Here is a 115,343-nt window from a genome sequence, read left to right as displayed (position 1 = left end):
TGTCTCGAACGGTGTAAGTTCATGGCGAATTGTCTATCATAGTGGACAAATAATCTCTGGCGTCACGGAAAGATCTAATGACAAAAACGACTATCTTACTTTTGTGTGGCGGCGGCTCTTCTGAACATGAAGTGTCGCTGGTTTCTGCTAACTATTTGCAGCAGCAATTATCACAAACTCCTGAATTTGATGTGATCAGGGTTGAAATGAAAAAAGAGGGATGGTTCTCGGATTGCGGTGAGATAGTTTATCTGGATACAAACTCAGCCACATTGAATGGCGAAGGTTTATCAATCAAGATCGATTTTGTTGTTCCGTGTATCCATGGCTACCCGGGTGAAACGGGCGACATTCAGTCCATGTTTGAACTTGCTGGTATTCCTTACTTAGGCTGTGGCCCAGAAGCCAGTTCAAATAGCTTTAACAAAATTACATCCAAACTATGGTACGACGCGTTAGGTATTCCAAACACACCTTATCTGTTCTTGTCAGAAAACAATGCGGATGCACTAAAGTCGAGTCAAGAAGCATTTGCTAAGTGGGGCAGTCTCTTTATCAAAGCTGCACGTCAAGGGTCTTCTGTTGGCTGTTACAAGGTCACAAAAGAGGACCAAATTGCTCCCGCTATTGATGCCGCATTTAGTTATTCAGAGCAAGTACTGGTTGAGAAGGCCGTTAAACCCCGTGAACTGGAAGTCGCTGCCTATGAAATGGGTGGTGAGGTTTTTATCACCAAACCTGGTGAAATTATTGCTCCTGAAGATGCGTTTTACAGTTACGAGGAAAAGTACAGTACCGACAGCCACTCGCGCACTGAAGTGGAAGCGGGTAATTTGACTGACGACCAACAAACTTTGATTCACAGTGTTGCTGAGAAAGTTTTCACCCACATGAAACTGCGTCATTTGTCGCGTATTGATTTCTTCTTAACACCAGAAGGTCAGGTTTATCTCAACGAGGTAAACACTTTCCCAGGCATGACGCCGATTTCAATGTTCCCTAAAATGCTTGAACATAACGGCCATAAGTTTGCCGATTTCCTGGCAGATTGTGTTCGCACCTCACTTACTCCCAAGGCTTAAATTTCACAAATTTTAGCTTCTCTCGCTCTGCGGTATTTTTATCACCAATGTATTGATAAGGCATCGCAGGGCTGAGCCAACGCCCGAATTCTTGAATCTCTCTCGCTTTATATCCTTGTTTCGCCAGTTCTTTCGCCGCTCCTATGCGCGTTGATTGTCCGGAGAAACGCAATTGTTCATCGCCCAAATATCTTCCTGCGTTTCGTAGGATCCGAAATATTGATGAATCATCAAGTGGAGATGTAGAAACGTTACCATGTCGATCGATAGCTCGGAAAAGTACGCCACTTGTATCTTCGATACAGGTGAGCCATTTCGACAGACATTGACTCGCTTGTTCAGAAAGCGAATAAGTGTAGCCTGACATTTGCAAACTCAAATTAGGTTGTTCGTTATTAAGCCTAACTAACTGAGATGCATCGAGAGATTTAAGCTCTGAGCGCTTTAACGCACACTCAAACATAACGTGGTAAATCGCAAGATCTCGGATCGTTTTTATTGCCTGACGATCTTTAAGCTTTCCAAATAGCTGACTCAGATGGTCTTGATTAAAACTTTGAGCTTGTGTGGCATCGCCATGTTTATCTAACCGTAGTCGCTGTAACGATGTGCGCACCTGACTATTCGTTGTCGGGTCTCGTTGGCCGAGTAGGGTGTGAACTAAACTTATGGTGACCGTGTAACGTTTAAGAGTGCTAAATTTTCTGGCACGAGCCTCAAATTCAATGAACTGACGCACTGCGGTGATTGATGCAGGAATTGCGTTAACTGATCGCAATTGACAGAATTCCAGAAATAGATTCCAGTCTTTAGTGAACGCAAGTAATGAATTGCGACTGTACTGATGTTGGGTGAGTTGATTGAACTGTTCGAGAGTGACTAGACGACCAAAATCGATAAGCATCTGTTTTAAAATGCTTTGATCTGTGACGACGGTAAGGTTTTTTTTCATACTAGCGCACTATAACTTAATGTTTTGATAATAAATATACTTGCTAACCCGAGATATACAATTATTATTTAGGTAACTGCAACTAAAAGAACCAGATGCGTATGGCTATAGCTACTTATAGAGGGTTTACCCTCAAATCTGCACCAAATTCAACTGAAGTATGGCAAGTTCAGATAAAAAACCATGTTTTGACCGGCAACCTTGCGGCAGTGAAGAAGAGTATCGATTGGTGGTGTGATACTGCATCAATTATCGATCCTCGCGAATTTGAATCGGTCGGCCGTAAACGAGAAGTTGCTGCAGGAACGCAAGAGAACTTCAACGGGTTCAGCCTCAAAAACGATACTGGTGAAGCAAATGGATGGTACTGCTTTTTTAATGGCCGCTTAATCAAAGGTTCTAAAGTTGCTATTCAAAAACACATCGAAGCTTTTTTGCTTGCTAAACAGCGAGCAGAAACACAACACAAGAAGTAGTAAAGATCATGACACTCGTATATTCGACAGACGTCGGCCGAATTAAGCAGGAACCAGAGCAAGCAGAACGTCCTAAAGGTGATGGTATTGTTCGTATTCACAAAGAAACGAAAGGACGTAAAGGTAAAGGTGTCTGCATCATCAAAGGACTAGACCTGGATGACGCGCCGCTTAAGCTGCTTGCCGCCGAACTCAAGAAAGTCTGCGGTTGTGGTGGTTCGGTTAAAGATGGTGAAATCGAAATCCAAGGCGACATGCGAGACAAAATTAAAGCGATGCTTGAGAAGAAAGGCTTTAAAGTCAAGCTAGCCGGCGGCTAATAACCAGGTTGATATCGTTAGATAGCAAAGTAGTTATTAGCTATTTTATGGTAAATCCAGTTATGTTGAATAGCTTCGCTAGATAACCAAGCAAATACAGCACAACAGAGAAGAGCACCCAAAAACGTGCTCTTCTTATTAGCAAATACAATTTAACATAACGTACATAATACGCACCAAGGTAGGCAAAAAAGAAAGGTATCTTTGTCTGTACAATCAATCAGATACCTTTACTTTTCACCCACATAAATTATGCGATCTTTTGATTCTCTTCTAGGCGTCTTAAAGCATCAGAGAACAAGTTGCGCTGCTTCGAGTTTGAATTCCGCACTGAAAGTGCGTCTGGTACGCTTGGTCATAGTTTCACCTGTCATGCTATGAGGTGTATCTTAACACCTCTAATAAGGTGGCCAAATTCACTATGCCACTACAAGTTGTTGTCTTATACACACTAGCGAGACTAGAGCTTACCTTTTAAATGGGACGTTAATAGCTCTTCAAATGAGTGTTCTGACCCAACTGATTTCTTTGCTTGATTGATAACGCTTGTCTTATGCACCTTTGTTTCTATTGATTGTGACAGCACGTCTGCTAACTGGCTATATGACGATAAAGCCTTTGTATTAATATTCCACTCAAGGCAGAATTTATCACTTAACTGGTCAATCATTTCTTTTGCATTAGGGGCTGGTGGTGCTTTTATGATTCCGTTCATGTATGGCTCCACATCTAGTTGGTACTCTTTGTGTGCCCCAACCACTTCACTCTTAGATTCAGAGTAATACCCTAATCTACTCAACCTGCTTTCAACACTATCTTTACCATTACCGAAATTGAATTTCTCTCTTATCTCATCAGAAGTTAAAAACTCATTCCCACACTTAAACTTTGTTGTATCATCTCGCTTCTTGCGACCATCTACCCCGTCCACGGCATTTTGAATAGCCAATGAAAAGGCCTTGTCCGAGTCAACCCCCCTACTCATATGTTTGAGTCTATGTGCTGTAACCCTATGGTCGAACTTCTCACACTTTATACCAAGAAGACGCTTTTCAAATCTTATAGCATCGGTGATACCCATTTTCACACCGTTTGAAGCAACAACAAAAGTGCTAGGCTGCGAGCCTGATTTTGAGTTGCCAGTTGGGTGAGCATTTAAACACTTATCACCCCAGTATTGCTTAATATACTGAGTCTCAACATCGCATAAGTCTGTATGTGCTACTTCTTCAGCTAATACCTCCACTTGATAAGCGTCATTCTCATCGCATCTCATTTTTACAGCTGACTGTATTGCTAGATACATTTTTCTGGAGGATTCTGAATTTTCCTGCTTGAGAGCGTCCTTTATATGCTTGGAAACACGGAAGCTTAGGTAAGTTTGTGTTTGTCCAATGTAAACGTGACCAGCGTAATCTCCCACCAATATCGTAATTTTGTAGATTAGCCCCGGTAAAATCGAACAATACTTACTAACAAGATCTTCTGCATTTTTACGTGTTATAGCGAACGGCATGGAAAAGTCCGGAGTAACTTCAGCGCGCTCTAAAAATTGGAGCAACCTCCTACAGAAAGCCCCATAGCTGACCTGCTTTTGTTCGGAGTATTTAATAAGCGCATATAGGGCTTTTGTTGTGTAAACAACTCCATCAACTAGCCATTTTTTAGATTGACGCCAATAAGTTGGACGCCCTGCCATAACTCCATTCCGATTGAATTCGAGCAGGTTAGATTTAAGTGTTAATTTATCGCTTAGCGACATGGTTCGAAAATCTTTCTTCTCCACACCGGAATAAACACCTGAGTAGTTAGTTATATGGCCTTTCAGCGTAGCCTCTTTTACATGTGTTCCTTCTTTTGCTAGTTCCGCAATAATTTCTTGAAGCATTTCATTCTGAGAATAATCACGAGATTGACACGTCACAGATAAATAATGAAATACCGCCTCCAACTCTTTTTCCTTCTGATGCACAGTTAAATCACGCCAATTTTTACTAATATTCGGCTTTACTTGTTTATTGTAACAATTCAGAGCGGACTCTAAGCTCACTTCAACTTTGTATTCAGGGTTGCCATTCACTTGCTCGACCAAATCACCAAGCATAACTGTCAACTGACCTTCAGAACGTTCATATGCCAAGATTGCATCATAGACAAAGTCCTTAGCCTCGACCTTCTTTTCAAAGCTCAATGACTCCCATCGCGGTAAGTCCGGTAACTGCCTATGTAACCAATTTTTTATTGCTTCGTGATCTTTAATAACACCCAGCTCAGTTTTCAGACGCATAGCTATATCGTTAAACATTAGCTCTTGCGTAAAGCTATTCGACTTAAGCTTGTCAAAACATTTAGTCACCAATTCTTGACGCTGACTTACACTTTTATCACTCCATCGAAGTTCAGCGTGATCACAAACCTTATTAAATTTTTTGAAGGCACAATTAAAGGAGTTAGTAAAAACGTTAATACCTTCCTGAGCAAGGAGGCGTCTTACTTGCTCAGCCGCATGCATCTTCGTTTTACTGACATCGATAACTAACTCACTCATGAACTCTCCCAATATACGCAGCCAACTTAACTTAATTCAAAGTTCGAAAGCTTAGCAAATATTTATACAAATCAGCAACTTGAATTTAAAAAACCAAGTAAAAAGTGAGTGAGATTAAATAATATTTATTGACAAGTATCGTCAATGTGGATGGGGGGAGACACGAAATGTTAATAGACTTAGCACTAAAGCCAAATGGTTCATAAGCTCGATAGAGTCACGCCTGATCTGTATGATCTCTACGTTCCATAGTTGGCGGCTTTATCACAAGATTATTTGCATAAATTGAGGGGAACACAGCCCGATAGGTACACCATAGGGTACATCAAGAAAAATCAAACCAGAGAAAATCCTTAATAAACAACAACCTTAATAGTAAGTCCAACTTCCACCAGCCCACCAAACGTTTGGAAAGGGCCAACTCGAAAGAGTTGGCCCTTTTTGTATTTACATCTTTCTGATCCAAGTACAATTTGAACTTGAGTACGACAAACCTCGTATTGCATCTGAACATTGAGCCGATCGGGTCCAAACACTCTCAGCAATCACAGGTATACCGGCACTTCGGAAAGGCTGTGCAGCCGTAAAACGATTGCTCTGTATTCTGGCCTTTTTTCGCGATACGCACGACCAGTTCAAAGTGACAATTAGGACATAAGTTAGGGGAAAGTTGGGGGTGAGCTTCAATCACCGGCTTTTGCATCAAGCTACGCCCTTCTTCAATCATGTGAACCAATTCGCCCCCGTTGACCAGCCACAACCGTTTACCTTGAGCAAGCGTGAGCGCTTCGGCTGTAACATCACTAGAGGTCACGATGATCATTTTACTGGCTTGATGTTCAATCATCACGCCATACATTTCTCGCAACGCTTGAACCCGAACCTCACACGCTTTCCAATCCTTACACTAAACAAGGCGTAGTTAGCCGTCTTTGGTGAGCCAAGTATCGACGCACCGTCTATCCTTCCCGCCATCATTCCACCTCAGTTGCCCCGGCAATCTGCGCTTTCAGCCAATCGCGAAAGATGCGGGTGGTGTCGTTGGCGGTGTGGGTGATGAGAAAATAACCGGCGTTGGCCGCGATGGGGGTAAATGGCGTAACCAGTTTACCACTGTCGAGTTCATTGGTGATGAGCGCCATACGCGCCATGGCAATACCCACGCCCGCTTCGGCGGCAGACATCGCCATGTCGGTTCGGTTGAAAAAATGGCCGCGCTGGGTCGCGAGTTCCAATCCCATTTCGGATGCCCAGTACAACCATTCAAAATCGCGTGGCGCTTTGGCCCACGGCATCGCATCGTGCAACAACACCACATCCTGCCAACCGGCGGCATGACTTAACTGTGGATGCGCCGCCAGATAAGCCGGGCTCATCACCGGCAGCAACGATTCTTCCATCAACATTTCTGCATTTTGTTTGGGGTATGGCAGCGGGCCGTAGTCGATCGCAAGATCGAAATCTCGGCGGTCACTGTCCACCAGCGCGCCTTCGGCAAACATCTGAATCTGAATATCCGGGTTGTGACGATAAAAGTCATCCAGGCGCGGTACTAACCATTTAAAGGCCAGCGACGGCGTCAGTTTGAGGCGAATCTCTTTGCGGTTGTCACGTTGGCTAAGGCTTTGTATTGCAGAATCAATTTCCTGAAAGCTGCGCTGCAACACCGTGAGCAGCGTCTGCCCCGCTTCGGTTAAACGCACGCCTCGTGAATGTCGTTCAAACAGGCTAAAACCTAGCTGCCCTTCCAATTGCAACAATTGCTGGCTGATCGCCCCCGTGGTGAGGTGCAGCGCTTTCGCTGCACTGCTGAAACTCGGGTGCTGTGCGACCAGCATAAAGGTATGTAACGCGGAGACATTGTGGCTTTTTAACATGACTTGCTTAATATCGCTTGCTTTTAGAAAAACTAAACACTGGTGATAAATATTATCGATTGTTAAGAAAAGGTAAAGCAAAGAAACTAGCCACCAACAAACAGAGGTCGCCGTTTTGATGTCGCGACTTCATAAAACAGTCAGTCGCTCTAAGCAATCAACAGCCTTTGTAATAGGAAGTCGTTATGGAAGTTATCGTATTAGGTAGTGGTGTGGTCGGCCTCACTTCAGCATGGTACTTGTCTCAGGCAGGACACAGCGTCACGGTCGTCGACAGGCAGCCGCGCAGCGCTGAAGAAACCAGTTTCGCCAACGCCGGACAGATCTCTTACGGCTACTCTTCTCCATGGGCGGCGCCAGGCATTCCGCAAAAAGCGGTTAAATGGCTGTTTGAAAAACACGCGCCCCTGAAAATTAAACCGTCACTGGATCCAAAACTGCTGGGTTGGATGACGCAAATGCTGGCGAACTGCCAACTGTCGCGCTACCAAGTCAACAAGGCGCGCATGCTGGCGATTGCCAACCACAGCCGCGCGTGTCTGACCCAACTGAACAAAGAGCACAATGTGCAATATCAGGGTCGTCAGCAAGGGACGCTGCAAGTGTTCCGTGATGAAAAACAGTTGGTGTCGATTGAAAAAGACATGCGTTTGCTGGAAGAGAGCGGCGTGCGTTTTGAACTGATGAATGTCGACTCGTGTATCGCGCAAGAGCCGGGCCTGGCCCCAGTGAAAGACAAACTGGTGGGCGGCCTGTACCTGCCGGATGATGAAACGGGCGACTGCTACCTGTTCTGTCAGCAAATGACGGAACTGGCAAAAGCTCACGGTGTGCGTTTTGAGTTCGATACCCAAATCAAATCGCTGGCGACGGAAGGCAAAAAGATCGTCGGTGTCCAAACCGATAAAGGTCTGCTGAAAGCGGATGCGTACGTGGTTGCGTTAGGCAGCTTCTCAACCGCGATGCTGAAACCGCTGGGCATTGATATTCCGGTTTACCCGGTGAAAGGTTATTCACTGACCGTGCCTATCGTGAATCCAGAACTGTCGCCACAATCAACCGTCATGGATGAAACGTACAAAGTGGCGCTGACCCGTTTTGATGACCGTATTCGTGTGGCGGGCACCGCAGAACTGGCGGGCTTTGACCCATCGATTCCGACCGCACGTAAAGAGACGATTGAAATGGTGGTGCGCGATCTGTTCCCGCAAGGTGGCGATTTCGACCAAGCGCAATTCTGGACCGGCTTCCGCCCAATGACGCCAGATGGCACGCCAATCATCGGTGCGACGCAGTTCGATAACCTGTTCACCAACACCGGTCACGGTACACTGGGTTGGACCATGGCTTGTGGTTCTGCGCATCTGCTGGCGGATATCATGACCCGCGGCAAAGCCGAGATCGACACTCGTGGCCTGAACGTGTTCCGCTACCAAAACGCGTCTTAAATCCCCTCATATCTCCGTCATCCGGTGCTTAATCATGCGCCGGATGACGGCTATTTTTTAGCCAGAACAATCATCTACTCTTTTCCTGCCTTTCAGCACAGCACTTTATAACGAATAGTTATTCATCCCCAGACGTATTGTTTCCGTACGATCACATGTAAAAAACAAACCGCTCACTAATTAACCAAATGCTAATGAAGTCGCCATTTTTTAACATTCATTCAGGATTTTGTGTTCCATATCACGCTCCTTAGCATTAGCAGATAAATCAATTAACATTTGAGTTACAAAAAGATTAATATGTTGAACGCAAAACAAACACAACCATCTTTAAACAGGGAAAATACTCATGCAGTCATTTGTTGATTTTCTGAATGGAATTATCTGGAGCCCGGTGCTGATTTATCTTTGCCTTGGCGCTGGTTTGTTTTATTCCATTCTGACCCGTTTCGTTCAGGTCCGTCATTTCTTTGAAATGTGGCGTTTGCTGCTGTCTGGCAAAAGCTCATCGAAAGGCATTTCATCGTTCCAAGCGCTGGCAGTATCACTGTCTGGCCGTGTTGGTACAGGTAACATCGCTGGCGTAGCAGCAGCGATCGGTTTTGGTGGTCCTGGTGCTATCTTCTGGATGTGGGTTGTTGCCTTCTTCGGCGCAGCAACAGCATACGCAGAATCAACTTTGGCTCAGATCTACAAAGAAGAAGACGAAGGCGAATTCCGCGGCGGTCCGGCTTACTACATCGAAAAAGCGATGGGTCAGAAATGGTACGCATGGATCTTTGCTATCGCGACCATCTTCGCGTGTGGCGTGCTGCTGCCTGGCGTTCAGTCAAACAGCATCGGTAACGCGGTAGAATCTGCATTCGGCTCAGGCCCAATGATTGAAACGGCTATCGGTACTTACAGTTTCGCAAAAATCTTTACTGGTACGGTTGTTTCTATCCTACTGGGTTTCATCATCTTCGGTGGTGTAAAACGTATCGCTAACTTCACGCAAATCGTTGTGCCATTCATGGCGCTGGCTTACGTGATCACTGCATTCGTTATCATTCTGCTGAACATCGGCGAAGTGCCACGCATCTTCGGCATGATCCTGGGTGACGCATTCACGCCTATGGCGGGTCTTGGCGCAGCCATCGGCTGGGGTGTAAAACGTGGTGTTTACTCCAACGAAGCGGGTCAAGGTACTGGTCCTCACGCAGCGGCAGCAGCCAGCGTAGAGCACCCAGCACAGCAAGGTCTGGTTCAGTCTTTCTCTATCTACATCGATACTCTGCTGGTGTGTTCAGCAACAGCGTTCATGATTCTGATCACTGGTGCGTACAACGTACACGGTGGCGCAGAAGGTGCCTTCCTGGTACAAAACCTGGCGGCGGACATCAGCGCGAATGGCCCGGTATTTACTCAGGTTGCGATTGAAAGCGCGCTACCAGGTGTGGGTAAACCATTCGTCGCATTCGCGCTGTTCTTCTTCGCGTTTACCACGATTCTGGCTTACTACTACATTGCAGAAACTAACATCGCCTACATTCGTCGTACCTTCAAAATCGACGGTCTGGTGTTCATCCTGAAACTGGCCATCATGGCAGCGGTATTCTACGGTACCGTAAAAACAGCGAACCTTGCCTGGGCAATGGGTGACGTGGGTGTTGGTCTGATGGCATGGCTGAACATCGTCGGCATTCTGATCATCTTCTTTATGGCAAAACCAACCATGGCAGCGCTGAAAGATTATGAAGATCAGCAAAAGCAAGGTGTTGAAGAGTACGTATTCAACCCAGTGAAGTTGGGCATCAAGAATGCCACTTACTGGGAAGAGAAATACAAGCGCAAAACGGGCAAAGCACCGAGCGCTGAAGTTGAAGACACGCAAGCCGTTGAGCAACCTTCAACCTAATTAATAATAAAAAAGCAGTGGATTACACAAAGCAAAAGGGCCGGCATAAGCTGGCCCTTTTTTTATTTCGCATGGCCTTGCCACCCGACCGTCGCTATTGAAACTCGGGATAGATATCGCGCATGTCCTGCAGTATTCGCTCAAACAGCTCCATCGCGCTTTGTGTCATGATATCGCGCTTAGGCCGTACAACAGAGATCACGCTGTCGGGAATGTTGTCCAGAAGCGGGACGACCGCAAATTCGTTCTTAATGTAATCCAGTTCCAGCGACTCCGTCGAAAACAGCGCCGCCAAATCCGCCGTCTGAATCAGCGAGCGGGCCAATGTCATCGACGTGCATTCACGGATCCGCGACGGAATCGGTAAACCGTTCACCGCAAACAACTGATAGTGGTATGTGTTAGGGTCATCCGGCGCATCCAGCGTCACCCACTCACTTTGATGCAGCGCACGCAGCGAACGCGTATTGCACAGCGGATGCGACTTGCGCGTCACGACAACATTCGGAATGCGGCAGATAGCCTGCCAGTCAAGCGCACTGTCAATCACCGGGATCTGCGACGTAATGGCGAAATCGACCCCACCCTGACGAATCTGTTCCAGCAGCGGGGCTGGTCTTAATTCGACAATTCTTAGGGTCACTTCCGGATGACGCCGCATGAACTCGTTGAGGCTGGTCGTCAGCGATTTGATCAACGAGGCAATCGGCGTTACGCCCACCGTAACCAGACAACTGGAAATACCACGCATGGTATCGATGTCCTGTTTGGCACGCCGCGCGGTTTCATTCATCATTCGCGCGTAACCCAATAATCGTTCACCGTACGGCGTGAGGGTTAAACCGCTGGCACTGCGTTCAAACAGCGCAACACCGTACTGCTGTTCCAGTTCTTTGATGGCTTTGCTGAGAGCAGGCTGAGTCAGATGCAACTGCTCGGCTGCCGTTTTCAGGCTTCCTGCCTGACTGACGGCCAAAAAGGCTTTGATTTGATGTAGTTTCATGTCGCTATATATACCTTTTCGCGTGCCGCTCGCAAAGCCACAGTGCACTAATTTTAGCTTTTAGCTAAGTAATTGCTCACTAACTGAACCCAACATGCCGCGCCAATCGTCACTAAGCGATCATTGAAGTCGTATCCCGGGTTATGCACCGAGCAGCCGTGCCATTCGCCCAAGCCGTTCGCCAATGTGAAATAACACCCTGGTCGCTGTTGGAGCATCCAGGCAAAATCTTCACTGCCGGTGATCGGCTGAGTATCTTCCCCTGCCACATTATCTTCCCCCAGCACAGCTTGTACGGCCTTGCGCGCCCAGCGCGTCTCTGCCGCAGCGTTGAAAATCGACGGAACCTGACGCAGATATTCGACCTCGCCCTGAATGCCAAATGCGCGGCACTGCCCCGCGACGATGTCGCGAATTCGCCGCTCGATCAGATCCTGATTCTGCTGACTAAAGTTGCGCACCGATAAGGTCATCATCGCATCATTGGGAATCACATTCGGTGTGGTTCCGGCCTGGATCTGGCCAATGCTGACAATGCTCTGATCGCTCGGAGAGATGTTGCGCGACACAATGCTCTGTAAACCGAGAATGATATGACCAATGGCGATCGTCACATCGGCAGAGAGATGCGGCAGAGCCGCATGCCCGCCTTTGCCCGTCAGGCGAATGATGACTTTGTCCGACGAAGCGCTGAAAATTCCGCTGCGTACGTCGGCCTGCCCCACTTCTTTGCCCGGCATATTGTGCAGCGCAAAAATCGCATCGCACGGGAAACGCTCAAACAGACCATCATCAATCATGGCCTGAGCGCCGGAAAGGCCTTCTTCATCAGGCTGAAAGATAAGATTCACGGTGCCATCAAACGGTTTATGCTGCGCCAGATAGTGCGCCGCAGCAAGCAAAATAGCCGTGTGACCATCGTGCCCGCAGGCATGCATGCGCCCATCAATAGTACTGGCATAAGGTAAACCGGTATTTTCCTGAATTGGCAGCGCATCCATATCCGCACGAATACCGATGGAACCCTCCGCACTGCCATGCTTAAGTACGCCAACCACGCCGTGTCCGCCGACCTGAGTATGTGTTTCATATCCCCATTCTTGCAGTAAACTGGCGACGAGTTGCGCGGTATTCGGGACTTCAGAACCCAGCTCCGGATGGGCATGAATGGAATGGCGCGTCTGAATAAACTGCTCACAACTTTGGACAAAGTCAGCGTTATTAAGCAGTGAAGAAGCAGGTGTTGTCATCATTAATTCCTTATCAAGCGATCAGTGTTGTTGCGGTGCGCGGGTTGGAAAACGCCAGATGGCTAGGGAGCTGACGGCGACGGCTACCATCAGATAGAATGCCGGCGCCATTTTGTTGCCGCTCCATTCAATCAGGCTGGTCACCAGCAGCGGCGTGAAACCGCCAAACACCGTCACTCCAAATCCGTAAATCATCGAAATGCCGCTGGCACGATATTGCTGAGCAAAAGCTTCCATGATCAGCACCAGTAGCGAGGCATTGGAGAGCGCAAACAAGGCAATCAGAGCACCGATAATGAAGAGCGCTTTGACAAGCGATGCTTCGCCGCCAAGCAGAGTGAATGCAGGATAGATACAGACGAATGCGCTCAGCATACCAATCAGCGGCAGCACTTTGCGGCTTCCGAGCCCATCCGCCCATTTCCCCATAATCGGCATTAACACCATCAGCATAAAACCCGCCAGCACCGCGACAGCAAAAGCCGTCGTGGGGGCATATCCCAACTCTTTAATCAGGTAAGTAGGCATGTAAAATACTTCGATATACATCGATGCGGTTGCGCCCCAGATCATCAGCATGCCGATCAGTACGGTGCGCCCTTGTTTCGACAGCACGGTTTTAAACGGCGTCTCTTCGACAGCGGTCTGTGCTTGGTGCGGTTCATCCAGATGGCGGCGGATATACCAGCCAACGGGGCCAATTAACAAACCAAGTACGAACGGAATACGCCACCCCCAGCTATGCACTTGATCCTGAGTGAGTAAGCCATTGATCGCAAAACCGATCATTGCGCCCACCAGCGCCGCGGCGCCTTGGCTCGCCAGTTGCCAGCTCACCATATAGCAGCGACGCTTATAGTTATCCGATTCCATCAGAGCAGCCGATGCCGCGCCGATTTCGCCACCAGCTGAGAGCCCCTGCAACAAACGGCCAACCACCAGCATCACCGTGGCGGCAATACCGATGCTTTCGTAAGTCGGCGTTAACGCGATCATGCCTGTACCAATGGTCATCAGCGCGATGGTCAGTGTCAGCGCCGCCTTGCGGCCATGTTTATCGGCATAGTTACCAATCAATACCGCGCCAAGCGGACGCATGACAAAACCGACACCGAATGTTGCCAACGACAGCAACAATCCGGCAGCCGAACCTCCGACATTGAAAAACAGTTCGCCGATAATGACGGCAAAAAAACTATAGACCGTGAAATCGTACATCTCGAGCCCATTGCCCAGTGAAATGGCGACAATCGCTTTGCGTGAACTCAGCGGCTTCACAGGAGCGGTGGAGACGGACGTCAGGTCTTGGCTCACTGAGCCAGAAAGTGTGCTGCTCATGGTTTCCCTTCCTTATAATGATCGCGATTCATTCGCTATCGACTGATTAGATAATAGCCATTGCCATTCAATCACTAAGAAACCAAAAGTAATCCACAAAACTTTAGGTTAAGTTTCCAACTCGACGATTTGCCCAAGCATTCAGCAACGTGCGCCGTTTATGTGCAGCTAGCTAGAAAGTAAGCTCAAAAGAGAAGAGCATAGAGGAAAGCAATAGTGCAGGAGCCTAGAAACCCCCGATGTCGTGAGCCCTTGGGAATGATTCGAATCGGCAAACTAAAAGTTATAGGCTTAAAAAAAGAGAAACAAAAAAGGAGACATACGTCTCCTTTTACATGGCTCGCCAAAGTTGGACCGGGTTATTGAGTGACTTCAGCCTTGATGGCAGCCCCACCTTTTAACGGACGCTTCGCCCAGTAGCCTGCTAACAGAGAGCCGGACAAGTTATGCCAGATGGAGAAAATCGTCCCGGCAACGGCCGAAGCCGGAGTGAAAAACTTCATCGCCAACGCGGTCGCTAAGCCTGAGTTTTGCAAACCCACTTCAAAGGCCACCGTACGACAAATGCTTTCGTTAAAGCCCAGTGCACGACAGATCCAGTAACCGGAAGCAAGACCAATACTGTTATGCAGAATGACCGCCAGCGCTACGATAGGCCCAATCGTCGCCAGTTGGCTCGCATTAAGTGCTACTACAATCGCAATGATCATGACAATCGCAACCATAGAGACCAGCGGCAAAACAGGCTCCAGCTTCTCAGTCACCGAATGCAACAACACATTACACAGCAAGCCAATACTCACAGGCACAAGCACGATCTTAACCAAACTCATCAACATGCTCATCGCTGGCACATCGACACTTTGTCCAGCGAGCAACTTCACCAACAGAGGCGTCAGTACCACACCCAATAATGTTGAAATGGATGTCATGGTGATCGACAGTGCAACGTCCCCTTTCGCGAGATAGCACATTACGTTAGAAGAGGTGCCGCCCGCGACACTGCCCACCAGCACCATGCCGATCGTCAACATTGGATCGAAGCCGAGTAATAAACTCACCAAAAGCGCAGCCAGCGGCATCACGGAAAACTGCAGAATCAGGCCGATACCAATCGCTTTTTTATTGGTAACGACATTGAGAAAATCTTTGGGTTTGAGCGTCAGCCCCATCGCCAACATGATAATGGTCAGCAGCGGTACGATCTGACTTTTCAAATCGACAAAAACGGAAGGGAAAAAGTAAGCGCAGAGTGAAAACAGCACTGCCCAGAGAGGAAAGAGTTGAGTGATTGTCCTTAACATGGTTATACATTCCTGTTGTGTGTTGCTTTGTTATAGTGTTTTAAATATCACCAACTAAGCTAACTCAGCTCTTCACATCGAAACAACCAGATTTTTATTAAGGGCTTAATTTCAGACAATAAAAAAGGCCGGCACATGGCCAGCCTTCTTTGCGATGCGTTAAATTACGCAGCGATTTCCTGTGCAGCAGGAACGGCTTTTTTCTTCTCGCCGATTGGCAGAATAACGCGACCGTATTCGTTGTTCAGAACTTGAGCCATTGCGAAGTACACTGCGCTCGCGCCACAGAAGATACCTTCGAAACCAGCAATCATGCCAATGAACTCGCTGCCAGTGAAGTCACGGATAGCCAGCAGAGCGAACAGGATAGTCAGAGAACCGAATACCACCTGTTTTGCTACTGGGTAGCACAGCGAACCGATGAACATGAAGCCTGTGAAGATGCCCCACAACGCAAGGTACCAACCCATGAATGGAGCCGGGCTAGCAGGCAGACCCATTTTTGGCATCACGATCAGACCAACCAGAGTCAGCCAAAACAGACCGTAAGAAGTGAACGCTGTCGTACCGAAAGTATCACCACGTTTAAAGCACATGATGCCTACAATCACTTGGCTCAGACCACCGTAGAAAATACCCATAGCAAGAATCATCGAATCAAGCGGGAAGAAACCTGCGTTGTGGATATTCAGCAGAATTGTCGTCATACCGAAACCCATTAGACCGAGTGGTGCTGGGTTGGCTAATTTAGTAGACATTCAAGTTACCTTAAAATTAAAAAATGTTGATAAAAAATACGCGCGGATTTTAATAACCCCTATACAAAAAGATAGAACTCAAAAATGAAAACTTAGTTCTCACAAATAATACAAAAACAATTACTCATGATAGATAACGCCAATCAACTGATAAATAATAACTTTTAAAAAAACAAAAAAGCCTTTCGTTGCAGAAAGGCCATTGAAGAAAGAAAAATATTTTTTACTGGCAGGAAATTTCGTCCCAGAACCAGTTGGATTGCACTGGCGTTTCCCACACTCCCGGGCCGTTTTTCGCAATGAAGCAGCGCCCGTTGTAAGTCACTTTATCGCCGTTAGCGACCTGAGAGACTCCCGGTTGCCACTCGATAAAACTGCCTGTATCAGGTACAGGATCCGGAGTGGGTTGTGGCTCGGGAGTTGGCCCAGGTTCCGGCGTTGGTTCTGGTGTCGGTTGTGTTCCACTGACTAATAACCAAGGCCCTCCATTGGCGGGATCGTCTCCTTGAGTCCACCATTTTGCTTCATAAGTTGCCCCATTCCACACCACTTGATCACCAGCGTTATAAACCGCATTTTTATCCCACACATTGCTGCCCGGATCGGTTCCCGGGTCAGAAGGTTCAAGTTTCTCAACCACACGCACCTGAGGCCAGTTGGCGTGTGAACCATAGAAGTTAGTAACACATTTTTCGTAATCGCCTTCAACCAACGCGGAATAAGCGGTCTGAAAGCCCACCAGTTCACACTCAAACGAATAACCGCCAGGGCGATCCGGATAGTACTTCCAGTTGCCATCCCAGTTGGTATACAGCACGTCAGTCGCGCCGTTAAGGTTGAGGCTGCCATACGGCGTTTGTTGCCAGCAGGTGTTTTTCTCATCAGGTTGCTGTGGAATTTGATAGTGTTCGGCGAGCCCTTCCCAGTAGCGAATACGATTGACGGGCTGGCCTTTGTCTTTATTCTGCTCACCACATTCAATCCCCCCATTGATCACATTGATTGTGGTGCCGAAACCGTAGCCGATACCCGCATCAATTTCTCGTTGCGATGGCACCCAGGTACGATCAATCACGTGCAACATCGCAGGTTTGGGGGCCTGAGGCGTGAGGAAAAACCAGATAGCCGACGCCAGGTTCAGCCACGAATCAGCCACCAGCCCCGGGTTATTCAACAGAACCGTCGCATCGCCATCAAACATGGCTTCGGAAAAAGCACCATAGTTGAAGTGATAAGAGAGCTGCTTCGCGCCACGGCCAAAATAGCCCTGTCCGGCGGCACATGGCCAACGGGCATTTTGCCAGTCGTTCTGTCCGCATCCGGTGGTATAGCCCTCCTGCCCCTCTGACCAGCCCATTTCACGCACATGCACCAACGCCTGCTGCCACTCTTCCAGTGCCAGCGGGTTATCCGATACATTATCTTTGGCGATATGGCCTCCGGTTTCTTGAGAGAAATGGGCGAACGCCGTCACAATCGACTTCTTACAGATGGCGTCAGCATCACGTCCATCTGTGTAGTCTCCACAAAAGGCAGGAAACTTACCAATCGCGCGCAGAAAACGTGTGTAGGTATATTCCGGTGCCGCCATATGTGTCAGATAATCCCATTCACTTTGCGGAAACACGCGCTCAACCCGTTGTACGTTACCCGGGTTGCTCGCCAAACCGGGTTCAATGGCTTCAACGACGCTATTGGGCTGAGTCTGTAAAGCTTTGGCCCAGATGGCGTACATCGGGTTTGCCGTTTTAGCCTGCTCTGCGGCGTTCAACTCTACCCGCGACACTAAGTAGCCATTGGGGTTATTGGGATCGGGTTCTATCGTCATCGACGCCTGACCACAGGCTGTAAAAAGACACCCTGCGATCAGGGTCAGTTTGCTTGGCGTTAACATGTTACGCTTCCTTCCAGATTGCACATCACAGGCAAGAGCGTAAGTATCCGCAGTGGGATTGAATAGCAGAAGTCGGTCAGAAAATATGGTTTTGCGAGTCACTTCGTCAACCAAACGATGCGTTACTGATGCTTGGCAAATTAACTGCTAACTGCGCTAAAAAGTTCGGCTTTAGATAGACATAAAAAAGCCCCGCAATACATCCGGGGCTTTTTATTAAGTTGGCTTGCTATCGCACAGGGATTATTCCCACTCGATAGTTGCTGGCGGCTTACCAGAAATATCGTAAACCACGCGAGAAATGCCGTTCACTTCGTTGATGATGCGGTTAGACACTTTACCCAAGAAATCGTAAGGCAGGTGTGCCCAATGCGCGGTCATGAAGTCGATGGTTTCTACTGCACGCAGAGAAACAACCCAATCGTACTTACGGCCATCGCCCATTACGCCCACAGAGCGTACTGGCAGGAATACAGTGAATGCTTGAGACACTTTGTCGTACAGGTCGGCAGCGTGAAGCTCTTCAATGAAGATAGCGTCTGCGCGACGTAGCAGGTCACAGTATTCTTTCTTGATTTCACCAAGAACACGAACGCCCAGACCAGGACCCGGGAATGGGTGACGGTAAAGCATGTTGTACGGCAGACCGAGCTCTAGGCCAATCTTACGGACTTCGTCTTTAAACAGCTCGCGCAGTGGCTCCACCAGACCCATTTCCATGTCTTCTGGCAGACCGCCCACGTTGTGATGCGATTTAATCACGTGCGCTTTACCGGTTTTCGATGCTGCAGACTCAATAACGTCTGGGTAAATCGTACCCTGAGCCAGCCATTTCGCGTTTTTCAACTTCTTCGATTCTTCATCGAATACATCAACGAAGACGTGACCGATAGTTTTACGTTTATCTTCTGGATCAGACTTGCCTTTCAGCGCATCAAGGAAGCGATCTTCTGCGTCAACTTTGATGATGTTCAGACCGAATTTATCGCCGAACATGTCCATCACTTGCTGACCTTCATTTAGGCGCAGCAGACCGTTGTCAACGAACACACAAGTCAGCTTGTCACCGATTGCACGGTGAACCAGCATAGCTACAACTGAAGAGTCCACACCGCCAGATAGGCCAAGGATCACTTCATCGTCGCCTACTTGCTCTTTAATACGAGCGACTGCATCTTCGATGATCGATTCCGACGTCCACAGACGCTCACAACCACAAACGCCAAGAACGAAGTTCTCCAGCATCTCTTTACCGTGTTTGGTGTGAGTAACTTCTGGGTGGAACTGTACGCCGAAGTATTTCTTCTCTTCGTTCGCCATCGCAGCATAAGGACAAGTGTCCGTCTCACCGACTTTCACGAAGTCTGCTGGGATCTCAACCACTTTGTCACCGTGGCTCATCCAAACGTCTTGCAGTGCATCTAGATCTTTGAACAGAGATGATTCACCAGAAACTTTAACCTGCGCATAACCGAATTCGCGCTCGTCTGAACCCGCAACTTTACCGCCCAGTTGTTCCGCCATGGTTTGCATGCCGTAACATACGCCCAGTACTGGTACGCCAGAGTCAAAAACGTATTGTGGTGCACGAGGTGAGTTCAGTTCAGTAACGCTTTCAGGGCCACCAGACAAGATGATGCCATCTGGATTGAATTCACGAATATCCGCTTCTTCGACATCCCAGCTCCACAGTTCACAGTAAACACCGATTTCACGTACACGGCGTGCTACCAGCTGAGTGTACTGAGAACCGAAGTCCAGGATCAGAATACGTTGGTCATGAATGTTTTTAGTCATTTTGAGCAGTCTTATAAGCTAGGTTATTAAAACGGAGGCGAGTGTACTCGCCTCTTATTAATGCTTCAAGGAAAAAGCAAACGTTTACGTTGTTTTCTCGTCAGAGAAAAATCGACGCTACGTTGATTAACCCAAACGATAGTTTGGTGCTTCTTTCGTGATTTGAACGTCGTGTACGTGAGACTCTGCCATACCAGCGCCAGAGATACGTACAAATTCTGCTTTAGTACGCATATCTTCAATCGTCGCTGAACCGGTCAGACCCATGCTTGAACGTAAACCACCCATCTGTTGATGAACGATCTCTTTCAGACGACCTTTATATGCGATACGGCCTTCGATACCTTCAGGAACCAACTTGTCCGCTGCGTTATCAGATTGGAAGTAGCGATCAGAAGAACCTTGAGACATCGCGCCCAGAGAACCCATACCACGGTATGCTTTGTACGAACGACCGTTGTACAGAATCACTTCGCCAGGTGCTTCTTCAGTACCCGCAAACATTGAGCCAACCATCACGCAAGATGCACCTGCGGCAATCGCTTTACAAATATCGCCAGAGAAACGGATACCGCCGTCAGCAATCACTGGAATACCGTATTGATTCGCTACTTCAGCAGCATCAGAAATCGCGGTAATTTGCGGTACACCAACACCAGTCACGATGCGAGTCGTACAGATAGAGCCAGGGCCGATACCCACTTTAACAGCACTGACACCCGCTTCGATCAGTGCTTTAGCACCTGCGCCAGTTGCGACGTTGCCGCCGATGATATCGAGATCTGGGTACGCTGCGCGTGTTTCGCGAATACGGTTTAGTACACCTTCAGAGTGACCGTGTGAAGAGTCAATAAGTAGAACGTCAACGCCAGCTTCAACCAGAGCAGCAACACGCGCTTCGTTACCTGCGCCAGCACCAACCGCAGCACCTACACGTAGGCGGCCACGCGCATCTTTACATGCATTTGGTTTACGTTCAGCTTTGTGGAAGTCTTTCGCAGTGATCATACCGGTCAGTTGGAACTCATCATTCACAACCAGTACTTTCTCAACACGCGCTTCGTGCATTTTTTCTTGAACTTCAGCGCGAGTTGCGCCTTCTTTTACCTCAGCCAGACGCTCTTTCGGAGTCATCACTGCTGAAACTTTCTTAGATAGGTCTGTTACAAAACGAACATCACGACCAGTGATGATACCCACCAGTTCGTTGCTTTCCGTTACCACTGGGAAGCCAGCAAAGCCATGCTTTTCAGTCAGGGCAATCACATCAGCAATGGTTGCATCCGGGCTAACAGTGACAGGGTCGGTAACTACGCCAGCTTCGAATTTCTTCACCTGACGAACTTCGGCAGCTTGCTGCTCGATAGACATGTTCTTGTGGATAAAGCCAATGCCACCTTCCTGAGCCAGAGCGATAGCCAGACGGGCTTCCGTCACGGTATCCATCGACGCAGAGATCATTGGGATGTTCAGTTGGATGTTTTTCGTCAGCTGAGTGCGAAGATCAGCGGTATTTGGGAGAACGGTGGAGTGTGCTGGCACCAGTAGGACGTCATCGAATGTCAGCGCTTCTTTGGCAATTCTTAGCATTTGCAATATCTCACAATATAAGGAGTAAAAAGAACAATCCAAGCCTCATCGTTTCGCATAATGAGTGCAGGCGTGCTGCATTTGGATTAGATATTGCGGACGGATTATACGCCCAGAGCAATCGCTTGACCACTCATTTTTTTATTTTTTATTTGCAATTACCCCCTTGATATGTATTATATTGCCGCTAATTTCCATACTCACGTCTGAGCAAATTAGCGAGCCTTCTTTGACCAATCCAAACATCTATACCGTTTCCCGTCTCAATGCTGAAGTCCGGTTATTACTGGAAAATGAAATGGGCATTGTGTGGCTGCTTGGTGAGATCTCAAACTTCTCCGCTCCTGTCTCTGGTCACTGGTACTTGACCCTCAAAGATTCCCGCGCACAAGTTAAATGTGCGATGTTCAAAGGCAGTAACCGTTTGGTTCGCTTTAAGCCGCAAAATGGTCAGCAAGTGTTGGTTAAAGCGCGCTTATCGCTGTATGAGCCGCGTGGTGATTACCAAATCATCATTGACAGCATGCAGCCAGAGGGAGATGGTCGCCTGCAGCAGGAATTTGATCAACTGAAGATGCAACTGGCCGCAGAAGGTCTGTTTGCCCAGACGTTGAAAAAGCCGCTACCAGAGCATCCACGCTGCGTCGGTATTATTACCTCTAAAACCGGCGCTGCCCTGCACGATATTCTGCAGGTACTCAAACGCCGCGATCCCAGCTTGCCAATCATCATTTATCCAACTCTGGTTCAGGGTGAAGACGCCGCGATTCAGATCGCTCAAGCGATTGGACGCGCCAACGCACGTGAAGAGTGTGATGTGTTGATCGTCGGCCGCGGCGGAGGTTCTTTAGAAGATCTGTGGTGCTTTAACCATGAGATTGTCGCGCGCACTATTGCAGCCAGTCAGATCCCGATCATCAGTGCCGTCGGGCACGAAATCGATGTTACAATTGCCGACTTTGTGGCTGATGTACGCGCACCGACGCCTTCAGCGGCGGCTGAACTCGTCAGCCGTGACAACAGTCATAAAAAGCAGGCGTTTAAGGGCTATGAGCACAAGCTTGCCAGTGCGATACGCCACTATTTCGCCGAGCAAAAAGTCAGCCTCAAGCAACTGCAATACCGTTTAGATAAACAGCACCCCATGTATCGCCTGCAGCGCCAGCAGCAGCAACTTGATGAGCTGAGTATGCGTCTGGAGCGCGCGGTACAGAAACAGCTCAATGGCACTCGCCAGCATCTGGCTAAGCAGCAACATCGCCTGCAACTGCTGTCTCCAGAGAAGACGTTGCGTGAACAACGATATACATTAGCTCTGCGCGAGCGCAATCTGATTGACGCGATGCAGCGTCAGTTGGTGATGTCCCGACATCGTTTTACCCGCCTTATCGACAAACTCGATACGGTAAGTCCGCTGGCCACCCTTTCTCGGGGTTATTCGATCACTCAAACCGCACAAGGTAAGATTGTTCGACAAGCGACGGATGTGAAAACGGGCGATCAACTGATCACCCGTTTAGCAGATGGCGACGTTCACTCGACCGTAAATTGATTACTGCTTTTCAAATTCAAAGCGCACACGCGATTTGGATTTCAGTTCATTGCAACTGTTACAAAAATAATTAGCCGCGCCGCATGCCTGCAGCTTTTCCAACTCTGCACCACAATCCGGACAATAACCGATTTTCTTGTAGTGATCTTCGCAATGGGTACAGTGATACTGGCCATCCCATTCCAGCTCTTGTTGACAGGCCGGACATAGATTACTCATAACGTCTCTCCCTTGATGCGCTCAGTTCATGGTCTGTGATCTGCCCATCTCTTGCTTTGATCTTTATCACAGCGCGTTCATTCCAGTCTGCTTTATGGTTTCGGTGCTGCTATCATTTTCCTAGAATGATCAAGACCGGATCATCTGCTTTATACATCCTGTTCAGCGATCTACCCTCAAAAGAACATTTATATAACCACACACCGAAAGCATAAGTTACATATCCTGTTTTTGGATTTTAAACAGATTTAAAATCCAAATTAACATTAAAAAACCCAAACGCAAAGAGTTTAATAAAAGGATCATTCTTCCGATAACGGGGTTACTTGAGTGTGCATTTCAATGTGTTGCTCATCGACCACTTTGAGCATGACTGTGATGCTTTGGTAATCAGCTAAACTCGTTGCATGCGTTCCGCCACAAGGGATACGCGCGACCGCTCCCTCCTGTAAATCACACTCCCAGTAACGGGAATCCGTCAAAGCGTCAGCCTCTCTGGAGAGGGTAATGTCTGCTCTTAATTGAAGCCAATGCCTTAACTGAAGGTTCACCTGCTCTTCAATCTTCGACAGGTCTTTCAGCATATCCTCACTGTTTAAACCCCTTTTACGGAGTGTTTTACCAAGTCGGTAGGTATCAACACAGCGATCTTCTGCCACGAAGCTGGTGACCTGAGCATAACTATTAAAATCACAGTGGCCGTGCGGGTCTTTACGATCCGCATCCTTGCGCCAATATCCGCCTGCCAAGACTTTATTCAAGGCCAGATACGCCAAATGCCCCGCACTGTGACCACGGCTGAGACTTTGTTGGTAAGTCTGATTCACCGCCAGCGTTACCGTTTCGCCAGGTAGCACAGCGGTCGAATCAGCCTCGATAACATGAACCACCACAAAGACCCATCCAGGCGCATCACGTTTAACAGGGATCTGCTGCCCAACCTCTAGGCGGCCGGTTTCCAGCTCAATAGCACCAACCTGGCAATCTAACACATCAAATTCCCCCTTGGAGGAGGTCAACGTCCCTTTATCCGCCGGATGATCGGGCCAAATATGACTGACCGGATGAAATGGCGTGCTGTGTGTGACCACACACAATGTATTGTTTAGCGGCTGAACCCGCTGTACCTGACTGGAGAGCGTCCATACGGACTGAGTGAAAGTGACGATCGTTGGCGTGTAACACATAAACAATTCTCAAATAGAGTGAATTTCGTGGGCACAGAATAGCAAAAAGCCCGGGCTAAACCCGGGCTTTGTTGTTATTTTCTGCGATCTTTTACCATGCTCATCAGGCGTTTACGCTTACGTTCCTGAGACAGTGTCATCTTATTGGTTTTACCCTCAAATGGGTTTTCACTGTTCTGGAACTGAATACGAATCGGCGTACCCATGATGTCTAATGACTTACGGTAGTAGTTCATCAGATAACGTTTGTAAGAATCCGGCAGTTCATTCACCTGGTTACCGTGAATCACGATAATTGGCGGGTTGTAACCACCAGCGTGCGCGTATTTCAGCTTCACGCGGCGACCACGTACCAATGGTGGCTGGTGATCGTCCGTCGCCATTTTCATGATACGAGTCAGTACCGAGGTGCCCACACGTGTTGTTGCAGAGCGGTAAGCTTCCTGAACCGATTCGAACAAGTGACCAACCCCCGTACCGTGCAATGCTGAGATAAAGTGAATACGGGCGAAGTCGACAAAGCCCAAACGACGATCCAGCTCTTTCTTCACACGCTCTTTGACGTCTGTATCCAGACCATCCCACTTGTTCACCGCTATCACGATTGAACGGCCCGCATTCAGAGCAAAGCCCAGCAGGCTCAGATCCTGATCGGAGATGTTTTCACGCGCATCGACAACGAGCAGCACCACGTTCGCATCTTCAACGGCTTTCAGGGTTTTAACCACTGAGAACTTTTCAACGGTTTCGTTGATACGCTTACGACGACGAACACCTGCCGTGTCAATCAGCACGTATTCACGCTCATCACGCTTCATCGGAATGTAGATGGAGTCACGCGTGGTTCCCGGCATATCGTAAACCACCACACGCTCTTCACCCAGAATACGGTTCGTCAGCGTCGATTTACCTACGTTCGGGCGACCGATAATCGCCAGCTTGATCGGTTGATCCTGCAGACGCTTGTACGCTTCTTCCGCTTCTTCTTCGGTGTAATCGAGCTTCTCTTCTTCTTCAGAATCGATGAAGTCGGTCAGATCTTCCAGTGCCGCTTCTTCCTGCTGCATTTGTTCTGCAAGCGGATTCAGAGCGCGGTCAATCAGAGCACCGACACCACGGCCATGAGCAGCGGCGATCTGGAACATTTGATCAACGCCGAGCTGCCAGAATTCTGCACTTGCCGCTTCAGCGTCGATACCATCGACTTTATTCACGACCAGAATGGCATTCTTCTCGATACGGCGTAGGTGGTGAGCGATCGCTTCATCCGCAACCGTCAGGCCAGCGCGGCCATCCACCATAAACAGCACCACATCTGCTTCATCAATCGCCGCCAGCGATTGTGCAGCCATTTTGGTTTCCACACCTTCTTCACTGCCATCAATACCGCCGGTATCAATAACGATAAACTGATGTTCGCCAAGTTTTGCTTGGCCATATTTGCGGTCGCGGGTCAAACCAGGGAAGTCCGCTACCAGTGCATCTCGTGTGCGGGTGAGTCGGTTAAATAGCGTCGATTTACCTACGTTAGGACGCCCAACAAGAGCAACTACAGGTATCATAACAACCTCTACAATGATTCTTTTCTTATGTAGTTATAGGTAAACACTCTTTCACAAGCGCTAAATTTTTACCTATAACCACAAAGGTTCTCTAAAATAATTTCGCAGTTTGGCGGGCGATCCTGCCACTTCCAAGTACGAAAAGTATAAAACGGCTCCTAACCGTTACCAGCTAGGAGCCGTTTGTGAATTGTATCACGAAATATTACTTGATCGTCAGTTTCTTTATATCGCCATCACGGCTGATAACCAGGTAACCATTGTCCAGCACGAGTGGGCTTACCGCGAAACCGCTGTCGTTCACCATTTGTTGCGCAACGAATTCGCCTGTACTACGGTCAATCCAGTGCAGGTAACCTTCGCTGTCACCCACAACAACAAAACCATTGATCAATACCGGAGCCGTAAGCAGACGGTGTTGCAGCTGATCATTGCTCCACAGTTCAGTACCACTGCGCGCATCCACCGCAACAACGTGATCTTTATCGGTCACGACGAACAGTCGGCCGCCATCGCTGGCCAGATCCGTTGATGATGAATAGTTACGTTTCCACATCGGGTTCCCGGAACGCAGGTCAATCGCAATCAGCTGACCATTAAAGCCCACGGTGTACAGCGTAGAACCGATAATCAATGGAGAGGAATCCACATCCACCAGACGATCAATCTCTGTCGCGCCTTTTGGCTGACCAACAGGTTGTTGCCAGATTAGCTGACCACGTTCAGAAATGGCAGCCGCTAAGCGCCCGGCTGACGTACCCCAGAAAACACCACCCGATGTTGCAACAGGGCGGCTGTCGCCACGCAACGTCAGATTCGGTACTTCAGTACTGATAGTCCATTTCTGCTCACCCGTTTGCTCATCGAGCGCCACCAGCGCACCGCGACTGGTGTTCACGATAATCTGGTTTTGATCCGCGGTCGGCGCGGCCAAGACTTCACCTTCAACGTTAACACGCCAAGTTTCTTCACCAGTTTCTGCGTTCAGTGCGATGACTTCACCATTTTCGCTGCCGATGTAGATTTGACCGTAAGCTGAAGCAATACCGCCAGACAAACGCGCAGGTGTATCTTTTTCCAGATTCGTTTTCCAGATGACTTTGCCGTTCGCCGGATCGAGTGCTTTGACTTCGCCATCTCGACTGGCGACAAAGATTTTGTCGTAAGCGTATTCCGGAGACAGCTTCGAGAAGTAGTGCCCCACGCCGTCACCGACAGAAGCACTCCACTCTGAACTAGGGGTAAATTCACTTTTCACCACAGGCACTGGTGCCATGATGACATTTTCTTCTTCACCCGCACAGCCAGCCAGTAATCCCAGAACTGCGGCAGACAGGAGCACTTTGTTGAACATCTTTTTCATCAAGGTGTGCCCTTATTTGGCCAGATCATCCAGTTTCATCTGTAGCGTCTGACTTGCATCTTCCGCCTGCTGCGCTTCGGTGTAAGCAGCATAAGCCGCCGCTTTATCACCTTTACGCAGAGAAATATCACCACGCAGTTCCGCAACACGTCCAGTCCAGCTTTGCTCTTTAATGTTCGCCAACTCACTCAGCGCAGCATCAAAGTTGCCTTGTTCTGCTTGCAGACGCGCAACACGGTAGGTAATCACAGGTTTCAGCGCTGCATCACCCGTGGCGTTTTTCGCCCACTCTAACTGAGCCAGAGCTTCATCGAGATTACCCGCTTGAACTTGCGCTTTGGCCAGTTGCATAGCCGCCAGTACGGCGTACTCAGATTTATTATTGCTGTCGATAAAGCTTTGTACGTCCGCTTCTCCGTCAACGCCTTTGGTTGCCAGAGTTTGAATCGCTTTGGTGTAACTTGCAGAAGCGGCTTCTTGCGCTGACGTCACAGAATCTTGATAAAAACGCCAGCCAAACAAACCACCCAAGCCGATCACTGCGCCAAAGATTACGGCTTTGCCGTTCTCTTTCCACCAATCTTTGATCGCTTCAACTTGTTGTTCTTCAGTATCGTAGAGTTCCACTTCCTGTCCTCTTAGTATGAAATCTCAAAAATTAGCGTTTAGACGAGATGAGCCAGTTTGCCCGCAATCTCGGTTTGAGAAATCGTTTCTTGTTCACCGCCAGCCAGGTCTTTCAGAACTACAGTCTTCTCTGCTACTTCGTTTTCACCCAGTACCAGAGCCACTGCCGCGCCGACTTTGTCTGCACGTTTAAATTGTTTCTTAAAGTTGCCGCCGCCAAAATGCGTCATCACGCGCAGTCCAGGAACTTGTTCGCGTAGCTCTTCAACCAGTTTCATTCCAGCCGTCAGCGTACCTTCACCGGCAGTCACCATGTACACATCAACGTTACGACGCACGTCTGTGTTACCCAAGGTTTCCATCATCAGTACCAGACGCTCAAGGCCCATCGCAAAGCCAACCGCTGGGGTTGCTTTTCCGCCCAGTTGTTCAACCAGACCATCATAGCGGCCGCCGCCACACACGGTCCCTTGTGAACCCAGGCTTTCAGTCATCCACTCAAATACCGTACGGTTGTAGTAGTCAAGACCACGTACCAAACGCTCATTTACCGTGTATTCGATACCTGCAGCGTCTAAAAGTTCACATAGACCTGCGAAGTGTGCTTTAGATTCTTCACCTAAGTACTCAGAAAGACGCGGTGCATCACCTAAAATAGCCTGAATGTCAGGGTTCTTCGTATCCAGAACACGCAGTGGGTTAGTGTGCATGCGGCGCTTACAATCTTCGTCCAGCACATCGATATGTTGCTCAAGGAAGGCAACCAGTGCTGTGCGGTAGTCTGCACGATCTTCTTGAGAACCGATTGAGTTCAGCTCAAGACGAACGTGCTTGTCGATGCCTAATTCACGCCACAGACGTGCAGTCATCATGATAAGCTCGGCGTCAACGTCTGGGCCATTTAGACCAAACACTTCGACACCACATTGGTGGAATTGACGGTAACGACCTTTCTGCGGACGCTCATGGCGGAACATAGGCCCCATATACCATAGACGCTGTTCATCACGGTTGATCAGGCTGTTTTGAATACATGAACGGACACAACCCGCAGTACCTTCAGGGCGAAGTGTCAGGCTGTCTCCGTTACGATCTTCAAAGGTGTACATTTCTTTTGAAACGACGTCTGTCTCTTCACCAACAGCGCGGCTGAATAGGTTTGTTTCTTCAACGATTGGCATGCGCACTTCGTTATAACCGTATGCGCTGATTACGTTTTTCACGATGCCTTCCACTTTTTGCCAAAGCGGAGACTGAGTTGGGAGGCAGTCGTTCATGCCTCGAATTGCTTGAATAGTCTTTGCCACAGTACTTACCGTAATATCGTTGAGATTAATCTTGTTGCTTGATGTCGATGCGATTTTTCACATCCAACTGAGCGGCTTTAGCGCGAATTTTTGCTTCCAGCTGATCGACGAGGTCATCGTTGTCAAAACGCTCTTTCTGGCGCACACCATCTTCGTAGAATGCGCTCTTCTTGTTACTGCCAGCCAGGCCAAGATGCGACACTTCCGCTTCACCTGGCCCGTTCACCACACAACCGATGATGGAGACGTCCATCGGCGTCAACACGTCTTCTAGACGCTGTTCAAGCGCGTTAACAGTACCAATCACATCAAACTCCTGACGTGAGCAGCTTGGGCAGGCGATAAAGTTGATACCGCGCGAACGAATGCGTAGCGACTTCAGAATGTCAAAACCGACTTTGATCTCTTCAACCGGGTTGGCCGCCAGAGAAATTCGCAGCGTGTCACCAATCCCTTCCGCCAACAACATGCCGAGACCGACCGCAGACTTGACAGAACCAGCGCGAGCTCCGCCCGCTTCAGTAATCCCGAGATGCAAAGGCTGATCAATCTGTTTCGCCAGCAAACGGTATGAATCCACCGCGAGGAACACATCGGAGGCTTTAACACTGACTTTAAACTGATCGAAATTGAGTCGATCCAGAATATCGACATGGCGCATTGCCGATTCCACCAGTGCAGCCGGGGTCGGTTCGCCATATTTCATCTGAATGTCTTTTTCCAGCGAGCCTCCGTTTACGCCAATGCGAATCGGAATGCCTTTGTCGCGTGCGCAATCGACCACGGAGCGAATTCGGCTTTCATTACCGATGTTGCCCGGGTTAATCCGCAGACAGTCAACGCCATATTCCGCCACTTTCAGCGCAATACGGTAGTCAAAATGAATATCCGCGACCAGAGGAACAGACACCTGCTGTTTGATCAGCTTAAACGCTTCTGCGGCATCCATCGTCGGAACCGAGACACGTACAATGTCGGCACCCACATTTTCCAACGCTTTGATTTGCGCCACAGTTGCTTCCACATCCGTAGTGCGAGTATTGGTCATGGATTGAACGGCGATGGGCGCACCATCGCCAATTGGCACGTCACCCACATAAATACGTGTCGATGGGCGACGTTTGATAGGAGACTCGTGTTGCATAGTATTGTCTAAGGTAAGGTGAATCTTGCTACTTTGCCGGAAGTATACCCAGAAAGGTCGACAGGTTCACTCGCAAATGTGACTGAAACGCCTTCCGGAGCCCCAAGAATCACTTGCAGAGGCTTCTGACCGCGTAAATTAAGTGTCTCACCCGCTTTTTTGATGCCGGTAGACAGAGTTTTGCCAGTGGCGTCTTTCACCTGAACCCAACAGTCTGAACTGAAGTTCATGGTCAGCAGGTCACCAGAGGTTGCTTCAGCAGTTGACGCTGCTGGAGTGGTTTGTGGTTCAACAACCGCTTCTTCTTGAGCTGGCATTGGATCTTCCATCGCCATTTCGTCGCCCGTTGGCTCCTCACTAGGCTGTGCGTCTGATTCCGCTTCTGCCTGTGTAGGCTCAATGGTATTGAACTCAGGTTGCACTTCTTCTGTCGCGGGCGCAGCAGCTTGATCTGCGACCGCAGATACCGCTTCAGTACCTTGGTCCGGCTTAAGCGTATCTTGTTCGTTGTTCTGCCACCACCACAGTGATGACATTCCAATGATGACCAGCAGAATGATCCAGGTTATGGTCATGATGCGGCTGTCATGCTTCTCACGCTTGGTTTTCTTAGAAAAACTCTGCATGGTCTGCTCTTGAGGTTCAGGCGTCACACTCTCTTCAAATGCATCCAACACCAGATGTTCCGCAAGGCCCACCGCTTTTGCGTACGAACGCAAATAACCACGGGTAAAGGTGGCGACTAAATCGGAGTCGAAATTATTTTCTTCGATATTCTGAATGATGGTAACGCGCAGTCTCAGGCGATCAGCCACTTGCTTCTGCGTTAACCCTAACGCTTCGCGTTTTTCTTTAAGAAGGGTACCTGGTTGTACTTTTGGAGTGCTTTCTGTGATGTTGTCTTGTTCTGTATTCATCCGCGATATCAATCTCGTGTTTTTGTGTCCAAGTCTGTTTCCACTCGCTTTTATTTTTGATTGTTAGTAGCGAATTCGTTACCGACTTAAACATAAGGAATGTGGTAGCGTCAATTTTATCAGCAAATCAAATCGACTTTGATAACAGAGAATCATTCTAATAGATATTAGGCAGTAAACAACATGGATTTGGGAAAGAAATTACAGACACGTCAAGGTTTTTCGTTAAATTGACATTGAAAATGGCCCGAAACCTTAAAAAAACCGCCAAATGAATAAAGCCAGAGTCAACTCTGGCTTTATGAAAAATATTTTAATTACAGTGTCTTAATAGGAATCGCATTCTCAGCAACTTGTTTCATTTTAGTCCGTTTGGTACGGTCGATAACATCGCCGACCAACTGACCACACGCCGCATCGATATCGTCGCCACGTGTCTTACGAATAGTCACGGTGTGATCATATTGCATCAGCGTTTTCTGGAAACGGTCGATACGTGAGTTACTTGGCTTCTTATATGGCGAACCTGGGTACGGGTTGAACGGAATCAGGTTGATCTTACACGGCGTGTCTTTCATCAACTGAGCCAGTTCGTGAGCGTGTTCTGTACCATCGTTAACGTGGTCCAGCAGAACATATTCCACAGTTACTTTGCCACGGTTGGCATTCGATGAAGCAATGTAACGACGCACAGATGCCAGGAAGTCCTGGATATCCCAACGGTCGTTGATTGGCATGATTTCACTGCGCAGTTTGTCGTTTGGCGCATGCAGAGAAATCGCCAGCGCAACGTCGATCTGACCCGTCATCTGATCCAGACCAGATACCACCCCTGAAGTCGACACCGTTACACGACGTTTAGACAGGCCAAAACCAAGATCATCCAGCATAATTTCCAGCGCCGGGATCAGGTTTTTCATATTCAGCAAAGGCTCGCCCATGCCCATCATCACCACGTTGGTGATTGGACGACGTCCGGTCTCTTTTTCCAGACCAATTTCGCGAGCAGCACGCCACACCTGACCAATGATTTCGGATACGCGCAGGTTGCGGTTAAAGCCTTGCTGAGCGGTTGAGCAGAATTTACATTCCAGCGCACAACCGACCTGAGAAGACACACACAAAGTAGCACGGTCATCTTCAGGAATGTAGACGGTTTCTACGTCCTGATCACCCACACGCATCGCCCACTTGATGGTACCGTCAGTAGAATGCTGCGCTTCAGAAACGTATGGTGCGCGAATTTCACAGCGTTCTTTCAGCTGTTCACGCAGTTTCTTGTTGATGTTGGTCATCTTGTCGAAATCATCACAACCAAAGTGATAGATCCACTTCATGATTTGATCCGCGCGGAACGCTTTCTCACCCAGTTCTTCAGCGAAAAATGCGCGCAAGCCTTTGCGATCAAAATCGAGCAGATTGACTTTTTCTGTGGTCATGTGGCCTCTCAGAGATGGAACAAGAATTAAGGGCGCGAATTGTACAGCCTTTACGCAATGACAACAAGAGCCGCAAACCCATGAGTTTACTAAGGCATTAATATCTTTGCGGTTAAAAATCAGCCAAGGTTTCCGTGAACACCATCACGCTTTATCAGACACAAAAAAGCCCTCGATATGAGGGCTTATTGGCATCAAAATCTGGCTTATTTGCTACGAGGGCAAAGTTCAGATTCAGGGAAGAAAAATTCAATTTCGCGGGCGGCTGATGCCGGGCTGTCGCTGCCGTGCACTGAGTTCAAACGCATGCTGATCGCGTAGTCAGCACGCAGTGTGCCACATGCCGCTTCTTCCGGGTTGGTTTTACCCATCAACTCACGGTAACGGGCAATCGCATTTTCCCCTTCCAACACCTGAACCATAATCGGGCCAGACGTCATGAATTCTTTCAATGCCGGGAAAAACTCTTTACCTTCATGCTCGGCATAAAAGCCACTCGCCTGCTCTTCTGTCAGATGCAGCATTTTGGCAGCAATAATACGCAGGCCTGCTTTTTCGATGCGATGGTAAATTTCACCAATCAAGTTACGTTCAACTGCATCGGGCTTAATAATCGAAAACGTTCTTTCAAGAGCCATAAGATGTCCTTTTTACTTCTATTGTAGTTATAAAGGGCAGCACAACATGCTGCCCGCGATTTTTCGCTATTATTTTGCTTGATCCATCAGGATACGAGCGACAGTTTTCACACCCATACCGGTTGCGCCTGCGGCCCATTTGTCACTTGGAGACTTGCGGTAAGTGCCTGCGCAGTCAAAGTGCAGCCAGCCTTTCTTGTAGTTATTGACAAAGTAAGACAGGAACGCCGCAGCAGTGCTCGCGCCTGGAGAATAATCACCTGAACTGATGTTCGACAGGTCTGCAAAGCTCGATGGCAGCATTTCACGGTGGAAGTCCACCAGTGGCAGAGGCCACAGGCCTTCATGCTCTTCCTTCGCCGCAGTCATCGCATCATGAGACAACGCGTCATCAAAGCTCAGCAATGCGTGGAAATCATTGCCCAGCGCGTTTTTCGCCGCACCAGTCAGGGTGGCACAATCGATGATCAGCTCAGGATTTTGTTCTGAAGCGTAAATCAAACCATCCGCCAGAACCAGACGACCTTCAGCGTCAGTGTTCATGATTTCAACGGTTTTACCGTTTTTGTAGGTAATCACATCACCCAGTTTCAGCGCACGACCAGAAACCATGTTTTCTGCACAGCACAGGATCAGTTTGACGCGTTTTCTCAGACCACGCATGATCGCCAGCCCCAGTGCACCAGTAATCATACCTGAACCACCCATGTCTGCTTTCATCGCAGCCATGAAGTTCGATGGCTTCAGGCTGTAACCGCCTGAGTCAAACGTAATGCCTTTACCCACCAGACAAGCGTACACCGGTGCATTTTCGTCACCAGTTGGGTTGTAATCAAGTTGCAGCATCGCAGAAGTGCGCTCAGAGCCACGACCTACCGCAAAGATACCTTCCCAGCCTTCGGTCAGCAGATCTTTGTCTTTCACGATACGGTAAGACACATGCTCCGGAGCCAGCGATTTGATGAACTCCGCAGCCATCGTGGCCAGTTGACGAGGGGCGACTTCTTCTGCGCTTTTGTTGATGATATCGCGCGTCCAGTCAGTCGCTTTAATGCGTGCTTCCAGCTCGTCCTGCTGTGCCTGATCCAACGCCTTCCACTCCAGCGTGTTCAGTTTCTTCGGATCGCGGTAGCCCTGATAGAACGCCCAGATCGCTTCCAGCGTCCAGCCTTCGCCATCCAACAACAGTGAACGTAAGCCCTGGTTGTCCAGTTTACGCGCCGCACGCTGAATTGCGCCTAAATCATGCGATTGCTCAAGGTGAATCATTGCACCTTGTTCAGAAAACGAAATTAGCGCTTTTTCTCCCCACTGAGGCTGAGCAGAATCTTGGCTAATGAATACAGACATCTGTGTAGACATGGTTTCTCCTTGTCCTTATCGTGGCTTCACCTCAGCCACGTCGAATAATTAACGTTCGGATGTTAGCATTTTGTCAGGTAAAAATGTCAACTTGATAAAAAAACGGACCATCAGGCCCGCTTTTTTTAGTAAAAACTGTTAACTTGGCTCCGTTTTAGAGCAGCGCGTCCAGCTGACTAGTCGCGTTCGTCCATCCAGCACAGGATCACGGCTTCCAGAATCTTCTCATTTGAGCGGTTCGGCTCATCATCAAAGTCTTCTAAGTCAAGGATCCATTGGTGCAGATCGGTAAACCTTACGGTTTGCGGATCGACATCCGGGTACTGTTCACAGAGCTCAATCGCGATGTCGCGCGAATCTGTCCATTTCATGTCAACATTCCTAGTGCTATGCGGCCCCGGCTATAGAATAGACGAGGCTCACGGATTAATGGTCTTCTGATGCGTGGTTCAGCGTGTATTTCGGAATCTCTACCACCAGGTCTTCATCCGCCACTCGTGCCTGACAGCTGAGACGAGATTCTGGCTCCAGACCCCAAGCTTTATCCAGCATATCGTCTTCCAGTTCATCACTCTCTTCCAGTGAATCAAAACCTTCACGAACGATACAGTGGCAAGTGGTGCACGCGCACGATTTCTCACACGCATGTTCAATGGCGATACCGTTTTTTAATGCCACATCAAGAATCGTTTCCCCTGCTTGCGCTTCTAATACTGCGCCTTCAGGGCAAAGGGTTTCATGAGGCAAAACAATAATCTTAGGCATGTTGGTAGTCTCTTCAAATCTCGTCAACAGAATGACCGGCCAGCGCAGCACGGATGGATTTATCCATACGACGTGATGCAAAGTCCTGACTGGCTTTGTCGGTATCTTTAATGCCCTGTTCAATGGCATCAGCATTGTCGCCATTGCGCAGTTCAATCAGTTTTTCAATAGCTTGCAGTAGTGTCTGACGCTCTTCTTCGGTCAGCAAATCGTCACCGTCTGCCTGCATGGCGGAAATCAGACCTTCAATCACGCGGTCGGCTTCCACACGCTGTTCAACCAGTGCACGCGCCTGCATGTCATCTTTGGCGTGCGCCATCGAATCTTTCAGCATGTTGGCTACTTCGTCGTCACTCAGACCGTAAGACGGTTTGACCTGAATTTCTGACTGCACACCAGTGCTCTTTTCCATTGCAGTTACGGACAACAGTCCATCAGCATCGACCTGATACGTCACGCGAATGTGCGCCGCACCCGCTGCCATTGGCGGAATGCCTTTGAGCGAGAAACGCGCCAGCGAGCGGCAATCATCCACCAGTTCACGCTCGCCCTGCACCACGTGCACGCTCATCGCCGTTTGACCATCTTTAAAAGTGGTAAACTCTTGCGCGCGAGCAACAGGAATGGTGGTGTTGCGTGGAATGATTTTTTCCACCAGACCGCCCATGGTTTCGATGCCCAGCGACAGTGGAATCACGTCCAGTAGCAACATTTCTGAATCCGGCTTGTTACCCGCCAGAATGTCCGCCTGAATCGCGGCACCAATCGCCACAACTTCATCCGGGTTGATGCTGGTCAGTGGTGTACGGCCAAAGAACTCGCCAACCATAGCTCGTACGAATGGCGTTCGAGTGGAACCGCCCACCATCACAACTTCTAACACTTCGTCTGCGGCTACATCAGCATCTTTCAGTGCACGGCGGCACGCCATCAGCGTCTTTTTCACCAGCGGCTGAATCAGTTCATTCAGTGTTTCTCGACTAAGTGAACCGGACCATCCCAGCACATCAACCGGCGCTTCTTCGGCGTCAGTCAGGGCAATTTTTGCTTGTGTCGCCGCATTGATCAACGCGCGGTATTTATCAGCACTCAACTTTCCTTCCAAGCCCATTTGAGCTTGCAGGTGATCAGCAATCAAGTGGTCAAAATCATCACCGCCCAGCGCCGAATCGCCGCCTGTTGCCAACACCTCGAACACACCTTTAGAAAGGCGCAGAATCGAAATATCGAATGTACCACCACCTAGGTCATACACGGCGATCACGCCTTCCTGACCGGAGTCCAGGCCATAAGCAATCGCTGCTGCTGTTGGTTCGTTCAGCAGACGTAATACATGCAATCCGGCCAGATTCGCCGCATCTTTAGTGCCCGCACGCTGAGCGTCATCAAAGTAAGCCGGCACAGTGATCACCACACCAGCCAGTTCACCGCCTAGAGTACTTTCAGCACGTTTTGCCAGTGATTTAAGAATGTCCGCAGAAACCTGAATCGGGTTCTTGTCACCCTGTTCGGTTTGCAGAATCGGCAGGCCGTTGTCACTCGCTTTAAAACGGTATGGCAGGTTGGTATAGCGAGTTTCAATATCTTGCAGTGAACGACCAATCAGGCGTTTCACCGAAATGATGGTGTTTTCAGGATCAGCCTGAGCTTTATCTCGTGCTTCGTAGCCAACCAAGCTTTCTTCGCCTGAGTAGTTCACGACGGAAGGCAGAATGCTTCTTCCTTGCTCATCAAGCAACGTGGTTGCGCTGCCGCTGCGCACGGATGCAACCAGTGAGTTGGTGGTTCCCAGGTCAATACCCGCGGCCAGTTTATGCTGGTGCGGCGCCGAACTTTGACCAGGTTCTGCAATCTGAAGTAATGCCATGGATGGGTCCTTTTATTTGAATTAGCCGAGCAGCTTGTCTTCGACTCGTTCTATTTCAGTTTTTAATTTGGCAATAAATTTAAGTTTACGTACGGTATCTGCGGCAGTTTCCCATTGCGCCTCGTTCAGCTCTTTTTCGACCTGAACCAGATGCTGCTTGTACATCTTGCTGACTTTGCCATCAAAATCAAACAAGGCACTTTCCGGATCTGCACGACTTTCGACCGCTTCAAGTTCTTCACGCAGTTCCATCTGTTCCATCAGGAACATCGGATCCTGAAGCGTTTGTTGCTCACCACGAAGCTCAACGCCATTTAAAGACAGCAGGTATTCTGCGCGATTGATTGGGCTTTTCAAAATTTGGTGGGCGTCATTAATCTGCGCCGCTTTCTGGACCGCCAACAGGCGATCCCGCTCAGACGCGGTGGCAAAATTATCCGGATGGAAACGCTTTTGCAACTCACGGAACTGAGAAGAAAGAAGGCTACCATCCAGATCAAACTGAGTTGGTAGCCCAAATAATTCAAAGTAATTCATGTAAAACCGGTCCTTAATATTCGGAGACAGGCAGCCAGTGGCTACCTGCAACACCGAGATTCAACCGTTAAACGTTGAAGCTTTCACCACAACCACATTCACTTTTCGCATTTGGGTTGTTGAACTCAAAACCTTCGTTTAACCCTTCTTTCTTATAATCGAGCTGAGTGCCGTCGAGATAAACCAGGCTCTTGCTGTCGATGATCACTTTCACACCATGATCTTCAAACACCTGATCTTCTTCGTTGAGTTCATCAACGAATTCCAACACGTAAGCCATACCAGAGCAGCCTGTGGTTTTTACACCCAGACGTAAACCGACACCTTTACCCCGGTTATCCAGGTAAGATTTCACTCGGCTTGCTGCGGTTTCGGTTAGGGTAATGGCCATACTACAACCTTTGATTCTCAATTAATTAAAGGGGGGAGCAGCCAGTGCTCCCTAATGAATTACAGTTCGTGTTTTTTCTTGTAATCAGCAACAGCCGCTTTGATTGCATCTTCTGCCAGAATTGAACAGTGAACTTTCACTGGTGGCAACTCAAGCTCTTCTGCAATTTCAGAGTTTTTGATTGCTGCTGCTTCATCGATAGATTTGCCTTTCACCCACTCAGTAACCAGTGAGCTTGACGCGATTGCGCTACCGCAGCCGTAAGTTTTGAACTTCGCATCTTCAATAATGCCTTCTGGAGACACTTTGATTTGCAGGCGCATTACGTCACCACAAGCCGGAGCGCCAACCATGCCGCTACCTACTGATGGGTCTTCTTTATCGAAAGAACCAACGTTACGTGGGTTCTCGTAGTGATCAATTACTTTTTCGCTGTATGCCATGATAGTTACCTCAAATCCTCTATATCCCTGGAACGATTAGTGGTGAGCCCATTCTACGGTACTCAGATCCACACCCTCTTTATACATATCCCATAGAGGAGACATGTCGCGTAGTTTGCTTACCGCTACACGAATCAGTTCGATTGCGTAGTCAACTTCTTCTTCAGTCGTGAAACGACCAAACGAGAAGCGAATTGAGCTGTGAGCCAGTTCATCATTCAGACCCAGAGCACGCAGTACGTACGATGGTTCCAGGCTTGCTGATGTACATGCACTGCCTGAAGACACTGCGATGTCTTTCAGAGACATCAAAAGTGACTCACCTTCAACAAACGCGAAGCTGATGTTGAGGTTGTTTGGCAGACGCTGTTCCAGATCACCGTTAATGGTAACGGCTTCCATATCTTTAATGCCGCTTAGCATGCGATCGCGCAGCGCAACTGCGTGGTCGTAATCTTTCTGCATCTCTTCTTTTGCGATACGGAACGCTTCGCCCATGCCCACAATTTGGTGGGTCGCCAGTGTACCAGAGCGGAAACCACGCTCATGACCACCGCCGTGCATTTGCGCTTCCAGGCGAATACGTGGCTTACGACGTACGTACAGTGCGCCGATACCTTTTGGACCGTAGATTTTGTGTGCAGACAGAGAGATCAGGTCAACTTTCGTTTCCTGAACATCAATCGGCAGTTTACCCGCTGATTGTGCTGCATCGACGTGGAATACGATTTTACGCGCGCGGCACAACTCGCCAATCGCCGTAATGTCCTGAATCACGCCAATTTCGTTGTTCACGTGCATGATTGAAACCAGAATCGTGTCGTCACGCATTGCTGCTTCCAACTTGTTCAGGTCAATCAGGCCATTGGTTTCAGGCTCAAGATAAGTTACTTCAAATCCTTCACGCTCTAGCTGACGCGTAGTGTCCAGCACGGCTTTGTGTTCGGTTTTGCAAGTGATGATGTGTTTACCTTGCTTTTGATAAAAGTGCGCAACACCTTTAATCGCCAGGTTGTCAGATTCTGTTGCACCCGAAGTGAAGACAATTTCACGTGGGTCTGCGTTGAGAAGATCCGCAATTTGCTCACGCGCGGTGTCTACCGCTTCTTCTGCCTGCCAGCCATAACGATGAGAACGCGATGCCGGGTTACCGAAGTTTCCGTCCATCGTCATGCACTGAACCATCTTTTCAGCAACACGCGGATCGACTGGGCAAGTTGCTGAATAGTCTAAATAAATAGGCAGTTTCATTTTTTACTCCAATGTAAACATTGCCGCTATGAGCGAACGTTAATACCAACGGGTGCCGCACCAATGGTGACTGTGTTCGAATTTTTGTGTGCAAGCCCTTGGCTAACCGCGAGATCAATATCTTGGCGGTCTGAAATTTCTAAGACTTCGTTATCAATCATAAGCTCACCGAGCGTAATGTTGTTCAGGAAGTCGCTGATGCGTGAGCTGAGGTCACGCCACAGAGTGTGCGTTAAACAACGCGTGCCACCCTGGCAATCGCCCTTGCCATTGCATTTCGTCGCGTCGACAGACTCGTCAACAGCGGCAATGACCGTACCGATTGAAATCGTTGTCGCGTCAGAACCCAGACGGTAGCCACCACCTGGTCCGCGAACACTCGCCACTAGGCCGGCTTTACGCAGCTTAGAAAAAAGCTGCTCTAAGTATGAAAGCGAAATACCCTGACGTTCTGAAATGTCCGCCAATGGTACTGGGTTTTGCTGCGAATGCAGAGCCACATCTAACATGGCCGTTACTGCATATCTTCCTTTAGATGTAAGTCTCATATCACACCGTATCCACATTGTTTCTGTGGATAGAAGTTTTTCATACCTGACAAAATTGGTCAAGTATTTATTTGACTAAATTACTCGGGTATTTAACCCTAGGGTAACTGCGGTCAATCTTTATGCAGCGCTTTCTTTTCTATCGCGGTCAGAACACCACGCAGAATATTCAGTTCCTGTTCTTCCGGGCGCGCGCGGCTGAACAGACGACGTAATTTGTTCATCACCTGACCTGGCTTCTCTTCAGAGATAAACTGGGTCTGTACCAACACCTTTTCAAGGTGGGAGTAGAACATTTCCAGCTCATTGTGACGGGGGTAATCCACTGGTTGTGAAGGCGGAAATTGCGCCTCTAGCTGGTTCAGATGCGCGACACGAATTTCGTAGCACAATGTCTGAACCGCCATGGCCAGGTTCAGGGAGCTGTATTCCGGATTGGCCGGAATAGCGACGTGATAATGACATTTTTGCAACTCATCATTGGTCAGGCCTGTGCGTTCACGGCCAAACACAATGGCGACTTTGCGCTGCAGGCCTTCCTGAGCGAATTTTTCACCGCATTCGCGAGGGTCAAGCATCGGCCATTCAAGTGTGCGGGAACGCGCGCTGGTTCCGACCACTAAGGCACAATCTGCAACAGCATCATCCAATGTTTCAACAATCTGAGCATTGAGCGCAATTTCGCTCGCCCCGGCAGCCAGTGCAATCGCCTGAGCGTCCACTTCACACTGCGGATCGACCAATACCATCTGTTTGAGCCCCATGACTTTCATCGCACGGGCCGCAGAGCCGATATTTCCCGAATGTGAGGTTCCGACTAAAACGACTTTAACATTGTCTAACATTGCGTTATTACACCACTCAATTTACAGCCGCAGAATCTTAACATAAACCTGAGTGAAATGGTCAGACCCTTTGCGGACATCGCCATCAAACGCGCAAAAAATAACCACTTCCCTTTTGCGAAAGTTTTGATATACTGCCGCCCGCTTTTTCGTTCTTTAACATCCTTTGGGAAATTCGTATGCATCCAATGCTAAACATTGCTATTCGCGCGGCGCGAAAAGCAGGCAACCATATTGCCAAATCTCTAGAAAACGCTGAGAAAATTGAATCAACTCAGAAAGGCACGAACGACTTTGTTACTAACGTAGACAAAGAAGCAGAAGCTATCATCATTTCAACTATCAAGAGCTCATACCCAGAGCACTGTATCGTTGCCGAAGAAGGCGGTCTTATCGAAGGTAAAGATAAGGACGTACAATGGATCATCGACCCACTGGATGGCACCACTAACTTTGTTAAAGGTCTTCCTCACTTCGCGGTTTCTATCGCGGTTCGCTTCAAAGGCAAAACTGAAGTCGCCTGTGTTTACGATCCAATGCTGAATGAACTGTTTACTGCTCAACGTGGTTCTGGCGCACAGCTGAACAACGCGCGTATCCGTGTTCAACCACTGAAAGATCTGCAAGGTGCCGTTCTGGCAACAGGTTTCCCATTCAAACAGAAACAGCATTCTGAGTCTTTCATGAAGATCATCTCTGCTCTGTTCATTGAATGTGCGGACTTCCGTCGTACTGGTTCTGCGGCTCTGGATCTGTGTTACCTGGCCTCTAACCGTGTTGATGGTTACTTTGAGCTGGGTCTGAAACCTTGGGATATGGCAGCGGGTGAACTGATTGCTCGTGAAGCAGGCGCAATCCTGACTGACTTTGCTGGCGGCACTGATTACATGAAATCAGGCAACATCGTAGGTTCAAGCCCACGCGGTGTGAAAGCAATTCTTAAGCACATCCGTGAAAACGGCAACAGCGCAATTCTGAAATAAGAACGCCCTGAGAATTCCAGCTCCGTCACAGCTGATAAAAAGCCCCGCAATCGCGGGGCTTTTTTTATACCTATTGGGCACTGATTACAACAGAGCCAAGACATCCTGAGTGGTGCCTGTTTCGGCCAGACGTGGAAAAATCGCGTTAATCGCGTGCTGGTGATTATCGAGATTCAAATCCGTCATCGCATCGGTACACAACGTCACATGATAGCCGAGTTCAAACGCCTGACGGGCCGTTGATTCCACACCAATACTGGTTGCGATACCAACGATCACCACTTGCGTCACTCCCAACGCTTGCAACTGCTGATGCAAATCGGTGTGCATGAATGCCCCCCAAGTGCGTTTGGTGATCAGAATGTCATCGTCCTGACGGTGAAGTTCATCCACTAAAGTCGCCCAATTGTCCGGTACCGAATGCGAACCGAGCTTCTGGTCCGTACGTCCCGGCGCACCGCCTGCCACATTGACTAATACCACAGGTCGCTGTTGCTGATGAAACACATCAATCAGTCGGTTTGCCTGTTCAATCACACCCGGCACCGTATGCTGGGGAGGCAGAGCCACAATACCGCACTGCAAATCAATCACGATCAGTGCGGTTGTTTTATCCAATTGAGTAATCGCCATGCGCGCTCCTTTTCGTTAATGACAATAGAATGTTAAAAGTAACCATAAGAAAAAAGCCACTGAATCGTCAGTGGCTTTGAGGAGATTATGGCAGCTCGTCGAGATCTGCACCTTCTTTTTCCACTTGTGGTGGAAGCAGGTGCTCACGGGTAATCCCCAGTCTCAGAGCCAGAGCCGATGCGACGTAGATTGATGAGTAAGTACCGACGGTAATACCCAACAATAGTGCGGTAGCAAAACCATGAATGTTCGCGCCGCCCTGTACAAACAGAGCAATCACCACAAACAACGTGGTTCCCGAAGTGATCAGCGTACGGCTCAGCGTTTGTGTGATCGAGATGTTCATGATCTCAGCCGGTTCGCCCTTACGCAATTTGCGGAAGTTTTCACGAATCCGGTCAAAGACCACGATAGTATCGTTGAGCGAGTAACCGACCACCGTCAGCAGTGCCGCGACAATCGTCAAGTCCACTTCGATTTGCAACAGTGAGAACACGCCAAGCGTAATGATGACATCGTGCGCCAGTGACAACACAGCACCGGCCGCCAGACGCCATTCAAAGCGCATTGAGACGTAAATCAGGATACAGATCAGTGATACGATGATCGCCAGACCACCCGCCTCTGTCAGTTCGTCACCCACGTTAGGACCGACGAACTCGATACGGCGCATTTCCACCGCTTTACCGGTACCTTCTTTGATAGCATCCAGAATCTGGTTACCCAGTGTCTGGCCTGCCATATCATCACGTGGACGCAGACGTACCATGACTTCACGAGCAGAGCCAAAGTTCTGCACCGTTGCATCACCAAAACCTTTCACTTCCAATGACGTACGAATCTCTTCAAGGTTCGCAGGCTGCTCAAAACCGACTTCAATCAGCGTACCGCCGGTGAAGTCCAGGCCCCAGTTCAGCCATTTGGTCGACAGCGTGAAGATCGAAGCTCCGATCATCAGCAGCGACAGCATGAAAGTGACCTTCGACCAACGCATAAAGTCGATCGTTTTCTCTGCTTTCAGAATTTGAAACATAATAATTCCTGGCCTTAGATCGACAATTTGTTGATGCGTTTACCGCCGTACAGCAGGTTGACGATGCAACGTGTACCGATGATAGCGGTAAACATGGAGGTCAAAATACCGATAGACAGCGTGACCGCGAAGCCTTTAATCGCACCTGTACCTACGGCAAAAAGAATGATTGCCGTGATCAGCGTGGTGATGTTGGCATCAGCAATGGTACTGAACGCGTTAGCATAACCCTGGTGAATCGCTTGCTGAGGATTGCGTCCATCACGCAGCTCTTCACGAATACGCTCGAAGATCAAGACGTTGGCGTCGACCGCCATACCGACTGTCAGAACGATACCCGCAATGCCCGGCAGCGTCATGGTGGCACCTGGAATCATCGACATCACACCGATGATCAGCACCAAGTTTGCCGCAAGCGCAACGTTGGCGATCAGACCAAACTTACGGTAGTACAGCGCGGTGAAGATCATCACCGCCAGCAGACCCCAGATACATGCCTGAATACCCATATCGATGTTTTGCTGACCCATTGATGGACCAATGGTGCGCTCTTCAACGATAGAGATAGGTGCGATCAGTGCGCCTGCACGCAGCAGCAGCGCCAGGTTGTGCGCTTCGGCAACAGAGTTAATCCCGGTGATGCGGAAGTTACGGCCCAGAGCTGACTGAATGGTCGCCTGGTTGATCACTTCTTCATGCTTGGTCAGAATCACTTTGCCTTCAGCGGTTTTCTCGCCACTGTCCTTGTATTCAGCAAACACGGTCGCCATCAACTTGCCGATGTTCTTTTTCGAGAACGCCGCCATTTTGCTGCCGCCTTCGCTGTCGAGCGAAATGTTTACCTGTGGACGGCCGTATTCATCGGTGCTTGAACTTGCATCCGTGATGCTTGAACCGCCCAGAATCACACGTTTTTTCAGCACAACCGGACGGCCTGAACGATCCAGTTTGATTTCACTGCCCGCAGGTACACGACCTGAAGCCGCGGCCGCTAGATCAGCTTTATCATCCACTTCGCGGAATTCAAGCGTGGCCGTTGCGCCTAAGATTTCTTTGGCACGCGCTGTATCCTGAACCCCTGGCAGTTCAACCACGATACGAGTAGCACCCTGACGCTGAACCAGTGGCTCAGCCACACCCAGTTCGTTTACACGGTTACGCAGAATGGTGATGTTCTGTTCAACAGCGTAGTTACGGATTTCCTGCAGACGTGCCTCAGTAAAGGTGGCAGTCAGAATGAAACGACCTTCGGTGTCTGAAGGAACAAACGTCATATCACGGTGCTTGGATTCCAGTGCTTTACGCGCCTGATCGACCTGTTCGGCATCACGCAGCGTAATTTCCACTGAATTCGCCAGAGGACGAATCGCACGGTAACGGATTTTTTCTTCACGCAGTTCGCTGCGGAAAGCTTCTTCCTGCTGACCGATCAATTTCTCCATTGCCGCGTCCATGTCGACTTCCATCAGGAAGTGCACGCCGCCGCGCAGATCGAGACCGAGTTTCATTGGCGCAGCGCCAATCGATTCCAACCAATCCGGAGTTGAAGCAGCCAGGTTTAACGCCACAATCTTGTCACTGCCTAACGCTTCGCTGATCACGTCGCGGGCACTGATTTGAGTATCGGTGTCGTTAAATCGAACAAGAATGGATCCATTTTCGAGAGCAATGGATTTATGAGAAAGGTGCGCCGTATCGAGCGCTTTGGTGACAGCATCCAGCGTTGACATATCTACAGAGGCGCCACGCGCCCCTGTAACTTGAATAGCCGGATCTTCACCGTAGATATTTGGAAGTGCATACAAGGCAGAGATGGCAATGGCGAACACCACCATCAGGTACTTCCATAATGGATAACGGTTTAACACAGCGAGGATCCTCTAGCTGTTTTATAGAGATTTCAGTGTACCTTTTGGCAGCACTGCAGTGACGAAGTCTTTTTTGATCACAACTTCATTGTTTGTGTTCAGTTCGATTGAGATGTAGTCGTTGTCTTCTGCAATCTTCGTGATTTTGCCAACCAGACCACCGCTTGTCAGAACTTCATCACCTTTGCCCATGGAGGACATCAGGTTTTTATGCTCTTTCACACGCTTTGATTGTGGGCGGTAGATCATGAAGTAGAAGATCACCGCGAACATGCCCAGCATGATCAGCATTTCAAAACCACCACCTTGTGGGGCACCTTCACCTGCTGCATGTGCTACAGAAATTAGACTCATTGAGAAACGTCCTCTAAGTTATTGTTGTGTAATTTTCGATTCTATTGGGCTACGCCAGGTTAAATTCAAGCAGCTCAGTGCACAAATCCAACCTGGCGCACGAAATCACGCCTTTTCTTTTTGCAGCGGCGGCACTTCGCGGTCACGACGTGCGTAGAACTCCGTTACAAATTGATCAAAGCGGTCTTCATCAATCGCGCGACGAATGCTCTCCATCAGGCGCTGGTAGTAGCGCAGGTTATGGATCGTATTCAAACGTGCACCCAGGATTTCGTTACAGCGATCCAAGTGGTGCAGATACGATTTAGAATAATTTTTGCAAGTGTAACAGTCACAATGCGGATCCAGAGGTGATGTATCCGTTTTATGTGTTGCATTACGGATCTTGATCACACCGCCAGTCACAAACAGGTGGCCGTTACGTGCGTTACGCGTTGGCATCACGCAGTCAAACATGTCGATACCGCGGCGAACACCTTCCACCAAGTCTTCCGGTTTGCCCACGCCCATCAGGTAACGCGGTTTATCTTCCGGCAGTTGTGGACAGGTATGTTCCAGAACGCGGTGCATATCTTCTTTCGGCTCACCCACCGCCAAACCACCGACTGCGTAACCGTCAAAACCGATTTCAGTCAGGCCTTTGACCGACACGTCACGCAAGTCTTCATACACGCCGCCCTGAACGATACCAAACAGGTTGTTCGGGTTTTCCAGCTTGTCGAAGTGGTCGCGTGAACGACGTGCCCAGCGCAGCGACATTTCCATCGATTTCTTCGCTTCATCGTGCGTCGCCGGGTAAGGCGTACACTCGTCGAAGATCATGACGATGTCAGAGCCGAGGTCTTTCTGGATTTCCATCGACTTTTCCGCGTCCATGAAAATTTTGTCGCCGTTCACCGGGTTGCGGAAATGCACCCCTTCTTCGGTGATTTTACGAATATCACCCAGGCTGAACACCTGGAAACCGCCTGAGTCGGTCAGGATCGGACCTTGCCAGTTCATAAAATCATGCAGGTCACCGTGCATTTTCATCACTTCCTGACCCGGGCGAAGCCACAGGTGGAAAGTGTTACCCAGCAGGATTTGCGCGCCCGTCGCTGCCACTTCTTCCGGCGTCATGCCTTTAACCGTACCGTAAGTGCCCACTGGCATAAATGCCGGCGTTTGTACTGTGCCACGCTCAAAGGTCAGTTGACCACGACGAGCGGTGCCGTCTTTCTTTTTCAGTTCGAACTTAAGTTTCACTAAAGCCTCCAAATGTCAGAGAAACAGTCTGACGGATTATGTATCTGTGCCGCGTCAGGCAGGCATCGATACCACATCGCCCGGATAAGTGTCCTGACGATTCATAATAGATTGTGTTTATGACGTCACGCCTGCCGAATTAAGCTTCGACGGTTCGTTTACGGATAAACATCGCATCACCATAGCTAAAGAAGCGATACTGCTGCGTTACCGCATGATCGTATGCAGCCATGGTGTGCTCATAGCCAGCAAAGGCGCTCACCAACATGATGAGTGTCGATTCCGGCAAATGGAAGTTGGTGATCAAGCAATCCACCAACTGGTATTCATAACCAGGGAAGATGAAGATCTCGGTGTCACCAAAAAACGGAACCAGCTCAGTGCCCTTTTTCAGCGCATCTTGCGCTGCGCTTTCCAGCGAACGGACCGACGTGGTTCCTACCGCAATAATGCGGCCGCCACGGGCTTTGGTCGCGGCAATCGCGTCCACCACCTCTTGCGGCACTTCAACGTATTCCGCATGCATGTGGTGATCGTTGATATTGTCCACACGCACCGGCTGGAATGTGCCCGCACCCACATGAAGAGTCACGTAAGCAAATTCGACACCTTTCGCCTTGATTTGCTCAAGCAGCGCTTGGTCAAAGTGAAGGCCGGCTGTCGGCGCAGCCACTGCGCCCGGCTTCTGGTTGTAGACGGTCTGATAACGCTCTTTATCCGCATCGTCGTCAGGACGAGCGATGTACGGCGGCAGCGGCATGTGACCAATCTGGTTCAGAATGTCCAGCACCACAGTTTCAGCGGTAAAACGAATCTCAAACAGCGCATCGTGACGCGCTTCCATGATGGCATGGAATTCATCGTTTTCGCCCAGAAACAGTTCGGTGCCTGGCTTGGGCGGCTTAGAGCAGCGCACGTGAGCCAGAATCGAATGTTCATCCAGCATACGCTCCACCAGCACTTCCAGCTTACCGCCAGAGGCTTTACGGCCGAACATACGTGCCGGAATGACTCGAGTATTGTTAAACACCAGTAAATCACCCGGCTCAACACAGTTCAGGACATCCTTAAAGGTGCCATCAACCAGCTCACCGGTGTTGCCGTCTAGCTGCAGCAGACGGCTGGCGGTTCGTTCCGCCATCGGATAGCGAGCAATCAGCTCGTCCGGGAGTTCAAAATGAAAATCTGAAACTTGCATGACTCTTTCTTGATTCTCTTGGCTTTCGCCTTTCTCGGGATAGGTGCGACGGTTTATTTCGCGGCGCGGTAGTATATACCCAAGTCATCTCAAGATACAGGATTGTGCACAAGTCAGGCGGGCCTTGAAAAGCAAAGGATTGTAATCAAAAGTGACATGCCAATCGCTCCGCTCAGCCAGTGAGGCCATAAAAACCGACTTAACTCTCAGATATTTATCCACAAAAAAACTATAGTTATAAGCAAAGAAGCCGCCGTCATCGCCGAACCCAGAGGCTCAGCCTAAAGAGGGGTATGACTTGCGGTCAGATGGGTATTTTACAGTCTCAGAAGAAACAGGAGTTGGTTATGATCAAGGTCGAAGACATGATGACTCGCAACCCTCACACCTTGTTGCGTTCCCATACTTTAGCCGATGCCCGTCATATGATGGAGGCACTGGATATTCGCCATATTCCGGTGGTCGATGCCAACCGTAAACTGCTTGGTATCGTCACTCAGCGCGACATTCTCGCGGCGCAGGAATCCAGCCTGCAAAGATTACCAGCCGAACAATCTTACACCGCCGATACCCCACTCTACGAAATGATGCACACGGAAGTGATGACGGTCGCGCCGCAGGCCGGATTAAAAGAGAGTGCCCTTTATATGCAAAAACATAAAGTGGGCTGTTTGCCGGTGGTGGCAAAAGGTGAGCTGGTTGGCATCATTACCGACAGCGATTTCGTCTCCATTGCCATCAACTTGCTTGAATTGGCCGAAGAAAGTGAACCGGATGAAATTGAGCAAGACAGTGATTTGGACACCACTGAGTTGTGATGAAAAACCAAAAAAAAGAGCGACCGAAGCCGCTCAAAGAGTGTTGCACAGATTATCGTTTTTAACTCACTGAGGTAAGTGAACTCAGTTAAAACTGGTCTTCTTCTGTAGAACCAGTCAGGGCAGTGACCGATGACTGACCACCTTGGATGGTGTTGGTCATCTTATCAAAGTAGCCGGTGCCCACTTCTTGTTGGTGGGCCACGAAGGTGTAGCCTTTTTCTGCTGCCTGGAATTCACGACGCTGAACCATTTCCACGTAGTGACGCATGCCTTCACCCTGTGCGTAAGCGTGCGCCAGTTCGAACATGTTGAACCACATGTTGTGAATACCGGCCAGAGTAATGAACTGGTATTTGTAGCCCATGTCCGCCAGTTCCTGCTGGAACTTGGCAATGGTTTCCGCATCCAGGTTTTTCTCCCAGTTGAACGATGGCGAACAGTTGTAAGCCAGCAGTTGATCCGGATACTGAGCGTGAATCGCTTCCGCGAACTTACGCGCCTCTTCCAGATCCGGTTTAGCCGTTTCACACCACACCAAATCAGCGTATGGCGAGTAAGCCAGACCACGGGCAATCGCCTGATCAATCCCGGCACGCACGCGATAGAAACCTTCTGCGGTGCGCTCACCAACGATGAAATCGGCATCGTATGGATCGCAATCTGAAGTCAGCAGGTCAGCCGCGTTGGCATCGGTACGCGCAATCACCAGAGTGGTGGTACCCGCCACGTCAGCCGCCAGTCGCGCCGCAACCAGTTTTTGCACCGCTTCTTGAGTTGGAACCAATACTTTACCGCCCATGTGACCACATTTTTTGACTGACGCCAGTTGGTCTTCGAAGTGCACGCCCGCAGCGCCCGCTTCAATCATCGACTTCATCAGCTCGTAAGCATTCAGAACGCCACCAAAGCCCGCTTCCGCATCCGCCACGATAGGCAGGTAGTAATCAATACCGCCCTCATCTTCTGGTGATTTACCGCCAGACCACTGAATCTGGTCGGCACGGCGGAACGCATTGTTGATACGCTTCACCACGCTCGGTACAGAGTCAACCGGGTAAAGCGATTGGTCCGGGTACATAGTGCCCGCGGTGTTGTTGTCCGCCGCCACCTGCCAGCCCGACAGATAAATCGCTTCGATACCGGCTTTCGCCTGCTGCACCGCCTGACCACCCGTCAGTGCGCCCAGACAGTTCACATAGCCTTTCTTGGCATTACCATTGACCAGTGACCACAGTTTGTCAGCACCACGCTGGGCGATTGTATTGGCTGGTGTGACTGAACCTCGCAGGTTCACCACTTCTTCGGCGGTATAGGTACGTTTTACGTTTTTCCAGCGTGGGTTAGTTGCCCAATCTTTTTCCAGAGCTTCAATTTGTTGGCGGCGAGTCAGTGTCATAATCTATCCCTTCTTGTAATACGCAGCGCTCGGCATGCGCATGGTCGTCCTTTTCGCTATCAGTACAACAGGCTCTGATATTGAATCGTTAGTTTCACGTTACTGTTGTTATAAGTGGTATTACGCTAAGTAGTCGTAACCCGGTATGGTTAAGAAATTGGTCAGTTCATCACTGGTGGTCAGTGTTTCCATCAGTTGCGCGGCTTCTTCAAAGCGGCCTGCATTGAAACGTGGCTCACCGATTTCCGCTTTTACCACCTCGATTTCCTCCGCCAGATAATCGCGGAACAACTGTTTGGTCACCTGTTGGCCGTTATCGAGCGATTTACCGTGCTGAATCCATTGCCAGATAGAGGCGCGGGAAATTTCAGCCGTCGCAGCATCTTCCATCAGCCCGTAAATCGGCACACAACCATTGCCAGAGATCCAAGCCTCAATGTATTGCAGCGCAACGCGAATGTTGTGGCGCATACCCGCTTCGGTGCGCGGACCGTCACACGGTTCCAGCAATTCCTCAGCGTGAATCGGTGCATCCGACATGCGGCTGACATCTAACTGATTGCTGCGCTCACCCAGTACTTGGTTGAACACTTCCATTGCGGTATTTGCCAAGCCCGGGTGTGCAACCCAAGTGCCATCGTGGCCGTTGGTCGCTTCCAGCATTTTGTCGGTGCGAATCTTCTCCAGCACCTTGGCATTTTCTGCCGGATCTTTCACCGGAATGAAGGCCGCCATACCGCCCATCGCAAACGCGCCGCGTTTATGGCAGGTGTAAATCAGCAAACGTGAGTAGGCGTTGAGGAACGGTTTGTCCATCGTCACCACCTGGCGATCCGGCAGCACACGGTCGCTGTGTTTTTTCAACGTTTTGATGTAGCTAAAGATGTAGTCCCAGCGGCCGCAGTTCAGCCCCACGATATGCTCTTTGAGTGAAAACAAAATTTCATCCATCTGGAACACCGCAGGCAGAGTTTCAATCAGCACCGTGGCTTTAATGGTGCCCGTTTCCAGTCCAAAGTAATCTTCGGTGAAGTGGAACACTTCACTCCACCATTTCGCTTCCTGATACGCCTGAAGTTTTGGCAGATAAAAGTACGGACCACTGCCTTTTTTCAGCAACGCTTTGTAGTTGTTGAAGAAATAGAGCGCGAAGTCGAACAGAGCACCGGGAATTATCTGGCCGCCAAAAGTGACGTGTTTTTCTTTGAGGTGCAGGCCACGCACGCGGCAGATCAGCACCGCAGGGTCGTCCGTCAGTTCGTAACGCTTACCGTTGTCCGGGTTGGTGTAACTGATGGTGCCGTTAACCGCATCACGCAGGTTGATTTGGCCATCCAGTACTTTGTCCCACGCTGGCGCCATTGAGTCTTCAAAATCAGCCATGAACACTTTTACGTTCGCATTCAGCGCGTTAATCACCATTTTGCGATCCGTTGGACCAGTGATTTCTACGCGGCGATCCTGCAAATCTTGCGGAATCCCCAGGATTTTCCAGCTTCCTTCGCGAATATCTTGTGTCTCTTTGAGGAAATCTGGCAGTTGGCCTTGGTCGATCTGACTTTGTTTTTGTTCTCGCGCTGCAAGCAGCGTGTCGACACGTGAGGCAAACTGAGCACACAACTCAGATAAAAAGGTTTGGGCTTCCACAGGGAAAATCGCCTGATGTGCCGAAGACAGAGTTCCGGTCACCTCAAGCATGCCTTCGCTAGTAGTGGATTGGCGGTGTGCTAAATCTTTGTCTGGCGTTTGAGCAAGCATAACGTCCTTCCTTAGAATCGTTCTCAAGACCTCATTTGTAATTTTCAGACTACAAATTTCATCTTGCGTTTATTGGGCTAATTTGTTCCCCCGGTGTCTATACACTCCCTCAGAACCGGGTCATTTTCAAGACTTCCTAACCTAGACATAAGTCTTACAAAACTTAATTAAACCTTACCCGATAAGGCGTTAAGCGAAAAGACCAAAAGTTAATCAAAGGTGAAATTTGAAGTTTTATTCCGTTTCAAACTCATGCTTGAAATGCTAGGTAAAAATGTAATTTATTACGTAATAAAATTACATTAATTCTAAAGTGCAAAATCGATTTAAAACAGCACGGCATCGCATCACGACGTGGATCAAAGGTTGGGTTTTAAAGGCGGGAAGTGAAATCGCAGCGGATTTTTGAAACAACATCCGGTGTGAAATCTGTAAAATTTACTTTGTGAATTTTTACGATTTTATGAAAGGTTCAAAAATAAGTTTCTGTAAAATTTTACAATTAAAAAGTAACCAACAGAGGAATAAACCAGAAAACACGCCAGACTCAGCGTGTTTTCACTAGGATTTTTTTATCTTGCTGGTACGACTATTCGCTATAGCAGTTCAGAAACTACATCTGCCAAGCGTTCAAAAGTGTGACTGCGCGACGAACTCGGTCGCCATACCAAGCCAATTTCACGATACGCCTGTTGTCCTGGTGGGTCGATCACCACCAAATTCTGGTTGTCCAACAAACCATGTTCAATCGCCATCTGCGGAATAAACGTTGTGCCGAGGCCATTGGCCACCATCTGTACCAGCGTATGTAAACTGGTGGCGGTAAAAGGGTTAATCTTCTCTTTGTCGGTCAGTTTACATGCCGAGACCGCATGCTCTGTCAGGCAATGTTCGTTTTCCAACAGGAACACCGACTCGTCCGGCAAGTCATCGTATTTGATGGGTACGCGAATACCATCCGCCTGATGACGACTGATCACCATGCGAAACGGATCCTGGCCAACCACACGGCTTTCCATATTGCCAATCTCCATCGGCAACGCGAGGATCAGCACATCCAGTTCACCATTACGCAACGCCGTCAGCAGATTAGCCGTGGTGTCTTCACGTAACAGAAGATGTAGGTTGGGATAGCGTACATTCACTTCCTGAACCAGATCGCACAGCAGAAATGGCGCGATGGTCGGAATACAGCCCAATTTCAGCTGCCCTTCCATCTCTCCGCCCTGACACTGTTTCCCCAGTTCAATCAGATCCTGACCACGCGCCAACAACTCGCGGCTGCGTTTTACAACCTGTTCGCCCGCATGAGTGAACACCAGCGGACTTTTCTTATCTTTCTTTTCAAATAGCGGGCAACCAATCAGCGCTTCAAGGTTCTGAATGCCTTTACTCAAAGTCGACTGGCTGACAAAACACCGCTCCGCCGCATCACTGAAATGACGAGTCTCATGCAGTGTCACCAGGTAATGCAGTTGCTTCAAACTAGGCCATTTAATCATCGTGTTTTAGTCTTTGTTCTGTATCCATTTTTTTCATCGAGCAAAAGATAAGCTCATCGCTTTTTTCGATTAACTCAATCTATTTAATTCGCTTTTTTCTATACTACATTCTGTACTATAGTTTGTCTCGTACATACACGGACTGGGTCCGCTATTGTCTGCGGTTCCGGAACTAACCATTAATCTTAGGAGCAAAAAAATGGTACTAGTAGGTCGTCAAGCCCCTGATTTTACTGCTGCAGCAGTGCTAGGTAACGGTGAAATCGTTGATAACTTCAACTTCGCTGAATTCACTAAAGGTAAGAAAGCGGTTGTTTTCTTCTACCCACTAGACTTCACTTTCGTTTGCCCATCTGAACTGATCGCATTCGACAAACGTTTCGAAGACTTCAAAGCGAAAGGCGTAGAAGTAATCGGCGTATCTATCGACTCTCAGTTCTCTCACAACGCATGGCGTAACACTGCGATTGAAAACGGCGGTATCGGTGAAGTTCAATACCCACTGGTTGCTGACGTTAAACACGAAATCTGTAAAGCATACGACGTAGAGCACCCAGAAGCGGGCGTTGCTTTCCGTGGTTCTTTCCTGATCGACGAAGACGGCATGGTACGTCACCAAGTAGTTAACGACCTGCCACTAGGCCGTAACATCGACGAAATGCTGCGCATGGTTGACGCTCTGAACTTCCACCAAACTCACGGTGAAGTATGTCCTGCACAGTGGGAAGAAGGTAAAGCTGGTATGAAAGATTCTCCAGCGGGCGTAGCTGCTTACCTGTCTGAGCACACTGCTGACCTAGGCAAAAAATAATTGAAACACTTAAACACCCGCGCTCAACTCGGGTTTGTGGTTGGAATCTTATAAGCGAATAACGCAACGCCAATCAGTTTAAGTAAAGTCATTTCAAGCCCCGGACATTGTCCGGGGCTTTTTTACATCCTTTACCCTGCAATATAGGGAAACATGCACCCACAAAGTTTACCCCTATTTCTCCCCCCCGGCAGACAGACGAGACAACTCAGGCTTGCTACACTTCGTCCACTGTTTCTCATGAGTAATCTGACAATGTCTTATCAACTTGAAGTGTGTATCGACAATATTGAATCTCTGCACAATGCGATGGCAGGCGGCGCGACGCGTATTGAACTGTGCTCCTCATTGGCCTTGGGTGGCTTAACTCCCAGCTATGGTTTTATGCAGCAGGCGGCGAAGGTCGCGAACATTCCGGTGTATGCCATGATTCGGCCACGTCAGGGCGATTTCTTCTACAGCGATGAAGACATCACCATCATGGTTCTGGATATTCACGCCGCACACCAGGCCGGGCTGCAAGGCGTGGTGCTGGGGTTACTCAATCAAGATGGAAGCATTGATGCCGAGCGCAGCCAAGACTTGGTCTCACTGGCACAGTCGCTGGGCTTGGGCGTCACTTTTCACCGCGCGTTCGATCAGTGCAACGATGCGTTTTCCGCACTGGAAACGGTCATTTCGCTGGGTTGCGAACGCATCTTGACCTCAGGACTGGCGCGCACAGCCCCGCAAGGCGCGAACATGCTGACAGAACTGGTTCAACGCAGCGCCGGGCGCATCGCGATCATGGCGGGTGCTGGCGTCAATGCCGACAACGTCGGCCAATTAGCGCAGACTACCGGAGTCACTGAATTGCACTTGTCTGGCAAAACCACACGTGCCAGCCACATGGCTTTTGTTGCTCCAGAGAGCAAAATGGGCGCCAGCGATCAAGACGATTTCATCGTGCCGATCACCGATACCGATGCGATTCGCCGCACGGCATCCGTTCTGAAATCAATCAGCTAGCTCTGTTTATCCCCTCCGTCGGTGCTATGATTTTGTTATCAACGGAGGGAACTATGACCAAACTAAAAAGAAAATTTTATGAGCAGGAGCTGGAGCGTCTGCAAGTTGAGCTGGTGAAACTGCAAGAGTGGGTCAAACACGAAAAACTCAAAGTCGTGGTGATTTTTGAAGGGCGTGATGCTGCGGGCAAAGGCGGCGTCATCAAACGCATTACCGAAAAACTAAACCCGCGGGTGTGCCGCGTGGCCGCGTTGCCGGCTCCCACCGAAAAAGAGAAAACCCAGTGGTACTTTCAGCGTTACGTGACGCATTTACCTGCTGGCGGTGAAATCGTACTGTTTGACCGCAGCTGGTATAACCGCGCCGGAGTCGAGAAAGTGATGGGCTTCTGCACGGGCGAAGAGTACGAAGAGTTTCTGCGATCCTGCCCGGAGTTTGAACGCATGCTGCAACGTTCCGGCATCATTCTGCTCAAGTACTGGTTTTCTGTGTCCGATGAAGAGCAGGAAAAGCGCTTTCTGGAACGGATCAAAACCCCAATCAAACGCTGGAAATTCAGCCCGATGGATCTCGAATCCCGCCACCGCTGGGCCGATTACTCCAAAGCCAAAGACAAGATGTTCGCCTACACCGACACCAAACATTGTCCGTGGTGGGTGGTACCGTCAGACGACAAACGTCGCGCGCGCCTCAACTGCATCAGCCACCTGCTGAGCCAAATTGAGTACCGCAACGTTGAGTATCCGCCAGTCACTCTGCCTGAGTTAAATAAAGAAGGTTACGTCCGCTCACCAGTAGATGAACAGACGTTTGTACCGCTGAAATATTGATGGGTGAGTGGTTAGCGCAGGGCGTCGTTGATGCCCTGATCGCCTAAATGACGCACGTCTTTGCCTTTGACGAAGTAGATGATGTATTCGCAGATGTTCTGACAGCGATCCCCCACCCGTTCAATCGAGCGCGCCGACCACATGACTTGCAGAATGTGCGGAATATTTTTCGGGTCTTCCATCATGTAGGTCATCAACTGACGGATCACCGCTTCGTACTCTTTATCCAGCTTATCATCGAGCTTGTACACTTCGGCGGCCGATTCCACATCCATGCGCGCAAACGCATCCAGCACCTGATGCAGCATCGCAATCGCCTGACGGCACAACGGCTCCAAAGACACCTGAAATTTACTCTCTTTGGTCGACGGACTTTCAATCGCCACATACGCCATTTTGGTTGCCACATCGCCGATGCGTTCCAGATCAGTGATGGTTTTAATGATCGCCATAATCAGGCGCAGATCTTTGGCCGTAGGCTGACGTTTGGCAATAATGCGCGTGCAGGCTTCGTCGATCGACACTTCCATCGCGTTGACTTTGTGATCATCGCGCACCACTTTACGCGCCAGCTCAATGTCATCTTTATTGAGCGCCTGCATAGCAAACGACAACTGCTGCTCCACCAATCCACCCATGGTTAATACATGAGTTCGAATAGACTCCAGCTCAACGTTAAACTGCCCTGAGATATGTCGTCCTAATTGCATGATGAATCCTTCGCTTGTTGCCGGTTAGCCGTATCGGCCAGTAATGTAGTCTTCGGTCTGTTTTTTCAATGGTGACGTGAAAATAGAATCGGTATCTGAGTACTCGATCAATTTTCCCATATGGATAAAGGCAGTGTGGTCGCTGACCCTTGCTGCCTGTTGCATATTGTGGGTGACAATCACCACGGTGTATTTGGTTTTCAGATCGTGGATCAGCTCTTCAATCGTGAGCGTCGAAATCGGGTCCAGCGCCGAGGTGGGCTCATCGAGCAGCAACACTTCGGGCTCAATCGCAATCGCACGTGCGATCACCAGACGCTGCTGCTGACCGCCAGACAGACCAAACGCGTTTTCATGCAGGCGGTTTTTCACTTCATCCCACAGGGCGGCCGCGCGCAATGAACGCTCCACCGCATCGTCCAGCGTACGGCTGTTTTTAATCCCCTGAAGGCGCAGTCCGTAGACAACGTTCTCGTAAATGGACTTTGGAAACGGGTTCGGGCGCTGAAACACCATCCCCACCCGGCGGCGCAGAGTCGGCACGTCCACTTCTGGCAGATAGACATTCTTACCGTGCAGTTTGACTTCGCCCTCAACCCGGCAACCTTCCACCAGATCGTTCATGCGGTTAATGCAGCGCAGCAGGGTCGATTTGCCACAGCCCGACGGGCCGATGAACGCCGTGACCTGACCTTTCGGAATCCGCATCGAAATATCGCTCAGCGCACGGGTCTGGTTGTAAAACAGATTTAACCCTTCGATCGCGATCGCGGTCTGTTTGTCGGTTAAGTTGTTGACATCCAGAGGTGGTTGGTACCCCAGTGTTTGGTTGACGGAAAACATGTTTAATCTTGTCCTAAGGTTCGATATTTCTCACGTAAATTATTACGAATGCTGATGGCCGTGAGGTTCAGCGCCACAATGACCGTCACCAGTAAAAATGAAGTGGCGTACACCAGTGGCCGCGCAGCCTCAATATTGGTGGTCTGAAAACCGACATCATAGATGTGAAAACCAAGGTGCATGAATTTGCGCTCCAGATGCACAAACGGGAACTCGCCATCCACCGGCAGACTGGACGCCAGTTTGACCGCCCCCACCAGCATCAGTGGTGCTACTTCGCCTGCCGCACGGGCAATCGCCAGAATCAGTCCTGTAATCATAGCAGGGCTCGCCATCGGCAGAACAATGCGCCAGATGGTTTCAAACTGCGTCGCACCCAGTGCCAGTGAGCCATGACGTACAGAGATCGGAATGCGCGTCAGGCCCTCTTCGGTCGCCACAATCACGACCGGCAGTGTCAGGACCGCCAGCGTTAGAGCCGACCATAAAAGCCCCGGCGTACCAAATGTCGGAGCCGGCAAACGCTCGGCATAAAACAGGCTATCGATAGAGGCACCGATGGTATAAACGAAAAAGCCGAGACCAAACACGCCGTATACGATCGATGGTACACCTGCGAGGTTAATTACCGCCACGCGAATGATGCGGGTGAACGCATTATCTTTGGCGTATTCGTGCAGATACACTGCCGCGACCACGCCGAGTGGCATGACGATAATCGACATGATCAGCACCAGAAAGACCGTACCGAAAATCGCCGGGAAAACGCCGCCTTCCGAGTTGGACTCGCGCGGATTGTCCGACAGAAAGACCCATACCTGCTTGCCCCATTGAACGATTTTCTGCGTCAGGTTCATGTCGTTCGGGAACCAGTAATCAAGGATCTGACTCAGTGGAATACGCACGGTATCGCCTTTCATATCCTGAGCAATCAACACCTGGCGCTCCATCTGAGCACGCAGCGAGTCCAGGTGCTCTTCAGCTTTGGCCAGTTGCTGATCCAACTGCGCTTTGCGCTGCTGGTACTGGGTCAGATACGCCTCGTCCAGCTTGCCATTCAATTCGCGGCGCCGCTTTTCCAGTCGCAGCTTTTCAATGCTGCTGCCAATGACACGAATCTGTTCATTGACCACCTGATCGATCTGCTTACGCAGCACATCCGCTTGCTCCAGACCTTGCTCAAGCAGCGTATCAATATGTTCGCTGACATTGCCATTGACCTGTTCATATCCGACAGGCTTACCGTAAAACTGACCGTCACGGGCACGTTCTATCACAATCCAGCCATGCGGCTTGGTCGGCTCAGACAACTTCATGCTCAGCATCGAAACAAAATCAGCGCCGTACAATTCGCGGTTGGCCACTTTAATACTTAAGCGGGTCGCGGTGCCCGTCTCTTTAACCGCAGCAGGCAAGTCAATCCCCATCTCGCTCAGATGGCTCACGGGCACCGATTCGGTGGCATACAACTGCCCCACTAACGTTTGGCCGTTGGCGTCTTGCCATTGATATAAAGGCGCCGGCCAGAAATAGGTTAAACCTTTCCAGCCAATCAACAACAACAAGCCAAGAACGGAAATCAGACTGATACTGACCGCGCCACCCGTTAACCATATCCAAGGGGCGCCGGAGCGAACCCAATTTATCGTTTTCATCGCTTCCCCCACTACAGCGCACGGTACTTGGCACGCAGTCGCTGGCGTACCCATTCAGCCAGGGAGTTGACTGCAAACGTGAAGATAAACAGCAGTAGGGCTGCCAGAAAAAGAATACGGAAATGCGAACTGCCCACTTCAGACTCCGGCAATTCCACCGCAATCGTCGCCGATAAAGTGCGCATCCCTTCCAGAATGTTCCAGTCAAGGATCGGCGTATTGCCCGTCGCCATCAGCACGATCATGGTTTCACCGACCGCGCGGCCAAGGCCCATCATCACCGCGGAGAAAATACCCGGACTGGCGGTGAGCAGCACCACATGTGTCAGAGTCTGCCAGGGCGTAGCCCCCAAGGCCAGAGAACCATCGGACAGATGCTTCGGCACAGAGAAAATCGCATCTTCGGCGATGGTGAAAATGGTTGGGATCACTGCAAAGCCCATCACAAACCCGACCACCAACGCATTGCGCTGGTCAAAATCGATACCGTGCTGCGCGAGATAGACGCGCACGTCGCCGCTAAACAGCCACAGCTCGATTTCACTGCTGTAGGAGAGAATCGTTGTCGCCACGGCCAACAGAACAGGGATCAGGATCAGCGCGTGCCAGCCGCCCGCCATTTTACGCAGCACAGTCTTTGGCAGTTGTGACCACAACAATCCGATGATAACGGTCGACAGCGGCAAAAACAGGAACAGGGCCACGATGGACGTCAGGTGGCTTTCCACCAGCGGCGCAAACCACAACCCGGCCAGAAAACCGATAATCACCGTCGGCAGCGCTTCCATTAACTCGATAGTGGGTTTCACCACACGGCGCATTTTCGGCGCCATAAAGTACGCGGTATAAATTGCGCCAAATACCGCCACCGGTACGGCAAAGAGCATCGCATACAGCGCCGCCTTCAGCGTACCAAACGCAATCGGCACCAAACTGAATTTGGCCTCAAATTCATCGCTGGCCGATGTGGACTGCCACACATACTGGGGCTCTGGGTAGCTTTCGTACCACACTTTCTGCCACAGCGAAGAGAATGACACTTCCGGATAACCGTTATCAATTTTGGCGACGCTGATTCTGCCGCTGTCGTACGTGGCGAGATAACGTTCGTTGCTCGACATCGCCGCCAGCGCCGGAGCCTGTTGATAGGCGCGCTCGAAAATCACCAATTTTTCACTGGTGGTGTAGTGGCTCTGCACCGTACCGTTGCGATAAAAACTGTAGAAGCCTTTGCGATAGGTATCCGGCAGCAGAAACGTCACTTCGGAAGCCAGTTTGAAATCGCGGATCAACGTCAGATGACGCTCGCCCTGTTTGAGCACATCAAACCACTGCGTCACCAAACCATCGCGATGCGTCACCAGCAGTGAATATGCACCGGACAACAGATTGATAGTCTGCACCGCATGTTTCTGCTGCCCCTGACTGAGATCCACGATGTCGCACACCCGATATTGATCGTGTGTCAGCTCGGCAATCACTAACTCAGATCCGCTGCGCAGATACAAGGTTTTGCCATCCGGCGTCAGCAGCATCTGATCCAACTGCTCAAACGGCGAAGAAAAAGTAAATTGCTGCGGCACTTGCGGCGCGTCCAGACTTACCCAATGCACCGACACCTGTTGGTTCGACTGATAAACGGCAAAAAATGCCTGACTGTCGGTTACCGCGGCACTGAGCTGGGTTATAGACAGCGAACGGGGAATGAGCGACCAGTTTGCCGGCAGCGACAGCGCTTCAAGCTCGGGAGTGAATACACGGCCATTTTTAGTGACCGAATACGTAAATTGAGGACGCGCGACATAAACATGATTGTCAGCATCCGTGGCCGCAAACCAGCCGCTGTCAGGTGTCGTGGTGGTGAACTTCACAGGCTCGAACGGCAAGCTCTCGCTCCAACGCGGTAAACTGCGTTCATGATTGAGCGACCAAAACTCGGCTTTACCGTGATCGCCAACGACAAAGGCATTCTCGCCATACTCGTCAATCGCCAGCATTTTAGGCGCGACCGTGGTGATGGGCTGACTGGCAAAACCGGTCTCTAGCTCAGCATCGGAAAATAGCGGAAAAACCACCATCGCCAGATAGACGAAAATGAGGATCAAGGCGCCGAGAACACTCACGCCACCACCGGTCACTGCAAGACGAACAAGGCGATCTTTAATAAGTCGCTTTCGATCTCGTTCTTTCAATGAAAACTCGGCCTGTGCCATGAATAACTCTACCTTTTTAGTCCAAATAACATAATATTTCGATTAGGTGACAATTATATTACAAGTCACATTAAACAACTGAAAATAAAACAACTCTGCATACTAATCTGTTTTGCAATAAAAGTGTCACATTAAAACCCTAGTTTGCAGTGGTTAATAATTAAAACGTCACTAACAGTCAGAAGGTATCTCATGAGCGCGGAAAAGTTGTATATCGATAAGGAATTGAGCTGGCTATCGTTCAATGAACGAGTCCTTCAGGAAGCCGCCGATAAAACCGTGCCGCTGGTCGAGCGCATCCGCTTTTTGGGGATTTTCTCCAACAACCTGGATGAGTTTTACAAAGTCCGCTTTTCGGATGTGAAACGTCGTATTCTTATCAACCGTGAACGTGGAGGAAACGACAGCTCCAAGCATTTGTTGACCCGCATGCAGAGCAAAGCGCTGAAGCTGAATCAGGACTTCGATAACCTGTACAGCGAAATCATCATGGAGATGGCGCGCCGCCGCATTTTTCTGGTCAACGAAACCCAATTAGATGAAGCGCAGCAGCGCTGGATCACCAAATATTTTCATAAAGAAGTGCTGCCGCATATTACGCCACTGTTAATGAAAGATGACATTGACGTCCTGCAATTCCTCAAAGACGAATACGCATACATCGCCGTCGATTTAAAGAAAGGCGACGAATCGCACTACGCGCTGATCGAGATCCCGACCGATCACCTGCCCCGCTTTGTCATGGTACCGGAGCAAAAAGGCAAACGACGTAAAACCATCATTCTGCTCGACAACATCATTCGCCACTGTCTGGATGACATTTTCCGCGGCTTTTTTGACTACGACACGCTGACTGGCTATGCGATGAAGATGACCCGTGACGCGGAATACGACCTCAGCCATGAAGTCGAATACAGCCTGTTGGAACAGATGTCAGAAGGTTTGAGTCAGCGCCTGACCGCGATGCCGGTTCGCTTTGTGTACGAGCGCGAAATGCCGCAAGAGATGCTGCTATTTCTGTGTGAGAAGCTCAAAATCTCCCACTACGACAGTCTGTTACCGGGAGGTCGTTACCACAACTTTAAAGACTTCATCGGTTTTCCGAACGTCGGCCGTGAGTACTTAGAAAACCGTCCGCTGCCTCCGATGAAGTGTGCCGATTTTGAAGGCTTCCCGAATGCCTTTGACGCGATTCGCGCTCAGGACATTCTGCTGCACTACCCATACCACAGCTTCGAACACATTACAGAACTGGTGCGTCAGGCATCGTTCGACCCGAAAGTGATCAGCATTAAGATCAACATCTACCGTGTGGCGAAAGATTCGCGTTTGATGAACTCGCTGGTCGATGCAGTGCACAACGGCAAGCGTGTGGTGGTGGTGGTGGAACTGCAGGCGCGTTTCGATGAAGAGGCCAACATCGAATGGTCACGTATTCTGACCGAAGCGGGCGTGCAAGTGGTGTTTGGTACGCCGGGCATGAAAATTCACGCCAAGCTGCTGCTGATTACCCGCCGTGAAGAGGGCGAATTTGTGCGTTACGCTCACATCGGTACCGGAAACTTCCACGAAAAAACTGCGCGCATTTATACCGACTTCTCGCTACTGACCGCCGACCGCGAAATCACTAACGAAGTGCGTAACGTATTTGGCTATATTGAAAACCCGTTCCGCCCGGTGAAATTCAATCATCTCATCGTGTCGCCACGTAACTCGCGCACGCAGCTATACCGTTTGATCGACACCGAGATCGCCAATGTCAAAGCGGGTAAAAAAGGCGCGATCACCCTCAAAGTGAACAATCTGGTCGACCGCGGCCTGGTCAACAAGCTCTATGGTGCCAGCACCGCCGGAGTGCAAATCAAGATGATCATTCGTGGTATGTGTTCGCTGGTACCGGGCATTGAGGGATTGAGCGACAACATTCGTATCATCAGTATTGTCGACCGCTTCCTGGAGCACCCGCGCGTGCTGATCACGCACAACGACGGCAACCCGCAAGTGTATATCTCTTCGGCCGACTGGATGACGCGTAACATTGATTACCGGATTGAAGTGATGGCGCCAATACGTGACGAACGCCTTAAACAGCGTATGATAGACATCATCAATCTGCAGTTTACCGATACGGTGAAAGCGCGTGTGATCGACAAAGAGATGAGTAACCGCTACATCAAGCGCGGGAACCGTAAGAAAGTCCGTTCGCAGCTCGCGATTTACGACTATCTTAAAAACGTAGAAAAACAAACGCGTAAGAATAAGGGGCAAACAGACACCCATGAACCAACCCAGCACAACTCGTGACACTATTACTCGTGAAATTGCCGCAATCGATTTAGGTTCTAACAGTTTTCACATGGTGGTCGCCAAGGTGGTGGATCAGGATTTACAACTGATCAGCCGCCATAAACAGCGCGTGCGCCTGGCATCCGGACTGGATGCACAAAAGAACTTAGACAATGCTGCCATCGAACGAGGCCTGGAGTGTCTGGCGATGTTTGCTGAACGTCTGCAAGGCTTTGACGCCGATAATGTACGTATTGCCGCCACGCATACCCTGCGTCAGGCCAACAATGCACACATTTTTTTGCAGCGCGCGCGCGAAGTGATGCCGTTTCCTATCGAGATCATTCCCGGTACTGAAGAAGCACGTCTGATTTACCTTGGCGTGGCCCACACCCAACCACAAACTGAATCCATGTTGGTGGTTGATATCGGCGGCGGCAGCACCGAAATGATCATCGGTAAAGGCTTTGAAGCCGAACTGGTCAACAGCAAACAGATGGGGTGCGTGAGCTACACCGATCGCTACTTCTCCAACGGCAAACTGTCGAAAAAGAATTTCGCTCAGGCAATCCTCGCCGCCGAACAAAAGCTGGAATCCATCGCCAGCAAATACTGCAAGCTTGGCTGGCAAACCGCATTTGGCTCATCCGGCACTATTAAAGCCATTTATGAAGTACTGATTGGCCTTGGCCATGATGATGGCATCATTACCGCTGAGCGGCTGAACAAGCTCATCGACAAACTGTGCGAATGGGACTCGATTGACGACATTCAGCTCTCCGGCCTCACCGACGATCGCAAACCCGTGTTTGCTGCTGGCGTCGCGATCTTGGCCGCGATTTTTAAAGATCTGAAAATCAAAGAGATGTTCTTCTCTGACGGCGCCCTACGTGAAGGTCTGCTGTATGAGATGGAAGACCGATTTAAGTATTCCGACATTCGCCTGCGCACCACCGAAAACCTGGCCAGCAAACATCTGGTGGATTTGGAACATGCCGCCAAAGTGAAAGGTCACGCGCGCGAGTTTCTCGATCAGGTCGCCGATGAACTCGGTTTGAAAAAGAACAGTGAACTGTTTGATCTGCTGGAATGGGGGGCGCTGTTGCACGAAGTGGGGCTGAGCATCAGCCTGCAGGCATTTCATCGTCACTCCGCGTATATTCTGCGTCACACCAACATGGCGGGTTTTAACAACGAGCAGCAGTTGGTGCTGTCGACGCTGGCGCGCTTTCAGCGCAAGTCGCTCAAGCTCAATGAAATGGAAGACTTTTCGCTGTTTAAGAAAAAGCACATTGTCGGTCTGATTCGTGTATTGCGTCTGGCGATTCTGGTAAACGGGCAACGCAATGACGATCCACTGCCGGAGCTGACGCTGTCCGCTCACGATGACGAATGGAAGCTTGAATGTGCCGACAAAGAGTGGCTGGAAAACAACAAACTGCTGCACGCGGATCTGCTCAGCGAGCAGGAGTATTGGCACAGCGTCGGCTGGCAACTTGAGTTTTAAGCCGATGAAACATTCAAAAAGCCAGCATGACGCTGGCTTTTTTACTGCTCTTCAATACCGACTTTCACCAGCTCTTCATGAGCAAACTGCGGTGAAATGGGCAAATAGCCATCTTTTTCCACCAGCGCCTGGCCCTGCTTGGAGAAGATAAAACGAATAAACTCACGTTCAATCGGCGTCAGAGGACGTGTCGGATGCTTGTTGACGTAGACGTACAAATAGCGCGACAGCGGATACTTGCCGGAAAGGATGTTGGCATGAGTCGGCTCAACATAGTCGGTGCCTTCACGCGCAATAGGGATCAGTTTCACTCCGGACACCCGGTATCCGACACCCGAATATCCCAAAGTATTGATCGACGATGCCACCGACTGCACTACTGAAGCCGAACCAGGCTGCTCGTTCACGTTGCGTTTGAAATCGCCGCCACACAGCGCATTTTGTTTGAAGTAACCATAAGTTCCCGATACCGAATTGCGCCCGAAAAGTTGAATACCGCGCTTAGCCCATTCATACGGCAGACCAAGTTCAGACCAGGTATTGATTGAGTGGTTGGCACCACAACGCAGTGTCGAGGAAAAAATGCTGTCGAGCTGGGTGAAGTTCAGCCCCTCAATCGGGTTGTCGCGATGGACGAAAATGCCGATCGCATCAATTGCGACCCGCAGCGCCGTCGGTTTATAGCCATGCGTGCGTTCAAACGCTTCAATTTCACGCGTGCGCATCGGGCGACTCATCGGTCCGAATTGCGCAGTGCCTTCCGTCAATGCCGGAGGAGCCGTCGCCGAGCCAGAAGCCTGAACTTGGCCATTCACGTTGGGATAGATGGATTTGAACTCTTCCACCCACAACGTCGTCATGCCCGCCAGCGTGTCAGAACCGACCGACAGCAAGCTGCCAGCCACACCCGTGGTTTTGTGGTAATCCTGCAGCTCATCATGCGCCTGAACATGCCATGCGATGCCCGACAGAGCGTACAGCGCCAGTTTCACATGCAGTTTCATTTCACAACCAGACGCTTAGGTAGCACAAACGAAAAGCGGCTGCCGACACCGACAGTACTCTTAATATCGAGATGCGAATCATGATGAGACAAGGCGTGTTTAACGATCGCGAGCCCCAGACCACTGCCGCCAGTATCACGCGAACGTGCCTTATCAACGCGGTAAAAACGCTCGGTAAGACGATGCAGGTGCTGCGGCTCAATACCGTCGCCCTTATCTTCCACTTCCAGACAGGCGCCCTGCGGAGTCTGGAACCAGCGCACGTTGATTTCTGCGCCCGGCGGCGTGTATTTCACTGCGTTGTACACCAGGTTGGAAATGGCACTGCGCAGTTGATCTTCATCCGCCAGTACACGCAGCTGTTTATCAATATCAAACTTGAGCTGATGCTTATCGTCACCGCTGAGGCTGATGGCTTCTTTTTCCAACACTTCGAGCATGGCCGGCACATCGACCACATCTTCCAGCTCGTGCATCGGCGAAGCTTCAATCTTCGACAAAGTCAGCAACTGATTGACCAGACTGTTCATGCGATTGAGCTGCTCGGTCATCACGCCGTGCGCTTTGCCCCACATCGGCCCCACCAGCATGTCCGGATCTTCGGTCATTTCCAGATAGCCTTGCAGCACCGTCATCGGTGTACGCAGCTCGTGCGACACGTTAGCAAAGAAGTTGCGGCGCATGCCTTCCAGCTGTTTCAGTTGGGTCACATCACGCACCACCATCAGGTGTTCGCCTTCGGTGTACGGCACAATACGCAGTTCGAGTGAGCGCTCCACATTGAGCGGAGAACGCATCTCCAACGGCTCAGTGAAGTCATCTTTTTGCAGATATTTGATGAAATCCGGCGTGCGGATCAGGTTGGAAATCGGCTGCCCGGCGTCGTCCGGCCAACGAAAACCCAGCAGATGCTGCGCCAGACGGTTGCACCAGACAATGTTGCCTTCGCTGCGAAATACCACCACCGCATCGGGCAGCGATTCCGCCCCGTTGCGAAAACGGCGAATCAGGTTAGTTAACTCTTTACGCTTCTTGCGCTGACGCTGCTGCAAACGATAAATACCATTAAACAGGTATTCCCAGTTGCCCGAACCCGACGGCGGTGTCAGTCGCTTTTCATCCCACAACCACGCCGAGAGGCGCATTTGGTTGTGCAGATGCCACACAAGCTGCAAAGCCGTGGCGGCCAACAGCAACCACGGCATGTATCCAAATATCCACCCGACCACAATCCATGGCAGGTAAAAAAAAGCCAGCTCCCAGGCCAGCTTTTTCCAAGTTAACCGTTCAACCATAATACTTCGCAGTTGATCCTCTTACGCTTTGGTTGAGAAACGATAGCCCGCGCCGCGCACGGTCTGAATCAGCTTATCGTGACCCGCTTCTTCCAGGGCTTTACGCAGGCGACGAATGTGAACGTCAACCGTACGATCTTCCACATACACGTTGGTGCCCCACACGTTGTTCAGCAGCTGCTCGCGGCTGTATACACGCTCTTGGTGGGTCATAAAGAAGTGCAGCATTTTGAATTCGGTTGGGCCCATATCGAGTGGTGCATCGTTGGCCGTGACGCGGTGCGAAACAGGATCCAGCTTCAGACCCTGCACATCAATCACATCTTCGAGTGCCGTTGGTGTCACGCGGCGAATCACCGCTTTGAGGCGAGCAACCAGCTCTTTAGGCGAGAAAGGTTTAGTAATGTAGTCGTCTGCACCCACTTCAAGGCCGCGGACTTTATCTTCTTCTTCACCACGCGCCGTGAGCATCACCACCGGAATGTTGCGTGTCAGCTCTTCGCGTTTCATGTGTTTGATGAAGTTGATGCCGCTACCACCAGGTAACATCCAATCTAACAAAACGAGATCAGGGAAGGGTTCAGCCAGTTTGGTGACTGCAGTGTCGTAATCCTCTGCTTCAACGGCCTGGTAACCTTTTTGCTCAAGCACGAAACACAGCATTTCACGAATCGGCGCTTCGTCTTCAACAACCAGAATCCTTCTAGACATAATTGAATAACCTTTATTTTTAATCAACGCCATGCATTATGAGAAATGATTATGACACTTTTGTGACCATTGAAAACAATTTTTAATATAACTTTCTTATCAAATTCATCGTTCTATCTCAGTTGTAACAATCGCGGAATTTTGAATTTGAGGTAAGACTTTAGCGCTGAAATCCCCTATGATGTGGGGCTTTCGAACAAGGAAAAGAAATAGATATGTGGTTTAAAAACTGTATGGTTTATCGCGTGAACCGCGAGATTGACTTCAATGCCGATCAGCTGGAAAAACAACTGGCTGAGTTCCGTTTCACGCCATGTGGCAGCCAGGATAAACAGAAGTTTGGCTGGGTTCATGCGATGGGCAGACATGGCGACATGATGACTCACGTCAGCGAAGACCGCATTCTCATCTGTGCCAAGAAAGAAGAAAAAATGTTGCCGGCGTCCGTGATCAAAGATTCGCTGAACGCCAAAGTGGAAGCGATGGAAGCCGAAGAAGGCCGCCCGCTGAAGAAGAAAGAAAAAGACAACATTAAAGAAGACATCATTGTCGATCTGCTGCCACGTGCGTTTAGCCGCAGCCACCTGACGCCAGTACTGATTATGCCAAAACAGGGCCTGATTCTGGTCGACGCCAGCAGCTACAAAAAAGCCGAAGACGTCCTGGCGCTGCTGCGTAAAACCATGGGTAGCCTGCCCGTCGTCCCTGCGATTCCAGAAGTCGCAGTTGAAACCACACTGACCGAATGGGTCAAAGAAGGCAATCTGCCACAAGGCTTTAACTTGCTGGACGAAGCGGAACTGAAATCGATTCTGGATGATGGCGCAACCGTACGTTGTAAGAAGCAAGAGCTGTCGAGCGATGAGATTCTGAGCCACATTGCAGCCAATAAGGTCGTAACCAAGCTGTCCATCAACTGGCAAGAGCGTATCAGCTTTATTCTGGCGGAAGATTGCAGCCTGAAACGTCTGGCATTCAGCGATGAGCTTAAAGATCAGAACGAAGATATTCCTCGTGAAGATCAAGCTGCGCGTTTCGATGCCGATTTCTCACTGATGTGTGGTGAATTTGCGGTATTCCTGCCGGATCTGTTCAACGCTCTTGGCGGCCTGCCACACGCTGACGCGTAACCCCTTCCCTCGTCAGGCATGCGTCTCTCGACCAAGCCTGACGTTTGCTTCAATCTCAACTGGTCATGAGTCACATTTTGGCGTAAAATTTGCGCCCCTTCCAATACCATCAGGTGGTATTGGCCTGACTTGAGATCAGATTGAGAATAGAAGCAATGTCTACTGAAAAAACTTTCGTCCCTGAACTGCTGTCACCGGCAGGCAGCCTGAAGAACATGCGCTACGCGTTCGCGTACGGTGCCGATGCCGTTTACGCTGGCCAGCCTCGTTACAGCCTTCGTGTACGTAACAACGAATTCAACCACGAAAACCTGCAAATCGGTATTAACGAAGCGCATGCCCTGGGTAAAAAGTTTTACGTGGTGTGCAACATTCAACCGCACAACTCAAAACTGAAAACCTTCATTCGCGATCTGAAACCTGTTGTCGACATGGGCCCGGATGCACTGATCATGTCTGATCCTGGCCTGATCATGATGGTGCGCGAAGCGTTCCCGGATATGGCGATTCACCTGTCAGTACAGGCGAACGCGGTAAACTGGGCAACCGTAAAATTCTGGTCGGCGAACGGCGTAGAGCGTGTGATCGTTTCTCGCGAACTGTCACTGGAAGAGATCGAAGAGATCCGCGAACACTGCCCGGAAACTGAACTGGAAGTGTTCGTGCACGGTGCACTGTGCATGGCGTACTCAGGTCGTTGCCTGCTGTCTGGCTACATCAACAAACGTGACCCGAACCAGGGCACTTGTACCAACGCTTGCCGTTGGGAATACAAAGTTGAGAAAGGCAAAGAAGACGACGCAGGTCAGATCGTGGAAGAGTTCGATCCAAATGCGCCACAAGCGATTGAAGTGCAGGAAGAACGTCCTGAAACCACCATCGGTCGTGGTAAGCCAATCGACGACGTGGTTCTGCTGTCTGAAAGCCATCGCCCTGAAGAAAAAATGGCCGCATTTGAAGATGAGCACGGCACTTACATCATGAACTCGAAAGACCTGCGCGCGGTTCAGCACGTTGAGCGTCTGACTAAAATGGGTGTGCACTCACTGAAAATCGAAGGTCGTACCAAATCGTTCTATTACTGTGCACGTACCGCGCAGGTTTACCGTAAAGCCATTGATGACGCCGTCGCTGGCAAACCATTTGATGAAACGCTGATGGGTACACTGGAGAGCCTGGCGCACCGCGGCTACACCGAAGGTTTCTTACGTCGCCACACGCACGATGCTTACCAGAACTACGACTACGGCTACTCAGTCTCTGACGCGCAGCAGTTTGTGGGTGAATTCACTGGCAAACGCCGTGGTGACATGGTCGAAGTAGAAGTGAAGAACAAGTTCATCATTGGTGACAGCCTGGAGCTGATGACACCAAAAGGTAACGTGGTTTTCACGCTAGAAGCGATGGAAAACCGTAAAGGCGAAGCAGTTGATGATGCAAAAGGCAACGGTCACTTCGTTTACATTCCGGTTCCTCAGGATATGGATCTGGAATACGGCCTGCTGATGCGCAACCTTAATGCTGGTCAGGATACCCGTAACCCGACAGGCAAATAATTATGGCACTGCTAATCACAGGTAAATGCACTAACTGTGACATGTGCGAGCCGGAATGTCCGAACGGCGCGATCTCGATGGGTGACAGCATCTACGAGATCAATCCGGATTTGTGTACCGAGTGTAAAGGTCACTATGACAAGCCAACGTGCGAGTCGGTGTGCCCGATCACCAACTGCATCATTACCGATCCGGCACACATTGAAACGGACGAGCAGCTGTTAGAAAAGTTCGTCATTATTCAGGGACTCGCCTGATACAAAAAAACGGCCTCTACGGGCCGTTTTTTTATGTCTGCCATACCGCATCTTTAACTGTAATCGTCGAGTTGAATCATCGGTGCGCGCAGCGCATTGAGCAGGCACAAGAATGCCAGTGACGCCGCGAGCAGATACCCCGCCTGAAACGCATCAATGATCACCTCACGCGGAGTCTCCAATAAAGCCGTCAGCGAACTTTCCGCGCTGAATCCCGGAATTTGCGAGTAAATCAGCGTACCAAACACCGCAGTCCCCACTGACGCACCCAACGAGCGCGATAAGCCCGCCATCGAGGTAATCCGCCCCAGATTCGCTTTGCCCGCAATGGTCTGAATGGTAATTTGGGTCGACGGCATAATCGTGCCCAGCCCCAGACAACAGAAAAATCCGATAGCGCTGACGGTGTACGGGCTTAGATCCAGCATCGCCAAGCTGAAAAATGCCACCGAACTGACGGACATACCACACACTGGCACCCACTTCGGCACACCGGTACGGGAAATCACTTTACCCGTGATAAAGGATCCACAAATCACGCCTGCCGAAAGCGGAATCATCAACATCCCCGATTGCGCCACGCTGACGCCGAGGCCAACCTGCAAGAAAATCGGTAGGAAAAACACCAGTGCAAACAAACAGGAAGCAAACAAAAACGTCGAGATGAGCGGAATGTGAATTTCCCGTTTTGCCAGCAGCGTCAACGGCAGAAAGGACTGTTTCACCCGTTGCTGCTGCGTGACAAACAGCGCCACCAGCAGCGCAAATAACCCAAGCAGGATAAAGCTCATACTCGAATTCCAGGCAAAGTAATGACCACCGGCGGAGAGCCAATAAATAATGACGGTCATCAGGCTGGGAAACAGAATCAACCCAAACACATCTATGCGGGCTTTGCTGGCTTTTTCCTGAGTCGATTTGAGCTTAGACAAACGATAGAGCGCAAAACCGACCAGCGGCAGGTTAATCCAGAACAGCCAGTGCCAGGTCAGATAGGTCACAATCACCCCGCCGAGCACCGGACCACCGATACTGGCGAGCGCAAACAACGAAGCGAAATAGCCCTGAAAACGCGCCCGTTGACGCGGCGGCACCAACTCACCAATCAGGGCCTGCGACAAGCTCATCAAGCCACCGCTGCCCAGCCCCTGAACGATTCGTCCGGCGACCAATAGCGGCATATTCACCGCCAAAGCGCACACGATAGAGCCGAGCGCAAAAATGCTCAGCGCGATCGCCAACATTTTCTTACGCCCGTATTGATCCCCCAGCCAGCCGTACACAGGCACCGAAGCCGCCCCGGCCAGCATGTAACCGACGGCGATCCAGGAAGAGAGCTGCATGTCGCCAAGATCGCGCACCATGGCGGGGGTTGCGGTGGCGAGCAGTGTCTGGTCCACCGCAGCAAGAAACATCGGCAAAAAGACGGTGGTAAAAATAGTGAGAAAGGTTTTTTTATCAACGGGCTGAGACATAACGCATTCTATGTGGTGAAAACGTCACCATCATACACTGAACGAGAGTAACAAATGCCAGAGAAATGTAGTCCGGCAAAAAAAAGGCCACGCAACGTGGCCAAAATCAAGAAGGAGCTTAGGACTATAATATTTGCCTAGGGGTAAAGACCTTTTCCGAACAGGTTAAAGATGCGCGCCACCCCCTGAGTAAACACCATCGGCTGCGTCAGCACCGTCAGGCATAAACAATCCTGCTGATGCGCGGTTTGCGGTGAATGACGGATTGAGGCGTCACGCTGCAGGAAGTCTCCCGCATCATAATGACCATCTTCATCACTGAACGCGCCATGCAGCACCAGAGTCGATTCCATACCACGGTGAGTGTGCTGGGGAATACTGACGCCAGCGCTGATGTACATCAGATTCATATGCACGTCATCATCATTATGCAGTGGCAGGCTATACACTTTTCCACCATAACTGCGCCATTTGGCATTGGGCGAAATCAGTCGCTTGAGCGCGCGCGGCACAGGAATCTGTTTGCCGTTAACCGTCACCAGCACAGGTTTGTTGCTCAGCGGTTTAGGCACAGGTTTCACCTCATGCGCGGTGATCTGGTTCAACATTTGCTGCCAATTGTGCTCGCTGTCACCAGCCTGCATATTGAGCAGTTCCGCGCCTTGTTGCTCTTCGAGCTGCCTGGCCTTATGGCGGCAGCGAGGGCACATTTCCAAGTGAGTAGCCACAGCGAGGCCGTGGGTTGCGTCTATTGAGCCTTCGGCATAGGCTTCGATTAATTGAAGGTCAGGATGGTAGCTCATAACCGCTCCGCATCGATTGAAGTTCTAAGTTTTTCTACCGCTAAACGCAGGCGAGATTTCACCGTACCCAGAGGAATGTTGAACATTTCCGCTACCTGCTGATGAGGCAGCTCCTCCAAATACACCGCCCGCACCACTTTTTGCTGCGCTTCCGGTAGCGTATCCAAAAATTTCAGCACCTGTTCTTTGAGCATTTCATGCTCCGGTGCGTAGTGTTCCACCATGTCAGGCGGACAAAAATCACTGGGCCAAATGTCATCGGCCAGCACGTGAGGTTCTTTGCCTTTCTGCTTGCGCAGCAGGTCAAAGCACAGATTACGTGCAATCGTGTATATCCAGGTCGATAACGAACTTTTGTCACCATCGAACAGGTGCGACTTTTGCCAAACCGTGGCCATCGTCTCTTGCACCAGCTCCAAAGCGACCTGCTCGTTGCCCAGATGCTTAAAAACAAACTGTTTCAAACGCGGCGAGAAATAGTGAAACACGACCGCAAACGCGTCTTTGTCATGCTGCTTCACTTTTTCCATACACACTGTCCAGTCCTGCCGGCTGAAAATTTGTGGATTTACACTCGTCATAGGATGTCCTGTCCTTCGCAGCCCGAATTTCGGGCCCTCTGTCACCTAACGTCAACTTCTACGTCAGTACAGCAGATTCGATCACTCTTATCAGTATAGTGGTCTTGTTGCGACGGACTTAATCGTTGTAGGTCTCAATCGTCTGCGTCAGAAATGCCAACGCACGGTGACAATCCTCATGTTGCGACAGAGCATCAAACTGCTGATTCGACAGCGGCAGCAATTCCAGCCAGCGCTGCGCCACCCAACTGGCATCGTCGAAAAAACGATGCGGGTAGAGCTCGCCAATCTGAGGAAATTCTTTATACAGATTCTGCAGATGATGACTGAGAAACATTTGTGCGTCACCGATGGATTCTGTCGGCCAACTGGGTTGCCATTCCACTTTCGCACGGCGCAAGCCATCGTACTCCACCCGCACTTTGTGAATGGCGAAACGTTTGATGCCGACCACAGTGATGCCGAGCAATCCGTCACTTAGTGATTCAAAATCAACAATTTTTACCCATGTACCAAATTCAGAAAGTGGATTTGCATTTGGTTTGATTTTGCTATCAAACAAACACATTCCAAAACCGCTGTTCGCCTTGCTGCATTCTGCCACCATACGTTTGTATCTTGGTTCAAAAATGCGCAATTTCATCTTCCCTTCCGGCAAAACAATTGAGCTCAGCGGGAATAACATGATCTCTTCCATGCCAAATTCCTGTTTCCGAGTGTTTTTTGTGTCTACGAGATTGGCAAATTCTCCGATCACTTACTAAATATGTTGGTTAATCGATGTGCTTAAAACTTCGGTTTACCACCTACGCAAACGATCAAGATCACAATAAAAATGCAATAAAATGAAATATAAAAAAGTTCCCTAACTTTTATCAATACATGTGATCAACATCACTAAGAGTGATTATTTTTGCATCCTTTATCACTTTTAATTGAGAATTTTGTCGCTATTATTCCCGTCAATTGGAAGAGCCGAGGAATAATTGCTCTTCTGAATTAATACAAACATAGAGAGTCCCCTAATGCGTAAATCACTTTTAGCTCTTAGCCTTCTTGCGGCTACTTCAGCGCCAGTTCTGGCGGCTGACTATTCAGATGGCGATATCCACAAAAACGATTACAAGTGGATGCAATTCAACCTGATGGGTGCGTTTGACGAACTGCCAGGCGAGTCTAGCCACGACTACATGGAGATGGAGTTTGGTGGTCGCTCGGGAATTTTCGACCTGTACGGTTACGTTGACGTATTCAACCTAGCAAGCAAATCAAGCAGCGACAAAGCGACTGCAGGCAGCAAAATCTTCATGAAATTTGCTCCACGTATGTCTCTGGACGCACTGACTGGTAAAGATCTGTCTTTCGGTCCAGTACAAGAGCTGTACATTGCATCTCTGATCGAGTGGGACGGCGCAACTAACTACTCTGATTCATACGCAGTAAACAACCAAAAAATCGGTCTGGGTTCAGACGTCATGGTTCCTTGGTTGGGCAAAATTGGCGTAAACCTATACGCAACTTGGGATGGCGACGGTAAAGAGTGGAACGGTTACCACTTTGCTACTAACTGGTTCAAACCTTTCTACTTCTTTGAAAACGGTTCATTCATCTCTTACCAAGGTTACATCGATTACCAATTCGGTATGAAAGATGAGTTCGCATCTTCAAGTACTGGCGGCGCGATGTTCAACGGTATCTACTGGCACTCAGACCGCTTCGCAGTGGGTTACGGCCTGAAAGGCTACAAAGACGTTTACGGTATCAAAGACTCTGACTCTCTGAAATCAACTGGCTTTGGTCACTACGTATCTGTAACTTACAAGTTCTAATTCTGACTTGCAGTTACGCAGAAAAGGCGCCGATGGGCGCCTTTTTTATTGCTTTCAGCAAGCTGAGCATTATCCTTAGCGCAAACCCTTAACCAAAGCATGTTCAATGAATATAGTGGTCGTTGGCCCGGGCGCGGTCGGCAGTTTGTGGGCCTACTCTCTGCAACAGGCCGGACATCGCGTGTCACTGTGGGGCACTCAGGATACGTCTCACTGGGCACTTCAGCTCGATGAATCGCCCAGCATCGATTTTGCCTACAATCAACCAGACACCTTACGTCATGCCGATCTGTTGCTGGTAACGGTCAAGGCCTGGCAAGTCGAATCCGCCCTACAGCCGCTGCTGCCGCTCATCGAACAAGAGACCATTTTACTGTTTATGCATAATGGGATGGGCGCACTGGATAATCTTGCTGACCGATTGCGCACGTTCCCGGCACTGCTTGCGACAACGACCCATGGTGCGCTGAAGACCTCCGCTCACACGGTGAAACACACCGGTCTTGGACATACTCAGCTAGGCGCGTTTAATCCGCTCGGCGCCCAGTGCGAATTTATCGCCGAGGTGCTCAATCACGCTCTGCCTTCTGTGGCGTGGAACATGCACATCGAACAGGCGTTGTGGCAAAAATTGGCGGTGAACTGCGCCATCAACCCGCTGACTGCGATTCATCACATTACCAATGGTGAACTGGCGCAGCCGCAGTACCGCCAGACATTGGATAGTATCGTGACAGAAGTCGTCAGCGTCATGCAGGCTGAACGCATGCCGGTCGATCTTGCGGCTCTCCGAGCGACGGTCGACAACGTGATACACGCGACCGCCGCCAATCGTTCTTCGATGCATCAGGATATTTTTCATCGTCGGCGAACCGAGATAGACTTTATTACGGGCTATGTGGTGCGCAAAGCGCAGCAACACGGATTGGCCGTACCTGCCAATCTGGCTCTTTATCAACACATTCAATCAATCGAACAAAGTTGGACACAATCATGACAAAACGAATTCTGGTACCGATCGCTCCGGGCACCGAAGAGATGGAAGCCGTCACCATTATCGACATTCTGGTACGTGCAGGCTATCAGGTGGTTGTCGCCAGCGCTGATTTCGACGGTAAACTGACCATGACCGCCTCGCGCGGCGTGACGCTGACAGCGGAATGCAAGTTGGTCGACGTCGCCGACGACGAATTTGATGCGGTAGTGCTGGCTGGTGGTGTCGGCGGTGCGGAAAACTTTCGTGACAGCACACTGCTGGTCGAAATCATCAAACAGCAAAAATACGATGGCCGTTTGGTGGCCGCGATCTGCGCATCTCCGGCCGTCGTACTGCAACACCACGATCTGTTTCCGGGTGCACTGATGACCTGTCATCCGAATTTTCAGGATCGCATTCCGCAGGACTTATGGCGCAACCGCCGCGTGACGTTTGACGTCAACAACAACCTGCTCACCAGTCAAGGGCCAGGTACAGCGCTGGAATTTGCCGTGGAGATCATTGTGCAGTTGTCGGGCAAAGAACTGGCCCGCGAAGTGGCGCTGCCATTGGTTGCTCTGCCACAACTGAACTACGAAAAGCTGGGTGAAGAGTAACATGTTAGACATCGCCGCCATTCGCGCGCAATTTCCCGCCCTCAACCAGACGGTAAATGAGCAGCCGCTGATCTATCTCGACAGCGCCGCGACGACGCAGAAACCTCAGGTCGTGATTGACGCGATTACCCGTTACTACAGCGCGCAAAACGCCAACGTGCACCGCGGCAGCCACAGCCTGACAGCACACGCCACCAGCCAGTTTGAAGCTGCGCGTGAGTGTGTAGCGCAGTTTATCGGCGCACCAAGTACTAAGAGCATCATCTGGACTCGCGGGGCAACCGAAGCACTCAACCTCATCGCACAAACCTACGCACGTAATACACTTAAAGCTGGTGATGAAATTCTGATCAGCGAAACCGAGCACCACGCCAATATTGTGCCGTGGCAGATTGTCGCCGAACAGACGGGGGCCAAAGTAGTCAAGGTGCCGATGACCCGCGACGGTGAATTTGGTCTCGAAGCGTTCCATGAACTGTTGTCGGAGCGCTGCAAAATCGTTGCGATGGCCCACATTACCAATGTCACGGGCGCGCGCCAGCCGATTGAAGCAGTGATCGCAGCCGCGCATCAAGTGGGTGCCATTGTCGTGGTCGATGGCGCTCAGGGCATCGTGCACGAAACCGTCGATGTTGCAGCTCTGGATGCCGACTTTTATGTCTTCTCCGGCCATAAGCTGTATGCGCCTGCCGGGATCGGCGTGTTGTACGGTAAGCAGGCATTACTGGAAGCGATGCCACCGTGGCATGGTGGCGGCAAGATGGTCGAGAAAGTCTCGTTCGGCGGTACCACTTACTCCGGGCTACCGGGCAAGTTTGAAGCTGGCACGCCGAACGTGGCAGGCGCGATTGCGCTCAAAGCCGCCATCGACTGGTACAGCCAGCTTGACCGCGGTGAGGTGGAAGCGCATCTGCATCATCTGCAAACCCTGACCTATCAAGCACTGAGCAAAATGGAAGATATTCGAGTGCTGGGCTATCAGCCTGATGCCAGCATTCTGAGCGTGGTGATGGAGGGTGTACACCATCAGGATCTCGCCACCTTACTCGATCAACAAGGCATTGCCGTGCGCGCAGGTCATCACTGTGCTCATCCGTTAATGGAAGCGTTTGGCGTCAAAGGCACCGTGCGGATTTCGTTTGGCATTTACAACTCTGAGCAGGAAGTCGCGCAGCTGATCAAAGCGATCGAAAAAGCGGTCGACATTCTCTAGAAAAATAGTCGCTACGTGCTGAGACCAATAAGCCGGGCTTAGAGTGAAAAGAAGAGAACTGTCTCAACAGAATTGATTGCTAGACTAACTGATGTATCGCCTCAAAAGGAACGAGCCAGAGATGAGCAAAAAAGTGGGATTGTGGCTATTCATCATGCTCTTTGCCCTGTTTTACTGGGTAGTTCAAGCTCAGCAACAGATATGGTGGGGAGAGAACCTCGCCGCCTATCCGCCGCTTTTTATTCTGCCGTTCGTTATTTTACTGCTGGTCGGCTTGTACCAAAAAGCTTGGCTCGCCGTGTTAGCCTGCATTTTCTTCATTGCCTATCTGGTTCTTGCCGCACCACACGATTCCGCGGTCGTGAATCGCGAGTGCCACCGTCCGGTGCGCATCTTTCAATACAACATGTTGTTTTCCAATCAACATGTGGATCAACTGATTGCGTATCTATCCAAAGAGCAACCGGATCTGGTGGTATTGCAAGAGGTGACGGTTAACCATTTCGAACAATTGCAGTCGCTCGATGAGCGCTATCCCTATCGCTTTGGTGGGCAACCTAAAGTCGGTTTACCCTCCCATCAATTGATTTTTTCCCAGCAACATCTGTATGGGATACACGCCTATTATTACGAGGGTTACCACAATTTCATTCGAGGCATTTGGCAACTGGATGAGAACCATCCAGTGTCGCTGCTGATTGCTCATCCCCCCTCGCCTCGCAACAATGAGCTATGGCAAAGAAGAAATGCGCTCATACAGGCTTTGGAGTATCAAACGACACAAAGCCCAACCGAAGATATTCTTGTCATTGGAGATATGAACTTGTCAGGACAAAGCGCACGCTTTCATACGCTTTTTCGGCAGATGCAGACCGTTCCGATTGCAAGTTGGCCGAATCACCCAAAATTTGCACTGCCTGCGTGGCTAAAAATTTCGATTGATCATTTGTGGCTAAATAGCGAACTCGCTATCTGCAAAAGAGAAACCGTCCAAGAACTGAACGGCTCAGATCATAACGCGATAATGACTTACGTAGGCCGTTAACGGCTAGGCTGCGTCATGGTTTGGATCTGCTCGACGATGGCGCGCAGACCGTTGCCGCGTGACGGACTTAAATGGGCAATTAACCCCAGTTGGTCAAAATAGTCATTGATGTCGAACGCCTGAATCTCAGCGGCCGTTTTTCCGTCAAACGCCGCCAGCACAATCGCAATCAAACCGCGCACGATACGCGCGTCAGAGTCGGCGCAGAAATGCCATACGCCCTCGTGCGACTCCCCCACCAGCCACACCAGACTCTCGCAGCCCGATACCGTCACCTGCTCGCTTTTCAGTTCGTCAGGCATCTGAGGCAGTTTTTTCCCCCACTGAACCACCTGGCGATAGCGATCTTCCCAGCCGTGCAGCGACTGCATCGTCGTGACGATCTGTTCACTGGTGATTTCACGACCAAACGGAGATGTGGGATAGCGAGACATAACAACCCTGCCTATTTATTTTCTGTGTTTCTGAATCAGTTTTTCGACGATGCGTGAAACCGCCACAAAACCAAAGGTTGCCGTGACGACAGTGGCTGCGCCAAAGCCGCTGGCACAATCCATGCGCTTCGGACCTTCCGCCGTCGATTTCACCGCGCACACACTGCCATCCGCTTGCGGGTACTTGAGCTGCTCGGTTGAAAAAACGCAGTCGATACCAAACTTACGCGCCGGATTAGTCGGGAAATTATGGAAACGACGCAGGCGATCTTTGATTTTCTTCGCCAGCGGATCCTGAATGGTTTTGGTCAGATCAGCGACCATGATTTGAGTAGGATCGGTCTGACCGCCCGCCCCCCCCGTGGTGATCACTTTGATTTTATTGCTGCGACAGTACGCCAGCAACGACGCTTTGGCTTTCACGCTGTCAATAGCATCAAGCACGTAATCGAACTCTTTGCTCAGGTATTCATGCTGATTGTCCGGAGTGATGAAATCGTCAATCAAATTAACTTTGCATTCCGGGTTGATCAGTTTCACCCGTTCTGCCATCACTTCAATCTTGCTCTTGCCGACGTTGCCGCTCAGCGCATGGATCTGACGGTTAATGTTGGTCACACACACGTCGTCCATATCAATCAGCGTCAGTTCGCCAATGCCGGTACGCGCCAGTGCTTCCACCGCCCAGGAACCGACACCGCCGATGCCGATGACACACACATGCGCCGCTCGCAGAATATCGACTTCAGAGTGGCCGTATAAACGGCGGGTACCACCAAAACGCTGGTTGTAACTGTCTGAGGCTGGAGTATCGAGTTCACGCATGTTCATCATCCAAAATCGGGATCGTTAATCCGCAATGATAAGGTTCACAAAAAGAAAGAGTGCGATTTATACGCACTCTTTTCGAAAAAGTCTAGCTGACCGCGGGCTATTGTAACTTCTCTGGCGGCAGAGCCCAAGGTGCTTGTGTCGGTGAGTTTTCCAGCCCCAGTTTCCACACGCGGCCGAAGTGCTTGTAGTGACCGGCTTCAGTGCCAGCACGCGGCCCCATGCCGTGATAGAGATCGAGATGGTTCTGTTTCACCGCTCCGCCGGTATCGAGCACAATCAGCAGACGCAACTGATGCGCGCCCGACCACGTGCCATCGGCATTGAGTAGCGGCACTTCGGCCAGAATCGGTGTGCCCATCGGGAACAGCGAACGGTCGCCAGCGACGGAGGCCATTGGCAATAGTGGAATACCCGCACTGCCCGTCACAGGCGCCGCGGCGCGCGGTTGGAAAAACACGTACGACGGGTTCTGCTCTAGCAGCTCTTTGACGGTGGCATCATCGTTAGCCAGCACCCAGTCTTTGATCGCTTTGAGAGACATCTTTTCACGCTCAACCAACCCGCGTTCAATCAGAATACGGCCGATGCTGACATAAGCCTTGTTGTTCTTGCCGGCGTAGGCAAAGTATTCCAGCGTGTCGTCATCGCCAAAATGGACAAAACCGCTGCCCTGCACTTCCATAATAAATGGGTCGATACGGTTGGCCGCAAAGCCCAGCTCCAGCCCCTGGCCACTCAGTGCGCCATCATAGATTTGCGCGCGGGTCGGACACTCAGCATCACAGGCAGGCATGCCATAGACCGGGAAATGGAACTCAGGATCCGGCGTATGACGCAACTCAATCACCGGAGAAAAGTAGCCGGTAAACAGCACGTTGCCCTGCTTATCGCCGCCGCCCAACTGCGCCGCCTGAACGCCAAACTGAGCCAGCTCGGCCGGATCGCCACTTTGTAACACCCAATCATTCAGCTTTTGATACAGCGGCCCATAAATCGCAGCCATCGACGGCGACTTCTCCACCACTTGCTCGCTCTGCTTGGCAAACTCGGTGAAATCACGCGGTTTATTGGATTCGATCTGCTCGACTTTGTTCAGCGTCTGCGGGAATTCATCATCCAGATATTGCTGGGCACGATCCGTTGGTTGCGCACAACCGAACAGAACCGTCAGAGGGAGTGCCAGAGTGGCAAATGGGAAAAGACGTTTTATCACTGGAGTTTATCCGTTATCGAAGTTCAGCGAAAAGGATGACAAACTCCAGTAAGAAGCGCAATTGTCGAATTGTTAACGAAGGTTTTTTTGATGTTTTCCTGACAATTGGAAGGTCGGATTGTAATGTGCGGGTGAAATCAGCGTCATTTCGGTGTTCTCTTCATTCAGCATTTTGTAGCGATACTCCTGATCACCGATACGATACTCAAGATAACGACCATTAAAATCGAACGATGTCGTCACCACGCGTCCTTCGATCACCACGCCTTTCGCTTCCAGTTCGATTTTCTGCGCTGCATAAGGCGCGACATTCTGCTCCACCCACAAACCATAAACATCGCTTTTTGGTGGCAAAAACAGGTCGGCAACGCGTCCGAACACATTGCTGACCATTACGATCACTATTATCGTTCCAACGAGAGCGATCGAGAGCAGCATGCGCTCAATGGCTTTTCGTTTACGTAGACGAAGTTCGTCATTCACTGGCTCTAACGCCTCACTTTTAAGCATTTTGTTTCCATCTGAGTTGACGGTTTACGGCACCCTCGGCCTGACTTCGCTGACAGTCTATCTCAGCCTTATCACACGACTGAAACGTCACGACGATATTTTGCATCAGACTCAAAAAAACCACTTGTCTCAAGATGAATAAAAAGTCATTATTTGGACATATTTAAACATCCAATTCGAGTATCCGGCCGTGAAAATTCGTAGTACCGCCCTTGTTAAGGGATTCAGACAATCAGCCCCTTATGTCAATGCTCACCGCGGCAAAATCATGGTGGTGATGGTTGGCGGCGAAGCGATTGCTGATAAGAATTTCTCAAACATTATCAGCGACCTGGCACTGCTACATAGTCTGGGCGTCAAGATAGTACTGGTTCACGGCGCGCGCCCACAGATCAATCAGATTTTAGCTACCCACAATCGCTCTACGCCTTATCACAAAGGCATTCGCGTTACCGACGAAGAAGCGCTCAGCTTGGTTATGCAAGCGGCGGGTCAGCTGCAACTGGCGATCACCGCCCGTCTTTCGATGAGCCTCAACAACACACCGATGGCCGGGACTCAGCTCAACGTCGTCAGTGGTAACTTTGTTATCTCTCAACCATTAGGTGTAGATGACGGCATCGATTATTGCCATAGCGGACGCATTCGCCGCATTGACATCGATGGCATCAACCGCACGCTCGATCAGGGTTCTATCGTCGTTCTTGGCCCGATAGCAAGTTCAGTCACCGGAGAATGTTTTAATCTTCTCTCTGAAGAAGTGGCGACCCAAGTGGCGATAAGATTAAAAGCCGATAAGCTGATCGGCTTTTGTTCCACTCAAGGTATCATCGATGAAAATGGTAACTCGATTGCAGAGCTGTTTCCGGCGGATGTCGAGAAAATCGTTAGCCGTTTGGAATCAGAAACCAATCCGGATATTGATGACACCACTGGTACCCTGCGCTTTTTACGAGCGGCGATTGCCGCCTGCCGCGCTGGAGTTCCGCGCAGCCATTTAGTCAGTTACAAGGAAGATGGCGCACTGATTCAGGAGCTGTTCTCGTTTGACGGTATCGGGACTCAGATCGTCATGGCGAGTGCCGAACAAGTACGTCTGGCGCAGATTGACGACATCGGCGGCATCTTCGATTTAATTCGTCCGCTGGAAGAACAAGGGATTCTGGTGCGCCGCTCGCGCGAGCAGCTCGAGCAAGAGATCCACAAATTCACCATCATCGATAAAGATGGCCTGCTGATTGGCTGCGCCGCCTTGTATCCGTATCAGGAAGAGAGCATGGCCGAAATGGCGTGCGTAGCGATTCATCCGGAATACCGTGATGGTAACCGTGGCTTGCTGCTACTCAACCACATGAAGCATCAGGCGAAACAGATGGGCATTCAACGTCTGTTTGTGCTGACGACGCACAGTTTGCACTGGTTCCGCGAACAAGGGTTTATTGAAGTGGGTGTCGATAAATTACCGATGGCAAAACAGAGTCTGTACAACTATCAGCGCCGCTCAAAGATCTTGATTTTGAACCTGTAATCGTCCTTACACAGCCTGTTTTTACCAAACAGACAGCATAAATCGCTAAAATTAAGTCAAACAGAAAGCTGCAATCCATTGCATCTTTCTGTTCATAAAATCACCACTTTTCAAACTGTAAATAACTGTGTAAAATTCGCCCACTTGTGACTTAGATCTACTTTTGAGTTACAAGCTCTAGGACTCTTACTAAGCTTTGGCTGGCTTAGACATCGCATGGATTGCTTTTATTACTAAAACAAGTACTTAAGAGCAAACTTTCTATGAAAACCGTTATTTGTAACTCTCTGCAAAGCTTTTGGGATATGGCCGACAACCAGTTTCTTGAAGGGTTGGATGTACATTGCGTTTTTCCCGTCAGTGAAAATCTCAGGGCTTTTATCCTTGGCTCGAAAGAGCGTTACCGCATTCGTAGTATTACTTTCACGAAAGCGTTTATCTGACAAAATTCAGTCTGGCAGCCTCAATGGCTGCCAGCTTCATTTTGTCGCTCTCAACAATTAAGCGTCGTCGCCCATATCCATCAAACGCTCCACCAATCCACTTGCGCGTTGCGTTTTAAGCTTAATTCCGCGTTTGAGCACTCCCATATCGCAATACAGCGCGAGCTGTTTCTTGGCGCGAGTGATGCCAGTGTAAATCAGCTCACGGGTTAAAATCGGGCTGAATTCCGGCGGTAGAATCATCACGGTGAACTCAAATTCACTGCCCTGCGATTTGTGAATCGTCATCGCATAGGCGGTTTCGTGTTGCGGCACTCGGCTGGGCAACACCGCTTTGACGCTGCCATCGGGCAGTTCAAAGTAAACTTTCAGGCGCTGCTGCTCATCTTGCTCATCGCGCAGACAAATCCCGATATCGCCGTTATACAGGCCAAGACCATGATCGTTGCGCGTCACCATCACCGGGCGTCCGGCATACCAAATTTCATCCTGTACTTTAATTTTCTTGCGCGCAGCCAGCGCCCGCTCAATGCGGTAGTTAAGTCCGCTGACACCAAAATCGCCTTCTCGCACCGCACACAATAAACGTGCGCGGCCAAAGGCCTGCAACGCATCGCGCGCTTTCTCAGCCATATTTTGCGACGGCGTAAGCGGCGTTGCCATCAATGCCAGATACGGCGAATAAGCGCCCACCAGAGATTGCAACATCTGGTTGTAATGCTCGCTGCTGAGCGCAAAGTGTTGGATGTCGCTAAATGCTTCCTGCCATACTTTATCCACCCACAAGGCCTGACCACTGTTGATGGCTTTCGCCAACTGACCAATGCCGGAGCACGCATCAAACCGGTAACTCTTTTGCAGCATGCACAAGCTATCGGCAATCCGATGCTCGGCGTGACGCGGGCTGAGCGCCGCAGACTGAAAGCCGGTCAGCTCAGACAACAAACGGCTCTGCTCTTTGCTGTAACCTTGGTAAAGAAACGAGCAGATATCGCCCAGCACGGCGCCCGCTTCCACCGACGCCAACTGATCTTTATCGCCGAGTAATATCAGCCGCGCACTGTCCGGCAGCGCATCGACCAATTTGACCATCATGGGCAAATCGACCATCGACGCCTCATCGACCACCAGCACATCAAGGTGCAGGCGATTGCCTGCATGATGACGAAACTCGGCGCTGTCGGGAATCGCTCCCAACAAGCGGTGAATGGTGCTCGATTCGGTAGGGATCAGCGCTTTGAGCTCAGGCTCTACGGCTAAGCTTGCCACCGCTTTACCGATCGATTCGGTCAGCCGCGCGGCCGCTTTACCCGTCGGTGCCACCAGTTTGATGGTCGGCGTGTGCTGCGCTTGTTGCGCCTGACTGATCAGCGCCGCCAGCAATTTGGTCACGGTGGTCGTTTTGCCCGTACCGGGACCACCGGAAATCACCGCAAAACGGCGCGTCAGGGCAATCGCGGCCGCCACTTTCTGCCAGTTCAGACAGTGCGCTTGGGGCACCAAGGTATCCAGCGGCGCGAAATCCTCGCTGCGTTTGGCCTGTTGCAACACGCCATCAATCGCTTCCCAATCGAGCCCGGACTCGTCGACCACATCAAGTAAGTCGCACACCAAACGTTGACGCGCCACCTGATTCAATGCCAACGCTGCCCCCTTGCGCTGCAAGGCTTGCTGTAAAAAACGATAGTCGCGGGCAAACAACGTATCGAGTCGCTGGCGAAGATTTTGGACTGCCATAGGCTTTAAGATCATAGGTGTCCCAAAGCTCTGCAAACGCGCCGCCAAGGTCACTTCATAATGCCAATAACGATGCAGGTACAAGCGCTGACCATCAAACATCAGCGGCACCGCTTCACCGCGTACGCCAATCAGCGGCGTGCGCGCCACCAGTGCCGCCCAATCCACAGACAACCACAGCTGATTTAGCGGCAGGACAGCCTCGCCATACACCCCCACCTTACTCGCCAGTTCAACCCGGTTGCCCTGCTCATCGACCAGCGGCAAACAGATATGACCGCGCCCCAGTTCGGCACTGACCGCCGCAGCGGCTAACATCAACGCCGCGCGCTCGTGATCGCTCAGCGTCCCCGCGTCGGTTTGTTGAGCGAGGAAATGAGCAAACTGGTAATCGAGCTGGCGCAGTGCGCCCTGCGCCGCCAGTTGCTTTAACTGCGCGCTCACCTGCGCAAAATCCAAACGGACATCCATCATAAATCCAACTCCATCTGTCCGGCGGACGTGGTGCGCGAAGTCATCTCTTTACCTTGAATCAGATAATCCAGCTCTTCCAACATTGCCTGACTCGGCTTGGCGTTGAAAATTCCGTGTTGCGACGTGCCATCCATACCGCGTAAAAACAGGTAATAAACGCCGCCAAAGTGCTGCTGATAGTCATAGCCCGCCAAACGGCTTCGCAGAAAACGGTGCAGCGCCAGCGCATAGAGCTGATACTGCAAATCGTAGCGGTGCTCAGCCATCGCCTGCGCTAACCGCGCGCCCTGATACGCGGCGACTTCATCACCCAGATGGTTGGATTTCCAGTCCAGCACGTAATATTTGCCCTGATGTTCAAACACCAAGTCGATAAATCCTTTCAGCATACCCTGCACGGTGTAGAAGCCGAGATCGCCCGCTTTAGCTGACAGCGGGTCATGGCGCTGCACCACACGGTTCAGGGCGGGCGCACTGAGTACTTCGATGGGCAATAAAAACTCCATCTCGGTCAGGCGCTGATGCGGCGCTTTTTGGTTGAGGCACAAGTCTTTGCCGTTAAGCGGCGTGCTCAATACGGTATCCACCAGCGATTGCAGCACTGGCAGCCAGTCGGTATCGATCTGCTCGCGTTCCATCAAGTCGGTAATGATGCGCGTGTTGTGTTCATCGCCAGCCGGTTGCGTGAACTCCACTTCTTCAAACAGGCTGTGCAGAAATGTGCCGGGCTGCGCGCCGCGCGGGAAGGTGAAAATCGAGCGCTCGGGTTCAACCAATGCCGCCTCATCGTGCTCATCGGCCGAGTCAACATCAAAGCCGCCGATTTCAAAACTGGCATCATGCTGATGACTGCCCTGTTTGACCAAGCCGGAATAACTGGTGATGCGCCACAGGTGATCAATCTCGTGGCTCCGCGAACGCGCGCTCAGCGGCGGCAACGGCTCATCCAACGGCACAAACACTGACTCAGGCACTGCAGGCGGCTCTGTCACCGCGACACACGCCAGCGCCGTCTGTTGATGCAGTGATTCCGCGAGCAGCGCCAAGCCGCCTTGCTGGGCATTTTGCAACAAATAGCCCAGCGCGCTGTAATGCACGCCGGTCGGCTCTTTACTGGAACGGCCGTTACGCAGCGGCGCCACACCAATAAAGCAGCCGTACACGGCGCGGGTCAGGGCCACATAAATCAGGCGCAGATCTTCCGCCAGACGCTCTTTGTCCGCTTGTTGAATCGAGGCTTCCTGACCGCTGATGTCCAGCAAGGTCTTACCGCTGCTGGCATCGTAATACTTGCCTTCGCTCGCTTCGCGATAGCTGAGTACAAAGGGTAAAAACACCAGTTCGTACTCCAGACCTTTGGATTTGTGGATAGTGACGATCTGCACCAGATTGCGCTCAGATTCGAGGCGTTGAATCGCCTCATCGCTGGCGCCCAGCCCTTGTTCGGCATCAGCGATCGACTGCGCCAACCAGCGCAGCAGGCCATGATCGCTGTCGATCTCCTGCGTCGCTTGTTGCAGCAATTCACTCAGGTGCATGAAATCCGTCAGTTGGCGTTCGCCGTCGGGCTCTTCCAGCCAGCGCTCGGCAATGTGGCGCAGACTCAACACCGCGCGCAGCATCGGCAGCACGCCGCGATCGAGCCACAACTGTCGATACTGTTTGAATTCGTTCAGCGCATTTTCCCACTCATTTTCATCGTTATTGAGGGCGTCCAACTGCTGCGCATTGAGCGCAAACAACGGGGAAGCGAGCGCCGCGCGCATGGCGCGATCGTTATCCGGGGTCAGCACCGCTTGCAGCAGGCGCTGCATATCCGGGGCAATCGCGCTGGTAAACACGCTGTCGCGGTTCGAGAGATACACGCTGGCAATGCCTTGCTGAGCCAGCGCGTCTTTGATCAAACGCCCTTCATTTCCGGTGCGCACCAGCACCGCGATGTCACCCGCTTGAATGCTGTCGCAGGCTTGAATAGCTCCGCCGTGAGTAAACTGCGCCTGCCCTTGCTGCGCCGCTGTCAAAATGGTTTGAATCTGGCTTGCGGTTGCCGCCGCCATGGTGTCGAGATACGCGCCTTTGGTCACTGGCGCGTCAGCCGCCATCGCCCAGTAGGTCAGTGCAGGCTGCACCTCACCGTTCAACAGCCAAGCACGGCCAGCCGCTTTCGGGCTGGCGCTGACCGGCAGAAACGGAATGTCGTTGTCGTAAATAAACGGGCTGTCCGGCAGGGTAAACACCTGATTCACCGCCGCCACCATGTCGGCGCTGGAGCGCCAGTTGGTGCCGAGCGTGTAGTGCGCGCTCACCTGATTGCGCGCCTTGATGTAGGTAAAAATGTCTGCGCCGCGAAAACCGTAAATCGCCTGTTTCGGGTCGCCGATCATAAACAGACCGCACTGCGGATGCGGCAGATAAATGCGGCTGAAAATGCTGTATTGCAGCGGGTCGGTGTCCTGGAATTCGTCGATCATCGCCACCGGATAGAGCGTGCGAATGCGCGCTGCCAGTGTGCCTTCATCGTCACCATCCAGCGATGCGGACAACTGAGTCAGCAGGTCATCGAACGACAGCCACTGCTTGCTGGCTTTGGCTTTCGCCAGCAACGTGCGACAGTGAGTGATCGCGTGCGCCAGCAGCGGCGCTTCCAAGCTGACTGGCTCCGCCAAAAACGCCTGCACGGCCTCAAACACCGCATGACGCGGCGCATCGCCCGATGGCGTTTTCTCCACCAGCACATCCTGAGCAAAACGCTCCAGCTTGTCCGACACCTCGTAACCATGGGTTGGCTGCGCCGCCCAGTCCGACACCGCGGCGATCCACTCCGGCAATGATTTCTTGGTGTAGCTGCGCTTGTTAATGCCGGAATTGGCGATGCAATCATGAATGTCATCGGCCGCCGCCAGCCACGCAGCTTTCATTGCATCAATGCGAGTCAGGTTGTGCTGATGCAGCGCCGCGAGGTCGCCCTCCATCACCGGCGTCGTCAGCGACAGCGGCGCGCCGGTCAGATAGCCGCCGATTTTTTCCAGCAGCGCCGCCGGCGATGCCCACAAGCGGCGCACTTCCGCCGCCAGATTAAGCGGCAACGGATAAAACTGACGGCGCCAGTAATCGGCCACCACTTGCGCTTTCAAATGGCTTTCATCGGTGACAAATTCGTTGTTGAAACGGCTGCCGGACTCAAATGCGTTTTGCGTCAGCATGCGCTGACAAAAGCCGTGAATGGTGTAGACCGCCGCTTCATCCATTTGGCGCTCCGCATTGAGCAAGAGCCGTGTCGCCAGTTGGTGATCGGCAAATTCCGCCAACAGCGGCTGAATCACCGGGTCATCACTTTTCCCGCGGCTGAACGCCAGACGCGCATCGTGAATGCGGGCGCGAATTCGGTCTCGCAACTCAGCGGTCGCCGCTTCGGTAAAGGTCACCACCAGAATCTGATCGACCGTCAATGCGCTGGCATGACGGGTGTGTTCTGTCCCATGGCCGAGCAGCAAACGCAGATACAATCCGGCGATGGTAAAGGTTTTACCCGTACCCGCCGACGCTTCAATCAGACGCGCGCCGTGCAGCGGAAACGTCATGGTTTCCAGTGGCGTCGCAGTTATGTTGGCAGTGACACTCATATTTCCAGTTGCCTTTGGGTCATTATTCGAAAATTTATGTGATCCGAATTAAATAATTCTATGAATCTGTGCAAAAACTTGCCCAGACAGAGGGTTATGGGATCGGACTCACAGCGCGCACCATATTGGATCATTACACTGCACCCCATTGATGCAAGCCCCGCTTGCCATCTACCGAATCATGGTCCCTCTGACCTGTGGCCGTACAGCGAACGCCCTACACCAATAATGATTTTCTGGCGGCCACTCTACTCTCTTCCCGATATTCGATGCTTCCCAACATTCGGTGCTAACCATCATGCCTGACTGGCCTTCTCGATTGAGATGTGGTCGGCGTAATCGCGCAACTGTAAACGCGGTGCCTGCAAGACCAAACTCGCCAACACACGCACCTGATGCGCCAGTTCGTCCGTCCATTGCGGCCACAAACGCGCGATGTAATGGTTGTTGCCTTCACCGCTGGTCATGAAACCGTCATTGAATGTCTCGGCCATCTTCTTGAGCGATTTTTCTTCATCGTCGACCCATTGCCCGCGGCTGAATCCCGCTTCAACACCGGCCAACGCTGTTTTCGGGAAATAGGCCAGCGGCGCAGTCATGCCTTGGTAATAGAGTCGCGCCAATTCGTTCAGTTGCGCCATTGCCAGAGCCGCGCTTTCACTTGAATGACTACTGAGTGGCGGCAGAACCTGATGCACCACGCCTTCTTTGCGATCGTAGCCAATCACATGCGTGGTCAGGTTGGCACCTGATGCTGCGGCCGCCAGATGATCAATCCACGCCGCCAGAATATCTTCCGATCGAATCGCGCCGCTGCGATAACGCACCAGCCCCGATTGATAACGCCGCGTCAGCCAGCCGCTCAAGCGCACCGAGCGTGACTGGCCGAGCGCCGTGAGGGTCAGGTTGACATCGAGATCATCAAGCGGCGCCTGACAAAGAAACTGGATTTTTTCGACCAGCTCTTCGGCTTGCACGCGGTTGGTTTCAAATTCCAGCTCACCAAACGCGCCGACCGGCAGTTTGCCTTGCGCGCGCTGCTGCTTGTTGAACTGCGCCAACACCTCATCACGCGCCTGCGCCGAGGGAGCATTGAGCAAGCCGTCCAACAGCGCGTCACGCAGCTGATAGCTGGCAAGGCCACCGAGTGCGAACGGCTCATCGTCTTCCATCACTGGCAAAGGCGGCTCAAACACCACTTTCAGGCGGCGATTGAAGAAATATTGCACCGGCAAGCGCCAAAAACGTTGCAGCTCGACCAGATCCAATTCCAGCGGGTAAACCGCATCGAGCAGATAATCATCCAACGCGCGATGGAACGTGCCACTCGCGGAGCCTTGGCGCAGTGCGGCAGGCAGCCACTCTTTGGCATAGCTGCCGACATCGGTCAAAAACGCTTGCGGGCTGAAGGGCACCATGGCGTGGGTGAACTGCAACTGTTCAATCAGGCGCGCACCGGAGTCATCACTCGGCAGCGCTTCATCGCCCACCAAGCAATAGTTCTGCTGACAATACTCCAGCAATTCGGTCACCAGCACTGACGGCATGCGTTCAGTGTTGTCCTGAATCGAGCGGCCCACATAACTGATGTACAGGGTGTGCTGCGCGGAAAGCATCGCTTCGAGGAACAGATAACGGTCGTCATCGCGGCGCGAGCGATCGCCCGGACGCGTACGGCCGTTCATTAAATCAAACCCTTCCGGCGGCATGGAACGCGGGTAAACCCCATCGTTCATCCCAAGCAGACAGACGACGTTAAATGGAATCGAACGCATCGGCATCAGGGTACAGAAGTTGACCTGACCGGCGAGAAAACGCTGGCTGACACGCGTTCCAGATAGTTTGTCGTGCAGGTACTGGCCCATGATGGCGGGTGATATCGCGTCGTCGAATCCGGCATCGGCAAGCTGCTCTTTGAGCGCCGCGAGCGTGTCGCGAATCGATTTGAGTGCCATCTCGCCGTCCAGATCGACGCTGAAACAGTCATCAAGCAGCGACGACAGCAGCTCTCGCCACGCCTCAATGGGCTGCGTTTGTGCCAGTCGCTGACGGTAATCGCTGATGGTGTCGATGAAATGCGCCAGTTTACCGGCGAGTTCCGCGCTCATGCCCTGCACTTCGTTGTACGGTGCCATGGCGTGACCGCCCGCTTCAAACAAACCAACCGATGACGGCATCGCATAGCCCAGCAACATGCGGGCTATGCCGAACTGCCAGGTGTTCTGATGGGTCTGCGGCAGCTCAAACTCTTGCGCGGTCGCGTCGTTGAGCCCCCAGCGAATGCCCGACTCTTCAACCCAGCGTTTCGCGGTGTCAAATTCGCTCGCATCAAGCGCAAAGCGCGCCATCATCGCTGGCGTTTCGAGAAGTTCCAGTAATTCCGACGCCAGACAGCGTGATTGCGGCAACGCGACCAACTGCATAAACGCATTGAGAATCGGACTTTCCTGATCGGCGGTGCGGTCGGAAATCGAATACGGAATGAAACGTTCTCCCGGCGCGTTACCAAACACCGCCTGAATATAAGGGCTGTAGGCGTTGATGTCGGCCACCATCACAATGATGTCGCGCGGTTTGAGTTCCGGATCGCGGTCAAACATCGCCAGCAATTCGTCGTGCAGCACTTCCACTTCCCGCATCGGGCTGTGGCAAGCATGCAGCGTCAGTGAGCGATCGCCGTGAGGCAGTGCTGGCTTATGCGCACTGCTGTCCAGCCGCGTGTCGTCTTGATGTTCTTCGAGATGCAGAATGTCGGCCTGCAACTGATGCAGCAGCGAATCCCGCGGCACATCAATAAACAGTTCATGCTCTTCGTTGTCGCTTTGCGCCAGCAAATAGAGATTGTCGCGTCCGAGTTTGCCCATCGAGGCCAACAAGCTGTTACCGACGGCTTGCGCGGTGTGCAGCTCATCGCCCGCGTAATCGTCCAGCTCGCCTTTCAGTGGCGAGACTTCTCCCTCCACCGTGAAGGTTTGTGCCTCCGCATTGGGATGGAGAACCAATTGTTTGCGGCGCTGACTTTCCACCCTCGCCAGATATTTACGGTCGCGAATATCGCCCCAGTAATGCTGACATGGGTTGGTAAACATCAGATGCACGTCAATGTGTTCGCCAAGCGCTTTAAGGGCGTCCATATAACGGGGGGGTAGCGACGAGATACCAAAGATAAACAGGCGTTTTGGCAGCGCAGCGCGCAGCGCCTCATCGTGTGTCAGGTCGATGTGCGCTAAGGCGTCGATAAAGCTTTGGTAGAGATTGGCACGGTGATAATGCGATTGGCCTTGCGCCAGCGTGTAGTCGTAGAGCGCTTTCCACAACACCGGCTGCCACGGGTGCTCCCCATCGATTTCAGCCACGCTTTCCCCCGCTTCCCAACTGGCGATCCAGTCGGGGCGATACACCAAGTAACCATCGAAAATATCGGCGATTTTTTCTGCCAGTTGATAGAGCTTCGACTGGTCGGTATCGTCTTGCAGATAGCGGCGCAGCGGCGCGAATACATCCAGATCCAGCTGCGATGGCAGCAGTTCCATCAGTTTCCAGGTCATCGCTTCTTTGTTGAAGGCACTGCGTTTGGGCACGTTCGGCAACACCTGAGTGAACATCTCCCAGATGAAGGTTGCCGGCAGCGGAAAATCGAGATTGGCCGCGACACCGAGCTCTTGCGCCAGCGCCATTTTCAGCCACTGCGACATCCCCGGGCTTTGTACCAGAATCTGCTCTTTCTCAAACGGATTGGCCAGTGGATCGTTTTTAATCAGATGCACCAGCAGAATCTTCAGCGTATCAACTTTGTTGGAGTGGTAAACGGTAAACACAATGCACTCATGCTGCTCTAGCTTTCATAGCCACTGAGATTAGCATAAGTGCATTTGAGGAATGACAATTTTGCGGTTTTCGATGCGCAAAGGGTTACGCATTGCTCATAATTCGAGGCGCTGGCTGATAATACATCACATAACGCAGCGCCACGTAACTGACCACCACGGTGGCGACCAGCAGTTCCACCATCGCCAATGCGTGAACTTGATGCACGTAATGTTCCGCCATGCCGATGCGCTCCATCCAGTGCGCCATTTTGAACAGCGCAGTGGCACCAATCACCATCGGAAAGGTGAATGCGGCGTAGCCCGGGCTAAACGGCAGGCGCAGCAAGCGGGTGAACGCCAAGTAGATGATCGCAGTCATCAACACCGCAATTCCAAACAGCAGCGCAATCACCACTGGCGATGGGGTGGCGGTTACGGTCAGATAACCGGCCATCGACAGGCTGGCTGGCGCGGCCAGAATTGCCATGGTGGGTTTAGCCGCATCCGGCACTTCTTGGGTGAACATAAAGCGATAAATCATCACTGGCAGCATCACCGCGTAAGCCAGCATGCCAAACAGCAGCGCGCCATGAGCAATCGGAGCCAGCGCTGGGTTACCGGAAAACGCGACGTCTGCGACGATAATGCCCACTGGCGGCACAAACCAGCTTGGCACCATGTGGTGCAGTTCGAACGCTTTGGCGCGGTGGTACACAAAACTCGCCAGAAAAATCACATGCAGCACCACGGCCATCAGCCACAATGCATCGCCTGCAACGGGGAAAAACTGGCCGACGGAATGGCTGACAACCATGGTCGCCATCGCATAAGTGGGCACCACGCTACCGACCACCGGATGGGCCAAATCTTGGCGCAATAGATGACCGTGGCACAGAAACTTAACGGTCAGGATCAGCAGCAGCACGCTGGCCAGCGCCGCACCAGTCCATTGACCGACGCCATGCAAATCGGCGGCATTTTCCCAGCACCAGCCCAAACTGGCGATACCGAGCGCCAAACCCGCCATCGGAGTTGGCGCGCCCATCACTTTGTTTTTCGCAGTTCGAATCATAACCACCTCATCACTCGGTTACTTCAACAATACGACGAAACCGGCCATCAACCGCGTCGTATTCGGGAATGGGGGAATAATACGCTTGCACTACGTTTGAATATATCTAATTATTCCTAACAGACGTTCAATCTAACTTAACGAAAATGGCATCCAATATTTCCCTCAAACAGTTGCGCGTGTTCACCACCATCACGCAACACAAAACTCTAACGGCGGCGGCCGAGGTGCTGTTCCTCTCCAAGGCGGCGGTCAGCATGGCGCTCTCGGAATTGGAGAAACAGCTCGGGCACGCGCTGTTTGATCGGGTCAACAACCGGTTGATCCTCAATCAGGAAGGGCAAAAGCTCTTGCCGTTGGCCGATGAACTGCTCAGCCGCGCCAAAGATCTCGATCACCTGTTTGAAGATAACCAAACCCTTTCCGGCCAACTGCGCATCGGCGCCAGTGACACCATCGGCAATCAAGTCGCGCCCTATTTGCTCAGCGCCTTTCGCGCCCAGTTTCAGCATCAGTCGCAAAGCCTGTTTATTTCTAACTCAGCGCTGATCTGTCAGAAACTTGTCGACTACGAGCTTGATATTGCGTTGATTGAAGGTAAAACCCTGCACCCGCAATTGATGTCGACTCAATTCAGCCAGGACGAAATGTGCATCGTGTGCGCGCCGACGCATTCGCTGGCGAGCAAAGACAAAATTGTGCTCAGCGACTTTGAGCACAGTGAATGGGTGCTGCGCGAAGCCGGTTCCGGCTCACGAGAGTTTTTCCTGCGCGTGATGGCACCGCGCATTGAGCAGTGGCACGAAGCGTTTGAACTCAACACCACCGAAGCGCTGATCAACAGTGTTTCCGCCGGGCTGGGCTTTGGCTGCCTGTCGCGCCTTGCGGCGCAAACCGCGATTAGTGACGGGCGCGTGCACGTGCTGAATGTGCCACTCGACATGAAACGTCGCTTTTGGGTTCTGGTGCATAAAGAGAAATATCAGAGCCCGCTGCTCAAGCGTTTCATCGAATTCTGCCATGACTGGCCAGCATGATGCGGCAGCTCTCAGTTTGACGTCGCTGGCTGGACTTTTGAGTTTAAAAACTGTATAAACAGCCAGTAATTTTTTAGCAAAATAATGTAGAGGATGAACCATGGCTGTCATCGTTAAGTACGTGGTGGAACGCAACGGAGAAGAGAAAATGACTTTTACCTCGAAAGCCGAAGCTGACGCTTATGACAAAATGCTGGACACAGCAGATGAGCTGTTCGAGCTACTGGGTAAAAGTGAACTGATCGAAGACGAAGCGAAACAGGAAGAGCTGGCAATGTTCCTGGCACAGAACAAAGAAGAGATTCTTTACGCTCTGGGCGCAAAACGTAAACCGACCCCAAAAAAGCCTAAAGCTGTAAAAACCGAAGACGCGGTTGATGACGCAGCTTAACTAGACGCTAAGCCGCTGCTCAGGCAGCGGTTTTTTTATCTCTGTCGTTCAGACAGGTCAGCACTGGGGTATGTTTGACACCCCACTTCCATCTAAAGAGATATGTCTCCAAAAAGACAAAAAGTATCGTTCTACGGACGGATCCTTTTTTTACCCTTTCTTCTCCGAAAGAGTCTCTCTATGATGATTTCAACGCATTATGCGGTAGCGACGACGCTCAACTCGCCGCTATCAGGAAATAATTTTAAAGCTTAACGTTTAATGGAGACCAACATGGCGAACTTTGCACTGGGCTTTGGTACTGCAACCAAAAACCGCGACGGAAAAATCATTGAAGTATTCTTCCCGACTCCGATTCTGAACCCAAGCGATCAGCTGGTTGCTGATTTGGCGGCAGTGGCTGGCTACAGCGAAGGCAACCTAGCGTTGGAAATCACCGCAGCGCAAAGTGCCGAGCTGGCCAAAGTATTTGCGGCCAACGATCAGGCGGCAAGCGCAGCGTTTGCGGAAAAAGCAGCCGCTTCGGCCCAGCCTTTGGTGTTGGTAATTCTGGCGTCAGATGACAAACCACAAAGCGTGGCAGAAGGCTTTTTGAAGCTGCAACTGATCTCAAACCGTCTGGTTCAGCCTCACGGCACCGTACTGGATGGCATTTTTGGTCTGCTGCACAACATCGCCTGGACCAACGAAGGCCCAATCGACTTACCTGAACTGGCAGAGCGCCAAATCGAAGCTCGTCTGGCTGGCCGTACGCTGAGCGTCGATTGTGTCGACAAATTCCCGAAAATGGTGGACTACGTGGTGCCAACTGGCATTCGTATCGCCGATACCTCGCGCGTTCGTCTGGGCGCACACGTGGGTGAAGGCACCACCGTGATGCACGAAGGTTTCATCAACTTCAACGCAGGTACAACCGGCGTGAGCATGGTTGAAGGCCGTATTTCTGCGGGTGTACTGGTGGGCAACGGTTCTGATATCGGCGGCGGCGCATCGATCATGGGTACTCTGTCTGGCGGCGGTAAAGTCGTGGTGTCTATCGGTGAAAACTCACTGCTGGGTGCCAACTCAGGTCTGGGCTTCCCGCTGGGCGACCGTTGTACTGTGGAATCGGGTCTGTACGTGACTGCCGGTACTAAAGTACGCATGCTAGATAAAGATGGCAACGAAGTGGAAATCATCAAAGCACGCGATCTGGCTGGCGTGTCTGACCTGCTGTTCCGCCGTAACTCTCAGACCGGTCAGGTTGAGTGTCTGGCGAACAAATCTGCGGTTGAACTGAACAGCGAACTGCACAGCAACAACTAAGTCAGCGAAAAGCCATGAACTTGCCACGAATGCGTCGGCAAAATTCAAAAGGATAACGGTAAAAGGTCAGCTATTGGGTTGGCCTTTTTTGTTATCAAAATTCAGAAGGTTGAAAAAGGTTTCTGCTCAATAGTGGCGTTTTGGCTCGATTCGGTTATCATTTAATGAATTTCCGCACATGATTCAATGCCTCTCCGGCGACGAGAACTCGTCAGGGGCGAGACGCGGAAATCAGCATTGTTGCTTCGTATAACCCCACTGATAGGGTGTGGGGGTCTCTACCAGAATCCGTAAAATTCTGATTACGAAGAGTTAAGCGCACGATCGCTTTTCTCTTTGTATGGCCCAACCAAACCACCCAAGGTGAAAAGCGATTAATCTCAACTTTTTGATTAAGAGCCAATATATGAAAGAATTTATTCAGCAACTACCGAAAGTAGAACTTCACCTGCACATTGAAGGGTCGCTGGAGCCTGAACTGATGTTCGACCTCGCCCAGTGTAACCAGATTGCGATTCCCTTTTCTTCCCCGGATGAAGTGCGTGCGGCCTACCAGTTTTCTAATCTGCAATCTTTCCTCGATATTTACTACCAAGGCGCCAACGTTCTGATCCACGAGCAAGACTTTTTCGACCTCACCTGGGCTTACCTGCTGCGTTGCCAACAAGACAACGTAATGCACACCGAAATTTTCTTCGATCCGCAAACGCACACCGCGCGTGGCATCGCGTTTGAAACGGTAATTAATGGCATTACGCAGGCGCTGGAGAAAGGACAACAAGAACTGGGCATCTCCAGCCAGCTCATCATGTGCTTCCTGCGCCATCTGAGCGAAGCCGACGCCATGCTCACCCTGCAACAGGCATTGCCGTACAAAGACAAGATTGTCGGTGTCGGTCTCGATTCTTCGGAACAGGGTCATCCGCCGGAAAAATTTCAGCAGGTATTCCGTCAGGCGCGCGAAGCAGGCTTTATTGCCGTGGCGCATGCTGGCGAAGAAGGGCCGGCACTGAACATTCGCAACGCGATTGATCTGCTTGGTGTACAACGCGTCGATCACGGCGTGCGTTGTGTGGAAGACGCCGCTCTGGTACAGGAGCTGAAACAGACCCGAATGCCGCTGACGGTCTGCCCGCTCTCCAATCTGAAACTCAAAGTATTTACTGAAATGGAGCAGCACAACATTGTCGATCTGCTGCGCCAAGGACTATGCGTCACCATCAACTCTGATGATCCGGCCTACTTCGGCGGTTACATGACCGATAACTTTATGGCGGTGGCCGACGCGCACCCGATGTCGCACCAAGAGCTGGCGCAATTTACCCTCAATGCGATTGAAGCGAGCTTCATCTCTGACGCTGAAAAAGCGCACATGAACGCGAAAGTGCATGAAGTGCTGGCGCGCTTTGCGTAAGCGCTGACTACCCCAGAAACACGAAAGCTGCGCCCTGCGCAGCTTTTTCTTTTCATCTTATGCTTAGCCGGGATGGCCGTCCGCCCTTGGTGTCAGCAACATAACACCAAACCGCGCCACAAACAGACCAAATGCCAGCGCCCACAAACTGGCGCTAAGGTTCAGCCATAACATCATATGCACTGGCCAGAAGGCAACGCCAATGCTGCGCACCAACGCCGCCAAGAGTAGCGCAGAAAATGCCAGCGCCATGTTCGGCCCCTGATAAATGGCACGGCCGGTATGGCCCATGGTTACACGCGCGATCATTGCCAGAATCAACCCTGCCAGCGCGCCAATCGCAAACAGATGCAGCATATTGTGCGAAACGAAATGATTGCTGACAAAGCCACGCACCAACAAGCTGAGCGGAATACAGGCGTAAGCTGTATGCAGTGACCACACTAAGGGTTCACTGAGCGTGCGCCACGGCTGCCAACGCAGCCAGCGAACCAGTTGCGCTACTCCTGCCAGCAGCATCAGCGGCTGGCCTAATTGCGCTTCAGCGAGCGGGAAGAAACTGATCACAAACAGCGCAACCAGCGGGCCGTTGGCCAGCACATCCAACCACAATTTAGAGTCTGCTTTGTCAAACTGAAAACGGCGCGCAGTGAAAAAGGGAATCACCCGCCCGCCCATTACTGACAACAGCAATGTAAACCACCACAACATCGCCTGCCACACCGCAGAGGAAGGAAACGGCGGCATGCCTTTGATGGTGGCATAACTGGCAAAGTTGGCCGCAATCGCAAGAACAAACAGCGGGACAAAAAACAGATTACGCCAGCCTTTGGCTTTCACCACACGAATGCCAATTTCGTACGCCGTCAGCACCAGAAACAGCGCTTCAATGCTCGACGTCAGCCACAATGGAACTGGCGTCCAAAACAGCACGCGTACCAGCAACCACAGCGCTACCAACAGTGCTAACCGTCTGCTTTTGGTACCGGGAATGCCGGTCCAGTTTTGTACGGCCGTGAGCAGAAATCCGGCCACGATCGCCATAGCAAAACCAAACAGCATCTCATGTACGTGCCACCACAACGCGGGCACACGCAGCGCGTCCGGCTGACCATGTTGAAACATCCACACCCAGGCCACCACGGCTATCACCGCGTACACGCTGCCCAATAAAAAGAATGGCCGGAAACCCAAGCGCAACCAAGCTGGAATACGTTCTTCAACCCGCTTATCGACGATATTTAACACTCTGACTCCTTATCCCCAGTTCAGGTTGTTTTACTTACCTAGGCATAAACCGAGCCAGAAAATTACTCATTAAATATCAATAAATTAAAAACAACCCTTTCGTTTTCGAGTCAAATAAACACAACAAAAAAGGAGTCATTAAGACTCCTTTGATTATTTATGACTCACTAGAACTATTGTGAATCACGACGGCTGATCACCACACAGGCAATTTGCTTTTGCTTGCCAAAACCGAGGATCTGCGACAGCGCTTTTTTGCCCACCGGCACATAGGCCGACGCCACCGCATGATCTTCCGATTCGGCGTGCGGATCATGGAAAAAGAAGAACTTGTCGCTCATACCGCTGAGTACGATCCAGTGCGGCTCTTTCTTGCCGTCAAAGCGGTAGGTACTGATCAGCAGCAGCACGCACGATCCCTGAGCGACCCACTCTTCGAGCTGAGCCTGACTTGGCGGCGCATCGATCATTTCTACATCTTCGTCGGTTAGTTGACGGCAAAAATCCTGATGCACCAGCTCAATGACCGCCTTTTTATTCGTATCGCGCACACTGTCGATAAACGGCGTACTGCGCGACTGGTTCCACAACTCAACATGAAAACCCCGGCGTGCCGCAGCAAGCGCCAAGCCTTGACCACTGCAACCACCATGGCCGGCCGCCATGAAAATGGTGGTCGCTTCACGCCACAGTTGCAGCTCCTGCGTCCGGCTCGGTTCATAGCTTTCATCCAGATATGAAAAGCTCATCATCAGACACGCGGCACCACAGGTAAATGGTGTGGTTTGCACGTACAGCGGCATCGGTAGCTGAACTTTTTGACCATGGGGTGTTAAACGTTTCTGCATGCGACGGCCATCACATAAATCATCATAGTAATGGATGAGCAGCTTCAAAGTTTTATAGCCCATTTTTTCATATAAATTTATGGCTGCTATATTGTCTTCACGTACTTCTAGCCGTAATGTAGTAGAGCCTTGATCAAGAGCTGCACGCTCGCATTGCTCGACTAATGTCTGAGCAATCCTCCGTCCTCTGAAATCGGGTTTAACGGCAATCGAATACAACCTTGATAGCTGTGTACCTTGATGAAATAGTAGCAATGCATATCCAGCCAGTTCCTCACCGGCGTCTGCCACGAAAACAATCGCCTGGTTGGAGTGTAAAAAACGCTTCATTTGACGCGGGGAAATTTTATCCCCATCAAAAAGCTGTTGTTCTAACGCATTAAGCGCAGTGAGATCAGCACCTTTCGCAAGACGAAAGTCCATACGATGTCCTTACTGGGTTTACAGGATAGTGGTTGGCAAGATTGCGACTCAATTTACCCAAAGTACTTGGCGTTGCAGCCAGATGAACAGCGAGTGAGTTCCCATGAGCATAGCTCACTATGTGATGGGGCAGACAAGCGCAGTCGACAATGCGGCTTCAAGTCAGAGGGTTATAATACACCTATTGTGATAGGAAAAAATTAACTATGGCAAACCTTTTAATCGTGACAGACCAGGCCAGTGACTGGCAGCAATATTTCCCATCAGAACAAGTCATCAGTGTCGATCAGTACCTGGATGCCGATTGGAAAAACAATCACCGCAGTCTGCAAGTGGTGAACCTGTGTCGCGATTACGACTACATGAGTACCGGCTATTACTGTTCTTTAATGGCGGAAGCTCGTGGTCACCGTGTTATTCCTCGTGTGATGGCGATTAATGACATCAACCAGCCGTTTTTACTGTCCAGCGGTCTGGTTAAACTCAACAAACTGTGCAAACACACCGAGTCAATTCACTGCAAAATTTACTTTGGCCGCACTCCGGAGCCAGGGCTGGAAAAACTCGCTCGTCGTCTGTTTGAACAGTTCATGGTGCCCGTGATTGAACTGGCGATGACCAAATTCCAAGGTCACTGGCAGATCAGCAAAATTGCACCTTTCCCATTTCAGGATTTGGCCGATCAAGAGCAGGATTTCTTCATCGAATCGCTGGAACAGTTCTCGAACAAAATCTGGCGCAAACCGAAGCAAGAGAAGAAATACCGTTACGATATCGCCATGCTGGTGGATGAAGAAGAGAAAATGCCGCCGTCAGATGCTTCTGCCTTGAAGCGTTTTCGCCGCGCAGCCAACCGCTTGGGTATGAACCTGGAAACCATCTCGCCAGACGATTTGTCACGTTTGGGCGAATTCGATGGCCTGTTCATTCGTGCCACCACCAACATCAGTAACTTCACCTACCGTTTTGCCAAAACGGCCGAGAAGATGGGCCTGGTGGTGATGGATGATTCCGAGTCAATCATGAAGTGCACCAACAAAGTCTTTCTGACCGAGTTGTTGCAACGCAACAATGTTCCAGCGCCTAACAGCGTCATCGTGCAGGGTTATGATCCCAACTGGAAATCCTACCTGATGGAACATCTGGAGTTTCCAATGGTGTTGAAGATTCCGGATGGCGCCTTCTCGCGCGGAGTGGTGAAAGTGCGCAACGAACAGGAGTTGGAAAAAGAAGCCACCGCGCTGTTTGAAAAAAGCGTGCTGATCCTGGCGCAAGCCTTTATGCCGACCGATTTCGACTGGCGTATTGGTGTACTCAACCACCAGCCGATTTTCGCCTGCAAGTACATGATGAGCCGTGGTCACTGGCAGATCTATCAGCACCACAGCAGTGGCCGGGTTTCCTCCGGTGGTTTCGAAACGCTGGATTTGAAACAGGTGCCGAAGCAAGTCGTCGATGTGGCGGTCAAAGCGGCCAACCTCATCGGAGGTGGTCTGTATGGTGTTGACTTAAAAGAGATTGACGGTCAAGTTTATGTTATCGAAGTCAATGATAACCCGAGCATTGACCACCATGTCGAAGACGCCTTCCTTGGCGATCTACTTTACGACCGGGTGATGACCGAGTTTTTACGCCGCATTCAGATGCGTGGATTCTAAAATTAAAAGCCAGGGTAACCCCTGGCTTTTTCGCATAAGAGGATAGTTATGGATTTTCTCATCGATCATTGGCGTTTTAGTGAAGATCAGGCCGTTCAGCCTGAGGGTAAACCACAAAACATTGAGCCCGGCCACTGGTATCATTGCCAACGTGACGCCGCCGGTGTGCGCGAATGGCTGGTCAGTAACGCCATTCCGGCTTCGATTGTCGATAGCTTGCTGGCCGAAGATACCCGCCCGTTGTTTGAACAGTACGATGATCAGAACTTCTTGCTGATCCTGCGTGGCGTCAACCTGAACGAAAATGCCGACCCGGCCGACATGCTCAGTGTGCGCATTCTGTATTACAACGGCGCACTGATTTCGAGCCGCAAAATTCCATCCAAAACCATTAATGCGCTACGCAATGCGCTACTCGAAGGCAACGGTCCTAAGAGTCTGGCGGAACTGGTACTGGGTATCGTCGATGGCCTCAACCGCAATATCGACAGCTATCTGGATCTGGTGGAAGACAAGATCACGGCGTTCGATGACGAAACTGAGCTCAGCGAAGAGCTGATGAATACGCACAAAGCGCTGCTCAAAATCAAACGCTTCATTAAGCCGCAGCAATACGCCATTGATGATTACCAGAATTCCAGTGTGCCGCTGGCCAGCAACAAACATTTGCGCCTGCGTCACAGCGTCAACACCATTACACGCATCAACGAAACTCTGGACTTTTACCTGAGTGAACTGGAGATCATCAAAGGCGAGCTGCGTCAATATCATGCCGAGAAAATGAACCAGAACACCTATCTGTTCTCGGTCATTGCGGCGATTTTCCTGCCCACCAGCTTTTTAACCGGCCTGCTTGGTGTTAACGTGGGAGGCATTCCCGGCACAGAATCACCGGTCGCATTTGGCGTATTCTGTTTAGGCCTGGTGGCAATTTTTGGATTGGAATTCTGGATTCTGCGCCGTTTGCAGTTTTTCAGCAAACAACCATAGCGAGAGAAGTGCGGCAAGCCTTGTATTTCGCGAACAAAGACACAAACAACCGCGCCATTTGTAGACTCAAACTGCAACTGGCGCACAAGAGGTAATTGAGTCAGCATGTACATTTTTGGCTATGGAAGCCTGATGAATTCCGCATCCCGTCAGCTTACTGGTAACACGGGAAAAGCTCTGCCCGCCACCGTACACGGTTTGGTACGCTACTGGGGCAAAATCGATGACAGCTATGTCATTTCACCGCTCGTGGTGAATCCGGGTGAGGGCCAGGTCAATGGTGTATTACTGGAAATTGATGAGGCCGCATTGGCAGAGTTTGACCGCCGCGAGCGCGGCTATCAACGCATCGCTCTGACAGCGGAACAAATCGAAACGGAAGCGGAATTTGACCGCGAGCGGGAGATCTGGGTTTACGTGACCGAGCAGCACCAACCGCCGTGCGAGCGTAGCCCGATAGTGCAAACATATGTCGATACGGTTCTGGCTGGCTGCCTGGAAGTGTCCGAAGCATTTGCTCGTCACTTTGTCGAACATACCGTCGGCTGGCATCATCCACTGGAAAACGATCGCCATGCGCCGAAATATGGCAATCTGGCTGGGGTTTCACCCGCGCACCATTCAGTCATTGATGACCTGATTGCCAACGTACGTTAAACAATACGAACCCCTGAGGCAATCGGACGCTCAGGGGTTAACAGCACACTCTCTTCACCATCAACAGTTTCTGCGCACAGCAGCATGCACTCAGAAATCTCACCGCGCATGGTCACTGGCTCCAAATTACACAACACAACAACCTGGCGATCCATCAGCTCTTCCGCACGATAATACGGCACCAGACTGGTCACGGTTTGCAATGTCTGCTCCCCGACTTCAATCTGCACAATATAAAGTTTGTCTGCGTTGTCGTGCCTTTTAACGTCCCGAATTATACCCACTCGCAAATCGAGCTTGGCAAATGCGTCGTAACCGACGGTGTGAAAGGTTGAGTCCATAGCTGAGTTCCGGAAAACAAATAATCGCTCACACTAGCAAGCCCGCACAAAAGCACAAGCGCCTTTGAACGGAACTATGAAGACTCGCACGTCGTTGACGTGGTAAGACCTCCACCTTTAGCGGAAGCCAATCACGCTTTCTCGTGTGGCCTTAGTGGTTCTCATCCGCCAGCAGAAACTGATACACCGTGGTATAGGCGTATTCTTGTTCAGGAAGCAGCATACAACTCTCCTGCTGCCATTCTGGATGGTTAGGTGAGTCGGGCAAGAACTGGGTTTCCAGCGCGAGCCCTTGGTAATCGCTATACTCTGCCCCATTGCGTCCCGGCGTGCCCTGCAACCAGTTCCCGCTATACAACTGCATCGCTGGTTTATCGGTGAAGACCTTGAGCGTGACCTTTTCGTCATCGGATACCAGTGTCGCTGCACAAGCCCCCAGTCGGCACTCTTCATTCAACCAGTAGCTGTGATCATAACCCTTGGCGAGAGCCTGCTGCTCGTCGCTCATCAGATCCTGGCCAACGGTTTTCATGTAGCGAAAATCAAATCCCGTATTCCTCACACTCTGCAACCCGCCAAGCGGAATCGCCGTTTCATCTGTCGGCAGGTAACACTCCGCATTGATGGACAGCTTATGCTCAAGCACATTTGCACCTGACTCCGCCCCCATCAAGTTGAAATACGCATGATTGGTCAGGTTAATCGGGGTCGCTTTATCGCTGTTCGCCAGATAGCGAATGCAGACTTCGTTAGCGTCAGTCAATTCATACGTCACTGACGCGGTCACATTGCCGGGGAAACCTTGTTCACCATCTGCAGAATAAAGAGAAAACACCGCTGTCCGCTCTGACTTGCTGACCAGAGTCCAGCGGCGATGGCTCCAGCCCAATTGACCTCCGTGCAAGCAGTTGGCTCCTTGGCTGGCGACCAGCTGCACGCTCTGTCCACCATACTCATATTGAGCCTGAGCGATTCGATTGGCATAGCGTCCGACCGTCGCGCCCAGAAATGCACCTTGAGATTCAAACGCAGCCATGCTGTCCACGCCCAGCACGACTTCACGCTCTTGTTCGCCAAGCGGCAACCGACAACTTAACCACGTGGCACCGATATCCATCAAGACAATACGCATTCCATGCACATTGCTTAACTCAACGAGCTGAGCAACACGCCCATCTTGAAAACTCTCGCGAGTCATCGACTCAAACAACGGGTTAGCCACGATAAACCTCCGAATATTTGATCATCGATTTCACTCCCCTAACACAGACTTCCAACCGCCATTTCATGCGCCAACATCCAGAATCAACAAAGATTAATGAACGAAGTTTAGCAACTTGCCATAGCAATATGCTGTGATTCCCCCTGCATTAATGAAAACGTTTCCATTAATTCCACAACCATTGGTGAGCACACGCAAGGCCAAAGGCTAAACTTATAAGTGAGTGAGTTGACAATGAAAAATTAGCAAACTGAACAAAGCCGGTCGCAATCTGCACTAAACTGATATGACAAATGGATAGCAGAGTGGCTCAATGGAATTTCGAATCACAAGCCCAAATTGGCATGAAGAGTGGCAGAGCCTGAAACTGACTCTTGCCGAAGATAAGATCATCTATCTCTATGTGTTGATTCTGATTCTTTGCATCTATGGCGCAATCTCGTTCGGTGGTATTGAGACCAAACTGCATTACCGACTCACGACCTATCTGGAGTCGATGGTGCACACAACCAGTATGACGTTCGTGCTTTGGTGTACTTACTTCTATTGTCACATGCTCAAAAACCGTATCGCACACCCAACAATTCATCTGCTTAAAACCGTACTTGCCTTCTTTTCACCACTCTCGCGCCCGTTGGCATGCCTGTTAACCCTGTTGTGTGTCAGTGTGGTGCTATCCAGTTATACCTACATGAAATCCATCATTCCGGATATTCAGTTTTATCAGTACGATGCGCTGTTTTATCAGTTGGACAAAGTACTGCACGCAGGCTTTTCACCATGGGAAATCACCCACGCTATTTTTGCCCACCCGCTGGCGACCTTAATGCTCAACTTTTTCTATAATCTGTGGTTTTTCGTGATTTGGGGGGGACTGGTGTTCTTCATTTTGTATCGACAAAATCAGGCGATAAGGTTACGTTTTTTTCTGTCCTTCATCACATGCTGGTTAGTGCTTGGTTGTGTGCTTGCCACCCTACTTTCGTCAGCAGGCCCTTGTTACACAGAACTCCTCAATTCCTCTTACAACTACTACACTCCGTTGATGCTTCGCCTTCAGGAGCAAAATCAGTGGCTACAGCAAAACCATCTTCCCGATATTTGGGCATTGAACATTCAGGATGTGCTCTGGCATCAATTTGAAGTACGTGATCAAGGCATAGGTTCAGGTATATCTGCGATGCCCAGCATGCACGTGTCTATGGCGGTATTGCTTGCTCTTGCGGTTTCGGCACTGCATCGCAGATGGGGGTATCTGGCATGGGGCTATGCCTTGATGATCCAAATTGGCTCGGTTCATTTAGCCTGGCATTACGCTGTTGATGGCTATGTCAGCGCATTGCTGACCGTCATAATTTGGCGTTCAATCGGTTGGCTGACTCAAAAGTCTGAAATCCCACGCTAATGTCATAAAACTGCTGTATTTTCTTACAACTTTCTAGTTGAGCCTGATCATCACACCCTCTACATTGCCGATCAGGATATAAGCAGTATGCAAGCAGGATGAGATGTTAGACATATTCAGAACCTTTTTCACTTTAGGCTGGGTCAGCTTTGGCGGGCCAGCCGCGCATATCGGCTACTTTCGCCAAGCGTTTGTTCAAAAGCGAGGCTGGCTCACTGATGACGAATACGCTCAGATTGTTGCACTCAGCCAGTTTCTGCCGGGCCCAGGCTCAAGCCAGGTTGGATTTGCAATCGGATACCAGCGCGCAGGGCTGTTTGGTGCGTGTGCAGCCTTTTTGGGTTTTACTCTGCCATCCGTCATGTTAATGCTGCTGATTGCACTATTGAGCAGCCAGCTACTCAATCAGCCGCTGTTTTTGCATATTGTTCATGGTTTGAAATTGCTGGCCGTGCTGGTTGTCGCTGATGCGGCTTGGGGTATGTATCAGAACTTCTGCCGCCAGAAACTTACCATTTTGCTCTGCTTAGTGACCGCTATCGCATTGCTCTGCGTACCGACTCTCACCACCCAAATGCTGGTATTGATTGTTGCCGCACTGGTTGGTGCATCACAGCTCAAAGGAGCTCCCCCCAAAGAAGCGACCAAGGGCTATTCGCTTTCATGGGTGCCTCTGGCGCTGTTTGCCATCCTCTTTTTCGGTCTGCCTCTCGTCAGCTCGTATTCTTCACTGCTCAGTGTGTTCGACCACTTTTATCAGGCTGGCAGCTTAGTATTTGGTGGTGGGCACGTTGTACTTCCGCTACTGCAAAATACGCTGGGTGATCAAATAACTTCGGATACATTCTTAACGGGTTACGCCGCGGCTCAGGCAGTTCCCGGCCCCATGTTTACTTTTGCGACTTATCTGGGTTACGCGCTAGACCCTGGCTCTCCAATCACTTCCGCTCTTGTCGCAACGGTGGCCATTTTTCTACCCGGTTTTCTGTTGCTTCTGGGAGTGATTAAGCATTGGCGTGCTTTAGCTGCTATCCCTGCCATTAACGGAGCGCTGGCGGGGGTGAATGCTTCTGTTGTCGGCTTACTGATCGCTGCGTTATATCAACCGGTATTCAGCAGTGCTGTATCTACAACCTTGGATATTGCCGCCATTCTGCTTGGCTTTGTGCTGATGAAAATACTTCGTTTGCCCATTCTGTTGATGGTGATTTATTTTGCGCTTGCGGGTATTTCTTTGAGCTTAATTTAAGTCAAGTTTGGGTGGATTTTGTTGGTGTTCGGTTAGCCGTTTCATCTGTGCATGGCCTAAACTTAAGTACTGGGGAACGGAAGCGCAGGCATGGAGGCTAAAACATGAACACCCACAGCAAATCTGGTGATCACAGTTACTTTCCGACGGCAGGTACACTGAACAACCAACTGGCTGATATCCACCATCGATTGTTAGTCACTGAACCAGAAATTGATCGCATCTCTTTCGCTCTGTATGACAAAGAGAATGATTTGCTGAAAACCTATGCCGACAGTACCTTCCACGGTTTTGAACTGATGCATTACGAGTTCCCGTTAGCTGAATTGCCTGCGTTGAAATTATGCGCCCAATCTGGCGAATGTCGCTATGTGAATGACATCCCCCTGGAGTTAAAGCCCAACTACCCACACACCAAGTGGCTTATCGATCAGGGGTTTCGCTCATCGCTGGCAATCCCGGTTTATCACGATAGCGAGTTCATTGGTTTTATTTTCCTGAACTCCTGCCAAAGCCATTTCTTCAGCGAAGTGAAAAATTTCATGCTCAAACCCTATATTGAGATTTTGCGTTTCGTGGTCACTTCGGAATACGACCTTGTCCATACGTTGTTGGAATCGGCCAATCACATAAACGCCAATTCTCCCGAACATTTACAAGAGTCTCGGGAGCATAGAGAGCGCATCAGTCGTTATGCAAAAGTCATCGCGCTGGAGGTCGCTCCAACCTACGATCTCGATGATGAGGCAATTGAGAATATCAGTCAGTTTTCTAAATGCCACGATATCGGCAAATTGGCTGTCCCCGCCAGTGTTCTGACCAAACCTTGTGAGTTAGAAGCCGATGAGCGTGAACAGTTAAACGGGCATGTGGAAAAAGGGGTGGAAATCATCAATCACATTATCGATGACATGGGAGCACCCAATCACCCTTGTGTGTCTGTGTTGAAGGAAATTGTGGCGTACCATCATGAGTTTCTTGATGGCAGCGGTTACCCGTATGGCCTGACTCAAGATCAGATTCCGGTATCCGCACGCATCATTGCGGTTGCCAATGTGTTTGATGCCTTAACCAGTCATCGCCCTTACAAACAAGCTTGGTCTGTCCCATTTGCATTGCTGGAACTGGAGAAGATGGTTTTGGCTGGCAAACTGGACAGACATTGTGTCAATGCTCTGCGCTACCATCAGGAATTTCTGAAGAAAGTCATCGAAGCCTATCCGGAGCCGGATCCTTCAGACAGGCTTACACCTCCGCATCACTGAACTGTGGTCGCCGTGCCTTTCTCAGCCGCGTTTGCCCGTACCTCTAATAACGCTCGCTCAAGGTTCTCATTCGCCACTTTATAGTAAGATGGCTTTTTGTCGATCGCTTGCTGCAAGTAAGGAATCGCTCTTTCCGGTTTCCCTTGTAACATCAGGAAATAGCCCACGTTATTAAGCGCTTCCGGTGCGTCCATAAACTTCATAAACACATTCAGCGCACGCTGTTCTTCGCCACTGGCCAAGTAAATCAGAGCGAGATTATTCTGAGCCCGCTGGTTGTTTTGGTCCTGCTCAAGCGCAGACATCGTATAGCGCTTCGCGTTGTCGTAATCCCCACTCATGTAGTAGGAATACCCCATGTTCATCAGGGCCTTGCTGGATTTCGGCTCGATTCTTAGTGCATGCTTGTAGAGAGCCTTCGCAACATCATGCTGGGCTTTAACATCATACAAAATGCCTAACCCCATATACGCCAATGCCGGAGACTGATTATCACTGCTGAGTTTGTCGATGCTGGCAATGGAAATACTATTGAGAGCAATGGTTTCACGGCTCGCTAAACGAAGTTGGTCTGCGTTAATCGCGCGAATAAAATAGCTTTCCCCTTGCTCCACATCCCCTTGTTTGGTGTAGTTGGAACCGAGTTGCTCAAGCACTTTGATGTTATTTGGATTGGCTTCCAACGCCATCAGGTACGCTTTCTCTGAAAGTTCTAAATTGCCTCTCGCCTGATGGATGCGTCCGATGGTGTACAGGGTTTTGTCTTTATATTGAGCGTTAGGGAAATCCAGTGAGCGCACATACTCATACAGCGCCAGATCGGTATTGTTGCCTTTGAGGGCGTAATCGCCGCGTTTAATCGCTTCCACTTCTGTCATGGGCGCGGCTTCAGCATCAAATGTTTCGACAGGCCGCCCATCGTAAAGCTCGTTTTCAAACGGTTTGGGAGTATTCTGGGAGGAAGCACACCCCACCAATATCATCAGCATGACGAAAATAGTGCTACGTCTTATCATAATTACCTCAGCGTCCAAAATGTGCCGTCAAAGACAGGATTGAAGGCCCCACGGCGACGATGAAAAAGCAAGGCCAAACGAACAATAGCAATGGAAAAATCATTTTAGTTGGAATTTTTGCCGCAATTTCTTCAACTTCTTGATTGCGTTTATCTCGAAAGTCTTCAGTGTAATCACGCAACGTTTGAGAAATACTGCCACCGATACGAGAAGCATGGGCGAGCATACTGACAAGGCCACTGATCTCTATCAGGCCAGTGCGTTCTACCAGTTGTGCCATCGCTTCTGACATTTCAACCCCAGCTTTAATTTTGGCACACACAGTATCAAGCTCATCGGCCAAATCTGGATGAGAAATCATCAATTCATCGGCGACTCGGCGCAGTGCAGCATTAAAACCTAAGCCAGATTCCGTACATACCACCAACAAATCCAGCGCGTCAGGAATGCCGCCTTTAATTCGGGATTTGCGTTTTTTCACCATTCTATCCAACAGAAAATTGGGCAAAAACAATCCCATCGCCACACTGAAAATCACAACCAACTTCAGATTTTTCATATCTGGATACAGGAAATACAGCAGAGCACTGAGCGCCACACCAGCTAAAGTCGACAACACTTTTAATGCGTAAAAGGTCGTGAGTGCGCTGGCATCGTGATAACCAGCATGCATCAGTCTATGACGAACACTCTCCCGTTCCTTAATATTCTTGGGCGACATAATGGGCGCGATAGATTCTAATGTGTTATGAATTCGGTCGCGTTTTTTTGCGAGGTGACCACCTGATTTAACCGAACTCTCTTTGCGGATTTCTTCTAATTGACGTTTGATAGGCGCTTTGGTGCCAACAAAAATAAGGGCAACCGACATAATCAACAACACAGTGGCGATTAAAATTAATCCGAGAAAGACATTCTGTTCGGTCAGTTGAAATGAGGATAATGCAGTCAGTAAATCGTCCATATTACACCTCGAAATTTATAATTTTTCTCATCCACAAAGAGCCAATAAATAGGCTCACAACCCCATAGCTAATCAGCCCCATGCCTCGAGGGTCTTCGTACAGGGGTGCCACGTAATCCGGACGCAGAAAGGACATCACCACAAACAGAACAAAAGGTGACAACACCAGAATCCAGGCAGACATACGACTTTCAGCGGAAATGGTTTTGATTTTTCGGGCCAATTTAAATCGGGCTCGTAAAACTTTAGACACTTTGTCGAGGTTCTCGGACAAGTTACCGCCAGTCTCTTTTTGCAACAAAACTGCACTTGAAAATGCCAGCATCGATACGGTAGGTGTTCGATCTGCCATCTGCATGATAGCCAGACGCATGTCATAGCCATAATTCAACAGGTTAAACGTATTTTTAAATTCGATACCAATAGGTGCAGGCATCTCATTACCGACTTCATTGAATGCCTGAGTGATTGGCTGGCCTGCCTGTAACATGCGACGAATAATATCCAGTGCATCTGGTAACTGCTCTTCAAATTTGGACAAGCGATCAGAGATTTTTTTTTGCAGTATCATGTGCAGACATACCCACACGAAAGCGACGGCAGCAAGACACAGATACCAAAGCTGTCCGAGAATGAGCAAAAGTAGCCCTACACCTAAGCTCAGAATCGTTGTTACACCCAGCGTTTGTGACAAAGACCAATCAAACCCCGACAGTTCAATTGTTTTTTTCAACGAAGCAAAGGCTTTAACCTGCACCAATCTGCGATCCAGTGGTGTCAGGCTTTTCAGATAGTGCTCTTGCAACAAAGAACGGCTTTCTTCGTCAAGATTGGATTGTGTTTCTTTGAGACGATTAGCCAGTTCTTTGTGCTTCGCCTTGCTCCCCGCTGCGGGCAGAATCAGTGCCTGAGAAATGAACACAACTGCAAAAAACAGCAACACAAAAAACATCGTGATATCTTGCATAGAGACCTCCTATTGGTACGTCTCATTAAAAATTTCGTACGGTAGATGGAAGCCCCGTTTAGATAGCGATTCATGGCATTGAGGAATAACACCTGTTGCCGTGTAGTAACCAACGACATTTCCTTCATCATCCATGCCCTGACGCTGGAATTTAAAAATTTCCGACATCGTAATGATGTCACCTTCCATGCCGTTGATTTCAGATACGCTCACCATGCGGCGTTTACCGTCTTCCTGACGTTCCATCTGAACGACCAGATGAATGGCCGAAGCGATCTGCGCACGCAGGTTTTTGGTCGAGATATTCCAGCCCGCCATCGCGAACATATTCTCAACCCGGCTAAGCGCATCACGTGGAGTGTTGGCGTGAATGGTTGCTAATGAACCATCATGACCGGTGTTCATGGCCGCTAACATGTCGACTGCTTCACTGCCGCGCACCTCACCAAGAACGATTCGATCTGGTCGCATACGCAGTGAGTTTTTGACCAAATCACGCTGAGTAATTTCACCTTTGCCTTCGAGGTTTGCCGGACGCGTTTCCAAACGCACGACGTGAGGTTGTTGCAATTGCAACTCCGCCGAGTCTTCAATGGTGATAATGCGATCTTCTTTGGGGATA

Annotated in this window: 101 protein-coding genes, 1 pseudogene and 1 riboswitch (1 of these 103 cut by a window edge); of the genes and pseudogenes, 33 read left to right on the top strand and 69 right to left on the bottom strand. The window is 50.5% G+C overall.

Annotated features, from left to right (window positions below):
• Window positions 1-77 precede the first annotated feature (77 nt).
• Complete coding sequence (locus tag LGV68_RS11855; protein ID WP_202663348.1) at window positions 78-1,082, top strand: D-alanine--D-alanine ligase; 1,005 nt, start codon at window positions 78-80, stop codon at window positions 1,080-1,082.
• Here LGV68_RS11855 and LGV68_RS11850 read toward each other — a convergent pair.
• Window positions 1,066-2,034 carry a tyrosine-type recombinase/integrase gene (locus LGV68_RS11850; protein ID WP_222748854.1) on the bottom strand — a complete coding sequence of 323 codons (969 nt, stop codon included), beginning with the start codon at window positions 2,032-2,034 and terminating at the stop codon, window positions 1,066-1,068. The two genes, LGV68_RS11855 and LGV68_RS11850, sit on opposite strands and share 17 nt — an antisense overlap.
• 101 nt (window positions 2,035-2,135) lie before the next feature.
• Between LGV68_RS11850 and LGV68_RS11845 the strand changes: the two genes are divergently transcribed.
• Window positions 2,136-2,510, top strand: coding sequence for a DUF3319 domain-containing protein (locus LGV68_RS11845; protein ID WP_024375550.1), 375 nt, complete (start codon window positions 2,136-2,138; stop codon window positions 2,508-2,510).
• An 8-nt stretch (window positions 2,511-2,518) separates the two neighbouring features.
• The gene (gene yciH / locus LGV68_RS11840) at window positions 2,519-2,830 is read left to right on the top strand and encodes a stress response translation initiation inhibitor YciH (protein WP_024375549.1); all 312 of its coding nucleotides are present in this window, start codon (window positions 2,519-2,521) and stop codon (window positions 2,828-2,830) included.
• 460 nt (window positions 2,831-3,290) lie between these two features.
• On the opposite strand, the gene LGV68_RS11835 is transcribed toward yciH, so the two are convergent.
• The 4 genes and pseudogenes from LGV68_RS11835 to LGV68_RS11825 form a co-directional block, all read right to left on the bottom strand.
• Entirely contained in the window at window positions 3,291-5,378 is a 2,088-nt protein-coding gene (locus LGV68_RS11835; RefSeq protein WP_222728608.1) for a hypothetical protein, read from the bottom strand.
• Between the two features lie 538 nt (window positions 5,379-5,916).
• On the bottom strand, window positions 5,917-6,081 hold the full coding sequence (locus tag LGV68_RS21490) for a topoisomerase DNA-binding C4 zinc finger domain-containing protein (protein WP_354668710.1): 165 nt from the start codon (window positions 6,079-6,081) through the stop codon (window positions 5,917-5,919).
• 30 nt (window positions 6,082-6,111) lie between these two features.
• Window positions 6,112-6,273: pseudogene (locus LGV68_RS21485) on the bottom strand (restriction endonuclease); the annotation flags it as partial.
• A 79-nt stretch (window positions 6,274-6,352) separates the two neighbouring features.
• Window positions 6,353-7,255, bottom strand: coding sequence for a LysR substrate-binding domain-containing protein (locus LGV68_RS11825; RefSeq protein ID WP_024374642.1), 903 nt, complete (start codon window positions 7,253-7,255; stop codon window positions 6,353-6,355).
• Between the two features lie 185 nt (window positions 7,256-7,440).
• On the opposite strand from LGV68_RS11825, the gene LGV68_RS11820 reads away from it, so the two are divergent.
• Together LGV68_RS11820 and LGV68_RS11815 are read left to right on the top strand one after the other, a co-directional pair.
• Entirely contained in the window at window positions 7,441-8,703 is a 1,263-nt protein-coding gene (locus LGV68_RS11820) for a D-amino acid dehydrogenase (protein WP_024374641.1), read from the top strand.
• Window positions 8,704-9,052: 349 nt separating this feature from the next.
• Window positions 9,053-10,600 (top strand): alanine/glycine:cation symporter family protein, encoded by a 1,548-nt coding sequence (locus LGV68_RS11815; RefSeq protein ID WP_020328142.1) that lies wholly within the window; start codon window positions 9,053-9,055, stop codon window positions 10,598-10,600.
• A 94-nt stretch (window positions 10,601-10,694) separates the two neighbouring features.
• On the opposite strand, the gene LGV68_RS11810 is transcribed toward LGV68_RS11815, so the two are convergent.
• The 8 genes from LGV68_RS11810 to guaB form a co-directional block, all read right to left on the bottom strand.
• Complete coding sequence (locus LGV68_RS11810) at window positions 10,695-11,603, bottom strand: LysR family transcriptional regulator (protein WP_047457677.1); 909 nt, start codon at window positions 11,601-11,603, stop codon at window positions 10,695-10,697.
• A 53-nt stretch (window positions 11,604-11,656) separates the two neighbouring features.
• Window positions 11,657-12,856, bottom strand: coding sequence for a M20 aminoacylase family protein (locus LGV68_RS11805; protein WP_252535248.1), 1,200 nt, complete (start codon window positions 12,854-12,856; stop codon window positions 11,657-11,659).
• An 18-nt stretch (window positions 12,857-12,874) separates the two neighbouring features.
• A complete protein-coding gene (locus LGV68_RS11800) occupies window positions 12,875-14,191 on the bottom strand; it encodes an MFS transporter (protein WP_252535246.1) in 1,317 nt (438 codons plus the stop codon).
• Between the two features lie 359 nt (window positions 14,192-14,550).
• Window positions 14,551-15,495, bottom strand: a complete 945-nt coding sequence (locus tag LGV68_RS11795; RefSeq protein ID WP_100268993.1) for a bile acid:sodium symporter family protein — start codon at window positions 15,493-15,495, stop codon at window positions 14,551-14,553.
• Between the two features lie 164 nt (window positions 15,496-15,659).
• Window positions 15,660-16,253 carry a GPR1/FUN34/YaaH family transporter gene (locus LGV68_RS11790; RefSeq protein WP_020328148.1) on the bottom strand — a complete coding sequence of 198 codons (594 nt, stop codon included), beginning with the start codon at window positions 16,251-16,253 and terminating at the stop codon, window positions 15,660-15,662.
• A 223-nt stretch (window positions 16,254-16,476) separates the two neighbouring features.
• Window positions 16,477-18,147, bottom strand: coding sequence for a chitinase (locus tag LGV68_RS11785; RefSeq protein ID WP_238856033.1), 1,671 nt, complete (start codon window positions 18,145-18,147; stop codon window positions 16,477-16,479).
• A 243-nt stretch (window positions 18,148-18,390) separates the two neighbouring features.
• The gene (guaA, locus tag LGV68_RS11780) at window positions 18,391-19,944 is read right to left on the bottom strand and encodes a glutamine-hydrolyzing GMP synthase (protein ID WP_020328150.1); all 1,554 of its coding nucleotides are present in this window, start codon (window positions 19,942-19,944) and stop codon (window positions 18,391-18,393) included.
• Window positions 19,945-20,070: 126 nt separating this feature from the next.
• A complete protein-coding gene (guaB, locus tag LGV68_RS11775) occupies window positions 20,071-21,534 on the bottom strand; it encodes an IMP dehydrogenase (protein ID WP_020328151.1) in 1,464 nt (487 codons plus the stop codon).
• A 229-nt stretch (window positions 21,535-21,763) separates the two neighbouring features.
• On the opposite strand from guaB, the gene xseA reads away from it, so the two are divergent.
• On the top strand, window positions 21,764-23,086 hold the full coding sequence (gene xseA, locus LGV68_RS11770; RefSeq protein ID WP_354668669.1) for an exodeoxyribonuclease VII large subunit: 1,323 nt from the start codon (window positions 21,764-21,766) through the stop codon (window positions 23,084-23,086).
• Here the strand turns inward: xseA and LGV68_RS11765 are convergent, their stop codons facing one another.
• The 20 genes from LGV68_RS11765 to trmJ all read right to left on the bottom strand — a co-directional run bounded on the left by LGV68_RS11765 (window position 23,087) and on the right by trmJ (window position 41,498).
• The gene (locus LGV68_RS11765; RefSeq protein ID WP_020328153.1) at window positions 23,087-23,305 is read right to left on the bottom strand and encodes a zinc ribbon domain-containing protein; all 219 of its coding nucleotides are present in this window, start codon (window positions 23,303-23,305) and stop codon (window positions 23,087-23,089) included.
• Window positions 23,306-23,607: 302 nt separating this feature from the next.
• Entirely contained in the window at window positions 23,608-24,492 is an 885-nt protein-coding gene (locus tag LGV68_RS11760) for an alanyl-tRNA editing protein (RefSeq protein WP_222733944.1), read from the bottom strand.
• A gap of 74 nt (window positions 24,493-24,566) precedes the next feature.
• A complete protein-coding gene (gene der / locus LGV68_RS11755; RefSeq protein WP_055453034.1) occupies window positions 24,567-26,054 on the bottom strand; it encodes a ribosome biogenesis GTPase Der in 1,488 nt (495 codons plus the stop codon).
• A 205-nt stretch (window positions 26,055-26,259) separates the two neighbouring features.
• On the bottom strand, window positions 26,260-27,417 hold the full coding sequence (gene bamB / locus LGV68_RS11750) for an outer membrane protein assembly factor BamB (protein ID WP_020328156.1): 1,158 nt from the start codon (window positions 27,415-27,417) through the stop codon (window positions 26,260-26,262).
• Between the two features lie 12 nt (window positions 27,418-27,429).
• On the bottom strand, window positions 27,430-28,044 hold the full coding sequence (locus LGV68_RS11745) for a YfgM family protein (protein ID WP_020429909.1): 615 nt from the start codon (window positions 28,042-28,044) through the stop codon (window positions 27,430-27,432).
• 38 nt (window positions 28,045-28,082) lie between these two features.
• The gene (gene hisS / locus LGV68_RS11740; RefSeq protein WP_020429908.1) at window positions 28,083-29,351 is read right to left on the bottom strand and encodes a histidine--tRNA ligase; all 1,269 of its coding nucleotides are present in this window, start codon (window positions 29,349-29,351) and stop codon (window positions 28,083-28,085) included.
• Window positions 29,352-29,376: 25 nt separating this feature from the next.
• The gene (ispG, locus tag LGV68_RS11735; RefSeq protein WP_020429906.1) at window positions 29,377-30,495 is read right to left on the bottom strand and encodes a flavodoxin-dependent (E)-4-hydroxy-3-methylbut-2-enyl-diphosphate synthase; all 1,119 of its coding nucleotides are present in this window, start codon (window positions 30,493-30,495) and stop codon (window positions 29,377-29,379) included.
• A gap of 8 nt (window positions 30,496-30,503) precedes the next feature.
• A complete protein-coding gene (locus tag LGV68_RS11730; RefSeq protein ID WP_252535244.1) occupies window positions 30,504-31,412 on the bottom strand; it encodes a RodZ domain-containing protein in 909 nt (302 codons plus the stop codon).
• Between the two features lie 317 nt (window positions 31,413-31,729).
• The gene (locus tag LGV68_RS11725; RefSeq protein WP_252535242.1) at window positions 31,730-32,851 is read right to left on the bottom strand and encodes a bifunctional tRNA (adenosine(37)-C2)-methyltransferase TrmG/ribosomal RNA large subunit methyltransferase RlmN; all 1,122 of its coding nucleotides are present in this window, start codon (window positions 32,849-32,851) and stop codon (window positions 31,730-31,732) included.
• Window positions 32,852-33,057: 206 nt separating this feature from the next.
• Window positions 33,058-33,489, bottom strand: coding sequence for a nucleoside-diphosphate kinase (ndk, locus tag LGV68_RS11720; RefSeq protein ID WP_020330651.1), 432 nt, complete (start codon window positions 33,487-33,489; stop codon window positions 33,058-33,060).
• A gap of 69 nt (window positions 33,490-33,558) precedes the next feature.
• On the bottom strand, window positions 33,559-34,851 hold the full coding sequence (pepB, locus tag LGV68_RS11715) for an aminopeptidase PepB (RefSeq protein WP_100268069.1): 1,293 nt from the start codon (window positions 34,849-34,851) through the stop codon (window positions 33,559-33,561).
• A gap of 176 nt (window positions 34,852-35,027) precedes the next feature.
• Window positions 35,028-35,222, bottom strand: a complete 195-nt coding sequence (gene iscX / locus LGV68_RS11710; protein WP_020330649.1) for a Fe-S cluster assembly protein IscX — start codon at window positions 35,220-35,222, stop codon at window positions 35,028-35,030.
• 55 nt (window positions 35,223-35,277) lie between these two features.
• Entirely contained in the window at window positions 35,278-35,616 is a 339-nt protein-coding gene (fdx, locus tag LGV68_RS11705; RefSeq protein WP_020330648.1) for an ISC system 2Fe-2S type ferredoxin, read from the bottom strand.
• A 13-nt stretch (window positions 35,617-35,629) separates the two neighbouring features.
• Window positions 35,630-37,483 carry a Fe-S protein assembly chaperone HscA gene (gene hscA / locus LGV68_RS11700; protein ID WP_024374135.1) on the bottom strand — a complete coding sequence of 618 codons (1,854 nt, stop codon included), beginning with the start codon at window positions 37,481-37,483 and terminating at the stop codon, window positions 35,630-35,632.
• Window positions 37,484-37,504: 21 nt separating this feature from the next.
• The gene (gene hscB / locus LGV68_RS11695; RefSeq protein ID WP_020330646.1) at window positions 37,505-38,020 is read right to left on the bottom strand and encodes a co-chaperone HscB; all 516 of its coding nucleotides are present in this window, start codon (window positions 38,018-38,020) and stop codon (window positions 37,505-37,507) included.
• Window positions 38,021-38,087: 67 nt separating this feature from the next.
• Window positions 38,088-38,411, bottom strand: a complete 324-nt coding sequence (gene iscA / locus LGV68_RS11690; protein ID WP_020330645.1) for an iron-sulfur cluster assembly protein IscA — start codon at window positions 38,409-38,411, stop codon at window positions 38,088-38,090.
• 59 nt (window positions 38,412-38,470) lie between these two features.
• Window positions 38,471-38,854, bottom strand: a complete 384-nt coding sequence (gene iscU / locus LGV68_RS11685; protein WP_020330644.1) for a Fe-S cluster assembly scaffold IscU — start codon at window positions 38,852-38,854, stop codon at window positions 38,471-38,473.
• Window positions 38,855-38,890: 36 nt separating this feature from the next.
• Window positions 38,891-40,105 (bottom strand): IscS subfamily cysteine desulfurase, encoded by a 1,215-nt coding sequence (locus LGV68_RS11680; RefSeq protein ID WP_020330643.1) that lies wholly within the window; start codon window positions 40,103-40,105, stop codon window positions 38,891-38,893.
• A gap of 26 nt (window positions 40,106-40,131) precedes the next feature.
• Entirely contained in the window at window positions 40,132-40,653 is a 522-nt protein-coding gene (iscR, locus tag LGV68_RS11675) for a Fe-S cluster assembly transcriptional regulator IscR (protein WP_080650529.1), read from the bottom strand.
• A gap of 113 nt (window positions 40,654-40,766) precedes the next feature.
• Window positions 40,767-41,498: a tRNA (cytosine(32)/uridine(32)-2'-O)-methyltransferase TrmJ gene (trmJ, locus tag LGV68_RS11670; protein WP_020330641.1), complete on the bottom strand. Its 732-nt coding sequence runs from the start codon at window positions 41,496-41,498 to the stop codon at window positions 40,767-40,769.
• Between the two features lie 179 nt (window positions 41,499-41,677).
• Here trmJ and suhB point away from each other — a divergent pair, with 179 nt between their 5' ends.
• Window positions 41,678-42,481, top strand: coding sequence for an inositol-1-monophosphatase (suhB, locus tag LGV68_RS11665; RefSeq protein ID WP_020330640.1), 804 nt, complete (start codon window positions 41,678-41,680; stop codon window positions 42,479-42,481).
• 84 nt (window positions 42,482-42,565) lie between these two features.
• On the opposite strand, the gene LGV68_RS11660 is transcribed toward suhB, so the two are convergent.
• The 6 genes from LGV68_RS11660 to queA form a co-directional block, all read right to left on the bottom strand.
• Window positions 42,566-43,114: an isochorismatase family protein gene (locus LGV68_RS11660; protein WP_020429890.1), complete on the bottom strand. Its 549-nt coding sequence runs from the start codon at window positions 43,112-43,114 to the stop codon at window positions 42,566-42,568.
• Between the two features lie 85 nt (window positions 43,115-43,199).
• Window positions 43,200-44,147: a protein translocase subunit SecF gene (secF, locus tag LGV68_RS11655; protein ID WP_208563568.1), complete on the bottom strand. Its 948-nt coding sequence runs from the start codon at window positions 44,145-44,147 to the stop codon at window positions 43,200-43,202.
• 14 nt (window positions 44,148-44,161) lie between these two features.
• On the bottom strand, window positions 44,162-46,015 hold the full coding sequence (gene secD, locus LGV68_RS11650; RefSeq protein ID WP_075988854.1) for a protein translocase subunit SecD: 1,854 nt from the start codon (window positions 46,013-46,015) through the stop codon (window positions 44,162-44,164).
• A 21-nt stretch (window positions 46,016-46,036) separates the two neighbouring features.
• On the bottom strand, window positions 46,037-46,369 hold the full coding sequence (gene yajC, locus LGV68_RS11645) for a preprotein translocase subunit YajC (RefSeq protein WP_020330635.1): 333 nt from the start codon (window positions 46,367-46,369) through the stop codon (window positions 46,037-46,039).
• Between the two features lie 105 nt (window positions 46,370-46,474).
• On the bottom strand, window positions 46,475-47,614 hold the full coding sequence (gene tgt, locus LGV68_RS11640) for a tRNA guanosine(34) transglycosylase Tgt (RefSeq protein ID WP_020330634.1): 1,140 nt from the start codon (window positions 47,612-47,614) through the stop codon (window positions 46,475-46,477).
• A gap of 139 nt (window positions 47,615-47,753) precedes the next feature.
• Window positions 47,754-48,812: a tRNA preQ1(34) S-adenosylmethionine ribosyltransferase-isomerase QueA gene (queA, locus tag LGV68_RS11635; protein ID WP_252535240.1), complete on the bottom strand. Its 1,059-nt coding sequence runs from the start codon at window positions 48,810-48,812 to the stop codon at window positions 47,754-47,756.
• Window positions 48,813-49,159: 347 nt separating this feature from the next.
• Between queA and LGV68_RS11630 the strand changes: the two genes are divergently transcribed.
• Window positions 49,160-49,630, top strand: coding sequence for a CBS domain-containing protein (locus tag LGV68_RS11630; protein WP_020429889.1), 471 nt, complete (start codon window positions 49,160-49,162; stop codon window positions 49,628-49,630).
• Window positions 49,631-49,718: 88 nt separating this feature from the next.
• On the opposite strand, the gene aceA is transcribed toward LGV68_RS11630, so the two are convergent.
• The 3 genes from aceA to LGV68_RS11615 all read right to left on the bottom strand — a co-directional run bounded on the left by aceA (window position 49,719) and on the right by LGV68_RS11615 (window position 54,289).
• On the bottom strand, window positions 49,719-51,029 hold the full coding sequence (gene aceA / locus LGV68_RS11625) for an isocitrate lyase (protein ID WP_020330631.1): 1,311 nt from the start codon (window positions 51,027-51,029) through the stop codon (window positions 49,719-49,721).
• A 120-nt stretch (window positions 51,030-51,149) separates the two neighbouring features.
• Entirely contained in the window at window positions 51,150-52,787 is a 1,638-nt protein-coding gene (gene aceB / locus LGV68_RS11620) for a malate synthase A (protein ID WP_222733414.1), read from the bottom strand.
• 596 nt (window positions 52,788-53,383) lie between these two features.
• Complete coding sequence (locus LGV68_RS11615; protein WP_020330629.1) at window positions 53,384-54,289, bottom strand: hydrogen peroxide-inducible genes activator; 906 nt, start codon at window positions 54,287-54,289, stop codon at window positions 53,384-53,386.
• Between the two features lie 199 nt (window positions 54,290-54,488).
• Here LGV68_RS11615 and LGV68_RS11610 point away from each other — a divergent pair, with 199 nt between their 5' ends.
• From LGV68_RS11610 to ppk2, 3 genes are all read left to right on the top strand, one after another.
• Window positions 54,489-55,100 (top strand): peroxiredoxin C, encoded by a 612-nt coding sequence (locus tag LGV68_RS11610; protein WP_020330628.1) that lies wholly within the window; start codon window positions 54,489-54,491, stop codon window positions 55,098-55,100.
• 255 nt (window positions 55,101-55,355) lie between these two features.
• Window positions 55,356-56,108, top strand: a complete 753-nt coding sequence (locus tag LGV68_RS11605; protein WP_208563570.1) for a copper homeostasis protein CutC — start codon at window positions 55,356-55,358, stop codon at window positions 56,106-56,108.
• Window positions 56,109-56,161: 53 nt separating this feature from the next.
• Window positions 56,162-56,938 carry a polyphosphate kinase 2 gene (gene ppk2 / locus LGV68_RS11600; RefSeq protein ID WP_020330626.1) on the top strand — a complete coding sequence of 259 codons (777 nt, stop codon included), beginning with the start codon at window positions 56,162-56,164 and terminating at the stop codon, window positions 56,936-56,938.
• An 11-nt stretch (window positions 56,939-56,949) separates the two neighbouring features.
• Here the strand turns inward: ppk2 and phoU are convergent, their stop codons facing one another.
• The 4 genes from phoU to LGV68_RS11580 are packed head-to-tail and all read right to left on the bottom strand — an operon-like array spanning window position 56,950 to window position 62,359.
• Complete coding sequence (gene phoU / locus LGV68_RS11595) at window positions 56,950-57,648, bottom strand: phosphate signaling complex protein PhoU (RefSeq protein ID WP_004729452.1); 699 nt, start codon at window positions 57,646-57,648, stop codon at window positions 56,950-56,952.
• Window positions 57,649-57,672: 24 nt separating this feature from the next.
• On the bottom strand, window positions 57,673-58,491 hold the full coding sequence (gene pstB, locus LGV68_RS11590; RefSeq protein ID WP_020429880.1) for a phosphate ABC transporter ATP-binding protein PstB: 819 nt from the start codon (window positions 58,489-58,491) through the stop codon (window positions 57,673-57,675).
• Window positions 58,492-58,493: 2 nt separating this feature from the next.
• Complete coding sequence (gene pstA, locus LGV68_RS11585) at window positions 58,494-60,146, bottom strand: phosphate ABC transporter permease PstA (protein ID WP_252535238.1); 1,653 nt, start codon at window positions 60,144-60,146, stop codon at window positions 58,494-58,496.
• An 11-nt stretch (window positions 60,147-60,157) separates the two neighbouring features.
• Window positions 60,158-62,359, bottom strand: coding sequence for an ABC transporter permease subunit (locus LGV68_RS11580; protein WP_252535236.1), 2,202 nt, complete (start codon window positions 62,357-62,359; stop codon window positions 60,158-60,160).
• 192 nt (window positions 62,360-62,551) lie between these two features.
• Here LGV68_RS11580 and ppk1 point away from each other — a divergent pair, with 192 nt between their 5' ends.
• Window positions 62,552-64,663: a polyphosphate kinase 1 gene (gene ppk1 / locus LGV68_RS11575; protein WP_020330621.1), complete on the top strand. Its 2,112-nt coding sequence runs from the start codon at window positions 62,552-62,554 to the stop codon at window positions 64,661-64,663.
• Window positions 64,638-66,152, top strand: a complete 1,515-nt coding sequence (gene ppx, locus LGV68_RS11570; RefSeq protein ID WP_020330620.1) for an exopolyphosphatase — start codon at window positions 64,638-64,640, stop codon at window positions 66,150-66,152. The genes ppk1 and ppx overlap by 26 nt, the downstream gene beginning before the upstream one ends.
• A 41-nt stretch (window positions 66,153-66,193) precedes the next feature.
• Here ppx and LGV68_RS11565 read toward each other — a convergent pair whose 3' ends face one another.
• The 3 genes from LGV68_RS11565 to phoB are packed head-to-tail and all read right to left on the bottom strand — an operon-like array spanning window position 66,194 to window position 69,162.
• Entirely contained in the window at window positions 66,194-67,156 is a 963-nt protein-coding gene (locus tag LGV68_RS11565) for a phosphate ABC transporter substrate-binding protein (protein ID WP_020330618.1), read from the bottom strand.
• The gene (gene phoR / locus LGV68_RS11560; protein ID WP_020330616.1) at window positions 67,153-68,451 is read right to left on the bottom strand and encodes a phosphate regulon sensor histidine kinase PhoR; all 1,299 of its coding nucleotides are present in this window, start codon (window positions 68,449-68,451) and stop codon (window positions 67,153-67,155) included. The genes LGV68_RS11565 and phoR overlap by 4 nt, the downstream gene beginning before the upstream one ends.
• Window positions 68,452-68,472: 21 nt before the next feature.
• Complete coding sequence (gene phoB, locus LGV68_RS11555) at window positions 68,473-69,162, bottom strand: phosphate regulon transcriptional regulator PhoB (RefSeq protein ID WP_024373811.1); 690 nt, start codon at window positions 69,160-69,162, stop codon at window positions 68,473-68,475.
• A gap of 215 nt (window positions 69,163-69,377) precedes the next feature.
• On the opposite strand from phoB, the gene rdgC reads away from it, so the two are divergent.
• The 3 genes from rdgC to LGV68_RS11540 all read left to right on the top strand — a co-directional run bounded on the left by rdgC (window position 69,378) and on the right by LGV68_RS11540 (window position 72,105).
• Window positions 69,378-70,292 carry a recombination-associated protein RdgC gene (rdgC, locus tag LGV68_RS11550; RefSeq protein ID WP_020429871.1) on the top strand — a complete coding sequence of 305 codons (915 nt, stop codon included), beginning with the start codon at window positions 69,378-69,380 and terminating at the stop codon, window positions 70,290-70,292.
• A 155-nt stretch (window positions 70,293-70,447) separates the two neighbouring features.
• Window positions 70,448-71,848 (top strand): tRNA 5-hydroxyuridine modification protein YegQ, encoded by a 1,401-nt coding sequence (gene yegQ / locus LGV68_RS11545; RefSeq protein WP_020330613.1) that lies wholly within the window; start codon window positions 70,448-70,450, stop codon window positions 71,846-71,848.
• Between the two features lie 2 nt (window positions 71,849-71,850).
• Window positions 71,851-72,105 (top strand): YfhL family 4Fe-4S dicluster ferredoxin, encoded by a 255-nt coding sequence (locus LGV68_RS11540; RefSeq protein ID WP_014205669.1) that lies wholly within the window; start codon window positions 71,851-71,853, stop codon window positions 72,103-72,105.
• 53 nt (window positions 72,106-72,158) lie between these two features.
• Here LGV68_RS11540 and LGV68_RS11535 read toward each other — a convergent pair whose 3' ends face one another.
• The 4 genes from LGV68_RS11535 to LGV68_RS11520 all read right to left on the bottom strand — a co-directional run bounded on the left by LGV68_RS11535 (window position 72,159) and on the right by LGV68_RS11520 (window position 75,661).
• Window positions 72,159-73,580 (bottom strand): MDR family MFS transporter, encoded by a 1,422-nt coding sequence (locus tag LGV68_RS11535; RefSeq protein WP_143683373.1) that lies wholly within the window; start codon window positions 73,578-73,580, stop codon window positions 72,159-72,161.
• A gap of 137 nt (window positions 73,581-73,717) precedes the next feature.
• Window positions 73,718-74,383, bottom strand: coding sequence for a ChrR family anti-sigma-E factor (locus LGV68_RS11530; RefSeq protein WP_032081734.1), 666 nt, complete (start codon window positions 74,381-74,383; stop codon window positions 73,718-73,720).
• The gene (locus tag LGV68_RS11525; RefSeq protein WP_252535234.1) at window positions 74,380-74,964 is read right to left on the bottom strand and encodes an RNA polymerase sigma factor; all 585 of its coding nucleotides are present in this window, start codon (window positions 74,962-74,964) and stop codon (window positions 74,380-74,382) included. Before LGV68_RS11525 ends, LGV68_RS11530 begins: the two co-directional genes overlap by 4 nt.
• A 118-nt stretch (window positions 74,965-75,082) precedes the next feature.
• Window positions 75,083-75,661 carry an LON peptidase substrate-binding domain-containing protein gene (locus tag LGV68_RS11520; RefSeq protein WP_044366321.1) on the bottom strand — a complete coding sequence of 193 codons (579 nt, stop codon included), beginning with the start codon at window positions 75,659-75,661 and terminating at the stop codon, window positions 75,083-75,085.
• Between the two features lie 328 nt (window positions 75,662-75,989).
• Here LGV68_RS11520 and LGV68_RS11515 point away from each other — a divergent pair, with 328 nt between their 5' ends.
• The 5 genes from LGV68_RS11515 (at window position 75,990) to LGV68_RS11495 (ending at window position 80,644) form a co-directional block, all read left to right on the top strand.
• Window positions 75,990-76,793 (top strand): outer membrane protein OmpK, encoded by an 804-nt coding sequence (locus tag LGV68_RS11515; RefSeq protein WP_024373812.1) that lies wholly within the window; start codon window positions 75,990-75,992, stop codon window positions 76,791-76,793.
• Between the two features lie 106 nt (window positions 76,794-76,899).
• Entirely contained in the window at window positions 76,900-77,790 is an 891-nt protein-coding gene (gene panE / locus LGV68_RS11510) for a 2-dehydropantoate 2-reductase (RefSeq protein ID WP_222753841.1), read from the top strand.
• Window positions 77,787-78,386, top strand: coding sequence for a DJ-1 family glyoxalase III (locus LGV68_RS11505; RefSeq protein ID WP_020330605.1), 600 nt, complete (start codon window positions 77,787-77,789; stop codon window positions 78,384-78,386). Before panE ends, LGV68_RS11505 begins: the two co-directional genes overlap by 4 nt.
• Before the next feature lies 1 nt (window position 78,387).
• On the top strand, window positions 78,388-79,599 hold the full coding sequence (csdA, locus tag LGV68_RS11500; protein WP_252535232.1) for a cysteine desulfurase CsdA: 1,212 nt from the start codon (window positions 78,388-78,390) through the stop codon (window positions 79,597-79,599).
• A gap of 121 nt (window positions 79,600-79,720) precedes the next feature.
• The gene (locus LGV68_RS11495) at window positions 79,721-80,644 is read left to right on the top strand and encodes an endonuclease/exonuclease/phosphatase family protein (protein ID WP_252535230.1); all 924 of its coding nucleotides are present in this window, start codon (window positions 79,721-79,723) and stop codon (window positions 80,642-80,644) included.
• Here the strand turns inward: LGV68_RS11495 and csdE are convergent.
• The 4 genes from csdE to LGV68_RS11475 all read right to left on the bottom strand — a co-directional run bounded on the left by csdE (window position 80,641) and on the right by LGV68_RS11475 (window position 83,635).
• Window positions 80,641-81,078, bottom strand: coding sequence for a cysteine desulfurase sulfur acceptor subunit CsdE (gene csdE / locus LGV68_RS11490; protein ID WP_222728133.1), 438 nt, complete (start codon window positions 81,076-81,078; stop codon window positions 80,641-80,643). The two genes, LGV68_RS11495 and csdE, sit on opposite strands and share 4 nt — an antisense overlap.
• Window positions 81,079-81,093: 15 nt before the next feature.
• Window positions 81,094-81,903 carry a tRNA cyclic N6-threonylcarbamoyladenosine(37) synthase TcdA gene (gene tcdA, locus LGV68_RS11485; RefSeq protein ID WP_024373817.1) on the bottom strand — a complete coding sequence of 270 codons (810 nt, stop codon included), beginning with the start codon at window positions 81,901-81,903 and terminating at the stop codon, window positions 81,094-81,096.
• A gap of 106 nt (window positions 81,904-82,009) precedes the next feature.
• Window positions 82,010-83,125, bottom strand: coding sequence for a murein transglycosylase A (gene mltA, locus LGV68_RS11480; RefSeq protein ID WP_020330601.1), 1,116 nt, complete (start codon window positions 83,123-83,125; stop codon window positions 82,010-82,012).
• Window positions 83,126-83,197: 72 nt separating this feature from the next.
• Window positions 83,198-83,635, bottom strand: coding sequence for a DUF2850 domain-containing protein (locus LGV68_RS11475; protein ID WP_020429846.1), 438 nt, complete (start codon window positions 83,633-83,635; stop codon window positions 83,198-83,200).
• A gap of 190 nt (window positions 83,636-83,825) precedes the next feature.
• Between LGV68_RS11475 and argA the strand changes: the two genes are divergently transcribed.
• Together argA and LGV68_RS11465 are read left to right on the top strand one after the other, a co-directional pair.
• The gene (gene argA, locus LGV68_RS11470) at window positions 83,826-85,163 is read left to right on the top strand and encodes an amino-acid N-acetyltransferase (protein WP_024373819.1); all 1,338 of its coding nucleotides are present in this window, start codon (window positions 83,826-83,828) and stop codon (window positions 85,161-85,163) included.
• Window positions 85,164-85,426: 263 nt separating this feature from the next.
• Complete coding sequence (locus LGV68_RS11465; protein WP_020330596.1) at window positions 85,427-85,606, top strand: hypothetical protein; 180 nt, start codon at window positions 85,427-85,429, stop codon at window positions 85,604-85,606.
• A 57-nt stretch (window positions 85,607-85,663) separates the two neighbouring features.
• On the opposite strand, the gene recD is transcribed toward LGV68_RS11465, so the two are convergent.
• The 4 genes from recD to LGV68_RS11445 form a co-directional block, all read right to left on the bottom strand.
• On the bottom strand, window positions 85,664-87,817 hold the full coding sequence (recD, locus tag LGV68_RS11460) for an exodeoxyribonuclease V subunit alpha (protein ID WP_252535228.1): 2,154 nt from the start codon (window positions 87,815-87,817) through the stop codon (window positions 85,664-85,666).
• The gene (recB, locus tag LGV68_RS11455) at window positions 87,814-91,440 is read right to left on the bottom strand and encodes an exodeoxyribonuclease V subunit beta (protein WP_252535226.1); all 3,627 of its coding nucleotides are present in this window, start codon (window positions 91,438-91,440) and stop codon (window positions 87,814-87,816) included. The genes recD and recB overlap by 4 nt, the downstream gene beginning before the upstream one ends.
• A 296-nt stretch (window positions 91,441-91,736) precedes the next feature.
• On the bottom strand, window positions 91,737-95,258 hold the full coding sequence (recC, locus tag LGV68_RS11450) for an exodeoxyribonuclease V subunit gamma (protein WP_252535224.1): 3,522 nt from the start codon (window positions 95,256-95,258) through the stop codon (window positions 91,737-91,739).
• A gap of 94 nt (window positions 95,259-95,352) precedes the next feature.
• Window positions 95,353-96,321, bottom strand: coding sequence for a TDT family transporter (locus LGV68_RS11445; protein ID WP_055452486.1), 969 nt, complete (start codon window positions 96,319-96,321; stop codon window positions 95,353-95,355).
• Between the two features lie 146 nt (window positions 96,322-96,467).
• On the opposite strand from LGV68_RS11445, the gene LGV68_RS11440 reads away from it, so the two are divergent.
• From LGV68_RS11440 to LGV68_RS11425, 4 genes are all read left to right on the top strand, one after another.
• Window positions 96,468-97,358, top strand: coding sequence for a LysR family transcriptional regulator (locus tag LGV68_RS11440; RefSeq protein WP_252535222.1), 891 nt, complete (start codon window positions 96,468-96,470; stop codon window positions 97,356-97,358).
• Between the two features lie 100 nt (window positions 97,359-97,458).
• The gene (locus LGV68_RS11435) at window positions 97,459-97,749 is read left to right on the top strand and encodes a YebG family protein (protein ID WP_004729512.1); all 291 of its coding nucleotides are present in this window, start codon (window positions 97,459-97,461) and stop codon (window positions 97,747-97,749) included.
• 273 nt (window positions 97,750-98,022) lie between these two features.
• Window positions 98,023-99,054 (top strand): 2,3,4,5-tetrahydropyridine-2,6-dicarboxylate N-succinyltransferase, encoded by a 1,032-nt coding sequence (gene dapD / locus LGV68_RS11430; protein ID WP_222736931.1) that lies wholly within the window; start codon window positions 98,023-98,025, stop codon window positions 99,052-99,054.
• 225 nt (window positions 99,055-99,279) lie between these two features.
• A riboswitch (purine riboswitch) is annotated at window positions 99,280-99,379 on the top strand.
• Window positions 99,380-99,460: 81 nt separating this feature from the next.
• A complete protein-coding gene (locus tag LGV68_RS11425; protein WP_252535220.1) occupies window positions 99,461-100,468 on the top strand; it encodes an adenosine deaminase in 1,008 nt (335 codons plus the stop codon).
• 63 nt (window positions 100,469-100,531) lie between these two features.
• Here the strand turns inward: LGV68_RS11425 and LGV68_RS11420 are convergent, their stop codons facing one another.
• Window positions 100,532-101,716, bottom strand: a complete 1,185-nt coding sequence (locus tag LGV68_RS11420; protein ID WP_202643209.1) for an NnrS family protein — start codon at window positions 101,714-101,716, stop codon at window positions 100,532-100,534.
• Between the two features lie 173 nt (window positions 101,717-101,889).
• Window positions 101,890-102,987 carry a GNAT family N-acetyltransferase/peptidase C39 family protein gene (locus tag LGV68_RS11415; protein ID WP_020330583.1) on the bottom strand — a complete coding sequence of 366 codons (1,098 nt, stop codon included), beginning with the start codon at window positions 102,985-102,987 and terminating at the stop codon, window positions 101,890-101,892.
• Between the two features lie 206 nt (window positions 102,988-103,193).
• Here LGV68_RS11415 and LGV68_RS11410 point away from each other — a divergent pair, with 206 nt between their 5' ends.
• From LGV68_RS11410 to LGV68_RS11400, 3 genes are all read left to right on the top strand, one after another.
• Window positions 103,194-104,645 carry a RimK family protein gene (locus tag LGV68_RS11410; RefSeq protein ID WP_024373259.1) on the top strand — a complete coding sequence of 484 codons (1,452 nt, stop codon included), beginning with the start codon at window positions 103,194-103,196 and terminating at the stop codon, window positions 104,643-104,645.
• A 48-nt stretch (window positions 104,646-104,693) separates the two neighbouring features.
• Complete coding sequence (locus tag LGV68_RS11405) at window positions 104,694-105,635, top strand: zinc transporter ZntB (RefSeq protein ID WP_252535218.1); 942 nt, start codon at window positions 104,694-104,696, stop codon at window positions 105,633-105,635.
• A 105-nt stretch (window positions 105,636-105,740) separates the two neighbouring features.
• Window positions 105,741-106,292, top strand: coding sequence for a gamma-glutamylcyclotransferase family protein (locus LGV68_RS11400; protein WP_020330579.1), 552 nt, complete (start codon window positions 105,741-105,743; stop codon window positions 106,290-106,292).
• Here LGV68_RS11400 and LGV68_RS11395 read toward each other — a convergent pair.
• Both LGV68_RS11395 and galM read right to left on the bottom strand, forming a co-directional pair.
• On the bottom strand, window positions 106,289-106,633 hold the full coding sequence (locus tag LGV68_RS11395; RefSeq protein WP_020429823.1) for a tRNA-binding protein: 345 nt from the start codon (window positions 106,631-106,633) through the stop codon (window positions 106,289-106,291). The genes LGV68_RS11400 and LGV68_RS11395 overlap by 4 nt on opposite strands.
• 151 nt (window positions 106,634-106,784) lie before the next feature.
• Window positions 106,785-107,831, bottom strand: coding sequence for a galactose-1-epimerase (gene galM, locus LGV68_RS11390; RefSeq protein ID WP_222736952.1), 1,047 nt, complete (start codon window positions 107,829-107,831; stop codon window positions 106,785-106,787).
• 337 nt (window positions 107,832-108,168) lie between these two features.
• Between galM and LGV68_RS11385 the strand changes: the two genes are divergently transcribed.
• From LGV68_RS11385 to LGV68_RS11375, 3 genes are all read left to right on the top strand, one after another.
• Window positions 108,169-109,260, top strand: coding sequence for a phosphatase PAP2 family protein (locus tag LGV68_RS11385; RefSeq protein ID WP_222736917.1), 1,092 nt, complete (start codon window positions 108,169-108,171; stop codon window positions 109,258-109,260).
• Window positions 109,261-109,363: 103 nt separating this feature from the next.
• Window positions 109,364-110,509, top strand: a complete 1,146-nt coding sequence (gene chrA / locus LGV68_RS11380) for a chromate efflux transporter (RefSeq protein WP_208551878.1) — start codon at window positions 109,364-109,366, stop codon at window positions 110,507-110,509.
• A gap of 104 nt (window positions 110,510-110,613) precedes the next feature.
• Entirely contained in the window at window positions 110,614-111,774 is a 1,161-nt protein-coding gene (locus LGV68_RS11375) for an HD domain-containing phosphohydrolase (RefSeq protein WP_020330572.1), read from the top strand.
• On the opposite strand, the gene LGV68_RS11370 is transcribed toward LGV68_RS11375, so the two are convergent.
• The 4 genes in view from LGV68_RS11370 to LGV68_RS11355 are tightly spaced (at most 9 nt apart) and all read right to left on the bottom strand, a layout consistent with a single transcriptional unit that may run on beyond the window.
• Window positions 111,768-112,790 carry a tetratricopeptide repeat protein gene (locus LGV68_RS11370; protein ID WP_252535216.1) on the bottom strand — a complete coding sequence of 341 codons (1,023 nt, stop codon included), beginning with the start codon at window positions 112,788-112,790 and terminating at the stop codon, window positions 111,768-111,770. The two genes, LGV68_RS11375 and LGV68_RS11370, sit on opposite strands and share 7 nt — an antisense overlap.
• A 7-nt stretch (window positions 112,791-112,797) precedes the next feature.
• Window positions 112,798-113,754 (bottom strand): type II secretion system F family protein, encoded by a 957-nt coding sequence (locus LGV68_RS11365; RefSeq protein ID WP_024373264.1) that lies wholly within the window; start codon window positions 113,752-113,754, stop codon window positions 112,798-112,800.
• A gap of 1 nt (window position 113,755) precedes the next feature.
• Entirely contained in the window at window positions 113,756-114,721 is a 966-nt protein-coding gene (locus LGV68_RS11360; RefSeq protein WP_047457804.1) for a type II secretion system F family protein, read from the bottom strand.
• A gap of 9 nt (window positions 114,722-114,730) precedes the next feature.
• A protein-coding gene (locus LGV68_RS11355; protein ID WP_024373265.1) for a CpaF family protein crosses the window boundary here: on the bottom strand, window positions 114,731-115,343 show its final stretch. The gene runs 848 nt beyond the window's last position; 613 of the gene's 1,461 nt are visible here — the last part of the coding sequence; its start codon lies off the right edge, out of view; its stop codon occupies window positions 114,731-114,733.

The organism is Vibrio sp. LQ2, from assembly GCF_023920125.1.
In the GTDB taxonomy this organism is placed as follows: domain Bacteria; phylum Pseudomonadota; class Gammaproteobacteria; order Enterobacterales; family Vibrionaceae; genus Vibrio; species Vibrio fluvialis.
This window is presented reverse-complemented; position numbering and strand designations above follow the sequence as displayed.

Coding starts and splice junctions, on each gene's coding strand:
- LGV68_RS11680 (WP_020330643.1), bottom strand. CDS start 40,105: ATGAAACTGCCTATTTATTTAGACTATTCAGCAACTTGCCCAGTCGAT.
- guaB (WP_020328151.1), bottom strand. CDS start 21,534: ATGCTAAGAATTGCCAAAGAAGCGCTGACATTCGATGACGTCCTACTG.
- LGV68_RS11730 (WP_252535244.1), bottom strand. CDS start 31,412: ATGAATACAGAACAAGACAACATCACAGAAAGCACTCCAAAAGTACAA.
- rdgC (WP_020429871.1), top strand. CDS start 69,378: ATGTGGTTTAAAAACTGTATGGTTTATCGCGTGAACCGCGAGATTGAC.
- LGV68_RS11825 (WP_024374642.1), bottom strand. CDS start 7,255: ATGTTAAAAAGCCACAATGTCTCCGCGTTACATACCTTTATGCTGGTC.
- LGV68_RS11790 (WP_020328148.1), bottom strand. CDS start 16,253: ATGTCTACTAAATTAGCCAACCCAGCACCACTCGGTCTAATGGGTTTC.
- LGV68_RS11515 (WP_024373812.1), top strand. CDS start 75,990: ATGCGTAAATCACTTTTAGCTCTTAGCCTTCTTGCGGCTACTTCAGCG.
- LGV68_RS11375 (WP_020330572.1), top strand. CDS start 110,614: ATGAACACCCACAGCAAATCTGGTGATCACAGTTACTTTCCGACGGCA.
- LGV68_RS11385 (WP_222736917.1), top strand. CDS start 108,169: ATGGAATTTCGAATCACAAGCCCAAATTGGCATGAAGAGTGGCAGAGC.
- LGV68_RS11415 (WP_020330583.1), bottom strand. CDS start 102,987: ATGGACTTTCGTCTTGCGAAAGGTGCTGATCTCACTGCGCTTAATGCG.
- LGV68_RS11800 (WP_252535246.1), bottom strand. CDS start 14,191: ATGAGCAGCACACTTTCTGGCTCAGTGAGCCAAGACCTGACGTCCGTC.
- secF (WP_208563568.1), bottom strand. CDS start 44,147: ATGTTTCAAATTCTGAAAGCAGAGAAAACGATCGACTTTATGCGTTGG.
- LGV68_RS11530 (WP_032081734.1), bottom strand. CDS start 74,383: ATGAGCTACCATCCTGACCTTCAATTAATCGAAGCCTATGCCGAAGGC.
- panE (WP_222753841.1), top strand. CDS start 76,900: ATGAATATAGTGGTCGTTGGCCCGGGCGCGGTCGGCAGTTTGTGGGCC.
- iscA (WP_020330645.1), bottom strand. CDS start 38,411: ATGGCCATTACCCTAACCGAAACCGCAGCAAGCCGAGTGAAATCTTAC.
- aceA (WP_020330631.1), bottom strand. CDS start 51,029: ATGACACTGACTCGCCGCCAACAAATTGAAGCTCTGGAAAAAGATTGG.
- yajC (WP_020330635.1), bottom strand. CDS start 46,369: ATGAGTCTAATTTCTGTAGCACATGCAGCAGGTGAAGGTGCCCCACAA.
- LGV68_RS11520 (WP_044366321.1), bottom strand. CDS start 75,661: ATGGAAGAGATCATGTTATTCCCGCTGAGCTCAATTGTTTTGCCGGAA.
- LGV68_RS11845 (WP_024375550.1), top strand. CDS start 2,136: ATGGCTATAGCTACTTATAGAGGGTTTACCCTCAAATCTGCACCAAAT.
- trmJ (WP_020330641.1), bottom strand. CDS start 41,498: ATGTTAGACAATGTTAAAGTCGTTTTAGTCGGAACCTCACATTCGGGA.
- LGV68_RS11660 (WP_020429890.1), bottom strand. CDS start 43,114: ATGGCGATTACTCAATTGGATAAAACAACCGCACTGATCGTGATTGAT.
- fdx (WP_020330648.1), bottom strand. CDS start 35,616: ATGCCTAAGATTATTGTTTTGCCTCATGAAACCCTTTGCCCTGAAGGC.
- LGV68_RS11580 (WP_252535236.1), bottom strand. CDS start 62,359: ATGGCACAGGCCGAGTTTTCATTGAAAGAACGAGATCGAAAGCGACTT.
- der (WP_055453034.1), bottom strand. CDS start 26,054: ATGATACCTGTAGTTGCTCTTGTTGGGCGTCCTAACGTAGGTAAATCG.
- phoU (WP_004729452.1), bottom strand. CDS start 57,648: ATGCAATTAGGACGACATATCTCAGGGCAGTTTAACGTTGAGCTGGAG.
- ispG (WP_020429906.1), bottom strand. CDS start 30,495: ATGCAACACGAGTCTCCTATCAAACGTCGCCCATCGACACGTATTTAT.
- LGV68_RS11370 (WP_252535216.1), bottom strand. CDS start 112,790: ATGATAAGACGTAGCACTATTTTCGTCATGCTGATGATATTGGTGGGG.
- recD (WP_252535228.1), bottom strand. CDS start 87,817: ATGATGGATGTCCGTTTGGATTTTGCGCAGGTGAGCGCGCAGTTAAAG.
- LGV68_RS11495 (WP_252535230.1), top strand. CDS start 79,721: ATGAGCAAAAAAGTGGGATTGTGGCTATTCATCATGCTCTTTGCCCTG.
- iscX (WP_020330649.1), bottom strand. CDS start 35,222: ATGAAATGGACAGATTCGCGCGACATCGCGATTGAGCTCTGTGAACAG.
- LGV68_RS11400 (WP_020330579.1), top strand. CDS start 105,741: ATGTACATTTTTGGCTATGGAAGCCTGATGAATTCCGCATCCCGTCAG.
- LGV68_RS11535 (WP_143683373.1), bottom strand. CDS start 73,580: ATGTCTCAGCCCGTTGATAAAAAAACCTTTCTCACTATTTTTACCACC.
- LGV68_RS11805 (WP_252535248.1), bottom strand. CDS start 12,856: ATGATGACAACACCTGCTTCTTCACTGCTTAATAACGCTGACTTTGTC.
- LGV68_RS11540 (WP_014205669.1), top strand. CDS start 71,851: ATGGCACTGCTAATCACAGGTAAATGCACTAACTGTGACATGTGCGAG.
- LGV68_RS11360 (WP_047457804.1), bottom strand. CDS start 114,721: ATGCAAGATATCACGATGTTTTTTGTGTTGCTGTTTTTTGCAGTTGTG.
- phoB (WP_024373811.1), bottom strand. CDS start 69,162: ATGTCTAGAAGGATTCTGGTTGTTGAAGACGAAGCGCCGATTCGTGAA.
- LGV68_RS11815 (WP_020328142.1), top strand. CDS start 9,053: ATGCAGTCATTTGTTGATTTTCTGAATGGAATTATCTGGAGCCCGGTG.
- iscU (WP_020330644.1), bottom strand. CDS start 38,854: ATGGCATACAGCGAAAAAGTAATTGATCACTACGAGAACCCACGTAAC.
- LGV68_RS11475 (WP_020429846.1), bottom strand. CDS start 83,635: ATGCTTAAAAGTGAGGCGTTAGAGCCAGTGAATGACGAACTTCGTCTA.
- LGV68_RS11505 (WP_020330605.1), top strand. CDS start 77,787: ATGACAAAACGAATTCTGGTACCGATCGCTCCGGGCACCGAAGAGATG.
- LGV68_RS11835 (WP_222728608.1), bottom strand. CDS start 5,378: ATGAGTGAGTTAGTTATCGATGTCAGTAAAACGAAGATGCATGCGGCT.
- LGV68_RS11810 (WP_047457677.1), bottom strand. CDS start 11,603: ATGAAACTACATCAAATCAAAGCCTTTTTGGCCGTCAGTCAGGCAGGA.
- LGV68_RS11445 (WP_055452486.1), bottom strand. CDS start 96,321: ATGATTCGAACTGCGAAAAACAAAGTGATGGGCGCGCCAACTCCGATG.
- LGV68_RS11725 (WP_252535242.1), bottom strand. CDS start 32,851: ATGACCACAGAAAAAGTCAATCTGCTCGATTTTGATCGCAAAGGCTTG.
- LGV68_RS11760 (WP_222733944.1), bottom strand. CDS start 24,492: ATGTGTTACACGCCAACGATCGTCACTTTCACTCAGTCCGTATGGACG.
- aceB (WP_222733414.1), bottom strand. CDS start 52,787: ATGCTTGCTCAAACGCCAGACAAAGATTTAGCACACCGCCAATCCACT.
- LGV68_RS11425 (WP_252535220.1), top strand. CDS start 99,461: ATGAAAGAATTTATTCAGCAACTACCGAAAGTAGAACTTCACCTGCAC.
- csdE (WP_222728133.1), bottom strand. CDS start 81,078: ATGTCTCGCTATCCCACATCTCCGTTTGGTCGTGAAATCACCAGTGAA.
- dapD (WP_222736931.1), top strand. CDS start 98,023: ATGGCGAACTTTGCACTGGGCTTTGGTACTGCAACCAAAAACCGCGAC.
- phoR (WP_020330616.1), bottom strand. CDS start 68,451: ATGGTTGAACGGTTAACTTGGAAAAAGCTGGCCTGGGAGCTGGCTTTT.
- LGV68_RS11765 (WP_020328153.1), bottom strand. CDS start 23,305: ATGAGTAATCTATGTCCGGCCTGTCAACAAGAGCTGGAATGGGATGGC.
- LGV68_RS21490 (WP_354668710.1), bottom strand. CDS start 6,081: ATGCAAAAGCCGGTGATTGAAGCTCACCCCCAACTTTCCCCTAACTTA.
- ndk (WP_020330651.1), bottom strand. CDS start 33,489: ATGGCTCTTGAAAGAACGTTTTCGATTATTAAGCCCGATGCAGTTGAA.
- LGV68_RS11610 (WP_020330628.1), top strand. CDS start 54,489: ATGGTACTAGTAGGTCGTCAAGCCCCTGATTTTACTGCTGCAGCAGTG.
- pstA (WP_252535238.1), bottom strand. CDS start 60,146: ATGAAAACGATAAATTGGGTTCGCTCCGGCGCCCCTTGGATATGGTTA.
- suhB (WP_020330640.1), top strand. CDS start 41,678: ATGCATCCAATGCTAAACATTGCTATTCGCGCGGCGCGAAAAGCAGGC.
- LGV68_RS11785 (WP_238856033.1), bottom strand. CDS start 18,147: ATGTTAACGCCAAGCAAACTGACCCTGATCGCAGGGTGTCTTTTTACA.
- LGV68_RS11855 (WP_202663348.1), top strand. CDS start 78: ATGACAAAAACGACTATCTTACTTTTGTGTGGCGGCGGCTCTTCTGAA.
- LGV68_RS11565 (WP_020330618.1), bottom strand. CDS start 67,156: ATGAAACTGCATGTGAAACTGGCGCTGTACGCTCTGTCGGGCATCGCA.
- bamB (WP_020328156.1), bottom strand. CDS start 27,417: ATGAAAAAGATGTTCAACAAAGTGCTCCTGTCTGCCGCAGTTCTGGGA.
- LGV68_RS11525 (WP_252535234.1), bottom strand. CDS start 74,964: ATGACGAGTGTAAATCCACAAATTTTCAGCCGGCAGGACTGGACAGTG.
- LGV68_RS11615 (WP_020330629.1), bottom strand. CDS start 54,289: ATGATTAAATGGCCTAGTTTGAAGCAACTGCATTACCTGGTGACACTG.
- LGV68_RS11465 (WP_020330596.1), top strand. CDS start 85,427: ATGAAAACCGTTATTTGTAACTCTCTGCAAAGCTTTTGGGATATGGCC.
- csdA (WP_252535232.1), top strand. CDS start 78,388: ATGTTAGACATCGCCGCCATTCGCGCGCAATTTCCCGCCCTCAACCAG.
- guaA (WP_020328150.1), bottom strand. CDS start 19,944: ATGACTAAAAACATTCATGACCAACGTATTCTGATCCTGGACTTCGGT.
- LGV68_RS11630 (WP_020429889.1), top strand. CDS start 49,160: ATGATCAAGGTCGAAGACATGATGACTCGCAACCCTCACACCTTGTTG.
- ppk2 (WP_020330626.1), top strand. CDS start 56,162: ATGACCAAACTAAAAAGAAAATTTTATGAGCAGGAGCTGGAGCGTCTG.
- LGV68_RS11795 (WP_100268993.1), bottom strand. CDS start 15,495: ATGTTAAGGACAATCACTCAACTCTTTCCTCTCTGGGCAGTGCTGTTT.
- galM (WP_222736952.1), bottom strand. CDS start 107,831: ATGACTCGCGAGAGTTTTCAAGATGGGCGTGTTGCTCAGCTCGTTGAG.
- tcdA (WP_024373817.1), bottom strand. CDS start 81,903: ATGCGTGAACTCGATACTCCAGCCTCAGACAGTTACAACCAGCGTTTT.
- chrA (WP_208551878.1), top strand. CDS start 109,364: ATGTTAGACATATTCAGAACCTTTTTCACTTTAGGCTGGGTCAGCTTT.
- ppk1 (WP_020330621.1), top strand. CDS start 62,552: ATGAGCGCGGAAAAGTTGTATATCGATAAGGAATTGAGCTGGCTATCG.
- yegQ (WP_020330613.1), top strand. CDS start 70,448: ATGTCTACTGAAAAAACTTTCGTCCCTGAACTGCTGTCACCGGCAGGC.
- hscB (WP_020330646.1), bottom strand. CDS start 38,020: ATGAATTACTTTGAATTATTTGGGCTACCAACTCAGTTTGATCTGGAT.
- LGV68_RS11820 (WP_024374641.1), top strand. CDS start 7,441: ATGGAAGTTATCGTATTAGGTAGTGGTGTGGTCGGCCTCACTTCAGCA.
- LGV68_RS11410 (WP_024373259.1), top strand. CDS start 103,194: ATGGCAAACCTTTTAATCGTGACAGACCAGGCCAGTGACTGGCAGCAA.
- recB (WP_252535226.1), bottom strand. CDS start 91,440: ATGAGTGTCACTGCCAACATAACTGCGACGCCACTGGAAACCATGACG.
- LGV68_RS11435 (WP_004729512.1), top strand. CDS start 97,459: ATGGCTGTCATCGTTAAGTACGTGGTGGAACGCAACGGAGAAGAGAAA.
- pepB (WP_100268069.1), bottom strand. CDS start 34,851: ATGTCTACACAGATGTCTGTATTCATTAGCCAAGATTCTGCTCAGCCT.
- LGV68_RS11440 (WP_252535222.1), top strand. CDS start 96,468: ATGGCATCCAATATTTCCCTCAAACAGTTGCGCGTGTTCACCACCATC.
- LGV68_RS11405 (WP_252535218.1), top strand. CDS start 104,694: ATGGATTTTCTCATCGATCATTGGCGTTTTAGTGAAGATCAGGCCGTT.
- LGV68_RS11850 (WP_222748854.1), bottom strand. CDS start 2,034: ATGAAAAAAAACCTTACCGTCGTCACAGATCAAAGCATTTTAAAACAG.
- LGV68_RS11365 (WP_024373264.1), bottom strand. CDS start 113,754: ATGGACGATTTACTGACTGCATTATCCTCATTTCAACTGACCGAACAG.
- LGV68_RS11605 (WP_208563570.1), top strand. CDS start 55,356: ATGTCTTATCAACTTGAAGTGTGTATCGACAATATTGAATCTCTGCAC.
- pstB (WP_020429880.1), bottom strand. CDS start 58,491: ATGTTTTCCGTCAACCAAACACTGGGGTACCAACCACCTCTGGATGTC.
- ppx (WP_020330620.1), top strand. CDS start 64,638: ATGAACCAACCCAGCACAACTCGTGACACTATTACTCGTGAAATTGCC.
- queA (WP_252535240.1), bottom strand. CDS start 48,812: ATGCAAGTTTCAGATTTTCATTTTGAACTCCCGGACGAGCTGATTGCT.
- yciH (WP_024375549.1), top strand. CDS start 2,519: ATGACACTCGTATATTCGACAGACGTCGGCCGAATTAAGCAGGAACCA.
- iscR (WP_080650529.1), bottom strand. CDS start 40,653: ATGAGACTTACATCTAAAGGAAGATATGCAGTAACGGCCATGTTAGAT.
- hscA (WP_024374135.1), bottom strand. CDS start 37,483: ATGGCATTACTTCAGATTGCAGAACCTGGTCAAAGTTCGGCGCCGCAC.
- LGV68_RS11395 (WP_020429823.1), bottom strand. CDS start 106,633: ATGGACTCAACCTTTCACACCGTCGGTTACGACGCATTTGCCAAGCTC.